This is a genomic window from Mesorhizobium sp. M0518, assembly GCF_040321125.1.
Classification (GTDB): Bacteria; Pseudomonadota; Alphaproteobacteria; order Rhizobiales; family Rhizobiaceae; genus Mesorhizobium.
This window is the reverse complement of record NZ_JAMYQY010000009.1, coordinates 1-111,661: the sequence shown is the minus strand read 5'-3', so window position 1 is coordinate 111,661 and position 111,661 is coordinate 1. Positions and strand designations below refer to the sequence as shown.

Annotated in this window: 110 protein-coding genes and 1 pseudogene (1 of these 111 cut by a window edge); 55 read left to right on the top strand and 56 right to left on the bottom strand. The window is 63.2% G+C overall.

From position 1 onward, the window contains the following. Window positions 1-445, bottom strand: the 5' portion of a protein-coding gene (locus NKI66_RS15175; RefSeq protein WP_023809684.1) for a GatB/YqeY domain-containing protein. 5 nt of this gene lie to the left of the window's left edge; the window shows 445 of its 450 coding nt (coding positions 1-445); its start codon is at window positions 443-445; its stop codon lies beyond the left edge, outside the window. A gap of 278 nt (window positions 446-723) precedes the next feature. On the opposite strand from NKI66_RS15175, the gene carA reads away from it, so the two are divergent. The 3 genes from carA (at window position 724) to NKI66_RS15160 (ending at window position 2,658) form a co-directional block, all read left to right on the top strand. Next, window positions 724-1,941, top strand: coding sequence for a glutamine-hydrolyzing carbamoyl-phosphate synthase small subunit (gene carA / locus NKI66_RS15170; protein ID WP_031212679.1), 1,218 nt, complete (start codon window positions 724-726; stop codon window positions 1,939-1,941). A gap of 70 nt (window positions 1,942-2,011) precedes the next feature. Then, window positions 2,012-2,263 (top strand): type II toxin-antitoxin system RelE family toxin, encoded by a 252-nt coding sequence (locus tag NKI66_RS15165; protein WP_023809686.1) that lies wholly within the window; start codon window positions 2,012-2,014, stop codon window positions 2,261-2,263. A 14-nt stretch (window positions 2,264-2,277) separates the two neighbouring features. Beyond that, a complete protein-coding gene (locus tag NKI66_RS15160; protein WP_023809687.1) occupies window positions 2,278-2,658 on the top strand; it encodes a helix-turn-helix domain-containing protein in 381 nt (126 codons plus the stop codon). 73 nt (window positions 2,659-2,731) lie between these two features. Here NKI66_RS15160 and NKI66_RS15155 read toward each other — a convergent pair whose 3' ends face one another. The 3 genes from NKI66_RS15155 to ypfJ form a co-directional block, all read right to left on the bottom strand. Further along, window positions 2,732-3,649 (bottom strand): aldo/keto reductase, encoded by a 918-nt coding sequence (locus tag NKI66_RS15155; protein WP_023809688.1) that lies wholly within the window; start codon window positions 3,647-3,649, stop codon window positions 2,732-2,734. After that, complete coding sequence (locus NKI66_RS15150; protein WP_128305499.1) at window positions 3,646-4,911, bottom strand: TCR/Tet family MFS transporter; 1,266 nt, start codon at window positions 4,909-4,911, stop codon at window positions 3,646-3,648. The genes NKI66_RS15155 and NKI66_RS15150 overlap by 4 nt, the downstream gene beginning before the upstream one ends. Window positions 4,912-5,065: 154 nt before the next feature. Beyond that, entirely contained in the window at window positions 5,066-5,986 is a 921-nt protein-coding gene (gene ypfJ / locus NKI66_RS15145) for a KPN_02809 family neutral zinc metallopeptidase (RefSeq protein WP_023809690.1), read from the bottom strand. Window positions 5,987-6,174: 188 nt separating this feature from the next. Between ypfJ and NKI66_RS15140 the strand changes: the two genes are divergently transcribed. Further along, on the top strand, window positions 6,175-8,274 hold the full coding sequence (locus NKI66_RS15140; protein WP_031212682.1) for a hypothetical protein: 2,100 nt from the start codon (window positions 6,175-6,177) through the stop codon (window positions 8,272-8,274). Between the two features lie 83 nt (window positions 8,275-8,357). On the opposite strand, the gene NKI66_RS15135 is transcribed toward NKI66_RS15140, so the two are convergent. Together NKI66_RS15135 and mntR are read right to left on the bottom strand one after the other, a co-directional pair. Continuing rightward, complete coding sequence (locus NKI66_RS15135) at window positions 8,358-8,546, bottom strand: hypothetical protein (RefSeq protein WP_023809692.1); 189 nt, start codon at window positions 8,544-8,546, stop codon at window positions 8,358-8,360. Between the two features lie 97 nt (window positions 8,547-8,643). Continuing rightward, window positions 8,644-9,096 carry a manganese-binding transcriptional regulator MntR gene (mntR, locus tag NKI66_RS15130; protein WP_023809693.1) on the bottom strand — a complete coding sequence of 151 codons (453 nt, stop codon included), beginning with the start codon at window positions 9,094-9,096 and terminating at the stop codon, window positions 8,644-8,646. A 234-nt stretch (window positions 9,097-9,330) separates the two neighbouring features. Between mntR and NKI66_RS15125 the strand changes: the two genes are divergently transcribed. From NKI66_RS15125 to NKI66_RS15115, 3 genes are all read left to right on the top strand, one after another. Continuing rightward, window positions 9,331-10,695, top strand: coding sequence for an Nramp family divalent metal transporter (locus tag NKI66_RS15125; protein WP_023809694.1), 1,365 nt, complete (start codon window positions 9,331-9,333; stop codon window positions 10,693-10,695). 87 nt (window positions 10,696-10,782) lie between these two features. Continuing rightward, complete coding sequence (locus NKI66_RS15120; RefSeq protein ID WP_023809695.1) at window positions 10,783-11,625, top strand: protein-L-isoaspartate O-methyltransferase family protein; 843 nt, start codon at window positions 10,783-10,785, stop codon at window positions 11,623-11,625. 108 nt (window positions 11,626-11,733) lie between these two features. Further along, window positions 11,734-12,384: a dihydrofolate reductase family protein gene (locus tag NKI66_RS15115; protein WP_023809696.1), complete on the top strand. Its 651-nt coding sequence runs from the start codon at window positions 11,734-11,736 to the stop codon at window positions 12,382-12,384. 71 nt (window positions 12,385-12,455) lie between these two features. Here NKI66_RS15115 and NKI66_RS15110 read toward each other — a convergent pair whose 3' ends face one another. Then, window positions 12,456-13,325 (bottom strand): LysR substrate-binding domain-containing protein, encoded by an 870-nt coding sequence (locus NKI66_RS15110; RefSeq protein ID WP_352752202.1) that lies wholly within the window; start codon window positions 13,323-13,325, stop codon window positions 12,456-12,458. Between the two features lie 96 nt (window positions 13,326-13,421). On the opposite strand from NKI66_RS15110, the gene NKI66_RS15105 reads away from it, so the two are divergent. Together NKI66_RS15105 and NKI66_RS15100 are read left to right on the top strand one after the other, a co-directional pair. Continuing rightward, window positions 13,422-14,021, top strand: a complete 600-nt coding sequence (locus NKI66_RS15105) for a LysE family translocator (protein ID WP_023809698.1) — start codon at window positions 13,422-13,424, stop codon at window positions 14,019-14,021. Window positions 14,022-14,372: 351 nt separating this feature from the next. Continuing rightward, window positions 14,373-15,311, top strand: a pseudogene (locus tag NKI66_RS15100) (IS110 family RNA-guided transposase). 73 nt (window positions 15,312-15,384) lie between these two features. Here NKI66_RS15100 and NKI66_RS15095 read toward each other — a convergent pair. Then, window positions 15,385-16,179, bottom strand: coding sequence for an SDR family NAD(P)-dependent oxidoreductase (locus NKI66_RS15095; RefSeq protein ID WP_128305500.1), 795 nt, complete (start codon window positions 16,177-16,179; stop codon window positions 15,385-15,387). Between the two features lie 208 nt (window positions 16,180-16,387). Here NKI66_RS15095 and NKI66_RS15090 point away from each other — a divergent pair, with 208 nt between their 5' ends. Then, the gene (locus NKI66_RS15090) at window positions 16,388-16,843 is read left to right on the top strand and encodes a MarR family winged helix-turn-helix transcriptional regulator (RefSeq protein WP_352752100.1); all 456 of its coding nucleotides are present in this window, start codon (window positions 16,388-16,390) and stop codon (window positions 16,841-16,843) included. Between the two features lie 24 nt (window positions 16,844-16,867). On the opposite strand, the gene NKI66_RS15085 is transcribed toward NKI66_RS15090, so the two are convergent. After that, the gene (locus NKI66_RS15085; RefSeq protein WP_023809702.1) at window positions 16,868-18,046 is read right to left on the bottom strand and encodes an MFS transporter; all 1,179 of its coding nucleotides are present in this window, start codon (window positions 18,044-18,046) and stop codon (window positions 16,868-16,870) included. 199 nt (window positions 18,047-18,245) lie between these two features. Between NKI66_RS15085 and NKI66_RS15080 the strand changes: the two genes are divergently transcribed. The 4 genes from NKI66_RS15080 (at window position 18,246) to carB (ending at window position 24,281) form a co-directional block, all read left to right on the top strand. Next, the gene (locus tag NKI66_RS15080; protein WP_352440434.1) at window positions 18,246-18,602 is read left to right on the top strand and encodes an ArsR/SmtB family transcription factor; all 357 of its coding nucleotides are present in this window, start codon (window positions 18,246-18,248) and stop codon (window positions 18,600-18,602) included. A gap of 76 nt (window positions 18,603-18,678) precedes the next feature. After that, window positions 18,679-19,443, top strand: coding sequence for a metallophosphoesterase family protein (locus NKI66_RS15075; RefSeq protein WP_352752097.1), 765 nt, complete (start codon window positions 18,679-18,681; stop codon window positions 19,441-19,443). 170 nt (window positions 19,444-19,613) lie between these two features. Next, window positions 19,614-20,513 (top strand): SH3 domain-containing protein, encoded by a 900-nt coding sequence (locus NKI66_RS15070; protein WP_352752095.1) that lies wholly within the window; start codon window positions 19,614-19,616, stop codon window positions 20,511-20,513. Between the two features lie 270 nt (window positions 20,514-20,783). Next, window positions 20,784-24,281 (top strand): carbamoyl-phosphate synthase large subunit, encoded by a 3,498-nt coding sequence (carB, locus tag NKI66_RS15065; protein WP_352752093.1) that lies wholly within the window; start codon window positions 20,784-20,786, stop codon window positions 24,279-24,281. Window positions 24,282-24,314: 33 nt separating this feature from the next. Here carB and NKI66_RS15060 read toward each other — a convergent pair whose 3' ends face one another. From NKI66_RS15060 to NKI66_RS15045, 4 genes are all read right to left on the bottom strand, one after another. Then, window positions 24,315-26,297 carry an ATP-binding protein gene (locus NKI66_RS15060; protein ID WP_352752091.1) on the bottom strand — a complete coding sequence of 661 codons (1,983 nt, stop codon included), beginning with the start codon at window positions 26,295-26,297 and terminating at the stop codon, window positions 24,315-24,317. A gap of 342 nt (window positions 26,298-26,639) precedes the next feature. Continuing rightward, the gene (locus NKI66_RS15055) at window positions 26,640-27,032 is read right to left on the bottom strand and encodes a RidA family protein (RefSeq protein WP_023809708.1); all 393 of its coding nucleotides are present in this window, start codon (window positions 27,030-27,032) and stop codon (window positions 26,640-26,642) included. 347 nt (window positions 27,033-27,379) lie between these two features. Further along, window positions 27,380-27,841 carry a DUF6644 family protein gene (locus NKI66_RS15050; protein ID WP_023809709.1) on the bottom strand — a complete coding sequence of 154 codons (462 nt, stop codon included), beginning with the start codon at window positions 27,839-27,841 and terminating at the stop codon, window positions 27,380-27,382. Continuing rightward, window positions 27,842-28,225, bottom strand: a complete 384-nt coding sequence (locus tag NKI66_RS15045) for a DUF6152 family protein (protein WP_023809710.1) — start codon at window positions 28,223-28,225, stop codon at window positions 27,842-27,844. It abuts the gene before it with no gap. A 211-nt stretch (window positions 28,226-28,436) separates the two neighbouring features. Between NKI66_RS15045 and NKI66_RS15040 the strand changes: the two genes are divergently transcribed. Next, window positions 28,437-28,757 (top strand): DUF1476 domain-containing protein, encoded by a 321-nt coding sequence (locus NKI66_RS15040; RefSeq protein WP_023809711.1) that lies wholly within the window; start codon window positions 28,437-28,439, stop codon window positions 28,755-28,757. A gap of 343 nt (window positions 28,758-29,100) precedes the next feature. Here NKI66_RS15040 and NKI66_RS15035 read toward each other — a convergent pair whose 3' ends face one another. Together NKI66_RS15035 and NKI66_RS15030 are read right to left on the bottom strand one after the other, a co-directional pair. After that, entirely contained in the window at window positions 29,101-29,655 is a 555-nt protein-coding gene (locus NKI66_RS15035; protein ID WP_023809712.1) for a DUF4142 domain-containing protein, read from the bottom strand. A 209-nt stretch (window positions 29,656-29,864) separates the two neighbouring features. Continuing rightward, window positions 29,865-30,608 (bottom strand): DUF899 family protein, encoded by a 744-nt coding sequence (locus NKI66_RS15030; RefSeq protein WP_023809713.1) that lies wholly within the window; start codon window positions 30,606-30,608, stop codon window positions 29,865-29,867. A gap of 145 nt (window positions 30,609-30,753) precedes the next feature. Here NKI66_RS15030 and NKI66_RS15025 point away from each other — a divergent pair, with 145 nt between their 5' ends. Beyond that, window positions 30,754-31,089: a hypothetical protein gene (locus tag NKI66_RS15025; RefSeq protein WP_023809714.1), complete on the top strand. Its 336-nt coding sequence runs from the start codon at window positions 30,754-30,756 to the stop codon at window positions 31,087-31,089. A 13-nt stretch (window positions 31,090-31,102) separates the two neighbouring features. Here NKI66_RS15025 and NKI66_RS15020 read toward each other — a convergent pair whose 3' ends face one another. From NKI66_RS15020 to NKI66_RS15000, 5 genes are all read right to left on the bottom strand, one after another. Further along, window positions 31,103-31,927, bottom strand: a complete 825-nt coding sequence (locus NKI66_RS15020) for a carbohydrate ABC transporter permease (RefSeq protein ID WP_023809715.1) — start codon at window positions 31,925-31,927, stop codon at window positions 31,103-31,105. A gap of 1 nt (window position 31,928) precedes the next feature. Beyond that, window positions 31,929-32,891 carry a carbohydrate ABC transporter permease gene (locus NKI66_RS15015; protein WP_023809716.1) on the bottom strand — a complete coding sequence of 321 codons (963 nt, stop codon included), beginning with the start codon at window positions 32,889-32,891 and terminating at the stop codon, window positions 31,929-31,931. Between the two features lie 46 nt (window positions 32,892-32,937). Beyond that, window positions 32,938-34,206, bottom strand: a complete 1,269-nt coding sequence (locus tag NKI66_RS15010; RefSeq protein ID WP_352721592.1) for an ABC transporter substrate-binding protein — start codon at window positions 34,204-34,206, stop codon at window positions 32,938-32,940. 251 nt (window positions 34,207-34,457) lie between these two features. After that, the gene (locus NKI66_RS15005) at window positions 34,458-34,946 is read right to left on the bottom strand and encodes a GNAT family N-acetyltransferase (RefSeq protein ID WP_023809718.1); all 489 of its coding nucleotides are present in this window, start codon (window positions 34,944-34,946) and stop codon (window positions 34,458-34,460) included. A 5-nt stretch (window positions 34,947-34,951) separates the two neighbouring features. Further along, complete coding sequence (locus tag NKI66_RS15000; RefSeq protein ID WP_023809719.1) at window positions 34,952-35,857, bottom strand: lytic transglycosylase domain-containing protein; 906 nt, start codon at window positions 35,855-35,857, stop codon at window positions 34,952-34,954. 181 nt (window positions 35,858-36,038) lie between these two features. Between NKI66_RS15000 and NKI66_RS14995 the strand changes: the two genes are divergently transcribed. Further along, a complete protein-coding gene (locus NKI66_RS14995; protein ID WP_023809720.1) occupies window positions 36,039-36,608 on the top strand; it encodes a methylated-DNA--[protein]-cysteine S-methyltransferase in 570 nt (189 codons plus the stop codon). 304 nt (window positions 36,609-36,912) lie between these two features. Here the strand turns inward: NKI66_RS14995 and NKI66_RS14990 are convergent, their stop codons facing one another. Both NKI66_RS14990 and NKI66_RS14985 read right to left on the bottom strand, forming a co-directional pair. Beyond that, window positions 36,913-37,302, bottom strand: coding sequence for a nuclear transport factor 2 family protein (locus NKI66_RS14990; RefSeq protein ID WP_128303820.1), 390 nt, complete (start codon window positions 37,300-37,302; stop codon window positions 36,913-36,915). A 1-nt stretch (window position 37,303) separates the two neighbouring features. Then, a complete protein-coding gene (locus NKI66_RS14985; RefSeq protein WP_023809722.1) occupies window positions 37,304-38,206 on the bottom strand; it encodes an MBL fold metallo-hydrolase in 903 nt (300 codons plus the stop codon). A 156-nt stretch (window positions 38,207-38,362) separates the two neighbouring features. Here NKI66_RS14985 and NKI66_RS14980 point away from each other — a divergent pair, with 156 nt between their 5' ends. Continuing rightward, on the top strand, window positions 38,363-39,253 hold the full coding sequence (locus NKI66_RS14980; protein ID WP_164892914.1) for a LysR family transcriptional regulator: 891 nt from the start codon (window positions 38,363-38,365) through the stop codon (window positions 39,251-39,253). A 26-nt stretch (window positions 39,254-39,279) separates the two neighbouring features. Here the strand turns inward: NKI66_RS14980 and NKI66_RS14975 are convergent, their stop codons facing one another. Then, complete coding sequence (locus NKI66_RS14975; protein WP_023809723.1) at window positions 39,280-39,609, bottom strand: hypothetical protein; 330 nt, start codon at window positions 39,607-39,609, stop codon at window positions 39,280-39,282. A 276-nt stretch (window positions 39,610-39,885) separates the two neighbouring features. Here NKI66_RS14975 and NKI66_RS14970 point away from each other — a divergent pair, with 276 nt between their 5' ends. Then, a complete protein-coding gene (locus NKI66_RS14970; RefSeq protein WP_010910991.1) occupies window positions 39,886-40,098 on the top strand; it encodes a cold-shock protein in 213 nt (70 codons plus the stop codon). A gap of 236 nt (window positions 40,099-40,334) precedes the next feature. Here the strand turns inward: NKI66_RS14970 and NKI66_RS14965 are convergent, their stop codons facing one another. From NKI66_RS14965 to NKI66_RS14955, 3 genes are all read right to left on the bottom strand, one after another. After that, the gene (locus tag NKI66_RS14965; protein WP_128303818.1) at window positions 40,335-40,943 is read right to left on the bottom strand and encodes a glutathione S-transferase family protein; all 609 of its coding nucleotides are present in this window, start codon (window positions 40,941-40,943) and stop codon (window positions 40,335-40,337) included. Window positions 40,944-41,081: 138 nt separating this feature from the next. Continuing rightward, window positions 41,082-41,930: an EAL domain-containing protein gene (locus NKI66_RS14960; protein WP_128303817.1), complete on the bottom strand. Its 849-nt coding sequence runs from the start codon at window positions 41,928-41,930 to the stop codon at window positions 41,082-41,084. Beyond that, window positions 41,927-42,817: an EAL domain-containing protein gene (locus NKI66_RS14955; RefSeq protein WP_352440418.1), complete on the bottom strand. Its 891-nt coding sequence runs from the start codon at window positions 42,815-42,817 to the stop codon at window positions 41,927-41,929. The genes NKI66_RS14960 and NKI66_RS14955 overlap by 4 nt, the downstream gene beginning before the upstream one ends. 206 nt (window positions 42,818-43,023) lie before the next feature. Here NKI66_RS14955 and NKI66_RS14950 point away from each other — a divergent pair, with 206 nt between their 5' ends. Beyond that, window positions 43,024-44,226 carry a pyridoxal phosphate-dependent aminotransferase gene (locus tag NKI66_RS14950; RefSeq protein ID WP_128303815.1) on the top strand — a complete coding sequence of 401 codons (1,203 nt, stop codon included), beginning with the start codon at window positions 43,024-43,026 and terminating at the stop codon, window positions 44,224-44,226. Between the two features lie 90 nt (window positions 44,227-44,316). Here NKI66_RS14950 and NKI66_RS14945 read toward each other — a convergent pair whose 3' ends face one another. Then, complete coding sequence (locus NKI66_RS14945) at window positions 44,317-45,834, bottom strand: MFS transporter (RefSeq protein WP_352629971.1); 1,518 nt, start codon at window positions 45,832-45,834, stop codon at window positions 44,317-44,319. A 182-nt stretch (window positions 45,835-46,016) separates the two neighbouring features. Further along, complete coding sequence (locus NKI66_RS14940) at window positions 46,017-46,412, bottom strand: (R)-mandelonitrile lyase (RefSeq protein WP_128303813.1); 396 nt, start codon at window positions 46,410-46,412, stop codon at window positions 46,017-46,019. A gap of 309 nt (window positions 46,413-46,721) precedes the next feature. Between NKI66_RS14940 and NKI66_RS14935 the strand changes: the two genes are divergently transcribed. Both NKI66_RS14935 and NKI66_RS14930 read left to right on the top strand, forming a co-directional pair. Beyond that, window positions 46,722-48,773 (top strand): elongation factor G, encoded by a 2,052-nt coding sequence (locus tag NKI66_RS14935; protein WP_352610420.1) that lies wholly within the window; start codon window positions 46,722-46,724, stop codon window positions 48,771-48,773. A 719-nt stretch (window positions 48,774-49,492) separates the two neighbouring features. Then, window positions 49,493-49,990: a methyltransferase family protein gene (locus tag NKI66_RS14930; RefSeq protein ID WP_023809732.1), complete on the top strand. Its 498-nt coding sequence runs from the start codon at window positions 49,493-49,495 to the stop codon at window positions 49,988-49,990. A gap of 177 nt (window positions 49,991-50,167) precedes the next feature. Here NKI66_RS14930 and NKI66_RS14925 read toward each other — a convergent pair whose 3' ends face one another. Both NKI66_RS14925 and trxB read right to left on the bottom strand, forming a co-directional pair. Next, the gene (locus NKI66_RS14925; RefSeq protein WP_023809733.1) at window positions 50,168-51,064 is read right to left on the bottom strand and encodes a LysR family transcriptional regulator; all 897 of its coding nucleotides are present in this window, start codon (window positions 51,062-51,064) and stop codon (window positions 50,168-50,170) included. Between the two features lie 79 nt (window positions 51,065-51,143). After that, on the bottom strand, window positions 51,144-52,118 hold the full coding sequence (gene trxB / locus NKI66_RS14920; protein ID WP_023809734.1) for a thioredoxin-disulfide reductase: 975 nt from the start codon (window positions 52,116-52,118) through the stop codon (window positions 51,144-51,146). A gap of 248 nt (window positions 52,119-52,366) precedes the next feature. Between trxB and NKI66_RS14915 the strand changes: the two genes are divergently transcribed. Both NKI66_RS14915 and NKI66_RS14910 read left to right on the top strand, forming a co-directional pair. After that, complete coding sequence (locus tag NKI66_RS14915) at window positions 52,367-52,846, top strand: Lrp/AsnC family transcriptional regulator (RefSeq protein ID WP_023809735.1); 480 nt, start codon at window positions 52,367-52,369, stop codon at window positions 52,844-52,846. A gap of 251 nt (window positions 52,847-53,097) precedes the next feature. Next, the gene (locus tag NKI66_RS14910; protein ID WP_023809736.1) at window positions 53,098-53,892 is read left to right on the top strand and encodes a glycosyltransferase family 2 protein; all 795 of its coding nucleotides are present in this window, start codon (window positions 53,098-53,100) and stop codon (window positions 53,890-53,892) included. Window positions 53,893-53,896: 4 nt separating this feature from the next. Here NKI66_RS14910 and NKI66_RS14905 read toward each other — a convergent pair whose 3' ends face one another. The 5 genes from NKI66_RS14905 to NKI66_RS14885 all read right to left on the bottom strand — a co-directional run bounded on the left by NKI66_RS14905 (window position 53,897) and on the right by NKI66_RS14885 (window position 58,079). After that, window positions 53,897-54,556, bottom strand: a complete 660-nt coding sequence (locus NKI66_RS14905) for an HAD family hydrolase (RefSeq protein WP_023809737.1) — start codon at window positions 54,554-54,556, stop codon at window positions 53,897-53,899. Continuing rightward, on the bottom strand, window positions 54,549-55,121 hold the full coding sequence (locus tag NKI66_RS14900; protein WP_352752087.1) for a D-sedoheptulose-7-phosphate isomerase: 573 nt from the start codon (window positions 55,119-55,121) through the stop codon (window positions 54,549-54,551). The genes NKI66_RS14905 and NKI66_RS14900 overlap by 8 nt, the downstream gene beginning before the upstream one ends. A 7-nt stretch (window positions 55,122-55,128) precedes the next feature. Beyond that, the gene (gene rfaE1, locus NKI66_RS14895) at window positions 55,129-56,622 is read right to left on the bottom strand and encodes a D-glycero-beta-D-manno-heptose-7-phosphate kinase (RefSeq protein ID WP_352752085.1); all 1,494 of its coding nucleotides are present in this window, start codon (window positions 56,620-56,622) and stop codon (window positions 55,129-55,131) included. A 142-nt stretch (window positions 56,623-56,764) separates the two neighbouring features. Then, complete coding sequence (locus NKI66_RS14890; protein WP_013530072.1) at window positions 56,765-57,397, bottom strand: LysE family translocator; 633 nt, start codon at window positions 57,395-57,397, stop codon at window positions 56,765-56,767. Window positions 57,398-57,842: 445 nt separating this feature from the next. After that, window positions 57,843-58,079 carry a type II toxin-antitoxin system Phd/YefM family antitoxin gene (locus NKI66_RS14885; RefSeq protein WP_023809741.1) on the bottom strand — a complete coding sequence of 79 codons (237 nt, stop codon included), beginning with the start codon at window positions 58,077-58,079 and terminating at the stop codon, window positions 57,843-57,845. A 147-nt stretch (window positions 58,080-58,226) separates the two neighbouring features. On the opposite strand from NKI66_RS14885, the gene rfaD reads away from it, so the two are divergent. The 3 genes from rfaD to waaC are packed head-to-tail and all read left to right on the top strand — an operon-like array spanning window position 58,227 to window position 61,161. Then, entirely contained in the window at window positions 58,227-59,195 is a 969-nt protein-coding gene (rfaD, locus tag NKI66_RS14880; RefSeq protein WP_352440410.1) for an ADP-glyceromanno-heptose 6-epimerase, read from the top strand. After that, entirely contained in the window at window positions 59,168-60,175 is a 1,008-nt protein-coding gene (gene waaF / locus NKI66_RS14875; RefSeq protein WP_023809742.1) for a lipopolysaccharide heptosyltransferase II, read from the top strand. Before rfaD ends, waaF begins: the two co-directional genes overlap by 28 nt. Further along, window positions 60,172-61,161 (top strand): lipopolysaccharide heptosyltransferase I, encoded by a 990-nt coding sequence (waaC, locus tag NKI66_RS14870; RefSeq protein ID WP_023809743.1) that lies wholly within the window; start codon window positions 60,172-60,174, stop codon window positions 61,159-61,161. The genes waaF and waaC overlap by 4 nt, the downstream gene beginning before the upstream one ends. 242 nt (window positions 61,162-61,403) lie before the next feature. Here waaC and greA read toward each other — a convergent pair whose 3' ends face one another. Then, the gene (gene greA, locus NKI66_RS14865; protein ID WP_013530066.1) at window positions 61,404-61,877 is read right to left on the bottom strand and encodes a transcription elongation factor GreA; all 474 of its coding nucleotides are present in this window, start codon (window positions 61,875-61,877) and stop codon (window positions 61,404-61,406) included. A gap of 270 nt (window positions 61,878-62,147) precedes the next feature. Then, window positions 62,148-62,687, bottom strand: a complete 540-nt coding sequence (locus tag NKI66_RS14860; protein WP_023809744.1) for a tetratricopeptide repeat protein — start codon at window positions 62,685-62,687, stop codon at window positions 62,148-62,150. Between the two features lie 143 nt (window positions 62,688-62,830). Between NKI66_RS14860 and NKI66_RS14855 the strand changes: the two genes are divergently transcribed. The 3 genes from NKI66_RS14855 to NKI66_RS14845 all read left to right on the top strand — a co-directional run bounded on the left by NKI66_RS14855 (window position 62,831) and on the right by NKI66_RS14845 (window position 65,403). Further along, window positions 62,831-63,256, top strand: coding sequence for a DUF3775 domain-containing protein (locus NKI66_RS14855; RefSeq protein ID WP_013530064.1), 426 nt, complete (start codon window positions 62,831-62,833; stop codon window positions 63,254-63,256). A gap of 187 nt (window positions 63,257-63,443) precedes the next feature. After that, window positions 63,444-64,481, top strand: a complete 1,038-nt coding sequence (locus NKI66_RS14850; RefSeq protein ID WP_031212699.1) for an extensin-like domain-containing protein — start codon at window positions 63,444-63,446, stop codon at window positions 64,479-64,481. 115 nt (window positions 64,482-64,596) lie between these two features. Beyond that, window positions 64,597-65,403, top strand: a complete 807-nt coding sequence (locus tag NKI66_RS14845; RefSeq protein ID WP_128303802.1) for an extensin-like domain-containing protein — start codon at window positions 64,597-64,599, stop codon at window positions 65,401-65,403. 12 nt (window positions 65,404-65,415) lie between these two features. On the opposite strand, the gene NKI66_RS14840 is transcribed toward NKI66_RS14845, so the two are convergent. Further along, a complete protein-coding gene (locus tag NKI66_RS14840) occupies window positions 65,416-66,129 on the bottom strand; it encodes a gamma-glutamylcyclotransferase (protein ID WP_023809747.1) in 714 nt (237 codons plus the stop codon). Window positions 66,130-66,239: 110 nt separating this feature from the next. Here NKI66_RS14840 and NKI66_RS14835 point away from each other — a divergent pair, with 110 nt between their 5' ends. After that, on the top strand, window positions 66,240-66,947 hold the full coding sequence (locus NKI66_RS14835) for an LssY C-terminal domain-containing protein (protein WP_023809748.1): 708 nt from the start codon (window positions 66,240-66,242) through the stop codon (window positions 66,945-66,947). Window positions 66,948-66,960: 13 nt separating this feature from the next. Here the strand turns inward: NKI66_RS14835 and NKI66_RS14830 are convergent, their stop codons facing one another. Beyond that, window positions 66,961-67,983 (bottom strand): zinc-dependent alcohol dehydrogenase family protein, encoded by a 1,023-nt coding sequence (locus NKI66_RS14830; RefSeq protein WP_023809749.1) that lies wholly within the window; start codon window positions 67,981-67,983, stop codon window positions 66,961-66,963. A gap of 126 nt (window positions 67,984-68,109) precedes the next feature. Between NKI66_RS14830 and NKI66_RS14825 the strand changes: the two genes are divergently transcribed. Further along, complete coding sequence (locus NKI66_RS14825; protein WP_023809750.1) at window positions 68,110-69,024, top strand: LysR family transcriptional regulator; 915 nt, start codon at window positions 68,110-68,112, stop codon at window positions 69,022-69,024. Window positions 69,025-69,099: 75 nt separating this feature from the next. Further along, a complete protein-coding gene (locus NKI66_RS14820) occupies window positions 69,100-70,410 on the top strand; it encodes a hemolysin family protein (protein ID WP_023809751.1) in 1,311 nt (436 codons plus the stop codon). Between the two features lie 27 nt (window positions 70,411-70,437). On the opposite strand, the gene NKI66_RS14815 is transcribed toward NKI66_RS14820, so the two are convergent. Together NKI66_RS14815 and NKI66_RS14810 are read right to left on the bottom strand one after the other, a co-directional pair. Further along, on the bottom strand, window positions 70,438-70,830 hold the full coding sequence (locus NKI66_RS14815) for a hypothetical protein (RefSeq protein ID WP_352752081.1): 393 nt from the start codon (window positions 70,828-70,830) through the stop codon (window positions 70,438-70,440). Between the two features lies 1 nt (window position 70,831). After that, window positions 70,832-71,716 carry an NAD(P)-dependent oxidoreductase gene (locus tag NKI66_RS14810; RefSeq protein WP_023809753.1) on the bottom strand — a complete coding sequence of 295 codons (885 nt, stop codon included), beginning with the start codon at window positions 71,714-71,716 and terminating at the stop codon, window positions 70,832-70,834. Window positions 71,717-71,845: 129 nt separating this feature from the next. Between NKI66_RS14810 and NKI66_RS14805 the strand changes: the two genes are divergently transcribed. Continuing rightward, the gene (locus NKI66_RS14805; protein ID WP_128303797.1) at window positions 71,846-72,199 is read left to right on the top strand and encodes a winged helix-turn-helix transcriptional regulator; all 354 of its coding nucleotides are present in this window, start codon (window positions 71,846-71,848) and stop codon (window positions 72,197-72,199) included. Between the two features lie 220 nt (window positions 72,200-72,419). After that, the gene (locus NKI66_RS14800; protein WP_352752079.1) at window positions 72,420-72,551 is read left to right on the top strand and encodes a hypothetical protein; all 132 of its coding nucleotides are present in this window, start codon (window positions 72,420-72,422) and stop codon (window positions 72,549-72,551) included. Between the two features lie 25 nt (window positions 72,552-72,576). On the opposite strand, the gene NKI66_RS14795 is transcribed toward NKI66_RS14800, so the two are convergent. Then, a complete protein-coding gene (locus NKI66_RS14795; RefSeq protein WP_023809755.1) occupies window positions 72,577-72,831 on the bottom strand; it encodes a DUF1127 domain-containing protein in 255 nt (84 codons plus the stop codon). A 230-nt stretch (window positions 72,832-73,061) separates the two neighbouring features. On the opposite strand from NKI66_RS14795, the gene NKI66_RS14790 reads away from it, so the two are divergent. Further along, a complete protein-coding gene (locus NKI66_RS14790) occupies window positions 73,062-74,567 on the top strand; it encodes a winged helix-turn-helix domain-containing tetratricopeptide repeat protein (RefSeq protein ID WP_352752077.1) in 1,506 nt (501 codons plus the stop codon). 55 nt (window positions 74,568-74,622) lie between these two features. Here NKI66_RS14790 and NKI66_RS14785 read toward each other — a convergent pair whose 3' ends face one another. After that, window positions 74,623-75,321, bottom strand: a complete 699-nt coding sequence (locus NKI66_RS14785; RefSeq protein WP_128303795.1) for a CGNR zinc finger domain-containing protein — start codon at window positions 75,319-75,321, stop codon at window positions 74,623-74,625. A gap of 116 nt (window positions 75,322-75,437) precedes the next feature. On the opposite strand from NKI66_RS14785, the gene NKI66_RS14780 reads away from it, so the two are divergent. Next, entirely contained in the window at window positions 75,438-76,346 is a 909-nt protein-coding gene (locus NKI66_RS14780; protein ID WP_128303794.1) for an alpha/beta fold hydrolase, read from the top strand. 10 nt (window positions 76,347-76,356) lie between these two features. On the opposite strand, the gene NKI66_RS14775 is transcribed toward NKI66_RS14780, so the two are convergent. Together NKI66_RS14775 and NKI66_RS14770 are read right to left on the bottom strand one after the other, a co-directional pair. After that, window positions 76,357-77,283, bottom strand: a complete 927-nt coding sequence (locus NKI66_RS14775; RefSeq protein WP_023809759.1) for a DMT family transporter — start codon at window positions 77,281-77,283, stop codon at window positions 76,357-76,359. Window positions 77,284-77,392: 109 nt separating this feature from the next. Then, complete coding sequence (locus NKI66_RS14770; RefSeq protein WP_352752074.1) at window positions 77,393-78,373, bottom strand: quinone oxidoreductase family protein; 981 nt, start codon at window positions 78,371-78,373, stop codon at window positions 77,393-77,395. A 97-nt stretch (window positions 78,374-78,470) separates the two neighbouring features. Here NKI66_RS14770 and NKI66_RS14765 point away from each other — a divergent pair, with 97 nt between their 5' ends. Together NKI66_RS14765 and NKI66_RS14760 are read left to right on the top strand one after the other, a co-directional pair. After that, on the top strand, window positions 78,471-78,875 hold the full coding sequence (locus NKI66_RS14765; protein WP_352752072.1) for a winged helix-turn-helix transcriptional regulator: 405 nt from the start codon (window positions 78,471-78,473) through the stop codon (window positions 78,873-78,875). Window positions 78,876-78,945: 70 nt separating this feature from the next. Beyond that, complete coding sequence (locus NKI66_RS14760; RefSeq protein ID WP_352752071.1) at window positions 78,946-79,755, top strand: MBL fold metallo-hydrolase; 810 nt, start codon at window positions 78,946-78,948, stop codon at window positions 79,753-79,755. Between the two features lie 62 nt (window positions 79,756-79,817). Here the strand turns inward: NKI66_RS14760 and NKI66_RS14755 are convergent, their stop codons facing one another. Further along, a complete protein-coding gene (locus tag NKI66_RS14755) occupies window positions 79,818-80,423 on the bottom strand; it encodes an NADPH-dependent FMN reductase (protein WP_352752069.1) in 606 nt (201 codons plus the stop codon). 89 nt (window positions 80,424-80,512) lie between these two features. On the opposite strand from NKI66_RS14755, the gene NKI66_RS14750 reads away from it, so the two are divergent. Then, window positions 80,513-80,881 (top strand): winged helix-turn-helix transcriptional regulator, encoded by a 369-nt coding sequence (locus NKI66_RS14750; RefSeq protein WP_164892913.1) that lies wholly within the window; start codon window positions 80,513-80,515, stop codon window positions 80,879-80,881. Between the two features lie 150 nt (window positions 80,882-81,031). Here the strand turns inward: NKI66_RS14750 and NKI66_RS14745 are convergent, their stop codons facing one another. Then, on the bottom strand, window positions 81,032-81,235 hold the full coding sequence (locus NKI66_RS14745) for a hypothetical protein (RefSeq protein WP_352555037.1): 204 nt from the start codon (window positions 81,233-81,235) through the stop codon (window positions 81,032-81,034). A 221-nt stretch (window positions 81,236-81,456) separates the two neighbouring features. Between NKI66_RS14745 and NKI66_RS14740 the strand changes: the two genes are divergently transcribed. The 4 genes from NKI66_RS14740 (at window position 81,457) to NKI66_RS14725 (ending at window position 88,622) form a co-directional block, all read left to right on the top strand. Beyond that, window positions 81,457-82,197 carry a LuxR C-terminal-related transcriptional regulator gene (locus tag NKI66_RS14740; RefSeq protein ID WP_352752067.1) on the top strand — a complete coding sequence of 247 codons (741 nt, stop codon included), beginning with the start codon at window positions 81,457-81,459 and terminating at the stop codon, window positions 82,195-82,197. Window positions 82,198-82,371: 174 nt separating this feature from the next. Then, window positions 82,372-84,021 (top strand): sensor histidine kinase, encoded by a 1,650-nt coding sequence (locus tag NKI66_RS14735; protein WP_352752065.1) that lies wholly within the window; start codon window positions 82,372-82,374, stop codon window positions 84,019-84,021. Window positions 84,022-84,207: 186 nt separating this feature from the next. Further along, window positions 84,208-85,989, top strand: a complete 1,782-nt coding sequence (locus NKI66_RS14730; RefSeq protein WP_352752063.1) for a hypothetical protein — start codon at window positions 84,208-84,210, stop codon at window positions 85,987-85,989. Between the two features lie 2 nt (window positions 85,990-85,991). Continuing rightward, window positions 85,992-88,622: an autotransporter outer membrane beta-barrel domain-containing protein gene (locus NKI66_RS14725; protein ID WP_352752062.1), complete on the top strand. Its 2,631-nt coding sequence runs from the start codon at window positions 85,992-85,994 to the stop codon at window positions 88,620-88,622. Window positions 88,623-88,638: 16 nt separating this feature from the next. Here the strand turns inward: NKI66_RS14725 and NKI66_RS14720 are convergent, their stop codons facing one another. Beyond that, window positions 88,639-89,034, bottom strand: a complete 396-nt coding sequence (locus tag NKI66_RS14720; RefSeq protein WP_013530049.1) for an acyl-CoA thioesterase — start codon at window positions 89,032-89,034, stop codon at window positions 88,639-88,641. Between the two features lie 364 nt (window positions 89,035-89,398). Further along, the gene (locus NKI66_RS14715) at window positions 89,399-90,340 is read right to left on the bottom strand and encodes a phosphoribosylaminoimidazolesuccinocarboxamide synthase (RefSeq protein WP_352752060.1); all 942 of its coding nucleotides are present in this window, start codon (window positions 90,338-90,340) and stop codon (window positions 89,399-89,401) included. Window positions 90,341-90,598: 258 nt separating this feature from the next. Between NKI66_RS14715 and NKI66_RS14710 the strand changes: the two genes are divergently transcribed. From NKI66_RS14710 to NKI66_RS14700, 3 genes are read left to right on the top strand one after another with little or no spacing between them, the layout of a single operon-like run. Continuing rightward, entirely contained in the window at window positions 90,599-92,215 is a 1,617-nt protein-coding gene (locus NKI66_RS14710; RefSeq protein ID WP_352440393.1) for a GMC family oxidoreductase, read from the top strand. Then, a complete protein-coding gene (locus NKI66_RS14705) occupies window positions 92,212-93,423 on the top strand; it encodes a mandelate racemase/muconate lactonizing enzyme family protein (protein WP_352440392.1) in 1,212 nt (403 codons plus the stop codon). Before NKI66_RS14710 ends, NKI66_RS14705 begins: the two co-directional genes overlap by 4 nt. Continuing rightward, window positions 93,420-94,337, top strand: coding sequence for an NAD(P)-dependent oxidoreductase (locus NKI66_RS14700; RefSeq protein WP_352721627.1), 918 nt, complete (start codon window positions 93,420-93,422; stop codon window positions 94,335-94,337). Before NKI66_RS14705 ends, NKI66_RS14700 begins: the two co-directional genes overlap by 4 nt. Window positions 94,338-94,416: 79 nt before the next feature. On the opposite strand, the gene NKI66_RS14695 is transcribed toward NKI66_RS14700, so the two are convergent. Continuing rightward, window positions 94,417-95,355: a diacylglycerol/lipid kinase family protein gene (locus NKI66_RS14695; RefSeq protein WP_352630010.1), complete on the bottom strand. Its 939-nt coding sequence runs from the start codon at window positions 95,353-95,355 to the stop codon at window positions 94,417-94,419. A 723-nt stretch (window positions 95,356-96,078) separates the two neighbouring features. Between NKI66_RS14695 and NKI66_RS14690 the strand changes: the two genes are divergently transcribed. The 3 genes from NKI66_RS14690 to NKI66_RS14680 all read left to right on the top strand — a co-directional run bounded on the left by NKI66_RS14690 (window position 96,079) and on the right by NKI66_RS14680 (window position 98,321). Continuing rightward, window positions 96,079-96,513, top strand: a complete 435-nt coding sequence (locus tag NKI66_RS14690) for a hypothetical protein (protein WP_127294990.1) — start codon at window positions 96,079-96,081, stop codon at window positions 96,511-96,513. A 6-nt stretch (window positions 96,514-96,519) separates the two neighbouring features. Continuing rightward, complete coding sequence (locus tag NKI66_RS14685) at window positions 96,520-97,650, top strand: hypothetical protein (RefSeq protein ID WP_352440389.1); 1,131 nt, start codon at window positions 96,520-96,522, stop codon at window positions 97,648-97,650. Window positions 97,651-97,799: 149 nt separating this feature from the next. After that, window positions 97,800-98,321: a hypothetical protein gene (locus NKI66_RS14680; RefSeq protein WP_023809774.1), complete on the top strand. Its 522-nt coding sequence runs from the start codon at window positions 97,800-97,802 to the stop codon at window positions 98,319-98,321. A gap of 33 nt (window positions 98,322-98,354) precedes the next feature. Here the strand turns inward: NKI66_RS14680 and NKI66_RS14675 are convergent, their stop codons facing one another. The 4 genes from NKI66_RS14675 to NKI66_RS14660 form a co-directional block, all read right to left on the bottom strand. Next, on the bottom strand, window positions 98,355-98,885 hold the full coding sequence (locus NKI66_RS14675) for a dihydrofolate reductase family protein (protein ID WP_352721630.1): 531 nt from the start codon (window positions 98,883-98,885) through the stop codon (window positions 98,355-98,357). 97 nt (window positions 98,886-98,982) lie between these two features. Further along, window positions 98,983-99,615, bottom strand: a complete 633-nt coding sequence (locus NKI66_RS14670) for a hypothetical protein (RefSeq protein WP_352610454.1) — start codon at window positions 99,613-99,615, stop codon at window positions 98,983-98,985. A 17-nt stretch (window positions 99,616-99,632) separates the two neighbouring features. After that, window positions 99,633-101,255, bottom strand: coding sequence for an FAD-binding oxidoreductase (locus NKI66_RS14665; RefSeq protein WP_352752058.1), 1,623 nt, complete (start codon window positions 101,253-101,255; stop codon window positions 99,633-99,635). Window positions 101,256-101,488: 233 nt separating this feature from the next. Further along, on the bottom strand, window positions 101,489-101,731 hold the full coding sequence (locus NKI66_RS14660; protein ID WP_013530037.1) for a DUF1344 domain-containing protein: 243 nt from the start codon (window positions 101,729-101,731) through the stop codon (window positions 101,489-101,491). A 12-nt stretch (window positions 101,732-101,743) separates the two neighbouring features. Here NKI66_RS14660 and NKI66_RS14655 point away from each other — a divergent pair, with 12 nt between their 5' ends. Beyond that, window positions 101,744-102,664 carry a YegJ family protein gene (locus tag NKI66_RS14655; protein WP_352752057.1) on the top strand — a complete coding sequence of 307 codons (921 nt, stop codon included), beginning with the start codon at window positions 101,744-101,746 and terminating at the stop codon, window positions 102,662-102,664. A 13-nt stretch (window positions 102,665-102,677) separates the two neighbouring features. Here NKI66_RS14655 and NKI66_RS14650 read toward each other — a convergent pair whose 3' ends face one another. Continuing rightward, window positions 102,678-103,628, bottom strand: coding sequence for a hypothetical protein (locus NKI66_RS14650; protein WP_352630018.1), 951 nt, complete (start codon window positions 103,626-103,628; stop codon window positions 102,678-102,680). A gap of 84 nt (window positions 103,629-103,712) precedes the next feature. Then, window positions 103,713-104,771 carry a CapA family protein gene (locus NKI66_RS14645; protein WP_023809780.1) on the bottom strand — a complete coding sequence of 353 codons (1,059 nt, stop codon included), beginning with the start codon at window positions 104,769-104,771 and terminating at the stop codon, window positions 103,713-103,715. A 106-nt stretch (window positions 104,772-104,877) separates the two neighbouring features. On the opposite strand from NKI66_RS14645, the gene NKI66_RS14640 reads away from it, so the two are divergent. The 4 genes from NKI66_RS14640 to uvrB all read left to right on the top strand — a co-directional run bounded on the left by NKI66_RS14640 (window position 104,878) and on the right by uvrB (window position 111,497). Then, window positions 104,878-106,140: a hypothetical protein gene (locus NKI66_RS14640; protein ID WP_023809781.1), complete on the top strand. Its 1,263-nt coding sequence runs from the start codon at window positions 104,878-104,880 to the stop codon at window positions 106,138-106,140. A 35-nt stretch (window positions 106,141-106,175) separates the two neighbouring features. Then, window positions 106,176-106,430, top strand: coding sequence for a hypothetical protein (locus tag NKI66_RS14635; protein WP_155930561.1), 255 nt, complete (start codon window positions 106,176-106,178; stop codon window positions 106,428-106,430). 145 nt (window positions 106,431-106,575) lie between these two features. After that, the gene (locus NKI66_RS14630; protein ID WP_352752055.1) at window positions 106,576-108,198 is read left to right on the top strand and encodes a DUF2778 domain-containing protein; all 1,623 of its coding nucleotides are present in this window, start codon (window positions 106,576-106,578) and stop codon (window positions 108,196-108,198) included. A 128-nt stretch (window positions 108,199-108,326) separates the two neighbouring features. Then, on the top strand, window positions 108,327-111,497 hold the full coding sequence (gene uvrB, locus NKI66_RS14625; RefSeq protein ID WP_352752053.1) for an excinuclease ABC subunit UvrB: 3,171 nt from the start codon (window positions 108,327-108,329) through the stop codon (window positions 111,495-111,497). Window positions 111,498-111,661: the final 164 nt, after the last annotated feature.

The following is a 111,661-nucleotide window of genomic DNA, read 5'->3' as shown; positions in this document are numbered from 1 at the left end:
GCAGCAGACCCTTGACGATGCCGCTCGCCTTGCCGAAATCCATCTGGCCGGCATATTTCTGCTTCAGTGCGGCAATCACCTTGCCCATGTCCTTCTGGCTGGCCGCACTGGTCGCGGCGATCGCCTCGCGCGCCGCAGCCGTCACCGCCGCATCGTCCAACTGCGTCGGCAGGAAGGTGCGGATGATCTCCATCTCGCCGCGCTCCTGCGCGGCGAGTTCCGGCCGTTTGCCGTCGTCGAAGGCTTTGGCCGATTCCTCGCGCTGCTTCACCATCTTGGCCAGGATCTGCAGGATCTCCTCATCGCTGGCCGGCTCCTTGCCCGAACCGCGATTGGCGATGTCGCGGTCGTGAATGGCCGCTTGGATCAGCCGCAATGTCGGCAGCCGGTGCTTGTCCTGCGCCTTCATCGCGCTCTTCAGGGATTCGGCGATTTTGCCGCGCATGGTACATTCTCCTTCGATCGGCGCGGACAATAGCGCCGGGGGCGAGCCAAGGCAAACCCTGATATGCCGGGGCAAGCCACTGATTTTGCTAGGCGAAATAAAACATGGCGGCATTTCGCATGATCATTGACCGCTCTGCCCCCTTCCCCTATGTACTGGGCCTTGCATGAACGGAAATTTGACTGCGTGGAGGCCGCGAAAATCGCCGCTTCGCGCCGTTTGCCGCGCAGATGGCCCGCCGGGCCGGTTGCAGCGGGCAGCCCGATAGGAGTGCCGCCATGGCCGAGATGACCGCCGCCTCGACGCCCGCCTGGACCACTGAAAAGCCGACCGCCCTTCTGGTGCTGGCCGACGGCACCGTCATCGAAGGTCGCGGCCTCGGCGCCACCGGCTCCGCCGTCGCCGAAGTCTGCTTCAACACGGCGCTGACCGGCTACCAGGAAATCCTCACTGACCCTTCCTATGCCGGCCAGATCGTCACCTTCACCTTCCCGCATATCGGCAACATCGGCACCAATGACGAGGACATCGAGGATCTCAATCCGGCCGCCCGCGCCGGCGCCGTTGGCGCCGTGTTCAAGGCCGATGTCACCGACCCGTCCAACTACCGCGCCGGCGCTGGTCTCGACCAATGGCTGAAGAAGCGCGGCATCGTCGCCCTTTCGGGCATCGACACCCGCGCGCTCACCGCGCTGATCCGTGAAAGGGGCATGCCCAACGCCGTCATCGCGCATGCGCCCGATGGCGTGTTCGACCTCGACGATCTGAAGCGCCGCGCCGCCGCATGGTCGGGGCTGATCGGGCTTGACCTCGCCAAGGAAGTCACGTCGGGCCAGTCCTCGGTCTGGCGCGAGACGCCCTGGGTGTGGAACGAAGGCTTTGGCGAGCAGACCGAACCGACAATGCACGTCGTCGCCATCGATTATGGCGTCAAACGCAACATCTTGCGCCTGCTCGCCGGCCTCGGCGCCAAGGTCACGGTGGTGCCGGCCAAGACCGGCGCCGAACAAATCCTTGCCATGCAGCCGGACGGCATTTTTCTCTCCAATGGCCCCGGCGACCCGGAAGCCACCGGTGACTATGCCGTGCCGGTCATCCGGGATCTGTTGAAGACCGACATCCCGGTGTTCGGCATCTGCCTCGGCCACCAGATGCTGGCACTGGCGCTGGGCGGCAAGACCGCCAAGATGCACCAGGGCCATCACGGCGCCAACCATCCGGTCAAGGACCACACCACCGGCAAGGTCGAGATCGTCTCGATGAACCACGGCTTTGCCGTCGATGCCGACTCGCTGCCATCGGGCGTCGAGGAAACCCACGTCTCGCTGTTCGATGGTTCGAACTGCGGCATCACGCTGACCGGCCGGCCGGTGTTCTCGGTCCAGCATCACCCCGAAGCCTCCCCCGGCCCGCAGGATTCGCACTACCTGTTCCGCCGCTTCGTCAATTTGATCCGCGAAAAGCGCGGCGAGGAATTGCTGGCCGAACGGGCCTGATCCTTTGAGGATCGGCTGTTAGCTATAATATCGCTTAACGCAAAGCGATAAATGTGCGATATTATTTGTTGTGAAGACGATCATCCTTTCAGTATCGGCGGCTCGCGATCTCGATAACCTGCCGGCGGATGTCCGCGAGCAGGTTTCCGAAGGTTTGATCACTTACGCCGTCAGCGGTCGTGGAGATGTAAAGCGTCTTGCCGGCCGGAACGGTTATAGACTGCGTATCGGCCGCTACCGCGTCATATTCGACGAAGACCGCACCACGATTCTCGCGATCTACATCGGCAAGCGTGAAACGACGACCTATAGCAGGCCATAGGACAGGACATCATCATGAACGCCCCGCAAATCATCAAGACCTCAACCGGCGAAGAACTGGTCGTCATCCCGAGGGCCGACTACGAGGCATTGCTGCATGCCGCTGAAGAAGCCATGGATGCTGCGGATGTGGCGATCTACGATGAACGGAAGGCCGAGCTCAAAACGGAAAAGCCCCTGCCCGCTGCCGTGACCATGGATATCCTGCGGGGCTCGAGCCGGCTCAAGGCGCTGCGCAATTGGCGCAACCTGACCCAAGCCGATTTGGCGACTGCTATTGGTGTCAGCCAGGGTTTCCTGTCCGACCTCGAATCCAATCGTCGCAAACCATCGCCGCAGACCAGTGCCATGCTGGCAAAGACGCTGGATATCCCCGGCGAATGGATCGAAACCTAGAGCAATCCCGGGAAAAGTGTGAAACGGTTTTCCGTCCGGGAATTGCGTCAAACAAAGACTCTAGTATCTCGTCCTACGCCACCGGCCGGCCTTCGCTGGCTTCCAGGATGGCGAACCATTGCTGGCGGTCGAGGCTGATCTCCAACGCCTTGACCATGGCGGCCAGCCGTTCCGGCTTCATCGAACCCAGCACCGGCACCAATCGGGCCGGATGGCGCAATAGCCAGGCGATCGCGACGGCAGCCAGATCGCCGGCTCCGATCTCGGCGGCCACCGCAGCAAGCGCTGCCCGCACCCGCGCCTCGCGCCCCTCCTTGCCGGTGAACAGCGAGCCGCCCCCGAGCGGCGACCAGATCATCGGCGCATAGGCAAGGCGCTGCGCGTGGTCCAGGCTGCCGTCGGTCAATGCGGCCGTTTTCAGCACCGACATTTCGATCTGGTTGGTGGCGAGGGCGAACGGCAACCGTGAGGCCAGCAGATCGAACTGCGACGGCGTGAAGTTGGAGACGCCGACCGCCCTCACCTTGCCAGATGTGACCAGCTTGGCAAGAGCTGCCGCCGTCTCGTCGGCATCCGTCAGCGGGTCGGGCCGGTGCAGCAGCAACAGGTCGATATAGTCGGTGCCGAGATTGGCAAGCGACCGCTCCACCGACGCAACAATATGGCCGCCACCGGTATCGTAGTGCTTCAGCCGGTTGTCCGGCCGGTTTGGCGACTTCAGCATGATATCGCATTTCGAGATCAGCTCGATGCTGTCGCGCTTGCCTTCCCAGCGCGCCAATCCCGCACCGAAGGCCGCTTCCACCTCGTAGTTCCCATAGATGTCGGCATGATCGAAGCTGGTCAGGCCGAGATCGACGGCGGTGCCGATCAGCCGTGCGACCTGATCGGCATCCGGGCGGGCGGCGCTGTCGAGCAGACGCGAGGCGCCGAAGACCAACCGCGACAGCGACAGTCCGTCCCGAGTCAGCGCAATGCGGCTGTGACTCACACCTGCGCTCCATCTTCGGCGACGCCGGCGGTGACATTTGCGCGCGCCGCGGGCCTCGCCACCTTGGTGACGAAGACGATGACCGCCAGCGTCAGAAAACATGCGCCCACCAGATAGGGCGCACCGCCGAAGGTCACCGGCGCGCTTGGCCCGGTGAACCAGGAAAAGATCGCCGTATAGAGCAGCGGCGTGATGATCGAGGTGATCGAGAAGATCGAGGTCATCGCCCCCTGCAATTCGCCTTGCGCCGATGGCGGCACTTTGGCGGCGGCGAGGCTCCTCAGCGGTGGATCGGCCAGCGCTTCCAGACAGCCGACGACGATCACCGCATAGATCATCCAGCCTTGCGACGCGAAGGCATAGCCGAAGGCGCTGGCTGCCGTGAATGTCAGGCCGATGACCGCCGTCTTCCACTCGCCAAGCCTCGGGATCACGCGCGGCAGCACCGTCGCCATGACGATCGCACCGCACAGGCCGAAGGCGCCGAGCGAGAAGCCGATCTGCTGCTCGCTCCAGCCATAGCGATAGCTGGAGACGAACGACCAGACCGCCGGATACATCATGTGCCCGAGCGTCATCAGGAAGAAGACAAGCCCGATCCAGCCGATGCCTTGATATTGGCGCATCTGGAGCAGCGTGCCGACCGGGTTGGCGCGTTTCCACTCGAAGCGGCGGCGATGCTTGTCATCGAGCGTTTCCGGGAGGAAAAACAACGCAATGAGGAAATTCACGAAGGCGAGCCCGGCGGCGAAATAGAACGGCACGCGCGGCCCGAACGTACCGAGCAGCCCGCCGAGAACCGGCCCGATGACGAAGCCGACGCCAAACGCGATACCGAGCAGGCCGAAATTCTTTGCCCGGTTCTCATTATTCGAAATATCGGCGATGAAGGCTGAAGTCGTCGAATAGCTGGCGCCTGAAATGCCGGCCAGCACACGCCCGATGAACAGCATCGGGTAGGACCAGGCGACCGCGCAGATCAGATTGTCGATGGAGAAGGTCAGCACCGATGCGAGCAGGATCGGCCGCCGCCCGAACCGGTCGCTCAAGCCGCCCATGATCGGCGCGAAGACGAACTGCATCGCCGCATAGACGAAGAACAGCCAGCCGCCTTCGATCGCCGCGCCGCTGATGCTGACCCCGGTCAATTCCCTGAGATAGGCCGGCAGCACCGGCATGATCATGCCGAAGCCGATAATGTCGAGCAGCAGCGTGGTGAAGACGAGCGCAAGGCCCCGTCTGGCGGTTTTAGGGTCGATCATGCAGGATCAAGCTCCTCTGCTCGCCCTCAGGCGCAGGCGGACGCACTTATAGGCGAGCCCGCCGCAAGGAACAATGTGAGAACAGGCTGATTCTATTCATCCTGACACCCCCTGACGGCAGCATCGCCGGCAGGTGAAGCTCGAAAACGGTCTGTCAGATCGGCCCACTCAGCGTGTTGCACTCCGACAGCTTGCCGCTCTTGTAACCACGCGCCAGCCAGGTCTGCCGCTGCTGCGAGGTGCCGTGGTTGAAGCTTTCCGGCACAACATAGCCTTGCGTCTTCTTCTGCAGCGTGTCGTCGCCGATCTGCTTGGCGGCGTTCAGTGCGCTCTCGATGTCGCCCTGCTCCAATATGCCTTTCTGCCCGGTGTAATGCGCCCACACGCCGGCAAAGCAGTCGGCCTGAAGCTCGATTCGCACCGACATCTGGTTGGCTTCGACCTCGCCCATGCTTTGCCGCATCTGGTTGAACTTGGACATGATGCCGGTCAGGTTCTGCACGTGGTGGCCGACCTCATGCGCAATCACATAGGCGCGGGCGAATTCGCCCGAGGCGCCGAACTGCTGGTCGAGCTGCTGGAAGAAGGTCATGTCGAGATAGACCTTGTGGTCGCCGGGACAATAGAACGGTCCGGCCGCCGCGGAAGCGAAGCCGCAGGCCGAGCGGACCTGGCCGGAAAACAGCACCAGTTTCGGATCCTCGTAGGTTAGGCCCTGAGATTTGAAGATGCCGGACCAGGTGTCCTCGGTCTCGGCCAGCACGGTGGCCACGAACTGCTTCATCTCGTCATTGGCCGGTGTGGCACCGTTGTCCTGTCCGCTGTTGTCGGTGATCTGGCCGCCGCCGCCCGGCAGCAGGCCGCCGTCGCCGCCACCTAGGATCGTCGACGGATCGAAGCCGAAATACCATCCGGCCAGCACCACCAGGATGACGAGGAAGATGCTGCCGCCGCCACCGGTGCGGCCGCCGATCGGAATGCGGAACTGGCCACCGCCGCCGCCGAGTCCGCCACCGCCGCTGTCGCTGCGGTCGTCCTCGATATTGTCACTCTGACGACGGCCCTTCCAGAGCATGGCAACTCCTCGTGCAGCAACTTCCCCGTTGTTCCGGGGCAACAAACAATTATCCCAATGGTTGCGCCAAGTCACAGCATTTTTCGATGGCCTTTTTGGCCATACGGGTCGCCTTGCGGCCAAGCTCGTTGCGGCGAGCGGCTCGGCGTTGCAATCGTCCCCATGGCCGAGACTATCGAAGACCGTTAATGTCCGTTTCTCTGGGAAGCGAGGGGCGCTTGCGGACGATCGGCCAATTCCTGCTGTTGCTGACGGCATTGACTTGTTTCGGCATCGGGTCCGCCCGTGCCGCCACGCTCGATTCCAGCGTTGCCGTCACCGATCCCGCCACCTTGCAGGCGCTGGAGCGTGGTGGCCTGTCGATCAGCCGCCTGCTGGGCCCGGCACTCGGCCTCACCCGCGAGGTCGACAATCGCGGCCTGTTTTCGGTGCCGGCGCTGGCCACGGTGCGCGACACAGTCAAGCGGCAGATAGCCGACGAGCCGAAGACCAGCCCCGATCCCTATGTTGCTGCCATGGCGAAGTCGAAGGACACCAGCCAGAAATTCAATCCGAAATACATCGATGACGACGGCTCGACGCTGGACCTGACCGGCGTCGTCAACCGCATGGACCGCGGCTATCTCGGCCACACCGAATGCGGCGAAATCCGGCTGATCTACCGTTTCCACTATTCGGTCGCGGAAAAGCCTGTGAAGGGAAAGGCGGGCCAGCGCATTTCCTCGCGCCTGCCGCTGACCATGAGCCTGGTGTTCAACGCCAAACCCAGGCAGGCACAAGCGCGCGCCTCGAAGGACCTGCCAAGCGCCACTGACGTGTCCTGCGCCGATGTTGCCCAGCGCTGGCTGGCAGCTGGAAAAAAAGACCTGCCACCCGACCAGCTTGCCGCCTGGCTGCGCTCCGACGAAGGGCCGCTGTCAGGCACCATGCTGAATTCGTCGCAGATCATGCGGCTCGAACTCAACATGCAGGTGCTCAGGCTGTCGGCCTCGACGCGGCGCGATTTCGGCGGCCATGCCGAATATCTCCTGAAGATCTTCAAATGGGATCCGGCTGCGTCCAGCTTCTATGAAGCGAAGATGGAAAACCAGATCGACCGCGCCATTGTGCTGGCCGACAAGCCGTCCTTCGCCAAATGGCTGCTCACCGACCGCAACATCTACGACCTCGACCATGGCCGGCTGGTGATCGACGAAAAGTTCCTGGCCAGGAGCGCCGTCTCCGTCGCCCCCGGCGGTCTCAGCCGGTCGCAGAACAACATCGTCTACGGGCTGGTCGACGACGCGGACATCGACAAGGCGCTGAAGAACTATATCGCCAGGGGCAACACACTCTCGACCATCAAGTCGGTGGCCGGCTTCAACTTGCGGCTCAACGAGATGAGCTGCACCGGCTGCCATCAGACGCGTGGCATTGCCGGTTTCCACTACACCGGCGCAGATCCGGTGAGCGAGCCGCGCCGCAACGCCGTCTTCGTGCCGGGCTCGGCCGTGTTCTTCGCCGACCTGCCGCGCCGCCGCGCCATCGTCGAGCAGTTCGCCGCCGGCAGTCAGCTAGACTTTACGCGCAGCTTCGCCGCCCGTCCGGACGCCAGATATGCCGAGGCGCTGAAAGACACCGACCTCTACAATGGCTGGGGCTCGATCTGCTATCGCGGCGAGGATGCAAGTTTCAAGGACTGGAGCTGCGGTGCGGGCCTGCGCTGCGCCGGTGTCCACGAAAGCGCCTTCCATCCAGGCTTCGGCACCTGCGTCAGCGAAGCAGGCACGGTGGTCGGCGACCCCGTCGAGTTCGGCGAGATCAAGATGTCGAGCTGGGGCAGCGACCAGTATTGCCGCCTGTCGCCGGCCACCGCCAAGGCCTGCGCCATCGACTCCGCGAAGGACAAGAAGCCGCTGGTCAAACTCGCCGGCTATGGCGCCGCGCGCCAGCGCTACGACAATCCGCAGCAGAAGACCGGCGGCTTTCCCGGTGGCATGCTGCGCAAGGCAAGCTGCGACAAGCTTCCCGACGAAGCAACGTGCGGGCGTCTGGCCAAGACCGGCTTCAACGACTGCATCGCGTCGGGCAAGGACCACAAATTCTGCACGAAGGAATTTACCAAGACCGCCGGCCTACGAGCCTGCGACAAGGCGCATCCCTGCCGCGAGGACTACATCTGCACCGCAGGCTATGACGATCTGGCGGAAGCGAAAGCTGGCAAAGGCACCTGCATTCCGCCCTATTTCATCTTCCAGTTCCGCGTCGACGGCCACCCGCGCAGCTGGGTGCAGGACGTCCGCGAGTGAGGGAACGGTTTGTTGAAAGCGCCGCCACCACGTTCCGGCAGACGGCGTTCGCCCAGAACAGCTGACGTCAACCTGACAGACGTCTAATCTTCCTGCTTGGCGCCGGCGCTCTTGCCGTCGGAGCTCTTCGAACGTTCCTCGAAACGCGCCGCGCCCTTTTTCAGCGAATGGTGGGTTTCGGCCTCGGTTTTGCGCTCATCGCTTGCCGCCGCCTGTGTCAGTCCCTCGGCAGCCTGCTTGCCCTTTGCGGTCGGTGCCCGTTCAACGCCCATCGCTTCCTCCCTTGCCGCGACATCGCGCGGTGTCAGCAGCAACGTGCGTGGCGTACGGCGGTTCCGGCGGCTCAGGAAATCCAGCGGCGGGTTCGGCTCAACGCGTCGCCGTCATCGCCTTGCGAAACGCTTCCAGCGTCTCGACGCTGACATGGTGCTCGATGCCTTCGGCGTCGATGCGCGCCGTCTCGGCGCTGACACCGAGCGAGCGCAAAAAGGCTTCCACCGTCTGGTGGCGGATGCGGCTCTCCTCGGCGACCTTGCGGCCGGCATCGGTCAGGAAAACGCCGCGATAGGGCTTTCGCGACACCAGCCCGTCGGCGCACAGCCTGGTCAGCATCTTGGCCACCGTCGGCTGGGCAACGCCAAGGCGTGCGGCAATGTCGACCTGGCGCGCCTCGTTGCCGTCCTCGATCAGATCGGCGATCAGCTCGACATAATCCTCGACCAGCGCGCTGCGGCGCGCTTCGCGCTGCTGCCGGAATCCCTCCGAATGAATTTCGGCGTCGAGCAGCGGCTCACGCGGGACTGGTCTGTTCTTCGGCGCCAATATGCGCTCCTCCCGAGGCTATCACCCGTCCACGCTTTCATAGCACGGGCTCTGATTCTTCAGGCCGTTTATTTGCATTCCGCCACAGGTGCAACCAGCGCTTCCGATTGCCGTTTCACCCGATGACCGCCAGCCGCCTAAAAGCAACGACAATGAAATATAGCATATTGCATAATGTTGAGCCATGGCATAGCTTGAGGCAACATCGTCCAGTCTCGCGGAAAGCCCTCCTTCATGTCTGAAGCCGAAGCCACAGCCTCCCGTTCCTCATGGCGGTTCGCCAGGCCCGACGAGGACGAGCAGCCCAGCCTGCGCGAAGTCAATTCCACAATCGCCGTGCCAAGCTCGGGCGTCTGGTTCCGTCGCCTGTTCGCCTTCATGGGTCCCGGCTACATGGTCTCGGTCGGCTATATGGACCCGGGCAACTGGGCGACGGATCTCGCCGGCGGTGCGCAGTTCGGCTACACGCTGCTGTTCATCATCATGCTGTCCAACCTGATGGCGATCCTTTTGCAGGCGCTGGCGGCACGGCTCGGCATCGCCACCGGCCGCGACCTCGCCCAGGCCTGCCGCGCCTACTATCCCCGTCCAGTCAATTTCGTGCTGTGGATCGCCTGCGAACTGGCCATCATCGCCTGCGATCTGGCCGAAGTCATCGGCACGGCGATCGCGCTGCAACTTCTGTTCGGCATTCCGCTGATCGGCGGCGCCATGCTGACGGCGCTCGATGCCTTCCTCGTGCTGCTGTTGATGAACAAGGGCTTCCGCTATCTCGAAGCCTTCGTCATCGCGCTTTTGATCATCATCTTCAGCTGCTTCGCCATCCAGATCTTCGTCGCCGCCCCGCCGGCCGGCTCGATCCTGCATGCCATGTTCGTGCCGTCGTCGGAAATCGTCACCAATCCGGCGATGCTCTACATCGCCATCGGCATCATCGGCGCCACCGTCATGCCGCACAATCTCTATCTGCACTCTTCGATCGTGCAGACCCGCGCCTATGAACGCACCGACAAGGGCAAGCGCGATGCCATCAAATGGGCAACGACGGACTCGACCATCGCCCTGATGCTGGCGCTGTTCGTCAACGCCTCGATCCTCATCGTGTCGGCGGTCGCCTTCCATAACACCGGCCATCAGGACGTTGCCGAGATCGGCCAAGCCTTCGAGCTGCTGTCGCCGCTGCTCGGCCTCGGCATCGCCTCGATCCTGTTCGCGGTGGCGCTGCTGGCTTCCGGCCTCAACTCCACGGTGACGGCGACGCTTGCTGGCCAGATCATCATGGAAGGCTTTCTGCGCCTGCGCATCCCCAACTGGGCACGTCGGCTTCTGACGCGCGGCCTCGCCATCATCCCGGTGGTGGTCGTCACCGCGCTCTATGGCGAAAAGGGCACCGGCCAGCTGCTGGTGTTCAGCCAGGTGATCCTGTCGATGCAGTTGCCTTTCGCAGTCGTCCCGCTGGTGCAATTCGTCTCCGACAAGAAGAAGATGGGCAATCTCGCCATTCCGCGCGGCGTCGCCGCCCTTGCCTGGGTGGTCGCCGCAGTCATCCTGGGGCTCAACTTCAAGCTGCTCTACGACACCCTGTTCGGGATCGGCTAAGCTCCGCCTCGCCGGGAAATCGACTACCCTCTGCGCAGAGGGTAGCCTCGCGACAAATTGGCAATCCGCGCTATGTTGTCCCGCAGCATGGCCCGGATCGAAGACATCAGGAAATTCTACGCGCGGCTGCTGGTCGCCAATGCCGGCTCGCCCGACCCACGCCTGGAAGCGGCTTTCGCCGAGGTGCCACGCGAAGCGTTTCTCGGTCCCGGGCCGTGGACGGTCATCGCCGGCAACGGCAAGGTCACGACGCCGAGCGCCGACCCGGCTCATATCTATCAGAACGTGCTGGTGACGCTCGACGACGACAAGGGCATCAACAATGGCGAGCCCTTCCTGCACGCCATGTGGATCGGAAAGCTTGCGCCTAAACCTGGTGAGGCCGTCACTCATATCGGCGCCGGCACCGGCTACTACACCGCCGTGCTGGCCAGGCTGGTTTTACCAGGCGGCACCGTCACCGGCTTCGAACTCGACGAAAAACTGGCCGATCTGGCGCGCAAAAATCTCGAAGCATATGGCAATGCAACGGTCGTCCATGGCGATGCGGTGACGACGCCCCTGCCGCCATCCGACATCATCTATGTCAATGCTGGCGTCGCAGCGCCACCAGCAGGGTGGCTGAAGGCGCTGCGACCTGGCGGCCGCATGATCTTCCCCTGGCGCCCGGCCGAGCGCGTCCCACTGGCGGTGATGGTGATCCGCACGCAAAAAGGCTTCGCCTGCGATCCGTTCATGCGATCGTGGTTCATTCCCTGTGTCGGCGCCTCGCTCGCAGACTCAGCGTCGAGGATCCCGACGCGCGAGCAGGCCGCGCGCAGCCGCTCGATCTGGCTGGTCCAGGACAGGGCACCGGACGACACCGCCACCGCCATATCGGGCGATGTCTGGTTCTCGTCGGAAGATCTCCACCCCGGGCCTCGCAAATGATGGTGGTTTGCCAAAATTTCATATGTCCTGTCGGACCGGTGGCTCGTCGCCCGTCCTTGGGCTGAAGTCCGGCCACGACGGCGTGGATCGAAGAACGGGAGCATTGGAATGAGAAAGATCATCTCTGCGACATTCGTCAGCCTTGACGGCGTCATGCAGGCACCCGGCGGCCCGGAAGAGGATCCGGCCGGCGGCTTCAAGTTCGGCGGCTGGACCTTCCATTACGTTGACGAGGCGGGGGCCGCGGCGATGGATGAACTGTTCTCCAAGCCTTTCGCCCTGCTGCTCGGCCGCAGAACCTACGACATCTTCGCCGCCTACTGGCCGTATCAGAAAGATCCGATCGCGGATGCCTTCAACCCCGCGACCAAATATGTGGCGACGCATCGGCCTGACACCCTCACCTGGCAGAACACGCAAGCGCTCGGAGCCGATATCATCGCGACGTTGCGCCGCCTCAAGCAGGAGGATGGGCCGGACCTGCTCATCCAGGGATCTGGCGATCTGATCCAGACTTTGCTCGCCAACGGGCTGATCGACGAAATTCGGCTGATGATCTTCCCGCTATTGCTGGGCAAGGGCAAGCGGCTGTTCGGCGACAGCGCGATGCCGGCCGCCTTCAAGCTCATCAAGTCGCAGGCAACCAGCACCGGCGTCATCATGGCGACCTACGAACGATCGGGCGAGATCAAGGTTGGGTCGTTTGTCACAGGGGAGCCGTCCGACGCCGAGCTCGAACGGCGCAAGAACTGGAAGTAGCAGGACGGCCTTTGCACCCTTTCCTCTCCCCCGATCGACGGGGTAGAGGAACCCAAGTTCTGAGAAGTCTCTCAAGCCGCCACCGGCCGTCGTGCCAGCCCATCGCGGATATGGCGTGCGAATTCCTGCGCCGCCGGCCCTACCCCATGCCTCGGCAGATGCAGGTTGATGGCAAAATTCGGCAGTGGCGGCAGGCCGGACTCCGGTGGCAATATGTCGAGATCCGCCGGAACCGTGGAGGCTAGCCAGGCGGTGACGGCGAGGTCGGAGCGCACCGTCGCCGTCGTCGCGTCGATGTTGCCGTTTTCGAACACGGTGCGCCACTCCAGCCCGTGCTCGCCGAGCGCCGCCAGCACCGCCGGGCGGAAGGCGCAGGTGTCGGCGACGATCGAAACCGGCAGCGGCCGCCTGGCGCGGGCAACGCCGCCCTTGGCGCCGACCCAGACCAGCCGGTCGATTGCAAGGCACTCACCGGCCGACGGGCCGACGCGTTCCTCGATCACCGCAAGGTCGATGGTCCCGGCCGCAAGGGCGGCATCCAATTCCGGCGACGAGGCGCAGACCAGCGATATCTCGACCTGCGGATAGGTCTCGGCATAGGTCTTCAGCACCGGCGCCAGCAAGGTGCCGACAAGGTCGTAGGGCACGCCGAGCCGCACCTGGCCGGCTACCGATGTCCCAGCCATCTCGGCCCAGATCTCGTCATTCAAGGCCAGCAACCGCTTGCCCCTGCCGAACAGCTGTTCACCGGCGCGCGTCAGCCGCAAGCCACGCCGGTCGCGCCTAAACAGGCTCGAGCCAAACGCCTCCTCCAGCCGTTTGACCTGCTGGCTGACAGCACCTTGCGTCAGGTGCAGCGCATTGGCCGCGGCCGTCATGCTGGCCTTGTCGGCGACGGTGATGAAGGTGCGGATCAGCGCCATGTCGAGATTTCGGATCATGGCTGGCATTATCCATCCTAATGCCGACCATGGCAAACATTGCATTTACTGAAGTTCGCGCGCAGCTACGATCGCAGCCCTGACAGAGGACGCCGCATGCTCGAGCCCATTCTCCCGCTCATCCTGTTTGCCATCGTCGCCACCACCACGCCCGGCATCGCCACAACCCTGTCTACGGCGTCCGGCGCCCAGTTCGGGTTTCGCCGTTCCGTGCCTCTGCTGGTCGGCAGCGCCGCCGGCCTCGCCACGGTGACGGGTGCCGCCGCCGCCGGGCTCGCCGGTCTGCTGCTTGCCATGCCTTCGCTGCAACTGGCCATGAAGGTCATCGGCTCGCTCTATCTCCTCTGGCTGGCGATCAAGATCGGCCGCAGCGGACCGCCCAATCTGGATGTGAGCATGGCCAGGCCGAACAGCTTTCTCGGCGGCGCCGGCATTCAATGGATGAACCCGAAGGGCTGGGCGATGGGGCTGGGCGCCGCGGCCTCGTTCGCGGCGCTGGCCAGCGGGCCGATGCAGCTCGCGCTGCTGCTCGGCGCCACTTTCGGCCTCGCGGCGGCCGCCTCGCTGTCGCTGTGGTGCGTGGCCGGAATGGTGCTGGCGCGGCTGCTCAAGACCGAATGGCAATGGCGCGCGCTCAACATCGTGCTGGCGCTGGTGCTGGCCGCCTCGATCATTCCGATGTGGCGGACGGCGTAAAGCGCGGCCTTGCAGAACCTGGGTTCCTCGCCCTCGCAACGCGGGGGAGAGGTGGCCGCGAAGCGGTCGGAGAGGGGGCTTCGTAGGGCGGATACTTCTTGAAACTTGATCTCCGTCGAGCCAGTCCCCCTCTCCGTCTCGGCTTCGCCGAGCCACCTTGTATCTACACGAGAGAGATTTCGTGGGATTAGAGCGATTGAGCCAAGGTCCGGGCGGCCGCCCGGACCTTGGCTTGGCGAAGTCGCCCGTACCACCTGAGGTTACAACCGCGGGAGAGCTTGGGATCTTCGCCTTCGTCACGCACGACCGAACAGTCGCTTGGTTCCAACCGTACGCACAAGGCAGGTTACCGTGAACAGGATTATTTGTGGAGTTGATGTTTCGAAAGATTGGCTGGACGCGCATGTCCGGCCTGGCGGAGCGGCAGCGCGCTTCGCCAACGATGCGGCGGGGATTGCAGCTCTTTGGCTGTTCTGCCGCAGCCATGGCGCAGCCCTTGCGGTGATGGAGGCATCGGGCGGCTATGAACGGCTGGGGTTCATGCTCTTGTGGGCGCACGGCATGCCGTGCGGCGTGGTCAATGCCAAGAGCGTGCGCCGTTTCGCCGAGGCGATGGGCTATCTGGAGAAGACCGACAGGATCGACGCCGCTGTCATCGCCCATTACGGCGCAGTCAAGAACACGGTGCCGACGCCACCGCCAAGCGCTGCCTAACAGCGGCTTACCGCGTTGGTTGGCCGGCTTTGCCAGATTGTCGGCGATGCGACCATCAACAAGCAGCGTAGAAGTGCCGCATGCGACGCCGAGGTATGCGCCAGCATCGAGGCGACGCTGGCCTTCCTCAAGCGCGAGCAACGGCGCCTGGAAGGCGAGATTGCCTCGATGATCGATGACGATCCGCTGTGGGCCAGGCTGGAGCGAGCCTTTCGTTCGCTCAAGGGCGTAGCCGGACGCACTGTCGCCCGTCTGATGGCCGAACTGCCCGAGATCGGCCTCATCTCCAACAAGGCCATCGCCAAGCTGGCAGGCCTGGCTCCTTTCGCCAACGATAGCGGCAAGCGCACCGGCAACAGGCATGTGCGAGGCGGACGCGCCGGGCCGCGTGGCATCCTCTTCATCGTCGCAGCTATCGTGGCCAAATTCGATCCTCATCTCAAAGCTTTCGCTCAACGGTTGCAACAGGCGGGAAAGCCAAAAATGCTCATCCGCATCGCGCTCGCCAGAAAACTCCTGGTCATCCTCAATGCAAAAGCACGCGATGCGCGCAACGAGTTCGTAATTGCAACTTGACACCCCAGATAGTCGCTCTCCCCCACTCACGTGGGGGCGAGGAACCCAGTTTCTGCTATCGGCCTCGAAACCCTCAAGCCGCGTAGCGGGCCGCAGGCTTGTCGGCGTGCAGGCTGCCGTAGAAGGCCTGCCGGGCACCGAGGAAAATGTCCAGCTTGGCCGGCTCGGCGAGCGCCGGCACGGTGACGGCTTCACCCCTGGCAAGGCCGACAAGGGCCGCATCGACCATATCGTCGGCCGTCATGATGATTTCCTTCGGAAGCTGGTCGATATCGCTGCCGGCAAGCTCCCAGAAATCGGTCCGTGTCGCGCCCGGCAGCACCACCTGCACCTTCACCTCCGTACCCGCGACCTCGCGGTGCAGAGCCTCGGTGAAGTTGACGACATAGGCCTTGGTACCGCTGTAGATGCCGCCGAACGAGGTCTCATAGGCAAGCACCGAGGCGATGTTGACGACCGCACCTCGGTTGCGCGCCAAAAACCCCGGCAGCACGGCACGGGTCAGCCGCGTCAGGGCGATGACATTGACCTTGATCATGCGTTCGGCAGCGTCCGCATCGGCGGTTGCCACCACGGACTGGCCGCCAAGGCCGGCATTGTTGACCAGCAGCGTCACGCTGTCGTCGCTGGCGATCGCCTGCTCGACGCGGCGGACGTCGTCGTCGTTGGAGAGGTCGGCGCTGATCACGCTGACCTTGCGGCTATAGGTCTGGCGCAGCTTCCCGGCCAGTTCCTCCAGCCGGTCGGCGCGCCGCGCCACCAGCACCAGATCGTAGCCCTGCCCCGCCAGCCGGTCGGCATAGACCGCGCCGATGCCCGACGAAGCACCGGTGACGACCGCCGTGCCCTTGTTGCCCTGTCCACTCATTGTCCTGTTCCTTCTTCGACTGATCTGGTTCGCTTCGACTGATCCGGCGCCGTGGCATCTGCCGCGCTGCCGGAAAGCCGCTTGATTTGAATTAGTGGCATATGCCACTAATCGTGAAGTAGGCATATGCCACTATCTTGTCAATGATGCGGACGAGGATTATTTGAGGGGTGCAGCCGGGCCTCATTCGCCGGCGCCAAGGACCATCATGTCAAAGGACAGCTTGCCCGGCCTCACGCTCTGCAACAACGCCGCGCTGCGCCGTGCGGCGCGCAAGCTCGGCAAGTTTTATGATGATGTGGTGGAGCCGTCAGGCCTCAAGGCGACGCAGCAGGGCCTGCTCTACCAGATCCATATCGGCGCCGAGCCGGCGATGGGGGCTATCGCCACGTCGCTGATCATGGACCTGTCGGCGCTCGGCCATACGCTGAAACCACTGATCCGCGACGGCTATGTCGAGACTTTCGCCGATCCGGAGGACCGCCGCGTCAAGCGTGTGCGGCTGACGCCGCAAGGGTTGGCCAAGCTCGAGGCAGCGATGAAGCTGTGGCAAATCGCCCAGCAGCGTTTCGAGGATGTCGTCGGCAGGGACAAGGCTGAAAAGCTGCGCGGGGCGCTGGATGACATCGCCGCGCTGGATTTTGATCTGCCCCCGGCCAGCTGAGCCGGCCGACGGCTTTCAAAGAGATTACTCGGCAGGCATCGCCACGGGCCGAGCCGCCCAGCGGCCGGCCACCACGATGCCAAGCCCGACGATCGGGAAGATCGCGGCGACCATGCCGAGATCGGCCGGCGCGCCGTAGCGCAGCACGGCGCCACCGACCACGGCGCCCAGCGCCACGCCGAGATAGAGCGCCGAGGCATTGAGCGACAGCACGATCGGGGCGGCGTCGGGCGCCAGCTTGATGATGCGGCTGGCCTGCGCCGGCGGGAAGGCCCAGCCGACGATGCCCCACGGCACCATCATCGCCATCAGCGCCGGTCCGGCAATATGCGGCGGCAGAAAGGTCGGGATGACCGATAGCAGGACCAGCATGCCGGCACTCAGCGCCAGCGACCAGCCGACGGTGCGGGTCGCGCCGAACCGGTCGGCGGCCTGGCCGCCGCCAATGTTGCCGATGACGGCACCGACGCCGAAGGCGAGCAGCATACCGGGCAGCGCGATCTGGCTGAGACCGCCGCCCTCGATGGCAAGCGGCGCGACATAGGCAAAGACGGTGAAGGCGCCGATCAGCGCCAGCACTGTCGTCAACAGGATCGGCATCACGCCGGGACGCAGCGCTGCCGCCAGCCTGCGCTTCAAGGGCAACCTGGTGCCAACGATGCCCCGCGGCAGCCGGTACCACAGGATCGCGCCCGCAAGCGCGCCAAGGCCGGCGATGGCAAAAAAGGTGCCGCGCCAGCCGGCAACGGTGGCAACGAGCGCGCCCAGCGGCGCACCCAGGGCAACGGCCACCGTAGTGCCGCCAACGACGACGGCGATTGCACGCGCCCGGTGATGGTCATCGACCAGCGCCACCGCGGTGCCTTGCGCGGTTGCGGCGAACAGGCCCGACGACAGCGCCATGACGATGCGCGCGATCAGCAGCAGTTCGAAGGAGGAACTCAAGGCAGCGGCGATGTTGCCGAGCACGAAGAACACCAGCGTCCACAGGATGACGCGGCGCCGGTCCCATTCGCCTGTCAGCGTCGCCAGGATCGGCGTGCCGATCGCATAGGCGAGCGCAAAGGCGGTGATCAGCGTGCCGGCCAGCGGAATGGAGATGCCGGCATCCGCCGCGATGTCGGGCAGAAGGCTGGAGATGACGAAGCCTTCGGTCGAGATCGTAAACGATCCGAGCGCTAGCCAGAAAAGGCGCTTGTCCATGGCGGGATGTCCTTAGTTCAAAAGTTATTGAACAATTGGACATAATAGGGCATCATGTCAATGAAGCCAGGGAAAAATAGCTGAACCTTCCTGACAGCCCTGTGTCAGCACAGGTCGGCGCGAGACGGAGAAAGGCCGCGTGCGGGCCAACAATGATGGATGCGTTGAAATCGGACCCGACTGTGCTTAGTTTCGAGCCATGACCTTGCCACACCCCAATACGGACCAGATCAGCCTGCCGATCGTGCTTGGCGTGCTCGGCGATCCGACCCGGCTCGCCATCGTGCGCTATCTCGCCAGCAAGCAAGGCGTGCCGCTGAACTGCAGCCAGTTCCTGGATTTCGGCTCGAAGACCAATCTGAGCTACCACCTCGCCAAACTGCGCGAGGCCGGCGTCACCCGTGCCGAGGTGGTCGGCACCAACCGCATGATCACACTGCGCCGCGCCGATCTCGACGCCCGCTTCCCCGGCCTGCTCGACAGCGTCATCGCCGCCGCCGGCGACGATCCGGCAGTGCCGGCGGTCGGCGGCCACGACATCGAAATCCACGCCTGAACGCCGAAGAATTTGGGTTCCTCGCCTTACGGACGTGGGAAAAGGAAAAGCGGCGTCACACAGGAGCCTCCCGAAAATGCGCATCGCCGTCCTCGCCGATATCCACGGCAATGTGCTGGCGCTCGACGCCGTGCTTGACGATCTGAAGCGGCGCGGCGGCGCCGACCTGACCGTCAACCTGGGTGACAGCGTTTCCGGCCCGCTCTGGCCGCGCGAGACGTTTGCGCGGTTGGAGGCGCTGAACCTGCCGACAGTGCGCGGCAACCACGACCGCCGTGTCGCCGCCGACCCCGCTGATGACACCATGTGGCCCTCCGACGCCTATGCGCAGGAGCGGCTGACCGAGACGCAGCGCCAGATGCTTTTCGTCCAGCCGCTGACGCTGGAGATCGCACCCGGAATCATCGCTTTCCACGCCCGTCCCGACCATGACGAGAAATATCTCGCCGATACCATCGTCAATGGCCAGCTGGTGCGTGCGCCGCTGACGGCGATCCGGCGGCGGCTGAAGGCGCTCGACCCGGCTTGCCGCATCGCGCTGTGCGGCCACAGCCACCGCGCGGAACTGATCCGCGTCCCCGATGGTCCCGTCATTTTCAACCCGGGCAGCATCGGCTGCCCCGCCTATGACGATTCCACACCGCCGGCGCATGTCTCCGAGCAGGGCTCGCCGCATGCGCGCTACGGAATCGTCACCTTGGGCAGCAACGGCCAGTCCGACCGCTTCGAGGCCATCGCCGTCGACTACGACCACGAGGCGGCCGCCAGGCAAGCCGAACAGGCGGGCCGGCCGGAATGGGCTCACGCGCTCAGAACAGGGTTCATGCCCCTGCCCGGCTGAACGCTCTTGCGCGTTCACGCCCGTCCAGCTGAGCTGCCTCACGGCCTGGCGGTCCGGGTTGAGACCGGCGAAACGGCGAGCCGAATTTTCGGGCTTACATGGCGCCGCGTCGTCCCTTATAAAACCGGCCGGGCTGCGGCGGGCTCGATCCGCCGCGGCATGGCCAAACGATGAGGCGCACAGTTACGCTCCGAACAACCCTGCATGCGCTGATTGCTGCTCCGCTGTTGATGACGGCATGGCCGGTGATTGCCCCCGCTATGGCTGAAGAGATGGCCCAACAGGCGCCGGACCTCGTCATCTCCGTCGTCACCGGCCTGGCGCCGGACGACCTTCTCAAGGTCCGCACCACCGCATCGCCGGTCGCCACGGTCGAGGCGCGGCTGAGCAGCGGCGACATGGTCACCAATCTCGGCTGCAACGACATCAACGGCTACAAATGGTGCAAGATCGAGAGCACGGGCAAGGAGAAGCTGCGCGGCTGGGCGCCGGCGCGCTATCTCATTCCCCTCAATCCGGCCCCCTATGTCGAAGGCGAGACAAGACCGGCCGATGCGCCGGTGGTTGCCTCCACCGGCAGCGCCAATGAGGCCGGGCAGGCCTCGGCGCCGGATCAATCGCAGGCCACCAATAGCGCGCCGGTCGCACCGCCCGACCTGACAGCGCGGCTTGGCGGCGCCGGTCCGGCAGCCGAAAGCACGCCGAAATCGGCCGCGGAAATCGGCCGCGCCGCGATGCAGGATGCGTATGTACTGGCACTGGCGGCGCCTGACGTCCCGCTTGATTCCGCTCCGACGATGGCTTCTGGCCCCGAGATTCCCTGCGCCCGCTATGTCGGCCAGCCAATGGAGCGCTGCAAGGTCAGCGTGATGCACACCGCCGACAAGGTGAACATCACTGTGACCTGGCCCGATGGCGGCACGCGCATCATCTCCTTCCGTGCCGGCCAGCCGGCCGGTTCCAACGCGGACGGCAATTTCCGCTTCACTCGGGAGGGCAGCCTCAACATGATACGCATCGGCGAGGCCGAGCGGTTTGAGATTACGGATCAGCTGGCGCTGGGGAATTAAAATTTAGGGGAGTAAGGGAGTAGGGGAATAAGGGAGTATGTTTGGAATTCCCTCGAACGCACCCTATTCCCCTATTCCCCTATTCCCCTATTCCCCTATTCCCCTATTCCCCTATTCCCCTACTCCCCTACCTCGCATTTTCGGGGTTACATCAGTCAGAACTCTTCCCTATAAGGCCCTCCTAGCCTGATACCAGAATCGCGAGCACAACCGGCCGGGTCTTCCCGTCCCGGTTTTTTGTGCAAGCCGCCCGCCGAACGGACCTTTGACATGCCAAGACGCACTGACATCAAGTCGATCCTGATCATCGGGGCCGGCCCCATCGTCATCGGCCAGGCCTGCGAGTTCGACTATTCCGGCACCCAGGCCTGCAAGGCGCTGAAGGAGGAAGGCTTCCGCGTCATCCTGGTCAATTCCAACCCGGCCACCATCATGACCGATCCGGAACTGGCCGACGCCACCTATATCGAGCCGATCACGCCTGAAGTGGTCGCCAAGATCATCGCCAAGGAGCGGCCCGACGCGCTGCTGCCGACCATGGGCGGCCAGACCGCGCTCAACACCGCTCTGTCGCTGCGCCGCATGGGTGTGCTCGAGCGTTACAATGTCGAGATGATCGGCGCCGACGCCACGGCCATCGACAAGGCCGAGGACCGCGCGCTGTTTCGCGAGGCGATGAAGAAGATCGGGCTGGAAACGCCGAAGTCGATGCTGGCCAACGCCACCGACGTCAAGAACACCGACCGCAAGACGCATGAGGCCGAGCGCGCCGCCGTCAAGGCCGAGGCCCCGGCCGATCTCGACGCCGCGCTCGACGCGCTGGAAACCCGCTGGAACCTCGGCGAAGGCGACCGTAAGCAGCGCTACATCAGCCATGGCATGGCGATCGCCGCCCAGGCGCTCGACCATGTCGGCCTGCCCGCCATCATCCGCCCGTCCTTCACCATGGGCGGCACCGGCGGCGGCATCGCCTACAACCGCGCCGAATTCTACGAGATCGTCCAGTCCGGCCTCGACGCCTCGCCGACCACCGAAGTGCTGATCGAGGAGAGCGTGCTCGGCTGGAAGGAGTATGAGATGGAGGTCGTCCGCGACAAGGCGGACAATTGCATCATCGTCTGCTCGATCGAGAACATCGATCCGATGGGCGTGCATACGGGCGACTCGATCACCGTCGCTCCGGCCCTGACCTTGACCGACAAAGAATACCAGATGATGCGCAACGCCTCGATCGCGGTGCTGCGCGAGATCGGCGTCGAGACCGGCGGCTCCAACGTCCAGTTCGCCGTCAACCCGGCCGACGGCCGCCTGGTCGTCATCGAGATGAACCCGCGCGTCTCGCGCTCGTCGGCTCTGGCCTCGAAAGCGACCGGTTTCCCGATCGCCAAGATCGCGGCAAAGCTCGCCGTCGGCTACACGCTGGACGAGCTGGAGAACGACATCACCGGCGGCGCCACGCCGGCCTCGTTCGAGCCATCGATCGATTACGTCGTCACCAAGATCCCGCGTTTCGCCTTCGAGAAATTCCCCGGCGCCGAGCCCGTGCTGACCACCGCCATGAAGTCGGTCGGCGAAGTCATGGCCATCGGCCGCACTTTTCAGGAATCGCTGCAGAAGGCCCTGCGTGGCCTCGAAACCGGCCTGACCGGCCTCGACGAGATCGAGATCCCCGGCCTCGGCTACGGGGCCGCCAACCATGTCGACGACCGCAACGCCATCCGCGCCGCACTCGGCACGCCGACGCCCGACCGGCTGCGCATGGTGGCGCAGGCGATCCGCATGGGCACCTCGCTGGAAGACGTGCACGCAATGTGCAAGATCGACCCGTGGTTCCTCGAGCAGATCGCCGGCATCGTCGCCATGGAAGCACGCATCCGCGAGCACGGCATCCCGCAGGACGCCGTCAACCTGCGCATGCTGAAGGCGATGGGCTTCTCCGATGCGCGCCTCGCGTCACTGACGAAGACAGACGTGGAAGTGATTGCGAAGATTCGCGAAAAGCTCGACGTTCATCCGGTCTACAAGCGCATCGACACCTGCGCCGCCGAGTTCGCCTCGCCCACCGCCTACATGTACTCGACCTATGAGGTGCCGTTCGCAGGCAGCCTCGCCAACGAGGCGCAGGTGTCGTCGCGCAAGAAGGTCGTCATCCTCGGTGGCGGTCCGAACCGCATCGGCCAGGGCATCGAGTTCGACTATTGCTGCTGCCACGCCGCCTTCGCGCTGCGCGACGCCGGCTACGAAGCGATCATGATCAACTGCAATCCGGAGACGGTCTCCACCGACTACGACACGTCGGACCGGCTCTATTTCGAGCCGCTGACAGCGGAAGACGTGCTGGAGATCCTGCGCGCCGAGCAGGCCTCGGGCGAACTGGTCGGCGTCATCGTCCAGTTCGGCGGCCAGACGCCGCTGAAGCTCGCCGATGCGCTGGAGAAGGCCGGCATCCCGATCCTCGGCACCTCGCCCGACATGATCGATCTGGCCGAAGACCGCGACCGCTTCCAGAAGCTGCTGCACAAGCTCGGCCTCAGCCAGCCGAAGAACGGCATCGCCTATTCGGTCGAGCAGGCCCGCCTGGTTGCCGGCGAGCTCGGCTTCCCGCTGGTGGTGCGCCCGTCCTATGTGCTCGGCGGCCGCGCCATGCAGATCATCCATGACGAGGGCATGCTGCAGACCTATCTGCTCGACACCGTGCCTGGCCTAGTGCCGGAGGACATCAAGCAGAAGTACCCCAACGACAAGACCGGGCAGATCAACACGCTGCTGGGCAAGAACCCGCTGCTGTTCGACACCTATCTCAGTGGCGCCATCGAGGTCGATGTCGACTGCCTCTGCGACGGCAAGTCGACCTTCGTCTCCGGCATATTGGAGCACATCGAGGAGGCCGGCATCCATTCGGGCGACAGCGCCTGCTCGCTGCCGGTGCACTCGCTGCCTTCGGAACTGGTCGACGAGTTGGAGCGGCAGACGGCGGCGCTCGCCCGCGCGCTCAATGTCGGCGGCCTGATGAACGTGCAGTATGCGATCAAGGACGGCACGGTCTATGTGCTGGAGGTCAATCCGCGGGCGTCACGCACCGTGCCCTTCGTCGCCAAGACCATCGGCCGGCCGATCGCGAAAATTGCTGCCCGCATCATGGCCGGCGAAAAGCTGGAAGACGCTTTCGCCCATTACGGCGCCATGCCCGACCCCAGAAACCCCGGCCACATCGCGGTCAAGGAAGCCGTCTTCCCCTTCGCGCGCTTCCCCGGCGTCGACATATTGCTCGGGCCGGAAATGCGCTCGACCGGCGAGGTCATGGGCCTCGACCGCGACTTCGCGCTCGCCTTCGCCAAGAGCCAGCTGGGCGCAGGTGTTGATCTCCCCCGCTCCGGCACCCTGTTCGTCTCGGTGCGGGACGAGGACAAGAAAGGCATCCTGCCGGCGGTCAAGCGCCTCGCCGGCCTCGGCTTCAAGGTGCTGGCGACCTCCGGCACCGCCCGCTTCCTCGCCGAAAACGGCGTCGACGCCCAAAAAATCAACAAGGTGCTGGAAGGCCGCCCCCACATCGAAGACGCCATCCGCAACCGCCAGGTGCAGATCGTCTTCAACACGACGGACGGCCAGAAGGCGGTGTCGGACTCGAAGTCGCTGCGGCGCGCGACGCTGATGCAGAAGGTGCCGTATTATACGACGCTATCGGGAGCGGCCGCGGTGGCGGAAGCGATTGCGGCGCTGAAGGCGGGGAGCCTGGAGGTCAGGCCGCTTCAGGAGTATTTTGGCTGAACGATGTTCGCCGCAATTGGCCCTTACCATAGTTTATATCGATTGATCTCGATCTTCCTCCAAAAATTTCTCATAAACGCCAGTCCCAAATCCTGGCTTGCCTTCCTTCGACTCAAGGCTTTTCGACAGCAGAGCGCAGACGTGCTGGAGACAAATTATTGGAATTCTTGAGGTGTCATTTTCATCTCGCCAAATGTGTGTTCCACCATAGATTGGTCGAACGTCCTCCTTGTCGGCATAGCAATATTCGATAGACCCTCTGTTAACTCCAAGTGTCGGAAGTGTCCACACGACCGCCACGTCAATTTCCCTCGGGTTCTTCTTCTTACTCTCGAAATCGTCAATTAACGCAGAAAAGGCATATTTAAATTCAAGAACCTTACCAAGGCCATCAACAGTATTCTCAGCATCTCTGCGCGAAAGCGGATCGCTATACGAATCAGTGCTCTCACTGTGATTAATGTCAAGTAAGCCGTCATACCGCGCCGAGCCGGACAAAGCTCTAACTCGGTAGCCTTTCAGAAACTGCTTCGCTATCATCGCCCCAAACAAATATATGACATCGTTTTCACTATCGGGGTCTACTTCCAGTGGAGACGGTGATTCTGCAAGCTTGAATAAATGCCGGACAATCGATTGCTTAGACCGATTTTCCACACTCAGGAGCCAGTTCGATAGATCAGTGGCAATGTCTGGGCGATCCTTAATCCGCATGGCCCACCGAAATTCGCCCACGACCGTCATCATGCGAACTCCAATCTTCCTAACTACTTCGGTCACAGCCTCATTGGCCGGTATCTTTCTCCCAACGTCCAGTTCCAGCCTAGAAAAACCCATAACGCAATGAGCTTGGCGTCCAAGCCCTTGATTGGACGTCAAGTCGAAATCCAAGAAGCGCCCCTGAGGAACTCCGTCTACAGAAAGTTTGATGCCATACCTGATGGGCGCGGCTCGACATCCACTCCTGATATTTATTTCTTTAAGTATATCTGTAGAGTACGCAAAAAATATTTCAACAAAATCCAGATGCTCTTCAATGAACGCATCTTCCTCAGGCGTAAAATCAATCTTTGGATCAAGGCCCAATATCTGATCTTTTGTAAATAACTCACGTACCGCCTGGTATTTTCGATTGTGCTTCGTCTTAGAGTGGTCCGGTGTATTTTCAATATCTCTTACTGAATGCGCCACTTTCAAAACTTTGTGCGGGAAAGGGTACCCTAACTTTCTCTCTTGCGGACTCCAATCTCCCGTACGCCAAGTTGCAGAATGCACATCCCCATCCCCTTTATCCAGTACAAACTCAACCTCTACGTCTATTCCATTGAGAACCTGGGTTCGCCCCAGTGATGTACGGCAGCAGAGAAAAAATGCCCAATGCTCAATTTCAAGATTCGCGTCATCTTCCTTCCGAACCACGTATGTTAAACTGGAAGGCTTCCACGCCGGATCGAAATAGTAAACAACTGCTGTCCCGTGCCTGTCTGAATTGCGGTCAATAACTGCCTGAGGGGCGTCAAAATCTCCTGTTACGATCGGCAAAGGGGACGTGTCATTTAGTACCCACTGAAGTGATCCGATAATACCTGCTGCGCTTACCGTGCCCGTTGGATCAACTGTACGAAAGCTTATGCGGTTGGAAGCCGCGAAGAAAAACGACGCCCCCACTCCTTTGTAACCGACGGTCTTTCCCATTTTCTTCAAAGACGAGAAGCCGGGCGCCGTGAATTTCGCCGCAGTCTCAGGACTCATCCCAATACCATTGTCTTGGACTGCGAAATAATGAGATTCGTTGTTTCTTCTACCCAAAAATATTGTTATCTTTGGCGATTCATCCTTGTAAATTCCAATTTCGCTAGCGGTTCTAATCGCGTCTAAAGCATTTTGAATTATTTCGGTAAAAACATCAGCCTCATCCGCGTATGAAGTCAGCAGATTTCTAAGATCTCTTTTCTTAACAAGCCTATTCTCGTCTGGGCTCATCTGAGAGTTTAGCCCAAAAACATCAAGATTCACTAGTCGACCCCCCATCTGCGATGTATCTGGCAATTTAGTGCATTGACCATAGCGATTGCATCACGCAATCGCAATGTCGATTGGCCGCTCGCCTCATCACTCCAAGTTTATTATTTTGAGATCTGATCCGCTTCCCACTACTGCCCGGATAGGGCCCGATACTCGCGCAAAGAACGACCTATCGAACCCAGGCACATCCAGTCGACGTCAGAGCAAGAAATGATATCGACGGGCTGCGCATGGCCACTTCAAGGGAGAGCCATAGCAAAGACCGCGCAGTGGTCTAGCTTAGTAGCGTTCATCGCCGTCCTCGATCGGCATCAGTTCGACGGGGCACGAGACTCAAGCCACCGCCACACACTCAATCTCGATGTCAAACTCCATCGGCCACGACGCCACCGGCACAAAACTCCGCGCCGGCGGGTTGGTCGAAAAGTACCTGGCATAGACGCGGTTGATGGCGTTGTAGAAGCCGGAATTGACGGCGTAGATGCGCACCATCACCACATTGTCCAGCGAGGTGCCGGCCGCTTCCAGGCAATGTTTCAGCGCCTTCAGCGACGCCTCGGTCTGCGCCTCGATATCGCCGCGCACCATCTCGCCGGTCACCATGTCCACCGGCGGCGTCGCCGAGATGAACACGAAGCCGTTGGCCCTCACCGCAGTCGAACACGGCAGGCCGAGCGCCCGCACCTTCGCCGACATGACCGGCACTTCGATGATTTCTTTCTTCATGGTGGTTCTCCCTGAGTATGCAGCAGGCTGCCGCGTTAGCGCTAATGAAGAGCCCCCTAACCTTCCCAAGGGCAGGGCTATCGCATGTGGATTCTTGCGAAGAAGGACCCCCACCCTAACCCTCCCCACAAGGGGGAGGGAACGCTGCCGCGTGCCTTTAAATTCTTCTTCGGCGCCGAAAGACAGACGATTTGCCTAGGTCAGCGCCAACGGAAGTCTCCCTCCCCCTTGTGGGGAGGGGTTAGGGGTGGGGGTCCTCTTCGCAAAAAAACTGTAGGTGACAACCCAGGTGCTTCAGGGAGCTTATCCCTGCACTGGCGGAACGCCAGTGCAGGCGCTCGCTCTAATCAGAGAAAACCGATGAACCGTCCGGCGAAAAACACGGAAATCCACAGCAGAATCGAGAGCACGGCCAGGACGGTCCCACCTGCCGGCTCGTCGCTATCTGTTGCGCGGGAGAAGCGCATGAAGGCGAGGAAGTTGACGCCGGCAACAAGGATGAGTGTCATCTTGGCGAGGAAAATCGGCATTGCCGCATAGGTGCTCGCCTTGACCGAAAACAGCAGCGAGCCTGTGACAAGCGCACCCACGAATGCCGCCAAAGCGGTGCGGCGCAGCAGCGCGACGAACGCCGCTTGCGGCAGCGAGCGGAAAGCGCCGCAGATCCTGAGGTCCATGAGAACGACGCTGGTCAGCAGCGCGCCGATCGACATGATGTGGAGCGCATTGACCACGGGGTAGGCGACGAAGGACGCCTTCAGCCACCGCGCCAAAGCGAGTTGCTCGATGCCGGCGAGAAGCTCCGTCATCTAGGCCGGCGGCACGCGGTCGGGATAGACATCATAGGTCTTCCCGTTGACGATGAGGCGCACCGCCTTCATGCGCTTTTCGGTCGCCTCGAGCGAGCGGTTGCCGATCGCGGTCACCTCGTCGCCGACCTTGGCCACCTCCTCCGTGAAGCCGGCGGCGATCGTGCGGGACGGCGGCGCCATCTCCACCCGCCAGGCCTCGCCCTCGGCGTCGACATCCAGCGTGGCGTGCGGATTGCCGATATAGATGGCCGTGATCTTGCCCCTGAGTTCGAAAAACCCGTCCTGCGTCCACGACCAGCCATGATGGGCATAGGCCGCGGTGCCGGCTGCAAGGATCACGGCCGCCGTCAGCAAGACGCCGCGAATTCCGTTGAACTGCATCGCTCGTCTCCTCGGTTCATCCAGAGGCATTCGAGAGTAGGACACAGCACGGCGACGTCAAATCACATCGGGCGAAGACCACTGCCGCCAGGCGCCCGCTCAATCACCGGCGACCTTGCCTTGCTAATGACATCCATGCGCGCCACTCTCGCCTCTCCTGCCGTTCTTCCCCCAGGCTGAAGACCGGACTCACATCTAAACGAGGCAAACCATGAGCAGCATGAGAGACCGTCAGGAAGGCTTCGAAAAGAAGTTCGCGATGGACGAGGAAACGAAGTTTAGGGCCATGGCGCGCCGCAACAAGCTGCTCGGCCTGTGGGCCGCCGAAAAGCTCGGCAAATCCGGTGCGGATGCCGACGGCTATGCGAAGGAGGTCGTGCACGCGGACTTCGAAGAGGCCGGCGACAACGATGTGTTCCGCAAGGTCCGCGCTGATTTCGACGCGGCAGGCATCGCCCAGTCGGATGCCCAGATACGCACCGCCATGGAAGACCTGCTGGTGACCGCGGTCGAGCAGATCAAGTCGACCTGAGCAGCGCTCAGCCTTGATCGGTATAGGGCGTGCCGTCCTTGAGGCACAGGGCCACATTGTGGTGTTGGTTTGCCAAGCGGGCTGGCTTCCATGGTAGCGCTCTACGGCGCCCCCTCTGTCCTGCCGGACATCTCCCCCTCAAGGGGGATTGGCAGCTTTGGCGCCGGCCTTCATCTTGCAACGTTGAAAATTGGCGAAAACAGTGACGACGGCCAATCTCCCCACCTGTGGGGGTTGAGGAGTGGTCCGCGAAGCGGATGGAAAGCCAATTGCTTGGCTTTCCAAATAACGAACGTCCGGCAGGACAGAGGGGGGCGCCGTAGAGCGCCGACCTGAACCGCCCTCACCCCTGATGCGCGGCCGCCAGTTCCTTCACGTGCTTTTCGTGCATCTGCAGCGTCGGCAGCGTCTTCTTGGCGAATTCCTTCATCGCCGGGTCGTCGCCTGACTTTGCATAGCCGCTGAACAGCGCGACGGCTTCCTTGTGGGCGTTGGTCTGCATTTCGATGTATTTCGCCTGGAACTGATCGCCGCTGGCGCTCTTCAACTCATCGAGCATCTTCTGCTCCTTGGGCTGCAGGGCCGGACCGGACGGCGCTGTGGCCGAGGTTGTCTGGCCCTGGGCAAGCGCCGCCTTGAATTCCTCGCCGGCCTTGGTGTGATCGGAGATCATCTGTTTGGCGAACGCCTTGACGTCGGCGTCGGTCGCCTTCTGCTCGGCGAGCTTGCTGGACTCGATCTCGAACTCATTGGCGCTCGGCACCGTCTTGATGAAGGTCGAAGTGTCGACCTTCGTCGTCGTGGCGAGCGGCGTGGTCGTGGCGGTCGTGTTCGACTGGGCAAAGGCCGGCGCGCCGGCAAGCAATGCTGCTGCGGTCAGAATGGTAAGCGTTTTCATGGCATGTCTCCGGTTGAAATTGTCCCTCGGACAATCCAACGTCGCTTGGGCACTCCGGTTGCAGCTCATGAGGAAGAAGCCTGCGCACGTCGCCTCAATCGCCCCACCGATCCGTGCCTGACTCGAACGCTCGCCGATGCCCTCGTTCGAGCCAGCCATGGGACTCATGTTCCGAAAACTAAAACGCGGCGGCTGACCAGAGCTGCCTTTCAGTGGCAACACGCCCCGCCATATTGCAACTGCTCGTTCCAGTTCGGGCGGCCTTCAGGCGTGAAATCCATCAGGTTCCACAGCGTTTCGCAGGTACCAAGGCCGCGTGGGTCCTGGCCCGGCTCCGTCGGTGCGAAATCCAGTTCCGAGCTCCAGAAATGGCGTATGCCGTCGCCGTCGCGGTGGAACACCGACAGCAGCGGGATCTGTGAGCCGTCGGCCGCCTCCGCATTGTAGTCGCGCTTGAAGCTGTTGGAAGCCGAAGACACCAGCCGCATGTTGCGCCAGCCCCGGTCGCGGCCGAGCGTGACCAGGTTTTCGAGCGCGGTCTTGCCCACCACCGCGAAATTGAAGCCGGCGGCCTGGAGATGCCCGACGGCGCCGTCGAACTGATCGAGCAATGCCGTGCAGGAAGGGCATGGCTGGTCCTGCCGGGCGAGCCTGGCCGTGCCGCCGCTGGTCGCCACATCGCGCTTCTCCTGCGGGTGGCGCGGGAACATCATGTTGTAAAGGATCAAGCTGTCCTTGCCCGGCGCGAACAGCTCCGAAAGCTTAATCTTGGCCGGCCTTCGATCGGTATCCAGCCCGTCGAACTCATAGTCCTGACGGATCAGCCCGCCCGGCGGCAGCGCGCGCCGGGCCTCGGCGACCTCTTCCATGACGCGGCGCAGCTCGATTTCCTTGCGCAGCAGTTTTTCGCGCGCGGTGCGGTATTTCGCGGATTCGTTAGGAAAGGTGATCATGATCGGCTCCTTCAAGTCGCGGCGCCGGCGTCCCGGCGCGGTTGCTCTGCGACCCAAGGACGTTTGGCGGCGATCGGTCCCGACATTCATTGCGCCTGGCGAGATGTCGTAATACCTGTTCGGGCAGCGTGATCCGGGGGACAAGATGCACGACGACGAGATCGATCTGCGCTGCCCGCAAGTGGTGGCCGACAATGCCGCCAAGGGCCTCAGGCTACGCGGCGAATTCGGCCGCGGCGGCACCGAGATCGGCGTGGCCCGCGCCACCGAGCTGAAGAACCGGGAAAAGCTCGCGCCCTCCACCATTCGCCGCATGGTCAGCTATTTCGCCCGCCACGAGATCGACAAGCGCGGCAGGAACTACGGCAATGAGCAAAACCCTTCGGCCGGCTACATTGCCTGGCTGCTGTGGGGCGGCGACGAAGGCCGCGCCTGGGCGCTGGAGCTCAAGAAGAAGATCGGCAACGCACCGGACATCTGAGCGTTTCGCCCCCTCACCCCTTGACCCCGCCGGCGGTGAGGCCGGAAACGATCTCGCGCTGGAAGATCAGCACCAGCACCACCAGCGGCACCGTGACGATCACCGAGGCCGCCATGATGTTGCCCCAAGGGATCTCGAACTGCGAGTTGCCGGAGAGCAGCGCGATCGCTACCGGCACGGTCCGCTGTGCGTTGTTGGAGGTGAAGGTCAGGGCAAACAGGAACTCGTTCCACGCGCCGATGAAAGCCAGCAGGCCGGTGGTCGCCAGCGCCGGCCACATCAGCGGCAGGAAGACCCGCGTGATGATGATCCACGGCGTCGCGCCGTCTAGGATCGCCGCCTCCTCGACCTCGACCGGCAGGTCGCGGACGAAGGTGGTGAGCACCCAGACGGTGAACGGCAAGGTGAAGATCATGTAGGAGAAGATCAGCGCGAACAGCGAATTGTAGAGGCCGAACAGGCGGACCAGTTCGAACAGCCCGGCCAGCAGCGCCACCTGCGGGAACATCGACACCGACAGGATGATGAACAGCAGGGCCGAGCGACCGCGAAAGCGAATGCGCGCCAGCGCATAGGCTGATGTGACGCCGAGCAACAGCGACAACGCGACGACTGCGCCGGAGACGAAGAGCGAGTTCGCGAGGTTGCGCACGAAGCTGCCCTCGGTCAGCACATTCCGGTAATTGGCAAGACGGATCGTCGTCGGCCACAGATCGGCTCGGAACAGGTCGGTCCCCGATTTCAGGCTGGTGACGATGGCGTAGTAGAACGGGAACACGGCGACGAAGACGATGACCGCGACCAGCAGGTAAAAGGCCGTGCGCTTCAGGATCCACATGTCAGCGGCCTCCGTCCAGGCTTATCCGGCCGATCCGGATGGTGACGATGGTGAGCAAAGCGAGGATCAGGAAGAGCAAGGTCGAGGCGGCGGAGCCATAGGCGAACTTGTCGAACTCGAACAGGTTCTCGCGGGCGAACACCGACATCGACTTGGTGTGCACATTGTTGGGCGTCAGCACATAGATCAGGTCGAAGATGCGCAGTGCATCGAGCGCGCGGAAGATCACGGCCACCATCAGCGCGGGGCGGATGAGCGGCAAGGTCACCCGCCAGAAGATCTGCCAGGGGTTGGCGCCGTCGAGCCTGGCGACCTCGATGATCTCCCTCGGCAGCATCTGCAGCGCGGCCAGGATGAGCAGCGTCATGAATGGTGTCGCCTTCCAGATATCGACGATGAGGACCGCCGCCATCGCCGTGTCGGCGTTGGCCGTCCAGGCGATCTTGGCGCTGATCAGGCCGAGGTTGAGCAACACGACATTGATGATGCCGAACTGGTCGTTGAGCATCCATTGCCACATCTTCGCCGAGACGATCGTCGGGATCGCCCAGGGGATCAGGATCGCTGCCCTGACGATGCCGCGGCCGGCGAATTCCGCGTTGAGAACCAGGGCAACGATGGTGCCGAGGATGGTCTCGCAGGTCACCGAAATCACTGTGAAACGAACCGTGTTCCAGACGGCACGCCACCAGACCGGATCGACGAGCAACCCGTCATAGAGGGTCCTGCCGCTCGGCATGCTGAACACCGAGAAATAATTGGCGAAGCCGACCCATTGGCGCGCATCGAGATCGGCCAGCGAGGCATCGGTGAAGCTGAAATAGACCGTGCGGGCAAGCGGCCAGCCGGCCGCCGCGGCGAGCACCAGCAGCATTGGCGCCAGGAAAAGCCACGCCGAGCGAACGCGCTGCGCCGTCAACTGCGAGTGCGCGGCCCTGGCTGTTTCCGGTTCCGTCCCTGTCATCTCGCTCCGCTCGTTGCGGTCCCGCCGGGTGGCTGTCCCAGTATCGTCACCAGCCTCGGCCCTTCAACTTGGTCAGCATCGCTTCGAGATCGGCCAGATTGTCGGCGGCAGTGCCGTCGCCCGAGAGCGTGTTGTGCACGGCGTTCCAGAACTGGCTCGACGCCTCGTTGTATTTGATCCTGGTCGCGGCCGAGGGGCGCGGCACCGCATCGAGAAAGATCTGCTTCCAGCGCGGAACGATCGGCTGTTGCCTGGCGATGTCGGCATCGTCATACAGCGCCTGGATGGTCGGCAGGTTGGACGTCTTCAGCGTGCGGTATTTCTGCATCGCGGGCGAGGCGATGAACTTGATCAGCTCGATCGCGGCATCCGGATGCTTCGAATATTTGGAGACGGCGAGATTCCAGCCGCCCAGGGCCCCGACCGGTCGGGCGCCCTCGCCCGTGCCGGCCGGCAGCGGCGCCACGTCGAATTTGCCCTTGATCGGCGAGCCCTCGCCGTTGCCGAGCGCGTAGGCATAGGGCCAGTTGCGCATGAACACCGCATTGCCTGTCTGCCAGACACCGCGCGATTCCTCTTCCTGGTAGGCGAGCACGCCGGGTGGCGCGATGGTCCCGACCCAGCCCTTGACCATGTCGAGCACCGCCGCCGCTTGGCTGTTGTTGACGGAGATGGTGCCGTCCGGCTCGATGATCTGGCCGCCGCCATTCGACATCACCCATTCGAGCGCGTCGCAGGTCAGCCCCTCATAGGCATTGCCCTGAAAGACGAAGCCCCAGATATCCCGATTGCCAGCCGCACGCTCCTTGTCCATGACCAGCTTGGCGGTGTCGGCCAGTTCCTTCCAGGTGGCCGGCACCTTGGCGCCATATTTGTCGAGGAGATCCTTGCGGTAGTAGAGCGCCGGCGCATCGGTAAAGATCGGCAAGGCGACGAGCTTGCCGTCGACGGTCTGCGACTGGATGATCGACGGGAAATGCTCAGCCACGATATCCTTGGTCGCTGCGGTCAAATCCACGAGCTGGCTGGCGAGTTGCGGCGCCCAGATCACATCCGTCTGGTAGACGTCGATGTCGCTGTTTCCGGCGGCAAGCCAAAGCCGGTACTGGCCGAACTGGTCGGTCCCGGACGCCGGCATGACGACGATGCCGACCTTGTTGCCGCTGTCTTTCTCGTAACGGTCGAGGATCTCGCGCAGCACCTTGATGCCATCGCCGGTATCGCCCGACACGATCGACAGATCGACGGCCCATGCTGGCGTGCCAGCGAGCATGGCAGCGACGCCGACCGCAAGGAATGCGTGAGAAAACGTCATGGTGGTGGATGTCCCTCCGCAGCCGGTGACGGAAAATCCTCCCACGCGCCGGCAGCTTGTCAGGCCCTCACCTCCCATTAAATGCGAAGCGGCGCTTTTGGGTTCCCAAATCATGCCGTTCCTGCGTGGGCGACATGCATCAGGGTGTGTTGAGATTCAGGTCAGGCAACTATGGGTGCTTCGGCCGGCGAAGGCCGGAAGCGCAGGGAACCGTCGCTTGCAGGCCGGCATCACCTGAATATCCGCACACCCTAGCCTTCCCAGGCGACAGGCATCATCCCCAGCCGCTCATAGAGCCGGACCGCGGCGGGATTCTCGACCGTGTTGGTCTTGAGGTCGACATGATCGGCGCCGCGTTCGCGAAAAACGGCGAAGGCGTGCCACATCAGCGCTTCGGCAACACCCCTGCCGCGCGCCTCGGGATGAACGGCGAGGTCCTTGACGAAGCCGCGGGTCCAGCACAACGCCGCCGCCGCCAGCCGGCCCTTGGCGTCGATGACGAGGAAGCACAGCGCCGGGTCGAATTCGGGATCGTCCGCGATACGCGGCCACCACTCGTCGAACGGACCATCGGCGTCGTCATCGAACACTTCAGTCAAAAGCGCATGCAGGGCGGGCGCGTCACCGGGCTCGAAGCTGCGCATGACAAAACCCTCCGGCCAGTGCGGCGGAACCAGCGTCTCGTCGAGGATTTTGCACAGCCGGATGTCATTCAGAGCCGGCGGGCGCGGTTCAGGCATTGCGCTCAGGCGTCGGGCTGCAGGCGGCGGCGCTGGCGGTCGCGGCCAAGGCCGGTCGCCTCGAGCAGGCCCTTGCGCTTGGCGTCGTAATAATAGCCGGTTTGATAGAGCCAGTCGGCCTTCTTGGCGTTGCCGCCGGCCACCAGCCAGGCGCCGCGCAGATATTTCACCGCGTATTTCAGATTGGTATCGGCGTCGAACAGGCCCTTGGCCGGCCCGTCATAGCCCATGCCGCGCGCCGTCGCGTGTTTGATCTGCATCAGTCCCCAATGGCCGTTGTTGTAGGCTTTTGGGTTGAAGGTGCTCTCGCGGTTGACGACATGGCGCACCAGATCCACCGGCACCTGATAGATCGCCGCATATTTCTCGATCAGCCGCTCGACATCGCCACGCACGCCCGTCGCGTGTTCTTCTTGCACGGGCCCTGCCGGGAACTGGACCAGGGCCGCCGGGTTCTGCGGCACGACATAGGCGACCTGCTGGACGCCCGGCATGCGATCGCCCTTGGCGGTTGCCGGTATGACGAGCCCCGCGGTCGTATAGGTCTCGGCCGCCTTGACCGGCTCGCTCGCCTTTGCCGGCGGCGGCGCCTGCCAGGCATTGGCGGTCATCACCGCGGGCACGGCTGGTGCCGCCGGTGTCGATCCGGCAAAAGCGGCGGTCGCGGCAGCCGGCTGTGCGGCGGGATCGAGCGGCAGTTCGGCCGTCTGAGCGGGGGCGATTCCCGATGATTCCGGCAGCACCGAAACCGTCTCCGGCAGAGGCACGGTGAAGCCGGCGTCAGTGCCGGCGACGGTCGCTGTTTCGGTGAGAGCAGGCGCGGACTTCATCTGCGAGGTCGACGTGCAGCCGCTGATGCCGGCGGCGGCCAGGATCACGCCGATCGCGATAAGGTTGAGTTTTGCTGGCAAGCCGCGCTCGGGTCCGGTTTGTCGGGTTGTTAAGAAATCCCTTACACCAGCGATTCAGGCCGGGCAATCGGGGCGATCAGGTGGTTTTCGGGTGGCGAGACGCAGGCGGTGGTGCCATATTGTTCCGGATATGTACTGGGACGAATCCCGGATTTCGCCACTTTGCGGGAAGGAGCGCATCATGGTCACGACAGCTTCGATCACGGCCGGCCACGCAGTGTTAGAAACAGTGATCGGTTTCATGGGCATTGCCTGGAGCGAAAAGGGCCTGATCCGGCTCTGCCTGCCCGAACGCAGCCGCGAAGCGGTGGAGCGGCGCCTGCTGCGCCATGGCGGCGTTTCCACCTCCACGGCGCAGCCGCCATGGGTGGTCGAGCTGATCGCAGCGATCAAGGCCTATGCGGCGGGCGAGGACATCGATTTCTCCGCCGTGCCGGTCGATCTCGACGGCGTCGACGATTTCCGCCTCGCCATTTACGACGCGGCGCGAAAACTCTCCTTCGGCGAAACCACCACCTATGGTGAGCTGGCCAAAACCGCCGGCCATGCCGGGCTCGCCCGCGAAACCGGGGCCGCCCTTGGCGCCAATCCGGTGCCGCTGGTCATCCCTTGCCATCGCATCCTTGCCGCCGGCGGCAAGATCGGCGGCTTCTCGGCGCCCGGCGGATCGATCACCAAGGAGAAGATGCTGGCCATGGAAGGCGTGCGCGTCGGCCCGCTGCCACCGGCGCAGGTGTCGTTCGGGTTTTGAACGGCGGCCGGTGCTGGCAGTAAGCCGGGATCAGTACATCGATCGCCTGTTGACCGGGTTGGCGGGCACCGGCTTCCAACGCGGAAAATATCCACGATGACCGTCTCTGGCGTGTCAGCCGTTTTCGGCTGAACGACCTGGGGCATGACAAGATCGCCTTGGGCGATCACCCGCTTGAAGTCGACCGCCTGTTTCGGCCAATGGGCAACTCCCATCTTTTCCAGAAGCTGCCTGACCGAGTCGCGACCGTCCGTCATCGTCGGGTTTAAGTTGCAGCATGGATGTCTCCCTGGTTGCGTCGGTGTCAGGTCAGTGCGCGCGCGACGAGGACCGTATCGACATACTGCCGCATGCGGATGATCTTGCCGTCCCGCAGTTCGTAGAGATGAGCGAAGGGGGCCGTCATGGATTTTCCCGTCGCCTTGTATGTACCGGAATACACGCCGAAGGCCGCCACCCGGTCGCCATCGGCAATGAAACTGTGCACGGCGGCGTGGTATCCGGTCCACTCCGAGCCGAGCCGCTTGAAAACACCCTGCATCAGGGCCTCGACGCCGATATAGGTGCCGGCATAGGGAAACCCTTCCGCCTCGGTCCATTCGATGTCGGCGGAAAGAACGGCCAGCAGATTGCGGCCGTTCTCCTCGGAAGTTCCCTCGTAGGTTCTACGGATCAAATCGAGGTTCGTCGCCATCTCAGCCCCACTTCATCTCGCCCTTGGCGACCTTGGATCCGACATCGAGGGCGACGCCCATACCGAGGCCGGGGAAGCGGGCCTCCATGGCCGCCTTCAACGCGGCGCTGTCTGCCGCCTTGCCCAGTTCTTCCTCGAAGGTGATGAGATAGGACTTGGTGAACTCCACCGCCGAAGGACCGATCGCGGCATCGGGGGCCATGTGGCCAGGCACCACGACAGCGGGCTTGCGGGCGGCAATCGCGTCCAGCGTCTTGATCCAAGCGGCGCGGCTCTCCCTGGTCTGCGTGTCGGCGGTCCAGACATGAACGCCCGAGAAGATCATCACTCCGCCGAAAACGGCATTGAGCGACGGCACGAACAGATAGCGGCGGTTGGCCAATCCTTCTTCCGCATTGACGATCTCGACAGTCTCGCCATCGACGGTCAGCGTTGCGCCGTCGAATGCCTCGGGGAAGACGATGTCGGACAGCGCCTGCGGGCCATTTTCCTTCAATTGCGGACCCCAGACGGCGAGCTTCTTCTCCACATTGCCCTTGATGGCTTCCAGCGTGGCGGAGGCGGCGATCACTTTCGCCTCCGGGAAGGCGTCCCGCACCGGCTTCAGGCCGAAGTAGTAATCGGGATCGGACTGAGTGACGTAGATGGTGGTCAGCTTCTTGCCGCTGGCCTTGATGGCATCGGCGAGCGCTTTGCCGTCCGGATAGGTGAAGCCGCCATCGATCAACAGGGCTTCGCTCGGCCCCGACAGCAGCACCGGCGCACGGAAGAAGCCGTTTGGACCCGCCGGGAAGTGTTTCCAGCCAAGCTTGGCGCCGGCGGCTCGGCCGCTGTCGATGGGAGCGAAAGCGGCGGTTGCGCCGAGGGCCAATGAGGTCTTCATGATCTGTCTCCTCGTGAACATGGAATATCTCCGTTGAATGAAAGGGATCGGATGCGGCTGCGCACCCGCCGGCCGCAGGACGGACGGTGGAACGGCACGGTAGGCTCTTTGGATTAATCAATAAATTGGCTATAATAATACAAACTGTATGTTGAAAGCTTACAATGAGCCTTCGTGGTGGAATCGATAAACCTCAATCGCCTCGCCTATTTTGCCACGGTGGTCGACGCGGGTTCCTTCACCCGCGCGGCCGAGCGGCTCGGCATCACGAAAACAGTTGTCAGCCAACAGGTCGCGCGCCTTGAGGCTGAGCTGCGAACCACGCTTCTCGTGCGCACGACGCGAAGGGTCGAGCCGACGGAAGCAGGCCGTCTTCTGCATGCACGCTGCGTTCTGATCCTGCGGGATGTCGAAGAAGCGATCGCCGAGGTTGGCGAGGCCAACGCCGAGGTGGCCGGTGTGCTGCGTGTTTCCGCGTCCAATGATTATGGCGCGATCGTGCTGGCCCCGATCGCCGCCCGCTTTCGCCAGAAATTTCCTGCCTGCGGCGTCGAACTGCTCATTTCCGATGCCATAATTGACTTGATCGACAACAAGATAGACCTGTCCATCCGGGTCGGCTGGCTGGAGGACTCCAGCCAGCAGGCGCGCCGCATCGGCACCTTCCGGCAAATCCTGGTCGCGTCGCGGGATTTCGCCGCCGGGATCAGAGTAGACAAGCCAGAAGACCTTTCTTCCTTACCGCTCGTTGCCAATGCCGTGCTTCGCAAGCCGTTCACCTGGAACTTCACCCGAGGCGGTTTCGAGCCGCGCACCATCACCCTGCGCGAGGCATTCTCCATCAACTCGACGCCGGCTGTGCTGGAAGCGACGCTCGCCGGGGGCGGACTGGCAGTTCTGCCGGACTATCTGGTCGTCGACCACCTATCGCAAGGCCGCCTCGTCCACGTGCTCCCCGACTGGGTGCTGCCCTCCGGCGGCATTCACGTGGTCTATCCGGCAGCGCGCTTTCGCCCGCAAAAGGTGACGCAATTTGTGTCCATGCTCACAGAACACATCCGGGATTGAGAGCAATGGCTGCCGGTCGATAAGCGCTAGTTGTTGTGGAAGAACCGCCGGCGGAAATGCCGGTCATTGTCCGGCCGCTTACAGTTGTAGACCGGGCAGGACTTTGTGTCGGCGCTCGGCACGTAGGCCCGTGTCCTCACCTCGCCCATGCTGCAGAATCGCTGGCTCTGTACATAGCGGTCGTAGAGCGGCAGCCCAGGCACCCGCTTCGACTGATAGCGCAGGATGACGGCCCCTTGCCGGGCGATCGTCCCCTGAACCTTGCCGCAGCTCATACGCGTCGGGTCGTAGCGCGAGATCGCCTGCGCCTGAGCGGCGACAAGCGTGAGGCAGGCGGCAAGCAGAATGATTTTCATGGTCGTCTCCCCTGATCCGCCGCTCGAGAACAGCGTGATCTGCCGCAACGTTTTCAGCAGATTGGGGCAGCCGTTGGGCAGCGCTCGATCACGGCTTTCTCACGCAGTCTTGTATTTTATGCGAAACCAGCCTATATGCCTTCCATTGATATTTCGGCCGATCGATCCGGGCCTCGCGATCTTCGCGTTTGCTGACGTCTATCTCCAAAATCTCGATGCACACCGGCTGGACTTCGGTCCGGTCAATCTAAAGCAAATGTTGAAGGACTATCTAAAATGGCAACAGGAACGGTCAAGTGGTTCAACGCCACCAAGGGCTTCGGCTTCATTCAGCCTGACGCGGGCGGCGCGGACGTTTTCGTCCATATCTCCGCTGTCGAGCGTGCTGGACTGTCGACCCTGGTCGAAGGCCAGAAGATCAACTTCGAGATCGAGCAGGACCGCCGCACTGGCAAGTCGTCCGCGGGATCTCTGAGCAAGGCAGCCTGATTTTGCGAAGTGCGCGCGCCGGGCGAGAGCTCGGGGCGCGCGGCAAGTCACGGATGTACTGACAGTCGCGCGAGAAGCGCGCTGGAGCGGAAAGACCCGACAAGCTGGATCAGCAGATAGCTGCCAGCCCGGACCCGACGCTCCCGATCAGGCTACCAAGCATGGAAGGCGGGATTTATCCCGCCTTTTTGCTGTCTGGAGATCGGCGCCGCAGGCGATACGACCACCGGCGTTACTTACTCCACCCAATCGATCGGCACATGCCCCGGATCGGCCTCTACCCGGCCAAGCCAGGCCGCCACCGCCGGATAGGCGTCGAGCTGGAAACCACCCTGCTCCGCCGTATGCGTATAGGCATACAGCGCGATGTCGGCGACGCTGAGCGTGCTGCCGGAAAAGAAAGCATTGTTTTCCAGATGCCTGTTCATCACGCCGAGCGCCTTGTTGCCGCGCTCCAGCGTCACCGCCAGCCGCTCCGGGGTCGCATCCCCGGCACGTTCGGGGAAGGTCAGCAGCGCCTTGCGCACGGCAATGTAGGGCTCGTGGCTGTATTGTTCGAAGAACAGCCATTGATAGGCGAGCCCACGCTCATACCTGTCCGCCGGCAGGAAGCGTGTGCCTTCGGCGAGATAGAGCAGGATGGCGTTGGATTCGGCCAGCCGCCGGCCATCGTCGAACTCGAGCAGCGGCACCATGGCGTTCGGGTTCTTGGCGACAAAATCGGCTTTGCGTGTGTCGCCTGTGTGCGAACTCACTCCGACATTGGTAAAGGCAAGGCCAAGCTTGGCCATCAGCAGGCGCGGCTTGTAGCAATTGCCGCTGTCGATCATGCCGTAGAGTATCATGGCTGTTCTCCGGAGCACTGTCTCCGCGCGATTATCGCAGCGGCGGCGGCCTCAACCAATGATTTGTTTTGGTACGACGATCAGCGCCGCTGATGCAAAGCGTCCAAGGACGCTCACGGCACCAATTGTCGGCATGCCCTAGCCAAAGAGGGGCACGACCTTGCTGTCCCGGCCCAGCAGCGCATCGATGACCAGCGGCTTTTCCTCGAATACCGTGCCGGCAAGCGCGGGACGGGCGAGGAGAAAACCCTGCAGCAGGTCGACGCCGCCTTCGAGCGCGACGCGCAGATGGGTGGGCTGCTCGATGCCTTCGACCAGCACCTTGGCGCCGCGGTCATGCAGGCTGGAAACCAGCGGGCGGAAGAACCGTTCGGCGGCAGCGTGGCGGCAGAACTCCGCGAACCAGGTGCCGTCGATCTTGACGATGTCGGGCTTGAGCAGGCTCACCCGCTCCTCGGTCGAGTGCCCGGTGCCGAAATCGTCGATGGCGATGCGCATGCCGTCGCGCCGCATTTCGCGCACCAGCCGCGTGAGAAGCGCATCGTCGGCCGCCTGTTCGGTGATTTCGCAGACCAGCATGGCCGACGCCAGGCCGAACTCGCCGAGATGCCTGGTCATCAGGCGAATTTCGGCCAGTGCCCGCCCGGCATGGTCGTTGATCAACGGGTTGTAGTTGAAGAACAGGTCGAGGCCGTCGACGCCGATGTTGCGGAAATTCCTGAGATGCAGCGCCCGGCACATGGTTTCCACAAACAGCCGGTCCGAGACGGCAACGCTTTCAAAGAATACCTTCGGCGCGCCGGGGCGGCCGGCACGGTGCGGCTCGATCAGGGCTTCGGCCGCGACCGCGTGAAGGAACCGGCCGCGCGGCGCGAAAATCGGCTGGTAGGCGCTGCGCAGCCGGAACTCGCCATATATGCCGTATTCGATGCCGACTTCGTCGACCTGGATCGCATCGCCGACATTGCGCCGCCGATCATCTCTCATGTCGCCACACGGCGCCCGAAGGCCTTGACCGGCCGCGCCGAAGGCGTTGCCACGGCAGGAACCGTGTCGACGGCAGCAGCGACAGGCGCCTGCCTGGCCTTGTCGAAGACGCCAAAGCTGGTCGGCGCCAATTCGGGCCGCGCCAGCACGAAACCCTGCACCATCGACGCACCCGATTTCTCGGCGAGCTCCAGTTGCCAGCCCTCCTCGATGCCTTCGAACACCGTATGGATGCCTTGCTCCTCGAAGTTCTTCACCATGGCGGTCAGCAACGCAAAGCCGGCACCGGACTCCATCAGCTGCGTGATCCAGTAGGCATCGAACTTGACGATATCCGGCTTCAACTCCTTGACCCGATTGATGTCGGAATCGTCGGCGCCATAATCGTCGACGGCGATGCGAAAACCGTTGGCCCTCAGTGCCGCGACGAAGCCGTGCAAGGCTTCCTGCGACGCCGACCGCTGCTCGGTCACCTCGCAGACGACGCGACGCGGGTCGATGCCGGCCTCGTGCAGCACGAGCCGCATGTCGCGCAAGGCAGCGTCGGCAACAGTGCGTTCGGTGAACACCGACGGGTCGAAATTGACGAAGATCGACGCTTCCCGCGGCAGGCAGGCACCGGCGTTGAGAAGATGCAGCGTCCTGGTCAGCGCCTCGATATGCAGCCGGTCGGCGGCCGGACAGGTCGAGAAGAAATTCATCGGCGATTGTGGCTCGCCGTCGCGGAACGGTCGGATCAGCCCTTCGAACGCGACCACCGACAGCTTGCCTTCCTTGAAGGCGAAGATCGGCTGGAAGGCGCTTTGCAGCGTGTAGATGCCCCAGACACCGGTGGAGGTGCCGTCGTCCTGACGGATGATGTGGGCAAGCCCGACGCTGCGCGACACGGTTCCTCGCTCCGCAATTGGTCTGCGATCCTGCCACTCAAGCCTCTACCGCTCGTTAATGAATTTATTGTTGCCGACCGGGTCCCGATCACGGCTCCTTGAGACCTGGATCAGCCGACAATGCTTGCGTTGCGCGAAATCATGCGACATGAGAAGCGCCGCGGTCGCTCCTGGCCGCGCCGATCTTCCATGGAGACGTCAAGATCATGGCCTTTCTTGCCGACACCCTTTCCCGCGTGAAGCCTTCCGCCACCATCGCGGTGACGCAGAAAGCGCGCGAGCTGAAAAATGCCGGCCGTGACATTATCGGGCTTGGCGCCGGCGAACCGGATTTCGACACGCCAGACAACATCAAGAATGCGGCGATTGAGGCAATCCACCGTGGCGAAACCAAGTATCCGCCGGTTTCGGGCATCGTGCCGCTGCGCGAGGCGATCGCAAAAAAGTTCAAGCGCGAGAACAATCTCGACTACAAGCCCGAGCAGACCATAGTCGGCACCGGCGGCAAGCAGATCCTGTTCAACGCCTTCATGGCGACGCTGAACCCCGGCGACGAGGTCATCATTCCTCGCCCCTACTGGGTCAGCTACCCCGAGATGGTGGCGATCTGCGGCGGCACCTCCGTGTTTGCCGACACCTCGATCGACGATGGCTTCAAGCTGACCGCTTCCGTGCTGGAAAAGGCGATCACGCCGAAGACCAAATGGCTGCTGATGAACTCGCCGTCGAACCCGTCCGGCGCTGCCTATACCGAGGCCGAACTGCGCGCACTGGCCGACGTGCTGTTGAGGCATCCGCATGTCTGGACGCTGACCGACGACATGTACGAGCACCTGACCTATGGCGATTTCGTCTTCAAAACCATCGCCGAGGTCGAGCCTAAGCTCTACGAGCGCACGCTGACCATGAACGGCGTGTCGAAAGCCTATGCAATGACCGGCTGGCGCATCGGTTATGCGGCGGGTCCGGTTCAACTGATCAAGGCGATGGACATGATCCAGGGTCAGCAGACATCGGGCGCCTGCACCATTGCGCAATGGGCATCCGTCGAGGCGCTGAATGGCCCGCAGGATTTCATCGCCAAAAACAAGGCGATCTTTCAAGGCAGGCGCGACCTTGTCGTGTCGATGCTCAACCAGGCACGCGGCATCACCTGTCCGTCGCCGGAAGGCGCCTTCTATGTCTATCCCTCCTGCGCCCAGCTGATCGGCAAGAAGACCAAAGCTGGCAGGCTGATCGACACCGACGAGACCTTCTGCTCGGAACTGCTCGAAGCCGAGGGCGTCGCGGTGGTGTTCGGCTCGGCCTTCGGCCTTGGGCCCAACTTCCGCATCTCCTACGCGACCTCGGAGAGGCTTCTGGAAGAAGCCTGCACACGCATCCAGCGTTTTACGGCTTCGCTGACCTGACCGACGCACTATGAACGCGAAAAACCCCGAAGGTTGTATCCAACTTTCGGGGGTCAGTTCATCACCGCCGTTTTTAATGGGTCGTCAGCCTCACGCCTCGTGCTTGGTCTCTTTGGCAGAGCGCGCCTCGGCCGGCGCCAACACGGCAACCAGCAGTGCGGCGGTGAGGAACGCGCCGATCGCTGCCGTCAGCATCGCGGCGTGGAAGCCGCCGGCATAGGCGGCAGCATAGAGTTCATGCACGCCGCTTTCGCCCATCGCCGCATCGGTTGCGAAATCATGCCGCGAAATTGCAGCACGAGCCACCGCTTCCGCGTCGGCGACACCGGCGTCGCCGAGATACCCGGTCAAAAGGTTGGTCGCCCGCATGCTCATCAAGGCGCCGAGCAAGGCGATGCCGATGGCAAGACCGCTCTGGCGGGTGGCATTGATGACCGCCGACACCATGCCCGAGCGTTCGCGCGGCGCATAGGACATGGCGGCAGCGCTGCCGGTCGGGATTGCAAGCGCATTGCCGAGGCCGCCAATGGCGAACAGAAGGCACAGCATCGCATAGGGCGTCGAAGGACCGGCCCAGCACATGCCGAGCATGGACAGGCCGATAGCAACATAGCCGATGGTCATCAGCGCGGAGTGACCATAGCGCGCGCTCAGCCTGCCGATCCATGGCGACACCACGATCTGAACGATGAAGGCCGGCGCCATGCGCAGGCCGGTCTGCGTCGGCGACCAGCCCTGCACCTGCTGCAGGAACATCGAGAAGAAGAAGACGCTGGAATAGGAGGTGAAGCCGAGCGCGAACGAAGCGACATTGGCGACGGCGAAGCGAACGTCACGGAACAGGCCAAGCGGCAGCATCGGCCGTGCCGTGCGCGCCTCGAAGCCGAGGAAAGCAGCCAGGCCGACGACGCCGGCGATGAGCGCCGCGACCGTCCTTGGCTCGCCCCAGCCATTCTCGCCGGCCGAGATCAGGCCAAAGGTCAGCGCCCCCAGCCACAGGATGCTGAGAGCCAGGCCGACGAGATCGAGATGGGCATGTTCGGGATGCGCCGTCTCGTTGATCGAAGCAGCACCGAGCGCGATCGTGATCAAGCCAAGCGGCAGGTTGATCAGGAAGATGCTTTGCCAGCCGACGGTCTCGACCAGGATGCCACCGAGGACGGGACCAACGAGCAGAGAGATGGCAGCGAACGACGCCCAGCCGCCAATGACGCCGGCGCGCTGGCGCGCATCGGGAAAGGCCTGCGTCAGGATCGACAGCGCGCCTGGAATGAGCAGCGAGCCGGCGATGCCCTGTACCACTCGGCCGGCCAGCAGCACCGGCAGATTGGGCGCGACGGCGCAGATCAGCGAGCCGGCCACGAAGATGCCGACGCCGGCCAGCCACGAGCGCTTGCGGCCATAGCGGTCGCCGATCAGGCCGGACGACAGCATGAAGGCGGACAGGCACAGCGTGTAGGCGTCGACCACCCATTGCAGGCCGCCGAAATCGGTTTGCAACGCCTGCTGGATGGTCGGCAGCGCGACATTGACGATGCTGACGTCGAGCAGAGCCACGAACGAACCAAGATAGACAGCGGCGACCAGGGGCAGACGGTGCTTTGACATGGCTACGTCCGGACGTGAGTTTCGCAATCATCACTGACCGACGGTCAGTTGAACGGGCGGCATGGCGCTGTCGATCCGGCGATTGAGCATGGCCTGCGCCACGATACGGGACTCGCCGCGAGTCGCCCTCTTCTAAAAATGTAGCGGCTGGAAGAGAAGCCGGCTTCCTGCGGACTGAGCATTCAGCCGCCATATTGTTCCGATGTCACCCCCTCCAGCCAATCGACATGGACATCGTCGAGCGCCTCCTGCATCGCGATATGCGTCATCGCCGATTTCGGCGCCGCGCCATGCCAGTGTTTTTCGCCAGGCGCGAACGAGATGACGTCGCCGGCCCTGATCTCCTGGACCGGGCCGCCCCACGTCTGGGCAAGCCCGGCGCCCACCGTCACGTAAAGCGTCTGGCCAAGCGGATGCGTATGCCAGTGGGTGCGCGCGCCCGGCTCGAAGCTGACCAGCGTGGCCCGCAGCCGCGCCGGCGCCTCTTTCTCGATGATCGGCGTCTGCAGCACCCGGCCGGTAAAGTATTTTTCCGGTGCGATGACGGTCGGCACGCTGCCGCAGGCAATGATCTTCATGGGTCGATGGTCCTTCAAACAGCGGGCGACGGATCGCCTGTTTTCAGTTTCGGCCGATATCGGTCGACGTGCAACAGCTTCCGGCTGCCAGCCCAGCATATGATCCGCACGGTCCACGGCCGAGCAAAGGGTTTCTATTTTTCTTGCCCTGCCGGCAAACAAGTGGGACGATGGCTTTGGGCAGGTGGCACTTGAAAAGAACCCGCCCGCGACGGTCGAACAGGCCGGCCGCCGCTCAGGACCGATTGACCAAGCCTGAACCATACATGCCAGTCGGTCCTACGGGAAACGCCTGAGTGGAGGTCAGTCATGGGTACTCGCGCCGGAGGACGACGCACGGGACCGAAATGCATTGCCATAGTCGGTCCCTTCGCAAGCGGTAAGACGACACTTCTCGAAGCCATATTGGCCCGTACGGGCTCAATTCCCCGACAAAATCCCGTTTCATCAGGTAACACCGTTTCAGATCATTCGCCCGAGGCGCGCGCCCACGCCATGAGCGTCGAGGCGACGGTCGCCACGACCGAGTTCATGGGCGAGCAGATCACCTTCGTCGACTGTCCCGGTTCCATCGAATTCTCCTTCGAGGCCGAGCCGGTGCTGGCCGCCTGCGACCTCGCGGTGGTCGTAGCCGAGGCCGACGAAAAGAAGATCCCTGCCCTGCAACTGATCATGCGCAAGCTCGACGATCTCGGCGTGCCGCGCATTCTGTTCCTCAACAAGGTCGACAAGGCAATCATCGGTGTGCGCGACACGCTGAAGATGCTGCAGCCGGCCAGTGCCGTGCCGTTGCTGCTGCGCCAGATTCCGCTGCGCAAGGACGGCGTCGTCATTGGTTCGATCGACCTGGCGCTGGAGCGCGCCTACATCTATCGCGAATATGCCGAAAGCGAGGTGGCGCAGATTCCCGGCGACGACAAGGCGCGCGAGCTCGAAGCGCGTTTCTCGATGCTGGAAACGCTGGCCGACCATGATGACCAGTTGATGGAACAGCTGCTCGAGGAGATCGAGCCGCCCAAGGACGCGATCTTCGACGACCTCGCCGCCGACCTGCGCGACGGTGCGGTGATCCCGGTGCTGATCGGCACCGCCGAGAAAGGCAACGGCGTGCTGCGCCTCCTGAAGGCGATTCGCCACGACGCGCCCGACATCGAGGCGACCCGCAAACGGCTCGGTGCACCCGACGGCGCGGCTACCCTGGTCCAGGTGATGAAGACCATCCACACCTCGCATGGCGGCAAGCTGTCGGTGTCGCGCATCCTCTCCGGTCAGGTCGTCGACGGTTCCGAACTCTGGCTGCCCGGCGGCGACACCGCCAAGGTTTCCGGCATCTACCGGATGCTCGGCAAGGACCAGTCCAAGCTCTCCATCGCCAAGGCCGGCGACACGGTGGCACTGGGCAAGCTGGACGAGGTCAAGACCGGCCAGACGCTGAGCTCGGCCAAGGGCGGCACCAAGCCGCTCGTCCAGTTCGAGCCGCCGCAGCCGGTCTTCGCCTTCGCGCTCCGCCCCAAGGAGCGCAAGGACGAAGTGAAGATGTCGGCTGCCATCCAGCGGCTGGCCGAGGAGGACCCCTCGCTCAGCCTGCGCCACAATCAGGACTCGGCCGAAACCGTGCTGTCGGGCCATGGCGAGATGCATCTGCGCGTGGTGCGCGAGCGGCTGGAAGGCAAGAACCAGATACCGGTCGAAGGCCATCCGCCGGCGGTGCCCTATCGCGAGACGATCCGCAAATCGGCGCAGCAGCGCGGCCGTCACAAGAAACAGTCCGGCGGCCATGGCCAGTTCGGCGACGTGGTGATCGAGATCAAGCCGCTGCCGCGCGGTTCCGGCTTCCAGTTCACCGATACAATTACCGGCGGCGTCGTGCCCAAGACCTACATCCAGTCGGTCGAGACCGGGGTGCGCGATTATCTGAAATTCGGGCCGCTGGGCTTTCCGGTCGTGGATGTCGCAGTCAACCTGTCGGACGGCTCCTATCATGCGGTCGATTCCTCCGACATGGCCTTCCAGATGGCGGCCAGGCTGGCGATGAAGGAAGGCATGGCCGCGTGCTTGCCGGTGCTCCTGGAGCCCGTGATGAAGGTCGAGATCGTCACCCCCTCCGACGCCACCTCGAAGATCATCGCTCTCATCCCGCAGCGGCGCGGTCAGATCCTCGGCTACGACGCGCGGCCCGACTGGCCGGGATGGGATGTCGTCGAGGCAACCATGCCGCAAGCCGAGATCGGCGACCTGATCATCGAGTTGCGCTCCGCGACCGCGGGCGTTGCCAGCTATCGTGCCGTCTTCGACCACATGGCCGAACTCACCGGCCGTCTGGCCGACGAGGCGATGAACACCAACGGCAAGGCTGCCTGATGGCGTGGCGTTCCTCTCGAACCTGATTCGGGGGAACAAGAGAAAACGACGTCCGGCGGGGCCGGACGTCGTTTTGTTCGCGGACCGTTTCCTTGGGAGGTAAAACGTCAGGTCCGCCGCATTTGGTACCGCCGTGTTCGGCGGAAAAACGGTTCGGACGCGGTAGCCGCCTGAGCCCGGGCCGTACGAGTGATGCCCCCATCTCCCGTCCGAACCACACCGCGTCCTATGATCTACATAGCAGGTCGCGAGCGTCCGGGATATGTTACCAGAGGTTACATGTCACCGTTACGTGGCAATTGTGATGGAATTTTTGGCCGGCCCAGCAGGGCACAGGCAACAAAAAAGCCGGATCAATGAAGATCCGGCTGAGTTTGATTGGAGTGCCTGTTAAGGCTAACCTCCAGAGGGGAACACTCGAGGGCGCTAATGGGAGGAGAACGCGCCCAGGAGATGATCTATATATGTGCTCATCATGCCCAAGAAACAAGCATCTATTTTGCAACACACACATGCAAAAAGACGCAGGCTGTGGTCTAACCCATTCCAGAAGCCAATAGGACCAGCAAAATCGTCGAAATGGAGCGCTGAATCGGGCAATTGCAACTACAGAATCGCCAATCTCGGCTGGCTGTCGGCTCGAAATGCCAAAACTGGGCAATGATGTGGAAGCGGGCAGCAGGCGTGCATTTCTAAGGCAATCGGGGAGGAAGCAGCCAATGCGGACGTTTTCGGCGATCGCGGGCAGTGCGGCCTTCTTCATCGCGGCGCCCTGCGTGGTTGCCGGGCTGGTGCCTTGGCTGTTGACCGATCGCTGGGGCTTGCCGTGGTCTGGTCTGCCGGGCTTTGTCCCTGTCGGCGGGCTTCTGATCGTCGCCGCGGTCGCGGCACTCCTGCATGCCTTCGGCCGTTTTGCGCTTGAGGGCCTGGGCACACCCGCACCGGTCGCCCCGACCGAGAGGCTGGTGATCGGTGGCATCTACCGCCATGTCCGCAACCCGATGTATGTCGCCGTGCTGTCGATCATCCTCGGCCAGGCGCTGCTGTTCTCGAGCTGGGCGCTTGTCGCCTATGCAGTCATCGGCGCGATCGTCATGGGCTCTTTCGTGCGGTTCTACGAGGAGCCGACCTTGGCTCACCGCTACGGCGCCGAATACGACACCTACCGCCGCAACGTCCCGGGCTGGCTGCCTCGACTGTCGCCCTGGCGTGGTTGAGCCACCATCGCAGGGCGCGTTGAGATTCAGGTCAGGCCGAGTCGAGAATGGTGGCTGCCGAGAACCGGAGCGGAGCGTACTTAAGTACGTGAGCACAGTTCTACCGCGATGCGGTAGACGGGGAAGCGCAGGAAGCGGCCATTCGCGGGCCGGCCTCACTTGAATATCGGCATGCCCTCAGAAGGACCAGCTTCGGGCCTTGGCGATGATGAAGTCCCGGAACACATGCAGCTTGGCCTGGTTCTTCATCGCGTCGGGATAGGCGAAATAGGTGTCGAAAGACGGCACCTCGGTCTCCGGCAGCAGCTGCACCAGATCGGAGTCCTTGCTGATCACATAGTCGGGCAGCATGGCGATGCCGGCACCGCCCTGCACCGCACGCTTGATCGACAATATGTCGTTGATCTGCAGCGTCGGCACCCTTTGTCCGCCTTCGAAATCACCGACCGTTTCCAGCCAGTTCAGCTCCGACAGATGCGACGGCACCGGCACGCCGAAGGTGACGATGCGATGGGCCTTCAGCTCGGCGACGGAAGACGGCTTGCCATGCTTGGCGACATAGGATGGGGCCGCGTAGAGGTGGAAATGCACGGTGAACAGGCGGCGCTGGATCAGGTCCGGCTGCTGCGGCTGGCGCAGCCGGATGGCGCAATCGGCCTGGCGCATGGTGAGATCGAGTTCCTCGTTGGCGAGGATCAGCTGCAGGCTGATTTCGGGATAAAGTTCGATGAATTCCTGTACCCGCTCGGTCAGCCAGCCGGCGCCCAGCCCCACCGTCGTCGTCACCCGCAGCACGCCCGACGGGCGATCCTTGGTCTCGGTCAGCCGGGACTTGATGGTCTCCAGCTTCATCAGCACGTCATGCGCCGTGCGAAACAGCATCTCACCCTGCTCGGTCAGCACCAGCCCGCGGGCGTGGCGGTTGAACAGCGGCACGCCGACATCATGCTCGAGCGCGCTGACCTGCCGCGAGATCGCCGATTGCGACAGATGCAATGTCTCGGCCGCATGGGTAAACGACCCCGCCTCCGCCGCAGCGTGAAACACGCGTAGCTTGTCCCAGTCCAACGCCATGATTCCCCTCGTTCTGTTTTGGCGTCTGAATGAAAAATCAGGCTTTTACACGGCGTTTCTAAGCCGCTCTCTGAACTCTCTACTCGGCCGCTTCGCGATGCACTTCGATGCCGGCCAGATACTTCTCCGCCTCGAGTGCGGCCATGCAGCCAAGCCCCGCCGCCGTCACCGCCTGGCGGTAGATATCGTCGGTCACATCGCCGGCCGCGAACACGCCCGGCACATCGGTGCGGGTCGAATCCGGCGCCGTCCACAGATAGCCGTTCGGCTTCTGCTTGAGCTTGCCGGCGAACAGTTCAACCGCCGGCGCATGGCCGATGGCCACGAACACGCCGTCGACCTTGAGGTGCGACACCTCGCCGGTCACCGCATGCTTGAGCTTCAGCCCCTCGACCGAGGGCGGCAGCGGCGTCTTGCCGGGCCGGCCGGTGATCTCGTCGACGATCGTGTCCCAGATGACGCGGACATTGTCCTTCTTCAGAAGCCGCTCGCGCAGGATACGTTCGGCGCGAAAATCGCTTCGCCTGTGGATGACCGTCACGCTCTTGGCGAGATTGGACAGATAGAGCGCCTCTTCCACCGCGGAATTGCCGCCACCGATCACCGCGACATCCTTGCCCCTGTAGAAGAAACCGTCGCAGGTGGCGCAGGCCGAGACTCCAAAACCCATGAAGTCCTGCTCGGTCGGGATGCCCAGCCATTTCGCTTGCGCGCCGGTGGCGATGATCAGCGCGTCGGCGGTATAGGTGGTGCCGGAATCGCCCTTGGCACGGAACGGTCGCACGTTGAGGTCGACCTCGGTGATGATGTCGTTGATGATGTCGGTGCCGACATGCTCGGCCTGTTTTAGCATCTGCTCCATCAGCCACGGACCCTGGATCGGGTCGGCGAAGCCGGGATAGTTCTCGACATCGGTGGTGATCATCAATTGCCCGCCCTGCTGCAGGCCGGCGACCAGCATCGGCTTCAGCATGGCGCGGGCGGCATAGACCGCTGCCGTATAGCCGGCCGGACCGGAACCGATGATGAGAACGGGCGCGTGCTTGGTGGTCATGTAAAGCCTCTGCGGAGGGCTGCCGGCAATTGCGGCATGGAAAACTCGATCATTGTCGCGCGTAATGTAAGTGTTGCCCACGACGCCAGCAAGGCAAGTTGGAGTTCGTCCCCGGAAAGCTTTGTCACACCTGTCGCCCGCTGATCCCGCGAAATATTCCGGGCGAAGGATGGAATGGACAGCGAAGTCGTTTAATTACAAAATCACGCAAGATTCTTGCGTATTGCCCCTTGTGATCGAGAGCCCCCATGCCGCTCAAGGCCGACCTCGACGCCATCGACTGGAAGATCCTGCGCGAATTGCAGGGCGACGGCCGCATGACCAATGTCGAACTGTCGAATCGCGTCGGCATTTCGGCGCCGCCATGCCTGCGCCGCGTCAAGCGCCTGGAGGAAGCCGGCATCATCCGTGGCTACCGTGCCTTGCTCAATGCACCAGCGCTCGGCCTCGATGTCGTTGCCTTCTGCCTGGTCGGCCTGCATCATCAGGCCGATGCCGAGCTGCGCATCTTTGCCGAGCGCACCCGCGGCTGGCCGATCGTACGCGACGCCTGGATGGTGTCGGGCGAATCCGATTTCCTGCTCCATTGCGTGGCGAGCGACCTTGGCGCTTTCCAGACCTTCGTCATCGAGGAACTGACCTCGACCCCGAATGTCGACACGGTGCGAACAGCGCTCACCATCCGCCGGGTCAAGGACGAAGGGCTGGTCTCGTTCGCACAGCCTTGACCCGGTTGAACCGCAGCGGGCTTTCGCCGATGCGGCTTGAACGCCTCGCCATATCAGCGCCGCTTTGGCGTTCGATAGCTCTCCTGTGAAGCCGGATGTTCTGCCGTAGCCGTCTTGTTGGTTTCCTAGAGCAATTCCAGAAAAAGTGTGTAACGGTTTTCCTGGGGAAAGCGCATAGCGCTTTCGGGATTGCGTAAACAAGTGGCGCAGGGCAGCCCAATTCCGAGAATTGTGTGCCGTGGGGTGGGACGATGACTCGATTTTCTAGCCCGGTTTCGGCGCTGGTCATCTGCATGAACGAGGCCGATATGATCGGCGAGTGCCTGGAAAGCGTCGATTTCTGCGCCGAGATCATCGTCGTCGATTCGGGCTCGACGGACAGCACTCTGGACGTCGTCAATGGGTACATCGCCAAAGGCTACCCGATAAGGCTGTTTCACAACGATTGGCCGGGCTTTCCTCGTCAGCGGCAATTCGCGCTCGATCAGGCCACGCAACCATGGTGCCTTTCGATTGAAGCCGACGAGGCCATCGACGACGTGCTCAGGCAGTCAATCATGAATGTGACCCAGCTTGGGAGTGACGCCTTCGACGGATGGTACATCAGACGCCGCGACAAGCTGAAGGGCTATGGCTATGCGCACCGCTGGGTGCTTCACAACAGGCTGCTGCGTCTTTTCCGCCGCGACAAGGCCACGATGGACCTTAATCTGCGGGTCCATGAGTCGTTCGAGGTGCCAGGCGAAACCGGCACGATAGAAAATGGCGTGCTGCTGCATCGCCGCGAAATGACCATTGCCGAGGATCTGGCAAGAGCCAACACCTACTCCAGCCTCAAGGTTGCCACGCTGGTCGAACGAGCCAAGAAGCCCGGCCTGATAAGACTGGTGCTGTCGCCTCTCGGCAACTTCCTGAAGTTCTACCTGGCCAAGCGCTACTTCCTGTGCGGCCGGCACGGATTCGTCTATTCGATGCTGGTGATGCTGTATTCGTTCGCGACAGAGGCCAAGCTTTATGAAGCCTGGCGAGACAAAGATCGGATGTAAGCCGTCACGGCGCGCCCGAGGCGGTGCCAAGCGCAGCTATTGCGGCGAGCAGGCCGTCGAAATCCGCGCGGGCGCACCAAGGCTGAATTGTGAAGCCCGATCGGACAGCTGCTTGCCCGTCTACCAGCCAGCCCTGCGCGAGGCCGGCGCGTTGTCCCGCCTCCATGTCGGCCTCCTTGTCGCCGACGATCAGCGAACGCCGCAGATCGAGCCCGAGGCGCCCGGCCGCCTCCAGCAGCATGCCCGGATTGGGCTTGCGCATCGGATGATCGGCGACCGCAAGCACACCGGTGCCAGCTTCGTGATAGGCGCAGGCGACGACCATATCGACGAACGCATTTTCGGCGCGCAGCAGCTCGAGCACGCGGCCGTTGACGGCAGCGAAATCGCCCCAGCCGAAATAGCCACGCGCGATGCCCGACTGGTTGGTGACGATGATGACCGGAATGCCGGCCCGGTTGGCGGCGGCTATCACCGCGGCTATGTCCGCGCGCAGCACCATTTCGGCAGGATCATCCGGATAGCCCGTATCGACATTGATGGTGCCGTCGCGATCGAGGAACAGCGCCGGCGCGCCGGCGGCGAACAGCCTTGAGCCGACCTGCTCGACCCATAGGCCAGGCTCCGCCAGCGGATAGCGGCCAGAGGTCGGGGGATCAGCCATTGCTGAGGCGCGCTTCGACCACCTCGCACAAATGATGGTAAAGGCACAGATGCCCCTGCTGGATGATCGGCGTCGAGGTCGACGGCACGTTGAGCAGGATATCGGACAGAGGCTTCAGCTTGCCGCCGGTGTCGCCGGTCATGCCGATCACCGTCATGTCCATCCTCCGCGCCTCTTCGGCGGCGGCAAGGATGCTCGGCGAATTGCCGCTGGTCGAGATCGCCAGGAGCACCCCGCCGGCGGCGCCATGCGCCTCGACCTGGCGCGAAAAAACCGTGTCGAATCCATAGTCGTTGCCCCAGGCGGTCAGCACCGCTGCATTGGCCGGCAGCGCGATGACATTGTAGGCCTTGCGCTCCTTGAGAAAGCGGCCGACCAGTTCGCCGGCAATGTGGATGGCGTCGCTGGCCGAGCCGCCATTGCCGGCGATGAGCAAGGCTTTCCCCGACGAAAGCGCCGTCACCACCGCGCTCGCTGCCCGCCCCATCTCACCGGTCAGGTCCCGTTCGACCATGGCTGATATGGCAGCCGCGGAGCGGACAAGATAATCGTTCAACTCGGACATGAAACCCTCAGTTTGTGGTGCCGCCGGCGCGCAATTTGCCAATGGTGTTGGTGGTGCTTTTTCCGGCGACCAGATCGACCAGCACGACGCGTCCGCCGGCCTTCTGCACCACATCGGCGCCGACCACGGTGTCGACCGTGTAATCGGCCCCCTTGACCAGTATGTCGGGCAGCAGCGCTTTGATCAGCGCCAGCGGCGTATCTTCCTCGAACACCACGACCGCATCGACCGAGGCAAGTGCTGCCAGCACGCAGGCGCGGTCGTGCTGGTCGTTGACCGGGCGCCCGGCGCCCTTCAGTCGCCGCACCGAGGCATCGCTGTTAAGGCCGAGCACCAGCCGGTCGCACTGGCTGCGCGCCGCGTGCAGCAAGCTGACATGGCCGGCATGCAGGATGTCGAAGCAGCCATTGGTGAAGCCGACGCTCAGGCCCTCTTCCTTCCACGCCGCCACCATGCGGGCGGCCGATGTGGCATCGAGGATGGCGTCCTTGTGGGCGGTCGGCCCATGTGAACGGAACAGCGCGCCGGTGAGTTCCTCGACCGTCAGCCGCGCGGTGCCACGCTTGCCCACCACGACGCCACCAGCGGCATTGGCGATCGAAGCGGCCATGACCGTATCGGCGCCCACGGCCAGCGCCAGCGCGAAGCTCGCGATCACCGTGTCGCCGGCGCCCGAAACGTCGAACACTTCGCGCGCCTGGGTGGCGATGTGGCGCGCCTCGTCGGGACCGACCACGCTCATGCCCTTTTCGCTGCGCGTCGCAACGACGAAATCGAAACCATGTGCCGAAATCAGCTCGCGTGCGGCAGCCACGATCTCGTCATCGGCGAACACCGCATGGCCGACGGCCTCGCCGAGTTCCTTGCGGTTGGGGGTGATGGCGGTCGCCCCGGCATAGCGCGCATAATCGCGGCCCTTCGGGTCGACCAGCACCGGCTTTCCAGCCTCGCGGCAGATGGCGATCAAGTCGCCGGCGACGCCGTCGAGCAGGATGCCCTTGCCGTAGTCGGACAGGATGACGATGTCGGCGCGCGTCAGTGCGGCGCGGAAATGCCGGATCAGGCCGGCTCGCTCCGCAGCACCCAACGGCTTGATTTCCTCCTCGTCGAAGCGCAGCACCTGCTGGTTGAGCGCGCTGAAGCGGCTTTTGGACGAGGTCATGCGACCACGCTCCTGCGCGAGGCCCGCCGTATCGGCGCCAAGCTCGCCGAGCATCCGCACCAGGCTATCGCCTGCCACATCGGTGCCGATGACCGAGACGGGAACAGCGGCAGCACCAAGCGAAACGATGTTGGCCACGACATTGCCGGCACCGCCCATGGTCGAGGTCTCGCCGCGCCCGTGCAGCACCGGGATCGGCGCCTCCGGCGAGATCCGCTCGATGACACCGTTGACGAAACGATCGAGGATGAAGTCGCCGACCACCAGCACGGTGGCCTGGCCGAACCGCGCAATGGCGCGGTGCAACGGTTCGGGAGAAGGCGGATTGTGCTTGATCATGTCACTGGCAACACAGGGAAAAGGCCGATTTCAATCTCATAAGTGCTCATCAATCGACTGGTCGGATCGCTCATGGCGAAAGCCGATATACCGCAAATTCACGCAGCGCAACGGCAGGCATGATCCCGGCAGGCTCGGGCGGTCAGCTCTTCTGCAGGGCGACATGGACGCCCAGCCCGACCAGCACGGCCCCTCCCGCCCGTTGCATCAGCCGCTGTGCCCGGCTCGAACGCCGCAAACGGCCGATCACGGCGCCCGCCAGGAACACACAGACGATATCGGCCGAGGAGAACATCAGATTAACGATCGTGCCGAGCACGACGAACTGCAGCCAGACCGGAAACGCCGCCGAGGCGTCGATGAATTGCGGCAGGAACGCCATGAAGAAGATCGCTGTCTTCGGATTGAGCACCTCGACGGTGATGCTCTCGAAAAAGGCGCGCCGCGCTGATTTGCGCTCGATGGCAGGCAGCGCCGCATCGCCGTCTGCGCGCTTGCGAAACAGCGAGACGCCAAGCCAGATCAGATAGAGCGCGCCGACCAGCTTGACCGCCAGGTAGAGCGTCGGCACGGCATGAAACAGCACCGACAGCCCGGCAGCCGCGGCGAAAACATGCACGTAGCCGCCCAGATGGATGCCAAGTGCCGCCGTCAGGCCGGACCAGCGGCCGCGCGCCATCGTCTGCGCGGCGGCATAGAGCATGGCCGGGCCTGGAATGTAGGCGAAGATCGCCGTGGTGGCGAAAAACGCGATGAGCAGTTCGGTCGATGGCATTTTTGGTCCCTCACGATCATGCTCTGTTCTGTCGATTCAGTCCGCGCGCGGGGCGGGATGGCTTTGGACTGACCCGTGCGGACAACCGCAGTAAAGCGAACATAATTTTCTTGTGAAATGACGGGCTGAACGCGCCGATTCGCGCACCCGGCTCGAAATAGGCTGACGCTTCCAGGATATCATGATTGTACTCGTCGACCATGACCCAAAGGGGCATAGGGTCGAGGCCCGCACGGTGGCGTTCAATTTCCGGGATGCTGACGGCAACGCGATCACGGCCCGGCTGCGTGGAAGTGATTGCAAGGATGAAGAGGTCGTACCGCCGGCTTTCCCAGGAAGGACAGCCACAAAGGCTACAGGCCGTGACTTCCGGCCTTCGGTCTCGCCGTCTCCGTGTTGGCGATGCCAAAGATATGGATATCGCCAGACGTCCGCAGCGGCGGGTTTAATCACGGTCCAATTCCGCGGCGTACTCCTCAAGCATCTCGACATGTTCGGTCGGGGCATCCTCCGCAGCGTAGACGCGGCGGCTGTCGTTGCCGAAGCGCGCTTCGTAGGCCTCGATGCTCATCAGGACGTATCTCGGCTTGTTGTGGCGAGTGATGGAGACCGGCTGCTGGCTGGCAGCTGCAAGCACATCTCCAAGATTCTGTTTCAGATCGGTCGATGGATAGTTTTTCATGGGATGTCCCGTTTTGTCCATAATAGACAAAACAGACAAAACAGACAAGCCCATAAAAATGGCAGGACAGGCACATGCCTGGCTTTATCGACAGCCCGCCTAGCCTCCCCTATAAGGGCCGGAATCGCAAGCAACCAGAGGCCCTTCATGATCATCGTCACGGGCGGCGCCGGTATGATCGGCTCCAACATCGTCGCCGCGCTGAATGCCGAAGGGCATGACGACATCCTCGTCGTCGACGACCTTACCGATGGTCACAAGATCGCCAATCTTGCCGATCTCAAGATCGCCGACTATCTCGACAAGGACGATTTCTTGGACCGCATGGAGGCAGGCTCGCTCGGCCGCATCGAGGCCATCTTCCACCAGGGCGCCTGCTCGACCACCACCGAGTGGAACGGCAAGTTCATGATGGAGGTGAACTACGCCTTCTCGAAACGGCTGCTGCACGCAAGCCAGGCGCTGCGCGTGCCCTTCCTCTACGCCTCCTCGGCTTCCGTCTATGGCGGCGGCTCGGAGTTTCGCGAGGATCCGGCGCTCGAGCGGCCGCTCAACGTCTACGCCTATTCCAAGAAGCTGTTCGACGACTTCGTCAGGCGAACCGTGTTCGCCGGGCGCACCGCCTTCGATACCGACCATTCACAGGTCGTGGGCTTGCGCTACTTCAACGTCTATGGCCCGCGCGAGGCGCACAAGGGCGCCATGGCCTCCGTCGCCTTCCATCTGTTCAACCAGGTCGAACGCGGCGAGAACCCGAAACTGTTCGGCGCCCATGACGGGTTCGGGCCCGGCGAACAAAGCCGCGACTTCATCCATGTCGGCGACGTCGCCGACGTCAATCTGTGGCTGTGGAAACAGGGCTCAAGCGGCATCTTCAATTGCGGCACCGGCCGTGCCCAGCCCTTCCGCGCCATAGCCGAAACAGTGATCGACACGCTGGGCAAGGGCGAGATCGAGTTCATCACCTTCCCCGACCATCTCAAGGGCAGCTACCAGAGCTTTACGCAAGCTGATATGTCCCGTTTGCGCGCGGCCGGTTACAATGGCCAATTCCGGACAGTGGAAACCGGTGTCAGAGACTATGTCGAATGGCTGAAAGCCCAACGATCCTCGTGATCGGCCCACGCTGGGTGGGCGACATGGTGATGGCGCAGTGCCTGTTTTCGGCGCTGAAGGAGTTGCATCCCAACGCCGCCATCGATGTGCTGGCGCCGACCTGGGCAGCGCCGCTGGTCAACCGCATGCCCGAAATCCGCCAGCAGATCGACTTTCCGCTCAAACCCGGTGCGCTCGAATTCACCCATCGGCGACGCTTCGGCCGCCTGCTGCGCGGCCGCTACGACATCGCCTATGTCCTGCCGGGCAGCTGGAAGTCGGCGCTAATCCCGTTCTTTGCCCGCATTCCGCGCCGGGTCGGCAACCTGCGCGAGATGCGCTATGGCCTGTTGACCGACATCGTGCCATTGCCCGACAGCATCAAACGACGCACCGCGCAGGCCTATTTCGGCCTTGCCCAGGGCGGTGGTTTCCGAGCGCCACGGCTTAGCGTGGACACGAAAAACCAGGTCGACCTGCTCGGCCGGTTCGGCCTAGCGCCGCAGAAATTCGTGGCCCTGATGCCCGGCGCCGAATTCGGCCCGGCCAAGCGCTGGCCCAGCGAAAGCTATGCCGGGCTTGCCCGCGATTTCATGGGCAAAGGCTTGAAGGTCGCTCTGTTCGGCTCGAAGAACGACCGCGACGTGACGGCGGAGATCGCGGCCCTGGCGCCCGGCGTCGTCGATCTCGCCGGACAGACGCGGCTGGAGGACGCCATCGACCTGATATCCGCCGCAAGGCTGGCCGTGTCCAACGACAGCGGGCTGATGCATGTCGCGGCCGCCGTCGGCACGCCGATCGTCGCCGTCTACGGCTCGACCTCGCCCGAGAACACGCCACCGCTGGCCGAGCACCGGGAACTGGTCTGGCTTAGCCTGTCGTGCTCGCCCTGCCACCAGAAGGTCTGCCCGCTCGGCCACCTCAACTGCCTGAAGACGCTGCAAGTCGGCCAGGTCGCGGCAGCGGCGGAGCGGCTGCTGGACATCCCGGCAGCGGCATGAAGGTGCTGATCGTCAAGACGTCATCGATGGGCGACGTCATTCACACCTTTCCGGCCGTCGAGGATGCCCGTCGCAACCGCCCGGACCTGACCTTCGACTGGTGCGTCGAAGAGGCATTTGCCGGCATCGTCGCGCTTCACCCGGCGATCGACCGGATTCATACAGTGGCGATCCGGCGCTGGCGCAAGGCGCTGCTCGACGGCGCCACCTGGCGCGAGGCGGCCGCCCTGCGGCGGACCTTGCGCGATTGCCGGTACGACCTCGTCATCGATGCGCAAGGCCTCCTGAAATCGGCTCTGGTGGCAAGACAGGTGGGCTCCCCCATTGCCGGCTTCGACCGTTCGAGCGCGCGCGAACCTTCTGCGACGCTGTTCTACGATGCCACTTATCCCGTGCCGCGCGACCTGCACGCCATCGAGCGGACACGGCGGCTGTTCGGGCTGGCGCTCGGCTATCAGCCCGATCTTTCGACCCTGGACTCCGGCATCGTGCCGCCCGCCGGCACTCTGGCGGGCCCTTCTGGAAAAACCGCCTTCCTGCTGCACGGCACCAGCCGCGAAGACAAGAAATGGCCGGCCGAAGACTGGATTGAAACCGCCCGCCTGCTGGCTGAACGTGGGATGACGCCGGTCACCACATGGGCGAACGAGCGCGAGAAGGCCGTGGCCGAAGCCATTGCCAAGGCAGTGCCGTTAACAGTTGTGGTGCCAAAGTCACCGCTGGCCGAGATCGCTGCATTTATCGGCCGCTCGGAGCTGGTCATCGGCGCCGACACCGGGCTGACCCATCTTGCCAGCGCCTTCGGGCTGCCGACGGTTGCGGTGTTCCTGGCAACCGAGCCAGGGTTGACGGGGCCTCGCGGGCAATATGCGTCGACGCTCTTGGCCCCGCCCGGGAAGCGTGTGATGCCGGCGGAGGTGGTGGCGGAGGCAGAAAGGCTGGCGGGACTCCAGGTCCTTGGCAAGGCCAACGCTGGCAAGAACTGAAGTCAATCGGAAAGGCTGGCGCTGCCCCTCATCCGCCTGCCGGCACCTTCTCCCCGTATAACGACGGGGAGAAGGGATCTGAACGCAAGGCCAGCGTCTATTCTGCTACGTTGAAAATTGGCGAAATCGTCGATGAGAGCATCTTTCTCCCCGTCACTATACGGGGAGAAATGCCCGGCAGGGCAATGAGGGGCGGCGCAAACCTCAGCTTAAAAGTCGCAGCCGCTCCCCCCTCAAATTCCCTAGATGAACTGCACCTGGACGATCTCATACCCCCTGGCACCGCCAGGCGCATTGACCTCGATGGCGTCGCCGACTTCCTTGCCGATGAGCGCACGCGCGATCGGCGAGGAGATCGAAATGCGGCCGGACTTCACGTCCGCCTCCTGGTCGCCGACGATCCGGTAGGTCTTCTTTTCCTCGGTATCCTCGTCGACCAGCACCACGGTGGCGCCGAACTTGATCTTGTCGCCGCTGAGCTTGCTGACGTCGATCACCTCGGCCCGCGCGATATAATCTTCAAGCTCGTTGACGCGGCCCTCGTTGAGGCTCTGCGCCTCTTTGGCGGCATGATATTCGGCATTTTCGGACAGGTCGCCATGCGAGCGCGCTTCGGAGATCGCCTCGATGATGCGCGGCCGCTCTTCCTGCTGGCGCCAGCGCAGTTCTTCCTTCAATGACGCGAACCCCTCGCCTGTCATCGGGACCTTGTTCATGATGCCTGACCTTTCCTGCTGCCACCCCCGCGTTTCGGGGAAAGCCTTGTCGATGGTACAAAAAGAAAACGGGTCCGGCAGCCTCGGGCTAACGGAACCGTTTCACCGCAATTTCCCTGAATATAGCAATCTTCGCGGGTTTTTCACGCCCAAAAATCGGTTTTGTAAAAATCATCCCCGCATTCATCAGCCGGGGGCGGTGAATGAGACTGGGGGCAACAAAAGCGGCCGCGATCGCTCGCGGCCGCTTAAAAGAGCCCTGGAATCTTTTCAGCTTCGCATAAAATGGTCGATCTGCTCGGCCAGCATGCCGTATTCGCGCGAACCCTTGCCGGTCCGCTTCTCGATTTCCATCAGCTGTTGCTGGGCGCCGGCCAGATCGCCGATCTGCAGATGCGCTTCGCCGAGATATTCACGCACCAGCGTGTAGTCCGGATCGATGCGCAGCGCTTCCTCGTAATAGCCGAGGCCGACTGTGACGCGGCCGGAATGGCGGTGCGAATAGCCGAGATAGTTGAGGATGCGCGGATCCTGCTTGTTGGCGGCAAGGCTGAGCACGGCGATCGCCTCGTCATAGCGCCCGGCCATCGCCAACGCATGGCCGGCATCATAGATGCTGTCGTCGTCGAGCATGCCCTCCTGGGGTGCGACGCACTTTTTCTTCTTCTTATCCCAGACTTCGCCCTTCTTGCATTGGGTGACGGTCTGATCGCTGCCGCCACTGTCACCGCCGGCGGCGAACACCGGAACGGCAAGGAACTGCAGCGCGACAAGGGCAGTCGCCGCCTGGATCAGCACTCTTTTATGCATCGAAACCTCCTGGAGGGGTGAGAATGCAACACTAACGCCGGTCGGCTTGCGTTTCATCCCGGAAAATTACGTGCGGGAGAACATCAGGTGACGGATGCTGCGAATCCGCTATCATCCGGCAAACGACCTGAGGGAGACGGCCCTTGCAGCGGCGGCTTGAAAAGGACTGGGAGCTTTCGATCGGCCCCGACACGGTGCGCTTGTTCATCCTCAAGGCCAAGGCGCTGAGTGCGGCCGTCAATGAAGACTATGCAGATGGCGCCGAGCACGAGGTCGAACTCGACGGCGAGTCCCATGTCAACCATCACCATGACGGCCTTGCCGAGGAAAGCTCGGAGAATCTGACCGAGGAAGAGCTGCGCGAGCTGATAAACGACCTCAATGTCGATGAAGCAGCCGAGCTGATCGCGCTGGCCTGGGTCGGTCGCGGCGACTACGACGCCACCGAATGGGCGGACGCGCTGGCGGCAGCGCGCGAACGCGCCAACAAGCGCACCGCGAAATACCTGCTCGGCATGCCGCTGCTCGCCGACTGGCTGGAGGAAGGGCTGGAAGCGATCGGTGCGTAACGACGCGGTTACCGTTCGTGATGGGGCCAAGGCAACTTTCCTCGCGTCGGCGCCGTTGACGGCGATGGGGTCGATTGTCTTTTCCCGAATATGCAGGATCGCGTTCGTCATGGCCGTCACGGTCTTGCTGGTGATGCCGGCCGAGGCGAGACATCGCCATCGGCATCACGAGCCGTTGACACCGAGGATAGAGCAGCCGTTGACACCAAGAGCCGAACAGTCCCTTAAACCGCGAGGCGGAAAGCGCCTGAAACCACGAAGACACCGGTCGGTGACGCCGAAGCAGGCACAGCAGAAAACGCTGCCGCCGCTACCCTTGCCTGCCGATGTGCCGATGCCCAGACCCGGCATTTCGGGATCCGGACCCGCCATTCCAGTGCCGGAACCACGCCCGGCGGACGCTGCGAACACCGCCGGCGCGCCCGACCGTTCCAATGAAGAAAAATCCCGCCAGGAAAAGCAGGCACTTCCCGAGCCGCCGGCTCCCGAACCCTCAGCCGATACGGAAAGCGAACCGGAGCCGCCCGCGGTCGCGCCAACGCCGACACCAAAACCCGACATCGCGGAGCCCGAGGCTCAGCCGCCCAACATTGGCCCGCAGCCGTCGCAAAAGCCGGCCGATGCAGACGACGAGAAGATGCTGCCAGACCCGCGCTCGGCCGACATGCCCGATGAAAAAATGCCGGCCGAGGAAGTCGCATGCCGCGAACGGCTGAAGATGCTCGGCGTCGAATTCGAAGAACACAAGGCGGAAAGCCAGGCCGAAATCGGCTGTTCGATCCCCTATCCCATCGTGCTGAAGACCCTTGGAAAGTCCGTCGCCATCGGCCCCGCCACCGAGCTCAACTGCAAGATGGCCGAGGCAATGGCGCGTTTTGCCGCCGATGTCATCCAGCCGGCTGCGAAAGCCGAATTCGGTGCGGACCTGAAATCGATCGGCCAGGCGTCGGCTTTTGTCTGCCGGCCACGCAACGGCACACGAAAACTGTCGGAACACGCGTTCGGCAACGCACTCGACATCGCCAGCTTCACGCTGTCGGACGGCAAGAAGATCGAGGTCGGCCCAGCGCCGCCGGAGAAAGACGCTAAATTCCTCAATGCCGTGCGCAAGGCGGCCTGCGGACCTTTCAAGACGGTGCTCGGTCCGGGCGCCGATCCTGATCATTCCCTGCATTTCCATCTCGATCTCGAACCGCGCCGGCACGGCGGGACGTTCTGCCAGTGAACATGGCTGATCCAGCCGCGTGCCGCAATTCGGCCGCAGGCATGAACGCGGGCGCTGAGTTTTCCTTTACCCTTGATCGTTAAAATGCCGGATATCCATCAACGGGATTCCGCCAATGGCCGGCAAATTTCGGGCCGTGTTTTTCGCCACCGCGCGCCAGTCAAAATATCCAGCAATGCTGACCGCCGGCCTGGCGCTGGCGGCGCTTTCCGCCTGCAACACCGGCAGTGTGCTGTCGCTGGAGCCGGCCGTCGACGTCGGCGCGCAGACGGCTGCCGTGCCGCAATATGCCGGCATGCAGAAGCTTGTCCCTTCCAATCCGTACATGACGCAGGCCGCTTATCCGCGCATGGACGAGCCGATGTCGCCCGTCGAGCAGATGCCGGCCAGCGAAACCGACTGCCGGCAGCAATTGAAGCGCCTCGATGTCGCCTACACCGACCTGGCGCCGATCCATGAAGGCCAGTGCGGCATCGATTATCCGGTCAAGGTTTCGGCCATCGGCAACATCCAGATGAAACCCGCCGCGACCCTCACCTGCGACATGGCCGCCACCTTTGCCGGCTGGACGAAGAACGAGCTCGTCCCCTCCGCCCGCTGGCGTTATTTCTCCGGTGTCAAGACCATCCACCAGGGCTCCAGCTATTCCTGCCGCAGGATTGCCGGCGAAGGTGTACTGTCCGAGCACGGCAAGGGCAATGCGCTCGACGTCATGAGCATCGAACTCAACAATGGCGACGACATCGACGTGCGCAAGCCCGGCCTGTTCGCCTTCCGCACCCGGGGCTTCCTCAACAATGTACGCGCCGACGGCTGCCAGTATTTCACCACCGTGCTCGGCCCCGGCTACAATTACGACCACCGCAACCATTTCCATTTCGACATCAAGAACCGCAAGAACGGTTATCGCGCCTGCCGTTAGAAAGAGATCAGCCTAGTCGGCGCCACCGGTTGAAGCGGCGATTTGCCGTGCGACCAAGTCCTGGATGCGCCAGAGATTCCGGTCGCGGATGCCGCTCTCTTCAAGCTTGCTCACGGTCCTGAACAAATACTGCGCCGAAGAGCCCCAATGACCGGCAGCCCGTGCCAGAGTGTCGGCAACCTGCTCCAATGGCAACCGGCCGGCATAGGCCCTGCCATCCGGCGCCGCGACGAAGGCCAAGGCATGCAGCGGCCCGTCCTTGGTCTTGACCTTTATCCAGCATGGCACGTTGGTTGGCGGGTTGGCATCGATCTCGCGGCGCATCAACTGGCCGAGTTGCCCGAAATGGTCTTCCGCGGGCAGCCGATAGACGATGCCGTTGCAACTGCCGCCTCGATCGAGCGCCAGCATCAGGGCCGGCAAATCACGGGTTCCGCGCCAGCGGGTCAGCTTCAGGCAAAACGAGCGGTGCCATCCCGGCGCCGTGGCCGGGCGCTGCTCGACATGGGCGAATTCGGGGTTCCAGATCAACGACCCGTAGGCAAAGACCCAAAGCGTGTCGGGACGATGCTGCGAAAGCAGCTTTTCGACCAGGCCATCGAACTCCGCATCGGTGTGCTCGCTGGTTCCGGGCTCTGGCCCGGGATCAGGCTCGACACGCTCAACTTGCGCGACAAGCTCGGCGGTCAACGCCATTGGCTTGCGGCCTGCCAGCTTCCGCTCCATTGCTGCCCCCACGAAGAAACGATGGCCCACGATAAAGCGGCGGCGCGCTGCTGGCCATTGATTTCCAGGGTCCCTCGGGCAAAAGATACCGCACGGATCGGGCGGCGTTCATGAGCCAGCGAAGTTTTCGGCGACGCGTTGCAATCTGGGTGGCGACCTTGCTGGCCGCCTATCTGGCGCTCGCCTATTTCGCCGCACCGGAATTCTGGACGTTTCACGATCGCGGCTTTCGCAAGCACAGCTTCGAGATGGTGACGCACACGCCGCAAGGCATTCCGGGCGATCCCATCAATGTCGGTCTTGTCGGTACGCGAAAGGAAGTAGTCCACGCCTTCGCCATCGCCGGCTGGGACACCGCCGACGCCGTGACCCTGAAGACCGCGATCGAAATCGGTGAAAGCGTGCTGTTCGACCACCCCTACCCCGATGCGCCGGTCAGCAGGCTGCTGTTCGATGGCCGCGCCCAGGATCTCGCCTTCGAAAAGCCGGAGGGCCTCAGCGCCGACCGCCGGCATCATGTGCGCTTCTGGCAGACCGAGGCAAGCGGCGACGATGGCCGGCCGCTGTGGCTGGGCTCGGCCAGCTTCGATCGCGGCGTCGGCCTCAGCCACGACACCGGCGCCGTCACCCACCATATCGGCCCCGACATCGACGCCGAGCGCGATTTCCTGGTGCGCGACCTGGCCACCGCCGGCACGCTGATCTCGACCAGCGACATATCGGGCGTCGGCGCCACCAGTACGGGCCGCAATGGCGGCGGCGATCCCTATTTCACGGACGGCGAGGCGATTGTCGGCATGTTGAAGCAGCTGCCATGACCCATCGCAAAAGTCAGTTCGTGGTGATCACGATCTTGCCGAACGGCCCTTTCTCCAGATGCTGCAAGGCCTGTGGCACCTCGTCGAAGCCAAAGACCTTGTCGATGACCGGCTTGATCGCCAGCGCCTCGATCGCCTGATTCATACGTTCGAAGGCGCGGCGATGGCCGACCGACAGGCCCTGCACGGTGATGCGGTTGCGCATGAAGGGCACGATAGGGAAGCTGAGCTCCATCGCGCCCAGCAGGCCGATGATCGACAGCCGGCCGTCGGCGGCCAGCGCGTTCAGCGATCGCCGTGCATTGTCGCCGCCGACCATTTCCAGCACGTGGTTGACGCCCAGCCCATTCGTCAGCTCACGCGCGGCCTCGTCCCAGGCCGGTTGCGTGCGGTAGTTGATCCCTTGCCAGGCGCCGAGCTTTCTTGCCCGCTCAAGCTTTTCGTCGCTGCTTGAGGTGACGATGGCGCGCAGGCCGAACGCGGTGGCGAACTGCAGCGCAAACAGCGACACGCCGCCGGTGCCCTGGATCAGAATGGTCTGGCCCGGCACCGGTCTGGTCGCTTCGGCCATGGCGAACCAGGCCGTCAGCGCCGCGATCGGCAATGTCGCGGCCTCGATGTCGCCGAGCGATGGCGGCGCCAGCACCGCGGCGTCCTCGCCGAAGATGACATGATCGGAAAGCATGCCCGACAGCGACGACCCCAGCGTGTGCTTATGCAGCACTGGCGGTGCGTCGCCATCCGGCCAATCGGCGATCACCTGGCCGAGCACGCGCTGGCCGACCTGAAAGCGGCTGACCGCACTGCCGACGGCCACCACTTCACCCACCGCGTCGGATGTCGGCACGAAGGGAAAGGCAAGATCGGGGACCAGCACGCCGTCTACGATCATCTTGTCCTTGTAGTTGAGCGACACGGCCTTGGTCCGCACCAGCAAATCGTGCGGCCCTGGCTCGGGTACCTTGCCTTCCACCTGGCTTAGCCTCGACAGGCCAAAACCGCTCATCTGCCAGGATCTGTTGATTGGGGTGCTCATGTCGCGTCGCGCTCCGTGCGTTGATGCAGGCGAGACATTTATGCCTTTCGACTATAGAAAATAGTGCTTTCGTGCGGTATAATTTGACACTGATTGCGGACTAAAAGTCGACAATAGGAAATCGCCATGGAAACGGCCGACCTGCAAGGCATCGTCGCGTTCGTTCAGGCGGTGGAGGCCGGCAGCTTCACCAGCGCCGGCGAGCGGCTGCATGTGACGAAGTCGGCGATCGGCAAATCGATCGCGCAGCTGGAGCAGAGACTCGGCGTTCGCTTGCTGAACCGCACCACCCGCAGCCTCAGTCCGACCAGCGAAGGCGTCAGCTATTATGAAGCTTGCGTCCGGGCCCTTGCCGAGATCGAAGCCGCACAGTCGCTGCTTGCCTCGCGCCGGCAGGTCCCGTCTGGCCGGCTTCGGATCGACGTGCCGCTGGCCTTCGGCCGACGCTGCGTGGCCCCCGTGCTGTTCGAGATTTCGAGGGAATTTCCGGACCTGACGGTGGAAGTCTCCTTCAATGACCGCCGCGTCGACCTGATCGAGGAGGGCATCGACCTGGCGATCCGCATGGGCGAACTCGACGACAGCCTGTCGCTTGCGGCCAGGCGCCTCTACGCCCAGCGCTCGGCCATATGCGCGGCTCCCGACTATCTCGACAGGCATGGCCGGCCGCAATCGGTCGAGGATCTCGCCGATCACAGCGTCATTGGCTACGGTCGCGAGGGCATCGTCCGTCCCTGGGTGATCAGGCATTCCGACGGCCATCTCGCAACCTTCATGCCCAAGGCGCGACTCGTTCTCGGCCATGGCGAACCGATGCTGGATGCAGCGCTCGCCGGCTGCGGCATCGCCTTCCTGCCGACATGGCTGGCCGCCGACAGCCTCAAAAGCGGCGATCTCGAAATGGTGCTGTCGGACTGCCTGGTCGAGAACATCGTCGTGCATGCCGTCTGGCCGGTAACGCGCGCGCTCACGCCAAAGGTACGGGTTGTCGTCGACGCCCTCGTCGAACATTTTTCGACGCCGCCCTGGGATGCCGCGTGACCGAAATGCCGGTCATTTCTCAAAAATCACGTCAGACTATTTTCGAAGACCGCGCCGCAATGCTATTGACCGCTCATGTTATACGTAGAAATCGCTATCGTGGTCGTCCTCATCTGTGTGAACGGCCTTCTGTCGATGTCCGAACTTGCCATCGTCTCGTCGCGACCGGCCCGGCTGAAAGCGATGATCGACCGCGGCATCAATGGCGCCGGCCGCGCGCTCGAGCTTGGCTCGAATCCCGGCAAGTTCCTCTCCTCGGTGCAGATCGGCATCACCCTGGTCGGCGTCCTCTCCGGCGCCTTTTCCGGCGCCACGCTCGGCGAACGGCTGGCGCAGTTCCTGGCCTCGACCGGCATCCGCGAGACCGTCGCCGATCCGCTCGGCGTCGGCATCGTCGTCGCCATCATCACCTATTTCTCGCTGATCGTCGGCGAGCTGGTGCCCAAGCAGATTGCCTTGCGCGACCCAGAGCGGGTCGCCGCCAGGGTCGCTCCGGCAATGACCATCCTCGCCACCATCTCGGCGCCGCTGGTCTTCCTGCTCGACTTCTCCGGCCGCACCATATTGTGGCTGCTCGGCCAGCGCGGCGAAAGCGAGGAGAAGGTCACCGATGAGGAGATCAAGATGCTGGTCGCCGAGGCCGAGCATCACGGCACCATCGAATCCGACGAGCGGCGCATGATCGCCGGCGTCATGCGGCTTGGCGACCGCGCCGTGCGCGCGGTGATGACGCCGCGCACCGAGGTCGACTGGATCAATCTGCAATCCGACGAGGCGGCCATCCGCAAGCTGCTCATGGAAACCCAGCATTCGCGCCTGCCGGCAGGTGACGGCGGCGTCGATGTCATGATCGGCGTCGTCCAGACGCGTGACGTGCTGGCGGCGTTGCTTGCCGGCCGCGTGCTCGACCCGCGCAGGCATGTTCGCGCAGCCCCCATCGTCTACGACCAGGCCGACGCGCTGGATGTGTTGCAGAAGCTGAAGGAATCCGACGTGCCGATGGCGCTGGTGCATGACGAATACGGCCATTTCGAAGGCATCGTCACCCCGGCCGACATTCTGGAAGCCATCACCGGCGTGTTCCGCGCGGACACAGACGCCGGCGACGAGGAGAACGCGGTCAAGCGCGAGGACGGCTCGTGGCTGCTCGCCGGCTACATGCAGGCCGACGAGATGGCCGACATTCTCGGCATCGACCTGCCGGAAAACCGCGATTACGAAACCGTCGCCGGTTATGTGCTGTCGCACATGCACCATCTGCCGGCGACTGGCGAATGCGTCGACGCGCAGGGCTGGCGCTTCGAGGTGGTCGATCTCGACGGCCGCCGCATCGACAAGCTGATCGCCACCCGCCTGCCCGGCGCCCACCGCGAGGCGGTGCGCTGACATGTTCGAATGTCAGCTTTTGACCGGTTAGCTGACGCCGCCCTCTGCCAGAGGTCGAACTGGTTTCAACAAACCGAAGAAGCCAATGATGCGCGTTATCCGTTTCTGCTCCTCATCTAGAAAAGCGATGTCCAGGCCCTCGGGTAAAGACGAACCGTCAGGCATCACAAACTTCCACGCGAAGCGCGCGACGCCGTGATGAACATCCACGTTGCTGGTCCGCAGAATGCAGGCACCAGGATGCTTGCTCTGAATTCCTGCAATGTGGGCTAGCAGTTCTTCGGCACCAACAGCGTGAACGGTTGGATCTGTATACGTCGCGCCATCGCTCAAGACCGATAGCAGCGACGCCCGCCGCTTCTCGGCGTTTTCGGTGGACCACGATGCACAATACTTATCAATGAGATGCGTCAAAGGCATGCTACTTCCCTGTCGCCAGAAAATGCGAGAGCGCGGCGAAATCATCGTGCAAGTGGCCCGCCGCTATGGCCCGTTTGAATATCGCATCATAACCATCGACTATTGAACGGTCGATTCCGCGGAACTGCATCAACTCCAACAGATGCTGCATTGCGCCGTGGTGCGCCGAGATCGACGAGAGCGTTTCGTTATCGCTGGCAAATCGGCCAGCGCTCGTCCGCTTGATGAGGTCGGTCACCAGGCCGTCGATGACCGGCGCCGTCGCGGACCACTGCCGCGCCAGTTCTCCGAGTTCGATCTCTTCGGCCTGCGACACGGCGATCGCATGGAGCGTCCCGAACAGAGCGCCCCACATGATAGCCAGCAGTGCGCTATCGAGCGCGTTCGCACGCCCTGGTTCTTCGCCAACATGCTGGACATTGCCACCCAAGGCGCGAAACACATCGCGGTTCGTGTCGAAAGCCTCCCTTGGCCCGGCAAGCAGGATGGTCCCGGCGTCCGTGCCGATATAATCCGGCGTCGCCATGATCGCGCCATCAAGGTAGTTTGCGCCGTGCTTCGTACACCATTCAGCGGCTTCCCGTGCGCCACTCGGCGTCCCCGAAGTCAACTCCACGATCAGCTTGCCGCGAATGGCTGAGGCGATGGCGTCACTGTGGAGAAGCGCTTTTGTCGCCTCATAGTCGCTGACATTCACAATGATGATCTCGCCTGCGTTCACGGCTTCCTCCACGGAGGACGCGGCGATTGCGCCCAGCCTGGCGAGTGGATCGGTCTTCTGTCTGGTTCTGTTCCAGACAGTCGTCGGATATCCCGACTGAAGCAGGCTGCCGGCGAGCGCCGAGCCCATACGGCCCGTTCCAATGACCGTGATTGAAAGCTTCATTCCACACTCCATATCAATTGGCGGCGTCAGACCGCGTTTTGCTGTGATCGTCTTGAGAGGTATGTCAAAACGAGCGGCGCGCGATACGCACCCGGGCGTAAGTGGTCACCAGAAGGTAAGGAACGCGCGATGAACAATTCCGCGGACAATGGCTTTGCAGCGGCCGTCAGGATGGTCGAAGGAAAGTGGAAAGTAGATATCCTTTGCGAGCTCGGAACGGCGTCGCGCAGATTTGGTCGATTGAAACAGGCGCTTTCTGGCATCAGTGAAAAGATGCTGGCGCAACAATTGCGAGAACTGGAGGCCGACGGCCTTGTCGACCGTAAAGTCTTTTCCGTGGTTCCAGCGAAGGTAGTCTATTCGCTGACAGAACGCGGCGCGGCGCTCAACGCAGCAGCAGGTTCACTATGTCTGTGGGCCGAGCAATTCGGCCTGCCCGGCTGCCCTCAGATTGCCAATGGCGTACATATGGATGCCCTCTGATGCATGTCGCCCAAAGCGACCTCGGTTTGGGAGAACGACATGCATAAAAACGAGGATCTAAAACGCCTGAACCCGTTCGTACGGGACACGCTTCAGGGGTGCGACGCGCTGGATGTCCTGTCGAGATTAAAGGCGTTCCGATGGTGCTGGTCATGACGAGTACTACCGTTTCGCACCGCCACAACGGCCGGCATTCTCCCACCGGGCTCCGTCGCCGGCTATGTGCTGGCGCACATGCATCATGCCGGCGACTGGCGAATGCGTCGACGCGCAGGGCTGGCGCTTCGAGGTGGCGATCTCGACGGCCGCCGCATCCCGCCTGGCAGGCGCCCATCGCGAGGCGGTGCGCTGACGCCCGAGCAATTGCGGCATTCGCTCTATCGTTCCCAGAAGGACTTGGCGATCTCTCCCTCGACCTGCTCTATCGTCAGGCCGATATCGTCGATCAGATGCGGATTGTCCTTCGACATCTGCCTGAGTTGCCAGCGAAAGCGTATCCGTTCGCGCCAGGTCCGATCGTGCCAGCTCGCTATGATGCTTCGCAGGGTCTTCAGGAGCCGGCGCGATGCCGGCCGCACGGGCGTTCCCGGTCGCGCTGCACAACGCTGGGCTGATGCAAGTGTATTGGTCATGGCAACCTCCATATGGTTTGAGGGCCTAGGGCTCTCGATGAGGTTGAATTCTGCAGGATACGGACGGCGCCGTAATTAAGCCCTCCCAAATAGTTCTCAAAACTTCCAAACGAGCTAGAGCAGTTCACCGGTTCACGGAACCGGTAACCTACTCTAACCCTTTGTTTTGACGCAATTCCGAACAGAAAACCGCTTCACACTTTTCCTGGAATTGCTCTATAGATGCGCCTATGGGATCGCGTTTTGCCTTTGGTCCGTTCGTGCTTGATCCGGGTGCGGGAACGCTGCTTCGGAACGACGTCCCCGTTGCCGTTGGCTATCGCGGGCTGAGTCTGCTTGCAGCACTCGTCGGGCGGCCCGGTGAAATCTTGGGAAAGGCCGAGTTGATGGACGCTGCATGGCCGGGCACGGCCGTGGAGGAAGGCAACCTCACCGTCCAGATCGCGCAGTTGCGCAAGCTGCTTGGTCCTGTCGGCGAGAACGGCGAATGGATATCCACCGTTCCGCGCGTCGGCTACCGTTTCACGGGGGCCGTCGAACAGTTCGGCGAGGCCAAGCGAAAATCCTTGCCGCTGCCCGACAAACCATCGATAGCCGTGCTGCCCTTCGTCAATTTCAGCAACGATCCCGAGCAGGATTCCTTCGTGGACGGGTTGACCGAAGACCTGATCACCGACCTGTCCAGGATCTCCGGCCTGTTCGTCATCGCCCGCAACTCGACCTTTGCCTACAAGGGAAAAGCGATGGACGTGCGCGAGATCGCCGGGGACCTTGGCGTGCGCTACCTGCTGGAAGGCAGCGCAAGACGCGCCGCGGGGCGCGTGCGCATCAACGCACAGCTGGTTGACGCGGTGAGCGGCGATCATCTGTGGGCGGAACGCTTCGATCGCGGCCTGGACGACATCTTTGCCGTTCAGGACGAGGTGACGGCCAAGATCGTGGAGGCATTGCTTGGCCGTCTGCGCACGCTGCCGCCGCGCAACCGGCCCAGCAATCTCGAGGCTTACGATCTCTGCGTGCGGGCGCGCAAGCTGATCGACGACTCGCCTCAGATGGCGCAGGAAGCGCATCTGATGCTGACGCGCGCGGTGTCGCTCGATCCCGGATACGCCGAGCCCTATCGCTGGCTTGCCATGAACCACTGGATGGGACAGGTGCATTGGGGCGGACCAACCGAAGCTGCCCGCAGCGTTGCCTTGGAGCTGGCGCGCAAGGCTGTGGCGATCGATCCCAACGATGCTGGCTGTCGCTGGATCCTGGCCTACCTGCTTGCCTATGAGCGCAGCTTCGCCGAGGCGGATGCCGAATTCGCCAAGGCGATCGAGCTCGACCCGAACGAGGCCGACACCTGGGCGGCATTGTCCGACATCGCGGTCCTGGCCGGCCGGGTCGAAGAGGGTCTCGAGCACATCCGCAAGGCGTTCCGGCTGAACCCGTTTCCGGCGAGCTGGTACTATCTGACGCTCGGCCAGGCGCAATATGCGGCGCGCGACTATCAAGCCGCTATCGAGACGTTGCGCCGTGACGAGACCTATCGCACAAGCTCACGCCGTTTCCTGGCGGCAAGCCTGGCGCAACTCGGCCGGCTGGACGAGGCGCGCGCGGAGGCCGAGCTGTTTCTCGTCGGCAACCCGCATTTCACAACCCATCACTGGGCGACGACCGAGCCATTCCGCGACGCCGCTACGCTCGAGCATTTCGTCGATGGTTTTCGCAAGGCCGGTCTTCCGGAGTGACGCGCCGGCATCCGGCCTGCCCGCAGCAAAGGCGAAGTGGTGCGCTAACCCGGATCTAGGCATGGGCATGATCTCGGTGGCGCGAGACCTTCTCGCGGTTACCGCAGGTGCGCATGCTGCACCAGCGCCGCTTGCCGCCTCGCGACGTATCGAGGAAAAGCCAGCCACAGCGAGGGCAGGAATGCAGCCTGTCGCGCGGCAAGGTGAAGAACGCTTCGATGGACAGCATGGCCAGCAAGGCGGTGACGGCGTCCGGGTCCCGCCACCGGGCAAGGCCAAGCTCCGGCCTGGTGCGATCCAGCTCTATAGACCCGGCGGCAAGCGAGCTTGCCGTGCGCGAGAATAACACGCCTAGAGCAATTCCAGGAAAAGTGTGAAGCGGTTTTCCGTCCGGGATTGCGTCAAAACAAAGAGTTAGAGCAGCTCGCCGTTTCCGTGAAACGGTGAAAGGATCTAGCGGTTCGACCGCGGACGGTTTGCCCGCGGCGATTGACTCGAAGACCTGAAATGACGCCTCCCGCACTTCGCGGACCCGTTCCACGAACCGCCCATCCGCTATCTCGGCGACGGCCTGCGCCTGGCGATCGTCGGCAAGCCCTGAGGCGTTGAACCAGTTCGCAACATCCCGGACGGACTTAAACAGTTCATTATCAGCTGCTGGCACCCGCCGGTCGAACACGGCGTTCGACAGGTCCAAAGCGGGATGCCCGCCTATGAAGTGATCCGGCACCCATTCGGTGTGTGCATCGCCCATGGAACATAACCTCATTAGCCGGATTATACGGTTATGATGTAACCACTATCATACGGATATGTGGTGTCAAAGCCATAACACCGCCAGATCGGCGCGGAACCCCTGGGAGAGAGAGGATGTGCAGCAATCGTTACAAGACCCGCCACGAAACCATCAATGTCGACGGCCTCGACATCTTCTACCGTCATGCCGGCGATCCCGGCAGACCGGCAATCCTGCTGCTGCACGGATATCCGACTTCGTCGCACGTCTATCGCAATGTCATCGAACCGCTGGCGGAGACAGCCTATGTGGTGGCGCCGGATCTGCCCGGTTTCGGCTTTTCGTCCGCCCCTTCCATCGATGCTTATGACTACACGTTCGAGAACCTGGCCAACACGATAGAAGCCTTCATCGAGGCCCTCGGCCTCCAGCGATTCTTCCTCTACATCACTGACTTCGGCACGCCCGTCGGCTATCATCTCGCCACACGGCGGCCGGATCGCATCCTCGGCCTGATCGCGCAGGACAGCAACGCTCATGACGAGGGGCTGGGACCGGAATGGGACGCGCCGAAGGCGTTCTTCGCCGAACCGACTGAAGAAAACCGCGCCAAACTGCCGGACTGGATGAATTTCGAGGGGACCCGGAACCAATATATCGGCGGTCTCCCCGAGCGTCTGAAGGTGTTGTTTCCGCCCGAGGGTTGGTATCTCGATACGGAGCGTCTGGCGAGGCCCGGCAACACCGACATTCAGTTCGAACTCTTCACCGATTATGGCTCGCACATCGCCCGCTTCCCGGCCATCCAGGCCTATCTCCGCGACCAACAGCCAGCATGCCTCGTGCTGTGGGGACGGCACGACGCCTTCTTCGCGCTGGACGAGATCATGGCCTACAGCCGCGACCTCGACGCAGTCGAAATCCATGTCTTTGAGAGCGGACACATGCTTCTCGAAACGCATCATCGCCAATGCGCGGCTCTCATCGCTCACTTCATCCACGAGGTGGAGACTGGGGTATTTCGCGAACCTGCCGGGCGCTGAACGTCGGCGCTCAAACCGCCACTTCGATGGGCTCGGCAAGCCTGGGATTGGCCCGCGCGGCGATCAGGCAGCCGGCGACGATCAGGCACGCTCCGGTCAAGGTGGTCCAGGTCGCCTCCTCGCCGAAGAAGAACCAGCCGAGCGCGACCGCCCAGATAAAGGCCGAGTATTCCGTCGGGATCAGATATTGCGCTTCGGCGCGGGCGTAGGACCAGCTCATCAGGAACTGCCCGGCAAGCGACAGCACCGTCACCCCGGCCAAAGGAAGCCAAAGATTGCTCGGTAGGGCGACGGCAAGCCAGGGTGCTGCGAGGCCGAGGAGGATGGCAACGCAAAGGTTCTGGAACAGCATGATCTCGATGGGCTTGGCCAACTGCGCCTGTTGCCGGGCGAGGATCAGATTGTAGCCGTAGAACACCGTCGACACGAGCACCGCTGCCGTGCCGAGCATGGCATCTTGCGAATAGTCAGCCTTCCCGAACTGGCCGGCCATGATGATGGCGACACCGGCAATGCCGGCCAAAGATGCCCAGACAGCCTGGCGCCGGATCCGTTCGCCCAGCAGCAGCGCGGCGAGAAACAGGGCAAACAAGGGCGCCACGAAACTGAGCCCGATCGCCTCCGCGAGCGGCAGCCTGGCCAAGCCCCAGAAGAAGGATATCAGGACGATGCCGACAATCGCGGCACGCAGCGCATGCAGCCTCAGCACCGGAACGGTTGGCGTTAGGCGCGGTCCCGCCAACCAGGCCGCGCCCGCGACCACGGTCGCGACCATGCTGCGCCACAGCAAGGTGTTGTAGACGCCGACCGCGATGACCAGGATCTTCATCGCCGCATCCATCCCGGACAGCAGGAAGATCGCAAGCGCGCAAACGAGCACCGGGATCATCGGGGAAACGGCGCCGGTCAGGCTGGATGTCTTCACGGCTTCACTCATGTGACGGATTGCAGCCGGATATATCAGGCCACAGGGCGCGACCAGATGGCAGTCCCGTCGATGTAGCAGTCCAACCCCGATTGGCGTCGTGTTCGCGGCTATCGCCATATCAGGGTATCAGTACCACCTTCCCGGTCGACCGGCGCTCATCCAGCAACCGGTGCGCTTCCCCGGCCTGGTCGAGCCGGAATCTGCCGCCGATCGTGACCTGAAGTTGGCCGCCTGCCGCCATTTGGAACAGTTCGGACAGGCTGGCTTTCAGCACATCGGCAGACAGCAGCGGCAGCAGCGCGAAACCCCTGAGTGACTGGTTGCGGCCGATCAACTGCTCCAGATCGGAGGCAGCGAGGCCAAAGCGCCCGAGCGCAGCAAACACCAGTTCGCCGCCAGGCGCCAAGGCCTCAAGCAAGGCAGCGGTGAGCGCACCGCCGACTGTGTCGTAGATGATGTTGGCGCCCTCCCCGCCGGTGAGGTCGCGGACGCGAGCGGGCCAGTCCGGCTTGGTATAGTCGACTGCGGCATCGGCGCCGAGCGACAAGGCGAAATCCAGCTTTGCCTTGCCGCCGGCGGCTGCGATCACCTGGCGTGCGCCCTTCAGCCTGGCCAGTTGGACAAGCAGCGTTCCCACACCGCCCGATGCGGCCGGCACCAGCACCGCCTTGTCATCGGGCGGGCTTTGCCGAAGCAGATGAAGGGCCGTCAGCCCCTGCACCATCAGCGCCGTGGCAGCCTCGAACGGCAGCGCATCCGGCAGCGGCACGACGAGATCGGCTGACATCGTCACCTGCTCCGCATAGCCGCTGTGGGGACGCTGCGACATGAACAAAGGCGCGGCCACGCGGCGACCCAGCAATTGTGCATCCACACCTTGCCCGACGGCCTCGACGACACCCGCCGCCTCGGCGCCCGGGATCATCGGCAGTTGCGGCGTTACCGCGTAGCGGTTCGCGCGCATCAGCACTTCGAAGAAGTTAATCCCGGCGGCATGGACACGGATCAGCACCTCGCCGGCCTGCGGCACCGGCGTCGGCAGATCGACCACCTCCAGCACCTCGGGACCGCCGAAGCGGCTGAGTTGAATGGCTTTCATGGCAAACTCCGATAGCACTGGCATCGGCAGCGGTTTGCCACTATCTGCGGAGCCTCGACTACACACTCATTTGTCCCCTGCTGACCAGGAGGTGACCATGGCAGATCCCAAGAGAATGCCGATCAAAAGACTGCCTGTGCTGCCGGCGGAACGGGCGCTGAAAGTGATCGCGGGTCGCTGGAAGGCGGTCATCCTCTACCATCTCTTCGATGGTCCCCGGCGGCTATCGGCACTCAAGGCGCTGATGCCGGGCATCACCCAGAAAGTGCTGATCCAGCAGCTGCGCGAAATGGAGGAGCACGGCCTGGTCAGCCGCGAGATCTTCGCCGAAGTGCCATCGCGCGTCGAATATTCGGCGACGCGCCTCGGCCTCAGCCTCGAGCCGATCCTGCTGGCGCTCTGCCAATGGGGCCAGCACCACGCCGACGAGTTGAACGAGACGGACCGCCTCGCCGACTGCATCATACGGCCGAGGCAGGCGACGCACGCCCAAATGGCATAAATCGAATTTGACGGGTGAGTTGCCGACGCGGGCTGCCAGACCGTCAATTGTCTACAGAACGGATCGGAAAATGCACCGCATAGCTTCGGGCGACCTTTATCAGACCTACGATCTTGGTGACTTGCGCATCACCTCCTTGCGCGATGGCTATGTCGACATGCCGATCGGACGGCTTCGGCAACGCCGCGACAAGCCATTTGGCGATGAATTGCCGCAACAAGTCGCGTTGGTTGGTGGTCAACTCAGGCTTTCCGTCAATGCCTTCGCGATTGACGATGGAAACGGGATCATCTTGATCGATACCGGCGCCTCGAACGCCTGGCATCCCACCATGGGCCGACTTCCCGAGGCGCTGGACGAAGCTGGCATCGATGCCGGACGAGTCCGTACCGTCTGCTTCACCCACACGCATCTCGACCACATCCATGGTCTTGTGCTTGCCGACGGCCGCGACGCTTTCCCGCGCCTGGCGCGCTTGCTCGTTCCCGGGGAAGAACTCGGCTTTTTTCGCGCCGAAGCGCGGCTCGAACGATTTCACGGCATGGCGGAACCCTTCGAAGCCGGAGACCGTATCGGGACACATGTCGACATTGTCGGCGCTCATGGCCATGAAGCGGGACACAGCTGTTTTCGTGTTTCTGCCGGCGGCGAACGCATTTTGATTTGGGGCGACACCGTTCACGTCCCATCGCTTCAGTTCGATCGACCTGAGGTGACATGGGAATTCGACGCCGATCAGGACCAGGCGCGCGAAAGCCGGTTGCGGTTGCTGGCGCTTGCAGCCGGCGATCATTGTTTCGTCGCCGGCGCGCATCTGGATTCGCCCGGTGTCGGCCGCGTCGTCCGATCCGGCGCCAGCTTTCAATTCGAGCCGCTATGATTGAAAAAGGGCGGCGCAAGACGCCGCCCCCGGATCCTTGGGAGGATAATTCGAATTGGCGGTCAGGCCGCCTTGACTTCCTCGGCAATGGCGTCGGCCTGACGCGCCGCCTTGAGCACCTTGGCCCACCACGCAACATCGTTGACCAGCGCGGTGGCGGCCTGGTTCAGATGCTCGAGGTCTTCCAGCTTCTTCTCGCCCTGGCGGACGGCGAGGAAATCGCCCCAGGCGATATGGACGGCCGACTTGACCGGCGCCATCTGCAATTCGACGGCATACAGTCTAAGCTGTTCGACGGCACGCGAGCCGCCGACGCTGCCATAACCGACGAAGCCGGCCGGCTTCTTGTTCCATTCATTGGCGGCGTAGTCGATGGCGTTCTTCAGCACGGCCGTCGGGCCATGATTGTATTCGGCGGCGGTGAAGATGAAGCCGTCGAATTCGGCGACCTTCTTCTGCCAGCGCTGTGCCACTTCGTTCTGCGACGGCGCCCAGGCGGAGGATGCGACCTCGTCGAAGAACGGCAGCGGGAAGTCGCGCAGGTCGACGATCTCGACATCGATGTCGGCATGCGACTTGGCGATCTTGGCGATCCACTTGGTTGGCACATCGGCGAAACGAGCGGCGCGCGTCGATCCGACGACGATGGCAATTTTGGGTTTGGACATAAGGGCTCTCCTTGCACGAAGTACTGGTATCATTTGGATACCTGCGCTATATGAGATACTGCAAACGCGATGCACAAGAAGGCACTTTTTTGTTACCGAGGCACCCACACCGCTCCGAAGACTGCCGCGCCATCTCGGAAATCCTGCAGCGCGTCGGCGACAAATGGACTGTTCTGGTCGTCGGCAAGCTGGGCGACGGACCGATGCGTTTCAATGAATTGCGCGCCGCCGTCGGCGGCATCTCGCAGAAGATGCTGACCACCACCTTGCGCGGCCTGGAGCGTGACGGCTTCGTCACCCGCACCGTGTTTCCAACCATTCCGCCGCGCGTCGATTATGAGCTGACCGAGCTCGGCCACGAGCTGCTGATCCCCGTCAGCGCACTGAGCGAATGGGCGCGCGCGAACACCATGCGCGTCAAGGCGGCGCGCGAAAAATTCGACGTCACGCACGCCTGAAACCCTTGCGCCGCAAGGGATTCAGCCCCGCACGCAACATCCGGCTTGCCTGATCGGAAATTCTATCTCGGCTGCGCGGATCGTTGCCCGAATGCACGCGCCGTTTTGGCTGGCGGATTGCCGCTCATGCCGTCCGCTGACGGCTGCCGCTCAGGCTCCTGACATGCGGACATCGCATCGCGCCGCGGCACAGGTATCACACCGTGCGCCCCGCTCGCCGGGAGCCTTGTCCTCATGCGTGCAGGCAATGCGCGAGATATCTTCCTTCACCTCCGCGTAGGCGGTCACGCCGAGCAGGCAGGTCGTCGCCACCAGGGCTGCCACGAGCCAACCGTTCAGCAGATGTTGACGCATTGTCTCTCCTCCGATTGCAGCAGGATCGGGCATGGAGGCAACCGTTGGATGTCGCGAAACGGGTCCGCTACATGGCCCCTGTTACAAACGGCCATCCCCGGCTCGCTCTACCTGATCCCAGCTATGTCGGCGTCAACCGATCCATGGCAGACTGGTACGATCGGCTGGGTATTTTCCGCCCCGGCTGCTACCGGTGAAAGCCGCCATTCGCGTCGAGGTTCATGTCGTACAAGGAATATCCCGCCATCGACCTGCCCCCATCGGAAGCACTGCTGCCGAGCCCGCTGCTTGTCGTCGAGGACGAGCCGATGATGCAGGTGCGGTTGCGCTCGATCCTGAAGGGCCTTGGCTATGCTCAGGAGGAGCTGTTTTTCGCCGGGTCGATCGCGCAGGCCAGGACCCTGCTCGTCGACCAGCCCTTTGCCATGGCGCTGGTCGATGTCGGCCTGCCCGATGGCAACGGCATCGACCTTATCGGCTCCCTGCACGAGCATGACGCGGCGCTGCCGATCCTCGTCATCTCGGCCTGGAGCAACGAAAACACCATCCTCGAGGCCCTACGTGCCGGCGCGACCGGCTACCTCCTGAAGGAGCGCGACGACATCGAGCTTTCGCTTTCGATCCGCAGCACCATCCGCGGCGGCGCGCCGATCGATCCCTTCATCGCCCGGCGCATCCTGGAACTGGTGTCGGCGCCGGCGCCGACCGGGCGTGCCCGTCCTTCCACCGACAGGCCGGGGCGCGGCAAGCCCGCGCTTGCGCCGCCGCCTCCCTTGACGCCGCGCGAGATCGAGATCCTCAACCTCGTTGCCAAGGGGCTTACCAATCGAGAGATTTCGGGAGTCCTTTCCCTCTCCAGGTTCACGGTCGAATGCCACATTCGCAACATCTACAAGAAGCTGTCGGTCAAATCCCGGACGGAAGCGATCTTCGAGGCGCGGTCGCAAGGCTTCTTGCCCTGATATTCCTGCTCCTCGTGCCGGGCGGCATCGCCTTTGCCGCCGGCGGGGCCGTGCCGTTCAAGACGATCGAGGCCGTGAGATCCGGCTGGGACGCCGCCGCGCCGCCGGCCACCGGCTGGACCAGCGTGACCTTGCCCGACGACTGGACGACGCGCTGGCCCGGTTTTCGACGGCGTGGTCTGGTATCGCCTCACCTTCGACAGGCCCGACGCGGCCGAACCGCTGGGCCTCGCGCTGAACTACTGGACACTGGCCGGATCGATCTCGGTCAACGGCGCGGAACTCGGCCGCGACGAATTCCTCGTCGAGCCGTTGACGCGCTCATGGAACGTGCCCCGCTACTGGCAGCTCGCGGCCCCGGTTCTGCATGCCGGCACCAACACGCTGCTGATCAGGGTCTCGGGCCTGGCGCCATACCAGCCAGGCCTTGGTCCGGTCCTGATCGGCCCGCCTTCGGCGACGCGTGCTCATTTTGTCCAGCAATTCTGGATTCGCCGCGGGCTGCCGGTCTTCTATCTCGGCGTCACCGCGGCGCTTGGCACCTTCTTTTTCGTCGTCTGGCTGCTGCGCCGAAGCCTGAAGGCCTATGGCTGGTTCGCCCTGATGACGATTGCGTGGTTTTGCTATTCGCTCAATTTCGTGGTGACGAGCCCTTGGCCGTTCGGGGCGACCGACACATGGCAGCGTTTCATCATGCTCTCCTTCATGGTCATGGCCGCCGCCTTCGTGCTGTTTGTCATCCGCTTTGCCGAGCGCCGCTTTCCCCGAGGGGAAGCCGTGCTATGGACCGCGCTGGCGATCGGCGCCGCAGCCCTGTTTGCCACGCCGCATTCCCAGCTCGGCCCGATGCTCAACCTGCTGGCCTTGTCCTGGTCGCTGCTTTATATCGGCGCCTGTTTCCTGTCGATCGGCCTGACCTGGCGCAGCGCTCGCCTGGACCACATCGTCCTCCATATCGTCAACGCGTTCACCATCGTGGCCATCCTGCATGACCTGATGACCTATCTCGGCATACTTCTTGGCAATGTCTACTACGTCACGCTGACATCCCAGTTCCAGATGGTCGGCATGGCGCTGGTGCTGGCCTGGAACTTCGTCGCCAACATGCGCCGCATCGAGGGGTTCAACGATGAGCTCACGGCCAAGATCGAAACCGCCAGGAAAGAACTCGCCCTCACGCTGCATCAGCAGCATGAGGTCATTCTGGCCAACACCAGGCTGGCCGAGCGCGTGTCCCTTTCGCACAATCTGCACGACGGCATGGGTGGCACCCTGGTCAATTCGATCGCCATGCTGGAACATGCGCCGCAGAACCTGCCGGCCGATCGCTTCCTGTCCGTCCTCAAGGAACTGCGCGACGAGTTGCGGGTGATCATCGACACCGCCGCCGACGACCAGACGGGCGGCCAGTCTCTGGCCGAGTGGATCGCACCGCTGCGCCGCCGCCACACGCTGGCATGTGAAAGCCGCGACATCGATTGCGTGTGGAACCTGACCGGGCTGGAGGACTGCCACCTGTCGCTCGCGCGAAGCCTCGATCTCGTCCGCATCCTGCAGGAGGGCCTGACCAACGTGCTCAAGCACAGCCAGGCAAGCTGCGTCGTCATCGACCTGCACCGGCGCGGCGAGACGCTGAGCCTGATGATCCACGACGACGGCGTCGGCTTCGATGCCGCCTCGGAGGCGCCCGTCCCGGGCACCGGCCTGCGCTCGATGCGGGCGCGGGCCGGACGGCTGGGCGGCACGCTCGAAACGCGGTCGCGGCACGGCGAAACCGTGCTGGCCCTGCGGGTGCCCGCCGACGCAATTCCAGGAATGGCATGAACGGTTTTCCGCTCGCACTCGCGTGAAAACGAGGAGATAGGCGGTTCGACATTGCCGCAGGCGACGAACCGCCTTGAGCCCCGGCATAGCTAGTTTCAACGATATCGCGAGCCGGGCTTTCGCGGGATGCTGCAGGCTGGAGAGATTCCAGCGCAATCGGGTTGTGCCGGACACGATGGGATTGACATGGGCCGGAAAGAAACCACTGAACTCATCAAGAAGGGTAAGGAAAAGATCCTGCGCCTGGGCGCCCCCCTTGCCGTCTCGCAACCGACGCATCGGGTGCCGTCACGCAATCTCACCCGCCCTCGGCAAGCTGACGGTCCACGCGTGGCCCTTCTGACCCGTCTTCTATGCGCGAGCGCGCTGGGGGCCGCCATGGCTGCACCGGTCGTGCTGACGTTCTCGCCATCTGTGGCACGGGCGGACGGCGGCGCGGGTGCTAGTGGCACGGCCGGAGGGCAAGGATACACCGGCGCCAATGGAAGCGACAGTACAGGTACGGGCGGCGGTGGCGGCGGCGCCGCCGGCGGGGGTGACGGCGGAAAAGGTGGGGACGGTGCCCAAGGCGGAGCCGGAGGCGCCGGTGACCTCGGCAGCGGCACCATCACCGGCGATGGTGGCGCCGGCAGCAGCGTCGCAAGGGGCGGCTTTGGCAGTGGAGGGGGGGGCGGAGCCGCGGGTGCCAATGGTGGAGGAGGTGGTGCAAGCGGCGTTGCCGGGAGCTTTTTCGACACATTTAACGGCAGCGACGGACAAGGTGTTGCGGGCGGAAATCCGGGAGGCTCGGGGGGGACGGCGGGAGGTGGCGGGGGTGGCGGAGGCAACGGCAATGGGGCTGGCACTTCAACGATCTCGATCGGTTCAACCGAACTGCTCCTGGGTGGGGGCGGGGGTGGCGGCGCTCTCGGCTATGGGGGGGGCAATGGCGGTGCGGTGACGTTTGGCGGCGGCGGCGGCGGTGGCTATGGGGCCATCGTGACGGGCGGCGGCTTGCAAAACACCAACAGCGGGACGATCAGCGGCGGCGGCGGCGGTGGCGGCCCTGGCAGCAAGGCCGGCGCAGGAAATGGTGGTGATGGAGGCGTTGGCATCATCTTCGCCAATGGCGGAGAAACCTTCACCAACAGCGGCACCGTTGCGGCCGGCGGCGGCGGTGGCGGCGGCGCCAGCTACAGCTTCAGCGACAGTATTCGAACCGCGGGGCCCGGAGGCAATGGCGGCGTTGGCGTGATCTTTACCGGCGACGGCGCCACCTTGATCAACAACGGCCTGATTCAAGGTGGCAATGGCGGCGGCGGTGGCGCTTCCTCGGCAGGAAATGGCAGCGGCGGCGCCGGTGGCGCTGGAATCGTCGGCTCCGGCCTCGCCATCACCAATACCGGCACGATCAGTGGCGGGGTCGCCGATGGCGGAGCCGGCGCCAGGGCAAACGCGGTCACCTTCACCGGCGGCGTGAACAGCTTCACCATCACCCAGTCCTCTGTCGTCAACGGTGTCGTGAAGGCGTTCAGCACGGCCGACACGTTCGGTCTTGGCGGTTCGGCCGGCGGTTCCTTCGACCTTTCACAATTGGGCGCGGCGGGCTCTTCCGCCCAGTACCAGGGCTTCGGCATCCTGGAAAAGTCCGGCACCGGCACCTGGACGGTTTCCGGCGCACCGGGTACGGTCATGGCCTGGTCCGTCACGCAAGGCATCCTCGATCTCGGCGCCACGACGCAGACCGCCAGCGGCTTCACGCTGACGGGCGGGGAATTGCGCAACGGCACTCTGAGCACCGCCGGCAGCTTCACCTTGAGCAACGGCATCGTGTCGGCGGTCGTCGGCGGGACCGGCTCCCTGGTCAAATCCGGCACCGGCACGGTCATCCTCACCGGCCTCAACACCTATTCGGGCGGCACCGTCGTCAACGGCGGCACGCTGAGGATCGGCGGCGACTGGGCGCTGGGCGATGTCTCGGGCGCCTGACCTTGAACGGCGGCGCGCTGCAGGTGACGGGCAGTCCCCTCAATTTCACGCTGGAGCGCCAGGTAATCCTCGGCGCCAATGGCGGTACCTGCGATGTCGGCGCCGGCAAGAACCTGATCCTCGACGGCGTGGTTTCGGGCGACGGGCAACTCGCCAAGACCAGTTCCGGCACGCTGACGCTGAACAGCGCCAACAGCTATTCGGGCGGCACGGCGGTGCGCGGCGGCGGCCTTGTCGTGGCGGCGACAGGTGCGCTCGGCGACGGGCCGGTCACGATAAACTCGAACGGAAGCGGGGGATGGGCCAAGCTCTATTTCTCGGGCAACGACGCCGCCAATCCGGTCAGCGCCCAGGATCTCTCGATCACCGTCGGGTCAGGCGACCTCAACTTCCAGCGCAATGCGACGGCGGGCGCGGCCACCATCGTCCTGGCGAAGGACGGCTACGGCGGGCTCAATTTCAGCACTGGAACCGATGCCGGCACGGCCAGCATCACCAATCAGGGCGGCGGCTTCGTCGCCTTCACGGGGGCAAGCGCCGCCAACGCGACCATCGTCAATGACGGCTTGGGCATACCGTATTATTTCAGCCGGACAACCTTCGACGGCGATTATTCGAGCAATGTGTCTTCCTCCGCCGGAGAGGCCACGATAACCAACCGGAATGGCGGCTCGACCGTTTTTTACGGACATTCGGACGGCGGAACCGCGACGCTGGTCAACGAGGCCGGCGGCACGCTCGATTTCCAGGGATCGTCGCAGGCGCAGGACGCTACCGTCGTCAACGGCGCCGGCGGCAGCGTGCTGGTGCGCTTCCGGGACCAGGACTCGGTGCTCGATGTCGGCTCGCTGTCGGGCGAGGGAGCCATACAAATCGACGATTCACAGCTTTCGCTCGGCGCGCTCGGTCATGACGACGTCATCGGCGGCGTGATTTCCGGAAACGGCTCCCTGACCAAGACCGGCACGGGCAAGCTGACGCTCAACGGACAGAACAGCTATGCGGGCCCGACCACCGTCGGCACGGGAACGCTGGTGGTGGGCGACGCCAGCCATGGCGACGCGAGCCTCGCCGGCGATGTCACGGTGGATTCCGGCGCGCGCCTTGGCGGCATCGGCACCATAGGCGGCAATGTCACCATCCTCGGCACGCATGGCGTCGGCAATTCCATCGGCGTCCAGACGGTCGGCGGCAACTATGTCAATCACGGCATATTCGAAGTCGAGGCGACCCCATCCGGCGCCGACAAGCTGATCGTCGGCGGCACGGTCGACATATCAGGCGCGACGCTCAACCTGGTCCTGACGCCGGCGACAGCCGAGAGCTGGAACCTGCGCAACGGGCCGTACACGATCATCCAGAACAATGGCGCGGCCGATGTCGCCGGCACCTTCGCCTCCGTCGGCAACCTCAACGACCTTCTCTTCCTCGACCATCTCATCAACTACAAGGGCGGCGACGGCAACGACATCACCCTCACCTTGGCGCGCAACGACGTTGCGGTCGCCAACGTCGCCACCACCGGCAACCAAATCGCGACCGCCGGAGCCCTCGACCGGCTGGGCGAAGGCAGTGCGCTTGCATGGGCCATGCTGCTGATGACCGACAAGGATGCCGCGCGCCTGGCGCTCGATGCCGCGTCGGGCGAGGTTCATGCCTCGGCCAAGGGGATGCTTATCGAGGACAGCCGCTTCGTCGCCGATGCCGCAACCGCCCGCGTCCGGGCGGCCATGGGCGACGTCACCGCTCCCGCCATGCCAGTGATGGCTTATGGCGAGGGCGGCCCGGAGCTGGTCGAGGCCGACACCAGCCGTTTCGTCGTGTGGGGGCAGGCTTTCGGCTCCTGGGGCACGGCGAGCGGCGACGGCAATGCCGCCGGCCTCGACCGCTCCACCGGCGGCTTCCTCGCCGGCGGCGACACCGCGATCGGCGAAGCCTGGCGGGTCGGCCTGCTGACCGGCTACAGCCACGCCAGTTTCGACGTCGACGATCGTGCCTCTTCCGGCTCCAGCGACACCTATCACATCGGCCTTTATGGCGGTGGACAGTGGGATGGCCTGGGCCTGCGCGGCGGCGTCGCCTACAGCTGGAATCGGATCGACACCAGCCGCAACGTCGTCGTTCCAGGCTTCGCCGATGCGCTGACGGCGAAGTACGATGCCGGCACCGCGCAGGTCTTCGGCGAGGCCGGCTATCGCGTCGAGACGCGCATGGCTGCCTTCGAGCCCTTCGCCAGTCTCGCCTATATCAACCTGCACACCGACGGCTTCACGGAAAAGGGTGGCGCCGCGGCGCTCACATCCGCGGCCTCGACCACCGAGACCACCTTCACCACGCTCGGCTTGCGTGCCTCGGCGGGCTTCGACCTCGGCGGGGTGCAGGCAACCGCGCAGGGTACGCTAGGCTGGCGTCATGCCTTCGGCGACACCACGCCGACTACGGACATGGCCTTCGCCGGTGGCGACCTCTTCACCATTGCCGGCGTGCCGATCGCCAAGGATACAGCCATTGTCGGGGCCGGGCTCGATTTCCGGATCGCCGACAGAACCACGCTGGGGATCAGCTACTCCGGCCAGTTCGGGACGAAAGCGGCCGATCAGGGCGTTCGCGCCACGATGGAAGTGCGGTTCTGATTTTACGGCTTGCGCGTCAGCCTTCGGCAGGAACCGCTTTCGGCTTGCCCTCGCCATCCAGCGCCACCATGACGAAATCGGCATGGGTGACCTTTTCCATCAGGTCGGAGAGGTAGCGCTGCGCCCAGGCCTCGACCTTGAGCGTCATCGAGGTGCGGCCGACGCGTTCGACATGGGTGTAGATGCACAGCGTGTCGCCGATCTTCATCGGCTTGGCGAAGGACATCTCTTTCACCGCAGCCGTCACCACGCGGCCCTTGGCGCGCTCGGCGGCACGGATGCCGCAGGCGAGGTCCATCTGCGCCATCACCCAGCCGCCGAAAATGTCGCCGGCCGCATTGGCATCCGAAGGCATGGCCAGGGTGCGCAGCGTCAGATCGCCAAGCGGCCGTCCTTCAGCGTAGTGCACCATAGGAGAATTCCTTCGAGACCGGCCGCCCTCGATCCCGTATCGTCACGGCGCCCGAAGGTCAACGCGCCACGACATGGCCACAGGCTCCGAACTGACAAAAGACCTGCGACTGCCGGGTCGCGGTGTCGGCAGCTTTTTTGCCGGCAGCTTTTCACGATAGGAATTTTTTCTTGACTCAGTGACCGCAGCTATGGTACATTTTTGCCTATGGTGCTGATTTGCGCCAGTGACCCGCCGTACAGGCGGGTTTTTCGTTTGATGCACCGTCAGCCAACACCCGGCAAGGCTCCGTTAACCCGAGTTGGTGGGCTCTGGCATGGCGATGGGTGGAAGACGGCAGTTCGCATCACCCGGCGAAGGTCGATCAGAAATAGCGCCTGAGGTTCGTGCGAATACGATCGAGCACGCTGTCCCCGGAAAGGTCTGGAGAAAATTCCTTGCCGGTGATCGCCTCATAGGCCTGCGCATAGACCCGCGAAGCCTGTTCGACGATCTCGTCGGGTATCTCAGGGATAGGGTCGCTGTAAGGATCGCACCGCGCCGAGACCCACGAGCGGATGAAATCCTTGTCGAAGCTCTCCGGCCGGCTGCCGCTGGCGAGCGCCTGTTCGTAGCTCGCCGCAATCCAGTACCGGCTGCTGTCCGGCGTGTGGATTTCGTCGGCGAGAATGATGGTCCCGTTCTTGTCGGTGCCGAATTCGTATTTGGTATCGGCGAGGATGAGGCCGCGCTCGGCGGCGCGCTGCTGGCCGCGGGCGAACAGCCGCAAGGCGTAGTCCGATACGGTATCCCACTGCGCCTGCGTGAGAAGACCCTGCTCGAGGATCTCCACTTTGGACAGCGGTTCGTCATGGCCGCCATGCGCGGCCTTGCTGGTCGGCGTGATGATCGGCTCCGCCAGCTTTTCATTGTCGCGCAGGCCGTCCGGCAGGTGGATGCCATACATGTCGCGGTCACCGCGCTTGTAGCGCGTCAGGATCGAGGTGCTGGTGGTGCCCGCCAGATAGCCGCGCACGACGATCTCGACCGGCAGGATGTCGAGCCTCGTGCCGACGACGACGTTCGGGTCGGGGTATTCGAGAACATGGTTCGGGCAGATGTCGGCGGTTTCCTCGAACCAGTAGCGCGCCGTCTGCGTCAGGATCTCTCCTTTGTACGGGATCGAAGTCAGGATGGTGTCGAAGGCACTGAGGCGGTCGGTGGCGATGATGATGCGCCGGCCATCCGCAAGGTCGTAGTTCTCGCGGACCTTGCCGCTGTAGTGGCCCGGCAGTTCGGGGATGAACGCGTCAGGGAGGGTTCGCATATGATTTCCTGCCTTCCGCAGAGTGGCCAGAGCATGATTCCGAAAAGTTGCAGACTTTCGGAGAAAATCATGCGCCAAAATAATGCCATCGCATAGGCTGTCGAGAAGGTAGATATCAAGCGCGATTGTCGGGCATCCCCGCAAACCCGGCCAGTTCGACGGTCGCTTTTTTCACAACTGATGCCGGATGGCGCGGCGACTTCGGAATGCCGTCGCGTCTAGGCTGCAGCCAATCTTTCGGAGCCTCCCATTTCCATCATGCAGACCTATGATTTCATCATCGTCGGCTCCGGCTCGGCCGGCTCGGTCCTGGCCGAAAAACTCTCGGCCTCGGGGCGCTTCTCGGTGTTAATGCTGGAAGCCGGCGGCAGCGACCGCCGCTTCTACGTGCAGATGCCGCTCGGCTACGGCAAGACCTTCTTCGATCCTGCCGTCAACTGGAACTACAAGGCCGAGCCGGATCCGGGCCTCGCCGGCAATACCGACCACTGGCCGCGCGGCATGCTGCTCGGCGGTTCAAGCTCGATCAACGCCATGGTCTGGATCAGGGGCGCCCGCGAGGATTTCGATGCCTGGGCCGCCGCCGGCAATCCCGGCTGGGGCTATGACGATCTGCTTCCCGCCTTCAAGGCGCTCGAGGACAACCAGGCCGGTGCCGACCGATGGCGCGGCACGGGCGGCCCGCTGCATGTCACCGACTGTTCGGACGCAGTCCATCCGCTGACCAAACGCTATCTCGCCGCCGGCCAGCAGGCCGGCCTGCCGCTCAACCCGGATTTCAACGGCGCCGCCCAGGAAGGCGTCGGCATCTACCAGATCTCGACCCGCAACGGCCGCCGCATGTCGGCGGCGCGCGCTTTCCTGCGCCCGGCGATGAAGCGCGGGAATGTCCGCGTCGAGATGAAGGCGCTGGCGACAAAAATCCTGTTCGAGGGCAAGCGTGCCGTCGGCGTCGAATACCAGCAGAACGGCGGGATGAAGACGGCGCGTGCCGGCCGCGAAATCATCCTGTCGGGCGGTTCGATCAACTCGCCGCAATTGCTGCAACTGTCCGGCGTCGGCCCTTCCGCCCTGCTTGGGAGCCTGGGCATTCCCGTCGTCCATGCCAACGAAAATGTCGGTGCGCATCTGCAGGACCATGTCGGCATCAACTACACCTTCAAGGGCCGGCTGCCGACGCTCAACCAGACGCTGCGTCCCTGGTGGGGCAAGCTGCTGGTCGGTATGCAATACATCCTGACCCGCTCCGGCCCACTGTCGCTGTCGATGAACAATGCCGGTGGCTTCTTCCGCACCGACCCGGCGGCGACGCGGCCAAACATGCAGCTCTATTTCCAGGCCTTCTCGACCGTCATTCCCAAGAGCGGCGAGCGCCCCATCCTGACGCCCGACCCATGGCCGGGCTTTTCCATCGGCCTATCCAACTGCCGCCCGTCGAGCCGTGGAGAGATCATGATCCGCTCGGCCAACCCACGCGACTACCCCAGGATAACGGCCAATGCCTACTCCACCAATGCCGATGTCGAGGAGATGCTGTCAGCGGTGAAATTCGTGCGCAAGATCGCCTCGATGCCCGCCATGGCCGAGATCATCGAGGAAGAGGTGTTGCCCGGCCCGTCGATCACCTCGGACGCCGATCTGGTCCAGGATTTCAGGAAGCGCTCGGGCACCGTCTATCACCCGGTCTCGACCTGCCGCATGGGGCCGGATCCCGCGCGCGCCGTCGTCGACCCCCGCCTCAAGGTGCATGGTCTGGAAGGTTTGCGCGTCATCGATGCCTCGATCTTTCCCGACAACATCACTGGCAACACCAACGCCGCCTCGATCATGACCGGTTGGAAAGGCGCCGAATTGGTTCTGGAGGACCAAGAATGAGGATCACCGACGTCAAGACCTGGGTTGTCGGCAATCCGCCGCCCGGCATCGGCGGCAAGTATTTCATCTTCGTCAAGCTGACCACCGATGGTGGCGTGGTCGGCTATGGCGAGGCCTACAACGCCACCTTCTCGGCCCATGTTACCGCCCGGATGGTCGAGGACATGGCCGAGCGCTATCTCGTCGGCCGCGATCCGCACGACATCGAGAACTTCTTCCGCCGCGCCTATTCCTCCGGCTTCACCCAGCGCCCCGATGTGTCCGGCATGGGCTGCTTCTCGGCGCTGGAAATAGCCTGCTGGGACATTATCGGCAAGGAAGCCGACAAGCCGGTCTACAAACTGCTCGGCGGACAGGTGCACGAGACGCTGCGCTCCTACACCTATCTCTATCCGCACAGCGGCAGCGTCCACTCCGAGGACGCGCACGGCAAGAACGTCTACAACGATCCAGATCTCGCCGCTGCCTGTGCGCTCGAATATGTCGAGCAGGGTTTCAATGCCGTCAAGCTCGACCCGGCCGGCCCCTACACCGCCTTCGACGGCCACCAGCCGCGCCTCGTCGATATCGACCTGTCCACCCGCATGATCAAGGCGATCCGCGAGGCGGTAGGCACCCGCGCCGACATCCTGTTCGGCACGCACGGCCAGTTCACGGCGTCCGGCGCGCTGCGCATGGCGCGCGCCATCGAGCCCTACGATCCCTTGTGGTTCGAGGAGCCGGTGCCGCCTGATATGCCTGAGGTCATGGCCCAAGTGGCCCGCGCGACCTCGATCCCGATCGCCACCGGCGAGCGGCTGACGACCAAATTCGAGTTCGCCCGCGTCATCGAGAACCGCGCCGCGACCATCCTTCAGCCGGACCTCGGCCGCTCCGGCGGCATTCTCGAAACCAAGAAGATCGCCGCCATGGCCGAGGCCTACCACATCCAGATCGCGCCGCATTGCTATTGCGGACCGATCGTCGGTGCCGCCAACATCCAGCTGGCGGTAACGCTGCCCAACTTCCTCATCCTCGAATCGCTGAAGCAGTGGGACGGTTTCCACGCCACGCTGCTGAAGAAGAAGATCGAGTGGCAGGACGGCAAAATCATCCCGTCGAAGGAGCCCGGCCTCGGCGTCGAGCTCAACGAAGCGGTCTGCGACGCACATCCCTATACGGGCAAGGAATTGCATCTGCAGATGATGCAGACGCCGTTGATGCCGTGAGCGAAAGCTACGCCTTCATCGGTCTTGGCCATCTCGGCGGCAACCTTGCCGCCAGCCTGATCCGCAACGGCTTTGCCGTCACCGTCTTCGACCGTGATCCCACCGCCGTCGAGCGCCTGGTGGCGCTCGGGGCCACAGCGGCAAGCAGCCCCGCCGAGGCCGCCGCACGGGCCGGCAACGCCATCTCCTGCCTGCCCTCTCCGAAGGTCAGCGAAGCCGTGCTGGCGGGCGCCGATGGTCTGCTGGAGGGCCTGCCCACAGGCGGCACCTGGATCGAGATGTCGACCAACGGCCGCGACGAGATTCTCCGCCTCGCGGCCCTCGCCTCGGCCAAAGGCATCGAGACGCTGGAATGCCCGGTCACCGGCGGCGTGCATCTGGCGGCGGCCGGAAAGATCACCGCGCTGGTCGGCGGCGATCCAGCGCTCTATGCGCGCCATCGCCCGGCAATCGAAGCGATGTGCGCGAAATCGTTCTTGATGGGGCCGGTCGGCTCGGCGGCGGTGATCAAGGTGATCACCAACATGCTCGCCTTCGTTCACCTCGTCGCCGCCGGCGAGGCGCTGATGCTGGCCAAGCGAGGCGGGCTCGACCTCGCCCAAGCTTATCACGCCATCGTCGCCTCCTCCGGCAACAGCTTCGTCCACGATACCGAAAGCCAGCTCATTCTCAACGGCTCCTACGATATCGGCTTCACCATGGATCTGGCGCTGAAGGACCTCAGCTTCGCGCTCGCCATGGGCGAACAGTCAGGCGTGCCGCTTGAGCTGGCGTCGCGCGTCAACGCGATTTTTCAGCAAGGCAAGGCCGCCTATGGCGGCGGCGCCTGGTCGACCCAGATCGTCAAACTGTTGGAAGATGCCGTCGGCACCGACCTGCGCGCACCTGGTTTCCCGGCCAAGCTCGAACTCTAACGCCGGCTGGATATTAAGCGATTTCAGCGAGTTGGCTGGATCGGCGGATTCATCTGAATCAATCCGTCAACGGCTTGATTCAGTATCTGAGCGTCAACGCACCCGGCAGGATCTCGAAGGTCGCGGGTATGCGTCCCGGCGACTCGCCGTCTATGTCGACCAGCGCGCCGTTCTTCTCGACATCGCCGAGCGGTTCGACCACCACTTTCCTGCCGCGCAAGATGGTGATCGCTGGATGGTTGCGGTGCCGGCCGCCATAGAGCAGCCGGATGTCCCAGATCAGCTTCAGCTTGCCGGCGGCGCGCAGGATGACGATGTCGAACTGCCCGTCGGTCAGTTCCGCATCCGGCGCGATCATCATGCCGCCGCCGAAGAATTTTCCGTTGGCGACCGCCACCAGCGCCATGCGCGCTTCGACGGGCGCGCCGTCGTCGACCGTGATCCTGACGTCCTGGAAGCGGTAGCGGATGAACTCGACCACGGTGCGCCACAGGAAAAGCGCCTTGGCCGACATCCTGCCCTTGCGCTTGTCGGCATTGACGGCGCGGTCAGTGGCGCCGGAAAGCCCCAGGCTGGCGATGTTGATGAAATGCCGGCTGGCCAGCGCGCCATGATCATCGATGTAGCAGATGCGCCCGGCATCGACCTTGCGACCCTTGGCTTCGGCCAACCGCTTCAGCACGGCATCCACCTCTTTCGGCAGGCCGAGCCCGCGCGCGAAGTCAATGCCGGTGCCGCACGGCAAGAGGCCGAGCTCGGTGGTCCGGCCGCTTTCCTGGAACGCCTGCAGCAGTCCATCGGCCACTTCGCTGGCGGTGCCGTCGCCACCGGCCGCGATCACCAGGTCGAAGCCAATCATCGCGAGATCGATTGCCAGCCTTTCGGCGTCACCTTCCGCCTGCGTTTCGCGCAGCTCGAATTCGCCGAAGTGCTTTTTCAGCGACGCGGCGACCTCAGGCCAGTGCCGTTTCAGCCGGCCCCCACCGGCAATCGGGTTGAGAACCACTCCGACTTTCAAGCAACCCTCCCGCAAGGACATCGAGCCGCTCGGCACCTCGAATCCTTTGCCGGCATTGAAGCCCGCACCGGCCGGCAGGGCAAGGGCCGAATGTCCACCGCTGCCGCCCATCATGGCGGATCGGAAAATCGCATTCCCTGGTTGATCCCCGATAATCCCGCTATCCACAGGCCTCAGGCCATTCCCCAGGCCCCTTACCCGGCGTAGGTTAAACCCATCTCAGGCGGCTACCGATCATCCAGCCGAAAGGCGAAGTGAAAGGCGGATTTCCTGAGGCCCGGACGGCCCGAAGCGAGAGCAGGCTTGCCTGTTTCGAGGGACGGAGCCGAGACCTACGGGGCCGCGGAAAGCGTGCCAACGCCGACGGCGGACCGATGCTGCCATGAAGGACGGCAAAAACCTTCGATGGTGCGCAGGGCAAAGCCCGCAAGGGTGGAAACCAGCGTGGTCCCGAACGGACGCTGCTCTCGGGCGGCGGACTGGCAGGACCGTCAAAATCAAGGCCGGCAAGGCGCGACGACTTTACGGAAGTTGCTGCCGCGACCGTGTCCTGATCTGACAGGGAGGCGCTGGGAGAAATCCCGGCGCCGACTGTCTTTTTGCCCCTCGATATCCTTCGCCGGCGATCTCGCGGGCGCCGCTTCACCGCGCGCTAAAATCGGTTAGTATCGCTGCGTCGTCAGAGTCTGTTTGCAAAGCGGACTCGTAGAGGGGGGATACTTCATGACGCTGATCCAGAAGCTTGCCGTCGCCTATGCTTTCCTGTTTTTCGGCGTCGTCGCCATTGGCTACATACCCGCGTTCAATGACGCTGGCGGCAATCTGTTCGGTCTGTTTTCGCTGCAATGGTATGACGACCTGCTGCACGCCTTCTCCGGCGTCTGGGCGCTGGCCGCCGCCTTCATCTCGCACCGCCAGGCGGTGTTCTATTTCAAGTTGTTCGGTTCGGTCTACCTGTTCGACGGCGTGCTCGGTCTGGTCACCGGTTCCGGCTGCCTCGATGCCGGCATCTTCATCAACGGCTTCCGCTCCCTCAACGATATCGAATTCCCGGCCCGCTTCTTCGCCAACCTGCCGCACCTGGTCATCGGTGGCTTCGCCGTCTATGTCGGTTTCCGGCTGGCCAGGCGCATACACGAACACTTCGCCACGGCCTGATCTGGCATGTTCCTGTTCCGCTGGCTGAAGCGCATCATCAAGACGATCCTGTGGGTGATCGTCCTCGTCATCCTCATCCCGATCGCCGGGCTGAGCTACGGCTTTCTGACGACGTCGTCGCTCGACAAGACGCCGCTGCCCGGAATTGCCGATGGCGCGCCGCCCAAGGCGCTGGCCGACAAGGTCCGCGCCGAGATCCCCTTCTACCAGCGGCCGGAGGAATCGACCTTCCTCACCTATCCGGAATGGGCGATCGTCTACGCCGCGCGCGAATATGCCGGCTTCGTCGACAAGGACCAGCCGAGCGGCTTTCCCTACTGGTCCTATGTCGGCCGCTTCTGGCAGGACTACGCCATGGTCATCCGCGCCAGTTCTGCCTACAAGTTCAACTACGCCAACCACCAGATGCTGGTCATCATCGGCACCAGCCACTCGATCGAGCATATATTGCAGTGGGCCTATGAGAACACGGTCGGCCGCATCACCGAGGCGACGACGGCCAAGCGCACCGCCGCCGACATCTATCAGGCCAAGCTGGCGGCGGACTATGCAGGGTTTCTCGACCAGGTGCCCTGGTATCAGTTCCCCTATGCCGAGAAGCGCGCCGGCCTGTTTGCCGTGCAGCCGGCGCCGGGAGACAGCTCGATCCGGACCAGCGAACGCAAGCTGGCGTTCGGCCTCGCCGACACCATCAAGCAGGGCTATGCCGACCTGATCACCAAGGCGCTCGCCGCGACGATGGACCCTGCCTTGCTCGACGTCCATGTCTGGGCCAAGGGACCCGTCGGCGAAGCCACCCGCAACGAGCCCGACACCTTGCTCGAACGCGACATGGGCGCTGACGGCACCATCTTCGTCACCAGGCGCTATCAGGTCTTCACCGAAATGATCCCGCGCCTGATCGACAAGGGCGTCTCCTTCGTCGAGATCGGCGGCAATGACGAGATCATGGTCACGGTGCTCTCCACCGATACGATCGCCATCCCTGAAGGCATGCGCATCCTGTTCAGCTATCCGCTCCCGGCCGATCAATCCACGCGCCGCACCGGGCTGACCGTCGCCGTGCGCAAGCTGCATCTCGTGCTGCCGGCGCTGATCAAGGCTGGCGCCAGGCTTGAACACGTCTACGACTACTGAGGCCTTTCGGCCACGCCCGGCCAGGATTATGCATTTCCTGGGCTCCGCCACGCCCATTCCACAATCGCGGCCAAATCCCGCCTTGTTCGCGCGCGAAGGAATGGGAAGAAATGGATGGGTTGCCGGGGGCATCTCGAAGGGACAAGACCGTGATCAAGACCGCCCTTGTCGCTATGACCATTGTCGGCTGCGACTGCGACGCCAAGCTTTGCGAATATATCGGCGAGACGCCGGCCAAGTGGTCGACCGTCGCCGAGTGCGAAGCGGCGATGAAGAGCCAGATGCTGCACGAGCGCAATTTCAACTATCCGCTCGTCTCCGGCATTTGCCGCACGAAGGGTTCGTCGTCCTCCTCGCAACTGGCCGCGACCGCGTCGCGCCCGGAGCTGAAGCCGGCCAGCCGCGTTGTCAGAACCGAAAGCCCGCTACCGCCTGAATTGAGCCACCGGCCGAGCGTCTCGGTCGGTTCGCCGACGACGGCCATGGAAGCCGACGCCGCCCGGCCCGTCGCCTATGAACAGGTGGTCGATGGCGGAACCGGCGTGCTCTATCGCACCAAGAACGGCTACGCCGTGGTCAAGACCGATCTCGGCCGCGCCGCCTCGGCGACCGCCGATGCCGCGAAACGCTCCGTGAACTGGCTGGCCGGCTTAGTGCCAAAGGGGCTGTAGTCCTGCTAGCGTCTCGGTTTGACGACCGCTTAATCAGGCAGGCACATAGGTCAACCTGATTACGTCATCGCCGATCAAATCGCTGGCCACAAAGCGAAGCGGCGGCCGGGGGCCGGCGAAGAATGGCTTGCCATGACCGAGCACGAACGGGTGGAGGTAGAGTTGATATTCATCGATAAGACCAAGGTCGGTCAGGCTTCGTGCCAGGTTTGGTCCGGAAACTGAAATCTCCCCGACGAGCTCAGCCTTAAGCCCACCTATCACCGCCTCGACGTCGTCCCCGACAAGTGTGGCGTTGGGGCCGAGCGACTTCAGAGAGCGCGACACAACCCACTTCGGTTGGCTCCGCCACGCCGCCGCGAATTCGTGCGCCTCCGCGCTCCATTCAGGACTGTCTTCGTCCCAATAACGCATGACCTCGTACATGCCGCGACCGTAAACACTGCCGCTCAAATTGCGCACTTGCTCTATCCAGTGACGAAAGATTGTCGGGCCTGACGGCATTTTCTGGTGGTCGACATAGCCTTCGAGGGACTGGTTCATTCTGAAAATGAGCTTCGCCATGCTGCAGGATCTCCAACATCCGGATCGTCAGAATAACTTGAGCCGCCGTTATGCAAAAGTATGGATTCCCCCCCGAAACCCAAACTGAGAGACGAGCCTAGTCCCGCTGCAGCTTGACTTTCAGGCTCTGCCAGAACTTGTCGATAAGCGGCTTTTCGGTCGCTGCATCCTCGCCGGCAACGCGGGTGATGAACAGCAGCCCCCGATCGGCCAGGCCGAAGCCGACGATCTCGAAATCGGCGGTGTCGGTGCGTGTCTTCACCTCGGCGCGAATCCCGGTCAATTCCTTGCCGTCGGCGAGTTTGCGCGTCGTCGGCTCCTGCGTCAGCTTGGCGCCGGCCTGCACCGATTCCTTGGTCATCTCCTGCAGCATCAGCTGGTTGAGCGACACCGGGTTCATCGTGCCATATTCCTGCACGACGACGATCGTGCCGAGAGCCGACGCCATCAGATACTGCGTGATATCATCGCCGAGATCGGTCTTGGTCACCGAAATGCTGCTGGGGTGAACGAAGGAGAAAACGCTGCCGGAAAAGGTGGCGAAGTCGTTGCGCTCGAGCGTCACCTTGCTGTGCTTACCGCCGGGTAGCGTCACATCAGTGCTCTCGCCGGGATCGATATCGATCGTTACCCCGTCGATGGTCAGCTTGAAGGCTTTGAGATCCTCGCCCCCGGCCGGTCCAGCGCACAGCGCGATGAGGGTGAATGCCGCCGCCGATACCATGCGCATGGCTGTTCTCCTGCTTCTTATGCCACCCCGCTCAGCGCCTTGATGGCACGGTAGAAGGTCGAGGAAAACAGTTCCGTAGGGTCATACTGCCGCTTCGCCGCCAGGAAGGCCGGCAGTTCGGGATAGGAGGCCAGCAATTCCCTGGCCGTATAATGCAGCTGGTAAGGCAGGAAGAAGCGCCCGCCATGCTTGATCGTCACGTCGATCAGCGCCCGCGTCAGCGCGCGCATCCTGGCATTGCCGTCGGCATCGGTCGGCTGGTTGATGTAGAGCACTAGCGAATAGGCTGGCTCCGGCGCGTAGGTCAGCGCCACATCCTCCTTGTGGACGATGCGCACCGAAGCATTGAGCACCGGCAGCGTCTGGTTGCGCAGGATCTCGCGCGCTTCCGCGATGAATTCGACATAGGCGGCACGTGGAATAAAATATTCGTGCAGGATGTCGGTCTCTTCTATTTGATCGTTGAAGAGATAGGGCACCGAATCATGCATCGGGTTGTTGCGGGTGACGAGACAGGCCTCGCCCTCGGCCATGGCCGAAGTACGCGCCACCGTGCAGCTTTCGAATTTCGGCTCCAGCGTCTTTTCGGTGAACCACTTCAACTCCTGGAACAGGCTGCCCCATTTCGCCAGGTTGATGATCACCCGCTTCAACCCGACTGAACCCGGCTCGCCGATCTCAGGCTGATCCGCCGGCGGCTGCTCCGCCACCTTGTCGTAACGGTAGACGATCATATCCTCGAGGAAATTGCCGGGCGCCGTCGACAGATGGCCGTAGAACAGGCCGATATTCTTGTTCGGCTCCAGCACCTCGGCGAAGAATTTCGGAAAATCGTCCGATCTGATGATTTCGCGCGAGGTCCGGTAGACGGCGTTTTCGACGATATCGAGCGTCGCCTCCAGCACCACGCCGAACAGGCCATAGCCGCCGACGACGTGGCGGAACAGATCGGTGTTCTCGGTGGGCGAGCAGGTCGTCACCGAGCCGTCGGCCAGCATCACTCGCATCGAGCGGATCGAGCCCGCCACCGACCCTGCCTGGTGGTCCATACCGTGCGCATTGACCGACAGCGAGCCGCCGACCGAGAAGATGTCGGTCGACTGCATCGCCTTCACCGCAAAGCGCGGATGCAGAAGGTTCTGGATGTCGTGCCAGCGCGCGCCCGGCTGCAAGGTCATGGTCTTCGCCGCCGCATCCACGGTCACATTGTTGAACTTTCTGAGGTCGAGTACCAGCGCGTTGTCGTCGAAGGCATGCCCGCCCATCGAATGGCGGATGGCGGCCAGTGAGACTTTCAGGCCATTGGCACGCGCGAAGGCCAGCGCATTGGCGATGTGCTCGTCCTCGCTGACCTCGACGACGCCGTAGACCGGCGTCATCGACAGGCCGCTGGCATCGTTGATGTCGCCGCCTTTTGCCGACCAGGGCAGCGACGCATCGAAGGCCGGCGCATTGTCCAGCGGCTTCAAAGGCAACGCGAAGCCGTCGATATCGGCTATCCGTCCGGCGTTCTTCGGCCCCGAAGGCGCGCGCGCCAGCCGCGCCACGGTGTTGCCGCCCCACAGCACCGCGCCACCTAGGACAGCCGCACCCAGCAGCAATCGCCGCGACAGGCGAAACCCTTTTTGTTCGTCGGCCATGAATATCCCCCGTTGGCCAAGGGATAGCGCGGCTTTTTGGCAAAAACCATAGCGATGCCGCCGGACAGCGTTCCGCCGGCCGGCCCTGGGGTCCAGCCGGAAGACCTCATCCAGGTCGCCCGGCATCGAGGGGCGAGGCATGAAAATGGCCGATCCCCGGAGGGACCGGCCATGAGTGGAACAGGGTTTGAAAAATCCGGTCAGCAGGTCTGCCGACGCACGATGCTCTCGCGTTACGAGGCCTTCTTGATCGACGTCACGATGCCGGTCTTGTCATCGACAGTCACCGCCACCTTGGCGCCGACCTTCAATTTCCCGATCGTCGCTTCCGGTGACAGCTGGTAGATCTTGCCGTCGTCGAGGGTGATCGACTTGGTCGTCGGGTCGACGGCCTGGATCGTGCCCTGAACGGTCGCGGCATAGGCCGTGCCGAGGAAGGCGAGCAGAGCGGCGGTGGTTGCGAGGGTCTTCTTCATGGGGTGCACTCCGTGCTGTTTCACTTTTCCGGGCCGCCTTGGGAAACGACAGCACCGGACGGCCTTAAACTGGAACGGAAGCGCTCGCTCCGCAAATCACGTTGGGTGAATTTTTGCAAACAATATCATAGGTTTAATTCCGACACATTGTCTGCGACCGAGATCATTTCAGGCCGCTTCGGCTCCCCCAATGAGCGGACTTCTGTCCGCGAAAAGAGTCGTTTAGCCGGATTGTGGCGGGCGGTTTCGATCACGGCGCGGCCGCCGCAATCCGTCTCAAGCGGCATCACGAAACAGACTGCCGACCGGTCATCGATACACATTTTGTTTCATGGATCAGCTCAACTCGCCGCTCCGAAGTGGATGAAACTCGCGCTCCGGTTGCAAATCGGGAACGGATGCAGGATGGTGCGCCGTTACGATGAAAGGGGGCCTTCCATGAAACTTGCAGTCCGGACCGCGATGTCCCTGATGCTGGCGCTTGCGCCGGGGTCCGCCTGTGCGCAAGGCGCGGATCCGGGCGATGACAAGACGATTATGTTTACCGAGGACGATCCCGAGATGGCGGCAGCGACAGCGCAGGCGCTCGCCAGCCTGGATGAATTCCTGGCACTGTCCGAGGCTCCTTCCTCCGACACCGACAGGTTCAAATTGAAGGTCAAGGTGCGCGACGGCAACGTCAGCGAGCACTTCTGGGTCATCCCGTTCCGCCGCACTGAAACAGGCTTTGTCGGCATATTGGCGAACCAGCCGGAGCAAGTGCGTAATGTGGTCCTCGGGCAGAATATAGAATTCACCCGAAACGATATTTCCGACTGGGGCTATATGCGCGCCGGCCATCAGGTCGGCAGCTTCACCGTCTGCGTTATGTTCAACAAAATGTCGAAAGAGGAGGCGGACACCATGCGCGACCAATACGGCTTTGACTGCTGACAGCGAGGCCCAACTAATCGATCTCGTCCTTCGCGCCGATCTTGCGCACAAGTGCCGCCGTCGCCAGCATCGCGCCCATGTCCGATATCATCGGCGCGACATGCGTGGTGTAATCGAGCGGCACCGAAATATCCGGCAGCTCGAAGAAGTTCTTCGTCTGCGGCAGCAGCAGGAACCCATCGCTGCCATTGAGCGCGACACGGGCCGGATCGTCCGGCCAGGTTTCGCCAAGCCATTTCAGCGCCTGCGCCAGCCGGCCGCTCACCAGTGGCTGTGCCGCCCCGAGATTGTCGGTGCGGAACTCGTACGCGGCGTCGAGCGCCACGTCGCCACTGGACAGCTCCTGCAGCTTGCTGGCGAATATGCCGCGAAAGAAACTGATGACCGCGTTGGTCCGGCGCGTCGCCACCAATATGCCGGGGAACGGCGCGATGGTCTCGAAGGCGACGATGACGCCCTGAAAGGCCGTCGACGAGCCCTTGCCCGACCCTTCCCGCAGATGCGCCTCGTAGAGCTCGAACGGAAACCCTTCGTAGCGGCCCGCGACGATGTCGTCGAACGCCTGCCGGTTGAACGGACCAACCGCCGTGCGCGGCAACCGGTCGAATGAATTCGGCGTCACGCCATGCTGGTAGCGCATGTCGGCGATGAAGCCGAAGATGATCGGCAACAGCGTCTCGCGGAACGATTGCTGCAGCCGCGTCGCCGGTTTCCTGGCCTGGAAATAGAGCAGGATCGAAGCCGCGAAGCCGATGACATACAGGAACACATGCGGCGTCGAGACCCATTGCTCGTTGGGGTCGGCGACCTTGTTGAACAGCCAGGCGACCAGCACCACGGCCACCAGCACCAGGCCGACGAACACCGGCACCCGCCAGCGCACCTGCCTGACCGCCGACGCCCTCGCCGCTTCATAGGCCGCGATGTCTTTCCGGATGCCGGCGATGACCGTTTCGCTCGGCATGAAATCCGCTGTTTCCACCGCTATCCCCCGCAATCCTGCCTCTGCGGGAGCATGATAGTCGGTTTTGCAGGCGCCGCCAGACGTTTAAGCGGGTACGCCTTGATCGGTTGGTGGAGAAGGGAAGATCGCTTTCAGTCGCCCCTCGACCTTGTCACGCACTCGGCCCTCCAAAGCCTCCACCAACACCAGCCGCTCATGGTCGCCGGCGCGCAGGCGCATGAAGGGATGCAGCCGGTAAGACGCGATCGTCCCGCGCGTACCGGCATCGGCACTGACATCGACAGTGAGGATAGAACCGATGCGACCCGGCCATGGCTGGCGGGCGAAGGCGGTGCCGAGGAAATCGCCAAGTCCATAAGCGACCACCGTCTTGTCGATCCTTTCCACCGGCTGCACGACATGGGCGTGATGGCCGGCGATCAGTCCGACGCCCTGCCCGGCCAGCCGCCTGGCCAGCGCCCGCGTCTCGGCACGCGGAAAATGCCGGAACTCCCAGTCCCAATGCGGCACGGCGCAGAGAAGATCCAAGCCAGCGCGCGGCCAGCCCGTCGGATCGCTGTCCATCGAAACGCGCCCCGCAAACAGTTTTTCATCGGCGTTGCGCCACAGCGTGAATGCGGCGAAGCCGATATCAAGCGGTCCGACCTGGACAGGCACCACCGGGCCATTGGCGGCCAGGCCGACCGTGCGGATGCCGAGCCGCTGCAACGCCGCCACCGTCTCGTCGAAACCGGCGACGCCCTGATCCAGCACATGGTTGTTGGCCAGCGACAGCACGAGCCTTTCTCGCGCAATACCAACCGCCGCCAGCGCCTCGGCCAGAAACAACTCGCTCATCGCATGATGCGTGCCGAGCCTTGTGCCCAGCGCCGCGCTTGGTCTGTCCACCACGGGGCTTTCGCAATTGCCGATCACCAGATCGGCAGCGCCGAGCAGCGCCTTGATCGCCGGATCGCAATCCGGCGCGCTGCGGTTGGCCACCGCCGAGATGTCCCCGACAAAGGCAAGCCGCATTGTCTGCCTCGGCGGCGGATCCATAAGCGTCCCAGCCATCAGCGCAAAGTCTTGCACATCGCCGGCCAGAGACGGCTTCAAGAAACGCGGCAGCCAGGACAGTTTGTAGGAAAACGGATAATTCGACACGCGATGCCCAATTGTTTGCCCTGTGTAGACCGTCCGGCGGGCGGGTTGAAGCGCAGCGCTGCAAATGGTGTATATCTGCGCTGCGCGACAAATATTGGGGGAAAAGATGACACGACTGGCAGGCCTGCTGACCGCTTTCATTTTGCTCCTGCCGCTGTCTTCCGCGTCGGCGGCAATGCCCGAAGCGGCTACCCGACTGTTCGAGGCGAAGAGCGTGGCCGCGCGCGACGCTGCCCTGTCGATGCTGGAGGCCGCCGCGCCAAACGACCCGGCATCCGCCTATGCGGCCGGGGCGGGCGAGTTCTTCACCGCATTGGAGATCCTGGCCACCGGCCTGCACCGCCATGGTTTCGAAAGCCCGCAGTCCTTCATGCTGCCACTGATGCGGTTGCCGGTGCCCGACAATCCCAATCCCGAGCCGCTGACTTACGAGCAGTTCCGCGCCATCCTGGTCGGCTTCCGCGACCGGCTGGAAAAATCCGCGGCGACGTTTGCGTCGGTGCCGGCGAACGCCGATATCGGCATGGCGATCGATCTCACCCGTGCGGGCATAGACCTCAACGAGGACGGCACCATCGCTCCGGACGAGAGCATGGCGGCGATCATCGCCGCGTTGTCCCGTGGCGGCATTACATCGGACGACGCCGTCCCCACGCTCACCTTCCGTTTCGACCGCGCCGACGGGTACTGGCTGCAGGGCTATGCCGAGTTCCTGATGGCCCAGGCCGATTTCTGGCTGGCGCATGATTTCAGGAGCACCTTCGACGGCTCGTTCCACATGCTGTTCCCGCGCGCCAAGCTGCCGTTGCAGGATATTCTGGTGCCGCCGGCCGGCGACATGGGCTCGAGCATCTTCTCGTCGGAATGGCGCATCGCCGATTTCATCTCGATGGTGCATCTCATCAACTGGCCGGTGGTCGAACCGGAGCGCCGGCAAGCGGCGCGCCGCCACCTGCTGGAAATGATCCGGCTGTCGCGCGAGGACTGGAAGGCGATCCGCGCCGAGACCGACAATGACCGCGAATGGCTGCCTGGACCGCAGCAGAAGGGCGAGAACCCGCTCACCGGCCTCGAAGTCGGCGAGGAGCAGGTTCAGGCCTGGCTCGCCGCCCTGACCATGGCCGAAGATCTCCTGGAGGGCCGCAAGTTGCTGCCGCATTTCCGCGTCACCGCCGGCACGGGCCTTGGCATCAACATGAAGCGCTTCTTCGATGACCCGAAAAACTTCGATCTGGTGCTGTCGATCACCGGCCCGGCCATCGCGCCCTACCTCGAAAGCGGCGAGCTCGTCACCAGCAGCGATTTCGACCAGATCCAGCGCCAGTTCGGCGGCGGCGGGTTTCTGACCTTTGCGCTCTGGTTCAACTGAGGGCGGGATGTTGAGGCTCTTCCGCAGGGGAAATCTTGGCAAGACCGGCAACATTTTTACTGGAAACAGGCGCCTTTCCCAAGCGATGTCTGCTGGCAGTCACCTCATTGCAGATGCCGCGCGAAGGCGCTTCGCAAAAATTAGCAGCGGCTGTTTTGCTTGACTCGGCCGCCAAAAACAGGCAGCAAAACCAGGTCGGAAGGGCGACAACACCACTTTCCTGGCCGTGGACGAAGGCTGATTTGGCCAAAATCCACATCTCGTCGTTGGTTTTGAGAGGAATTGATTAACCAACTTTGTCCATATTTTGAAGCAATTGGCAACCAACTACAGACGCGGCAAACGCGTCGGGGACCACCTGGGATCACTCACAGAATGGTCGTCGCGGCTCTCAAGGCCACGTACGGGGAAACCGATTGAAGCGAGATTGGTTGCATGGCGTTGTTGAGTACACATAAAAAGAACCGGGGACAGCGTGAGGGCGGCGAGTTCGTCGATGCTCCGCGTTCCTCTTCCTTCAACGCTGGCCGGGTGGCCCGCTGGGTCGCACTGCCCTGCGTCAGCACTGCCATCGGCCTTTGGCTGATCGGCACCATGGCCGGCCTCAGTTCCGTCGGCGCCTCGCTGTCGGCGACTTCGGTTGGCCTGCCCCAGACGCTGTCCATGCCGGGATCGCTCGCATTTACCGATCCGCTGAAACAGCACTTCTTGAAAGCACCCTTCGTGCTGGCCAATGCCAATGGCGGCACTCAGGCCCTGCATGATCATTCGGTGCAGTGCGGTGCCAGCTGTTTCAAGCTGGCCAGGGTAAGCTCACGGGCGGAAAAGTCCGAACGCCTTGTAGCGCAGGCAAAGCCGATGCCAGCCGCCGTGAAGTCGAAGGCGCAGGAGCGCTTCGAACGCATGGAAGCGTCGCTTTCGCCGATGAAGCTGGCCGCTGCCTTTGCCGACGCCGGAAAGCCTGCCGCCACTGCCAACACGCGCCCGGTGATCTCCACCGTCGCACCGCGAATTGCCGAGGCGTCGCTGGTGCCGTCCGTCCAGGTCACGGCCAGCCGGTCCGATAACATGCCAGTTCCGGCGGCCGAACGTTTCGCCCGGCTGGATACCGGCTCGGTGGTCGTGCAGACCGCACCGCAGCCGATGGGCTTTGCCCAATCCGATACGCCGGACAATTCGCAGTTGGCGCTTGCCCTCGTGCAGTCGCTGCCGGCCGACGACGAGGCGTTCGCCTCACCGCTGCCGATCGAGGAATCGTCAGCCGATGTCGCGGTTTCACCCGTCGAAACCCAGCAGGATCAACCCGGCGATGCCGCCTCGCTGCCGGACGCGCTGACCGACGACGTGCCGTTGCCGACCCGCCGCCCGCAATTCGACCCGCCGCAGCCCAAAATCGTCCAGCAGCAGCCTAAGCCCGTTCAGCAGCCCAAATCTGTTCAGCAGCCCAAGCCCGCCCAGCAATCGAAGCCGGCACGCGAGACGGTCCAGCAGGCCCAGCCGGCAAAACCGACGCGGCAAGGCCGGCCGGCCGATGGCGGCGATGTGCTGGCCTATGCTAAGCCCGACACGCCTTCGGGCGGCCTTGGCAAGGCGTTCAGAAATCTGTTCAACTCGCCGGGATCCAGAAGCGGAGCCGGAAATGGCGTCGCCGTCTACGATATCAGCGCCGGCACCGTCTACATGCCTGACGGCTCAAGGCTCGAGGCTCATTCTGGCATCGGCGCCATGACGGACCAGCCGCGCTATGCCGACCAGAAGAACCGCGGACCGACACCGCCCAACACCTACAATCTGTCGCTGCGCGAGACGCGCTTCCACGGAGTGGAGGCCTTGCGCCTGACACCGGCCGATGGCCGCAACAAATACAATCGCGACGGCTTTCTGGCCCATACCTACCTGCTTCGAGGCCGCTACGGCCAGTCGAGCGGTTGCGTCGCCTTCAAGGACTATGCGCGCTTCCTCGCCGCCTACAAGAAGGGCAAGATCAAACGCCTTGTCGTGGTGCCGCGCCTGAACGGGTCGGCGACGCAGGTCGCATCAGCCGCCAGGGGCGTGTAGCGACAAGAGGCTTTCGGCCGCACCTTCCCGCCTGCTCCTGACAGCCTGCTGTCAGGAGCAGCGCTGTTCGGCACGCCTCTCCCCACCGCGCTCTTTCCATTTTGGCCAGGAAATCCCATATTCGGGACATGGCCAAATCCCCCGATAAGAAAACGCCGCCGACGGCGAACGACGACCGCGCCGCGCCGAAGCGGCGCAGCCCGCTGACCGATTTCCTCGACGCCTCCGAGCCGCTGCACAAAGGCGGTTTCGCCGAGATGCCGCAGCCGGAGCTCTCTGGCACGCCGCTGACCGGTTCGATCGCGGATTGGGCCGAGCAGATCGAGCAGGAAGCCGAAAACGAAGGACGTCTTGTCGGCAAGGGCGACGGCGGCAAATCGCCGAAGCCGTCGAAGAAGATACCCGAGCGCTCAAGCTCGCCGGGACGCAGTTCGCGCGGCACCTCGATGGGTGGCGCGGCGTCAGCCAGGGAGCGCACGGCAGCCGGCCTCAACCCGGTTGCCGGTCTCGACATCTCGCTGGAAGACGCCGAGACGATGGCCTCGGGCAGCGTCACCGCTACCGTCGCCGCGCTGTCGGCGCTGATCGAATCCGGCAATCCGCTGCACAAGGACGGCGTGCTGTGGACGCCGCACCGCCCTGCCCGCCCCGAAAAATCCGAAGGCGGCATTGCCATCAAGATGGTTTCGGATTTCGAGCCGGCCGGCGATCAGCCGACCGCGATCAAGGATCTGGTCGAAGGCGTCGACAACAACGACCGGACCCAAGTGCTGCTCGGCGTCACCGGCTCCGGAAAAACCTTCACCATGGCCAAGGTGATCGAGGAGACGCAGCGCCCTGCCTTGATCCTGGCGCCGAACAAGACGCTGGCGGCGCAGCTCTATTCCGAGTTCAAGAAATTCTTCCCGGAAAACGCCGTCGAGTATTTCGTCTCCTACTACGACTATTACCAGCCGGAAGCCTACGTCCCGCGCACCGACACTTTCATCGAGAAGGAATCCTCGATCAACGAACAGATCGACCGCATGCGCCACTCGGCGACGCGTTCGCTGCTCGAGCGCGACGACGTCATCATCGTCGCCTCTGTGTCCTGCATCTACGGTATCGGCTCGGTCGAAACCTATACGGCGATGACCTTCCAGATGCAGATCGGCGACCGGCTCGACCAGCGCGCGCTGCTCGCCGATCTCGTCGCCCAGCAGTACAAGCGGCAGGACATCAACTTCGTCCGCGGCTCGTTCCGCGTGCGCGGCGACACGATCGAGATCTTCCCCGCCCACCTGGAAGACCGCGCCTGGCGCATCTCGATGTTCGGCGACGAGATCGAGCAGATCACCGAGTTCGATCCGCTGACCGGCCAGAAGACCGGCGAGCTGAAAAGCGTCAAGATCTACGCCAATTCGCACTATGTGACGCCGCGCCCGACGCTGAACCAGGCGATCAAGTCGATCAAGGGAGAGCTCAAGCACCGGCTGGTCGAACTCGAGCGCGCAGGCCGCCTGCTCGAGGCGCAGCGGCTGGAACAGCGCTGCCGCTTCGACCTCGAGATGCTGGAAGCCACCGGTTCCTGCGCCGGCATCGAGAACTATTCGCGCTATCTCACCGGCCGCCAGCCGGGTGATCCGCCGCCGACGCTGTTCGAGTACATTCCCGACAACGCGCTGGTCTTCATCGATGAAAGCCATGTCACCGTGCCGCAGATCGGCGGCATGTATCGCGGCGACTTTCGCCGCAAGGCGACACTGGCCGAATACGGCTTCCGTCTGCCGTCCTGCATGGACAACCGGCCGCTGCGCTTCGAGGAATGGGATGCCATGCGTCCGCTTTCGGTCGCCGTCTCGGCGACCCCTGGCGGCTGGGAAATGGAGCAGGCCGGCGGCGTCTTCGCCGAACAGGTCATCCGCCCGACCGGCCTGATCGATCCGCCGGTCGAGGTTCGCCCGGCCAAGACCCAGGTCGACGATGTCGTTGGCGAAATCCGCGACACCACCAAGGCCGGCTATCGCACGCTGGTCACGGTGCTGACCAAGCGCATGGCCGAGGATTTGACCGAATATCTGCATGAGCAAGGCATCCGCGTCCGCTACATGCACTCCGACATCGACACGCTGGAGCGCATCGAGATCCTGCGCGATCTGCGCCTCGGCGCCTTCGACGTGCTGGTCGGCATCAACCTGCTGCGCGAAGGCCTCGACATTCCTGAATGCGGCTTCGTCGCCATTCTCGACGCCGACAAGGAAGGGTTTCTGCGCTCGGAAACCTCGCTGATCCAGACCATCGGCCGCGCCGCCAGAAACGTCGACGGCAAGGTCATCCTCTATGCCGACCAGGTGACCGGCTCGATGGAACGGGCGATGGCCGAAACCAACCGCCGCCGCGAAAAGCAGGTGGAATGGAACGAGGCCAACGGCATCACGCCGGAATCGGTCAAGTCGCGCATCTCCGACATTCTGGATTCGGTCTACGAGAAGGACCACGTCCGCGCCGACATTTCGCAGTTCACCGACAATGCCGGCGCCATGATGGGCAACAACCTCAAGGCCCATCTCGACGCGATGGAAAAGCAGATGCGCGATGCCGCGGCCAATCTCGACTTCGAGAAGGCGGCTCGTATCCGCGACGAGATCAAGCGTCTGCGAGAGATGGAACTGTCCATCTCCGAAGACCCACTGGCCAAATACGCCGATATGGAAAGCCCGGCCTCGGGTCGCGAAAAAGGCAAGCACAACAAGGGTGTGGCCAAACACCGTACAGCTGAGGAACAGGAGCGTTTCCGCAAGCTCGACGCGGCACAGGCCGCAGAGGAAGCCGCCAGGGCCGCCCGGCCCAACCTCTTCCGCAAACCAGCGCTCGACGAAATGGGCGCCGATGGCGCCGTACCGGTAAAGAAGCCGCTGTTTGCCAAGCCTTCGATCGACGATATGGGCCCTGGCACCGACATGACGACACCGTCAGGCGCCGTATCGCGCTCGCTGTTCAAGAAACAGTCGGCGCAGGAAGCGCACGGCTCCGACTTCGGCATTCCGGGCGACGCCACCAAGCCGCTGTTCAAGAAGAACTCGCTGGATGAGATGACGGTCAGGCGCACGGAAAAGCCGGTCGAAGGAAAAGTGCCGGCCAAGCCACAGCCGATCTCCCCCCAAGTGGGGGAGATGTCCGGCAGGACAGAGGGGGGCGCGAAGGAACACGACGGCAAACCAATCGTCCGCCAACGCGCCGGCATCGGCTCCTACGAGGATCCAAGCGACGCTCGCCGCGAAAAGCGCAGGCCCGGCAAGACCGGACGACCGGGGAAGTAGTTCATTCAAACGCCGGCAGGACAGCGCCCCCCTCTGTCCTGCCGGACATCTCCCCCACGAGGGGGGAGATTGGCAGCTTCACCGCATCGCTCCCTCCTGGACCGCCCACTTGCCACCAGCCTCGCCTTTGGTGTAATCGCTCCGCACACTCGAACGTCTTGAAA

Coding starts and splice junctions, on each gene's coding strand:
- NKI66_RS15045 (WP_023809710.1), bottom strand. CDS start 28,225: ATGCAGTTCAACGGAATTCGCGGCGTCTTGCTGACGGCGGCCGTGATC.
- NKI66_RS14990 (WP_128303820.1), bottom strand. CDS start 37,302: ATGGCGACGAACCTCGATTTGATCCGTAGAACCTACGAGGGAACTTCC.
- NKI66_RS14915 (WP_023809735.1), top strand. CDS start 52,367: ATGCCGCTCAAGGCCGACCTCGACGCCATCGACTGGAAGATCCTGCGC.
- rfaE1 (WP_352752085.1), bottom strand. CDS start 56,622: ATGATCAAGCACAATCCGCCTTCTCCCGAACCGTTGCACCGCGCCATT.
- NKI66_RS14945 (WP_352629971.1), bottom strand. CDS start 45,834: ATGTCAAAGCACCGTCTGCCCCTGGTCGCCGCTGTCTATCTTGGTTCG.
- NKI66_RS15080 (WP_352440434.1), top strand. CDS start 18,246: ATGACCTTGCCACACCCCAATACGGACCAGATCAGCCTGCCGATCGTG.
- NKI66_RS14745 (WP_352555037.1), bottom strand. CDS start 81,235: ATGCGTCAACATCTGCTGAACGGTTGGCTCGTGGCAGCCCTGGTGGCG.
- NKI66_RS14975 (WP_023809723.1), bottom strand. CDS start 39,609: ATGAAAATCATTCTGCTTGCCGCCTGCCTCACGCTTGTCGCCGCTCAG.
- NKI66_RS15015 (WP_023809716.1), bottom strand. CDS start 32,891: ATGACAGGGACGGAACCGGAAACAGCCAGGGCCGCGCACTCGCAGTTG.
- rfaD (WP_352440410.1), top strand. CDS start 58,227: ATGATCATCGTCACGGGCGGCGCCGGTATGATCGGCTCCAACATCGTC.
- NKI66_RS14785 (WP_128303795.1), bottom strand. CDS start 75,321: ATGGGCGATGCACACACCGAATGGGTGCCGGATCACTTCATAGGCGGG.
- NKI66_RS15150 (WP_128305499.1), bottom strand. CDS start 4,911: ATGATCGACCCTAAAACCGCCAGACGGGGCCTTGCGCTCGTCTTCACC.
- NKI66_RS14740 (WP_352752067.1), top strand. CDS start 81,457: ATGTCGTACAAGGAATATCCCGCCATCGACCTGCCCCCATCGGAAGCA.
- NKI66_RS15090 (WP_352752100.1), top strand. CDS start 16,388: ATGTCAAAGGACAGCTTGCCCGGCCTCACGCTCTGCAACAACGCCGCG.
- NKI66_RS14925 (WP_023809733.1), bottom strand. CDS start 51,064: ATGGCGTTGGACTGGGACAAGCTACGCGTGTTTCACGCTGCGGCGGAG.
- NKI66_RS15005 (WP_023809718.1), bottom strand. CDS start 34,946: ATGCCTGAACCGCGCCCGCCGGCTCTGAATGACATCCGGCTGTGCAAA.
- NKI66_RS14930 (WP_023809732.1), top strand. CDS start 49,493: ATGCGGACGTTTTCGGCGATCGCGGGCAGTGCGGCCTTCTTCATCGCG.
- NKI66_RS14900 (WP_352752087.1), bottom strand. CDS start 55,121: ATGTCCGAGTTGAACGATTATCTTGTCCGCTCCGCGGCTGCCATATCA.
- NKI66_RS14690 (WP_127294990.1), top strand. CDS start 96,079: ATGACGCTGATCCAGAAGCTTGCCGTCGCCTATGCTTTCCTGTTTTTC.
- NKI66_RS14985 (WP_023809722.1), bottom strand. CDS start 38,206: ATGTTCACGAGGAGACAGATCATGAAGACCTCATTGGCCCTCGGCGCA.
- NKI66_RS14840 (WP_023809747.1), bottom strand. CDS start 66,129: ATGGAGCGGAAGCTGGCAGGCCGCAAGCCAATGGCGTTGACCGCCGAG.
- NKI66_RS14660 (WP_013530037.1), bottom strand. CDS start 101,731: ATGAAGAAGACCCTCGCAACCACCGCCGCTCTGCTCGCCTTCCTCGGC.
- NKI66_RS15055 (WP_023809708.1), bottom strand. CDS start 27,032: ATGAAGAAAGAAATCATCGAAGTGCCGGTCATGTCGGCGAAGGTGCGG.
- NKI66_RS14890 (WP_013530072.1), bottom strand. CDS start 57,397: ATGCCATCGACCGAACTGCTCATCGCGTTTTTCGCCACCACGGCGATC.
- uvrB (WP_352752053.1), top strand. CDS start 108,327: ATGGCCAAATCCCCCGATAAGAAAACGCCGCCGACGGCGAACGACGAC.
- NKI66_RS14960 (WP_128303817.1), bottom strand. CDS start 41,930: ATGAGAGATGATCGGCGGCGCAATGTCGGCGATGCGATCCAGGTCGAC.
- waaF (WP_023809742.1), top strand. CDS start 59,168: ATGGCTGAAAGCCCAACGATCCTCGTGATCGGCCCACGCTGGGTGGGC.
- NKI66_RS14835 (WP_023809748.1), top strand. CDS start 66,240: ATGAGCCAGCGAAGTTTTCGGCGACGCGTTGCAATCTGGGTGGCGACC.
- ypfJ (WP_023809690.1), bottom strand. CDS start 5,986: ATGCTCTGGAAGGGCCGTCGTCAGAGTGACAATATCGAGGACGACCGC.
- NKI66_RS14995 (WP_023809720.1), top strand. CDS start 36,039: ATGGTCACGACAGCTTCGATCACGGCCGGCCACGCAGTGTTAGAAACA.
- NKI66_RS15035 (WP_023809712.1), bottom strand. CDS start 29,655: ATGAAAACGCTTACCATTCTGACCGCAGCAGCATTGCTTGCCGGCGCG.
- NKI66_RS14670 (WP_352610454.1), bottom strand. CDS start 99,615: ATGCGCATGGTATCGGCGGCGGCATTCACCCTCATCGCGCTGTGCGCT.
- NKI66_RS14775 (WP_023809759.1), bottom strand. CDS start 77,283: ATGAGTGAAGCCGTGAAGACATCCAGCCTGACCGGCGCCGTTTCCCCG.
- NKI66_RS14860 (WP_023809744.1), bottom strand. CDS start 62,687: ATGCATAAAAGAGTGCTGATCCAGGCGGCGACTGCCCTTGTCGCGCTG.
- NKI66_RS14970 (WP_010910991.1), top strand. CDS start 39,886: ATGGCAACAGGAACGGTCAAGTGGTTCAACGCCACCAAGGGCTTCGGC.
- NKI66_RS15085 (WP_023809702.1), bottom strand. CDS start 18,046: ATGGACAAGCGCCTTTTCTGGCTAGCGCTCGGATCGTTTACGATCTCG.
- NKI66_RS15120 (WP_023809695.1), top strand. CDS start 10,783: ATGGCCCGGATCGAAGACATCAGGAAATTCTACGCGCGGCTGCTGGTC.
- NKI66_RS14800 (WP_352752079.1), top strand. CDS start 72,420: ATGTGCTGGCGCACATGCATCATGCCGGCGACTGGCGAATGCGTCGAC.
- NKI66_RS15135 (WP_023809692.1), bottom strand. CDS start 8,546: ATGGGCGTTGAACGGGCACCGACCGCAAAGGGCAAGCAGGCTGCCGAG.
- NKI66_RS15140 (WP_031212682.1), top strand. CDS start 6,175: ATGTCCGTTTCTCTGGGAAGCGAGGGGCGCTTGCGGACGATCGGCCAA.
- NKI66_RS14685 (WP_352440389.1), top strand. CDS start 96,520: ATGTTCCTGTTCCGCTGGCTGAAGCGCATCATCAAGACGATCCTGTGG.
- NKI66_RS15075 (WP_352752097.1), top strand. CDS start 18,679: ATGCGCATCGCCGTCCTCGCCGATATCCACGGCAATGTGCTGGCGCTC.
- NKI66_RS14760 (WP_352752071.1), top strand. CDS start 78,946: ATGCACCGCATAGCTTCGGGCGACCTTTATCAGACCTACGATCTTGGT.
- NKI66_RS15020 (WP_023809715.1), bottom strand. CDS start 31,927: ATGTGGATCCTGAAGCGCACGGCCTTTTACCTGCTGGTCGCGGTCATC.
- NKI66_RS14950 (WP_128303815.1), top strand. CDS start 43,024: ATGGCCTTTCTTGCCGACACCCTTTCCCGCGTGAAGCCTTCCGCCACC.
- carA (WP_031212679.1), top strand. CDS start 724: ATGGCCGAGATGACCGCCGCCTCGACGCCCGCCTGGACCACTGAAAAG.
- NKI66_RS15105 (WP_023809698.1), top strand. CDS start 13,422: ATGCTCGAGCCCATTCTCCCGCTCATCCTGTTTGCCATCGTCGCCACC.
- NKI66_RS15030 (WP_023809713.1), bottom strand. CDS start 30,608: ATGATCACCTTTCCTAACGAATCCGCGAAATACCGCACCGCGCGCGAA.
- waaC (WP_023809743.1), top strand. CDS start 60,172: ATGAAGGTGCTGATCGTCAAGACGTCATCGATGGGCGACGTCATTCAC.
- NKI66_RS15095 (WP_128305500.1), bottom strand. CDS start 16,179: ATGAGTGGACAGGGCAACAAGGGCACGGCGGTCGTCACCGGTGCTTCG.
- NKI66_RS14765 (WP_352752072.1), top strand. CDS start 78,471: ATGGCAGATCCCAAGAGAATGCCGATCAAAAGACTGCCTGTGCTGCCG.
- NKI66_RS14720 (WP_013530049.1), bottom strand. CDS start 89,034: ATGGTGCACTACGCTGAAGGACGGCCGCTTGGCGATCTGACGCTGCGC.
- NKI66_RS14770 (WP_352752074.1), bottom strand. CDS start 78,373: ATGAAAGCCATTCAACTCAGCCGCTTCGGCGGTCCCGAGGTGCTGGAG.
- NKI66_RS14940 (WP_128303813.1), bottom strand. CDS start 46,412: ATGAAGATCATTGCCTGCGGCAGCGTGCCGACCGTCATCGCACCGGAA.
- NKI66_RS15115 (WP_023809696.1), top strand. CDS start 11,734: ATGAGAAAGATCATCTCTGCGACATTCGTCAGCCTTGACGGCGTCATG.
- NKI66_RS14965 (WP_128303818.1), bottom strand. CDS start 40,943: ATGATACTCTACGGCATGATCGACAGCGGCAATTGCTACAAGCCGCGC.
- NKI66_RS14820 (WP_023809751.1), top strand. CDS start 69,100: ATGTTATACGTAGAAATCGCTATCGTGGTCGTCCTCATCTGTGTGAAC.
- NKI66_RS14780 (WP_128303794.1), top strand. CDS start 75,438: ATGTGCAGCAATCGTTACAAGACCCGCCACGAAACCATCAATGTCGAC.
- NKI66_RS14705 (WP_352440392.1), top strand. CDS start 92,212: ATGAGGATCACCGACGTCAAGACCTGGGTTGTCGGCAATCCGCCGCCC.
- NKI66_RS15160 (WP_023809687.1), top strand. CDS start 2,278: ATGAACGCCCCGCAAATCATCAAGACCTCAACCGGCGAAGAACTGGTC.
- NKI66_RS14805 (WP_128303797.1), top strand. CDS start 71,846: ATGAACAATTCCGCGGACAATGGCTTTGCAGCGGCCGTCAGGATGGTC.
- NKI66_RS14755 (WP_352752069.1), bottom strand. CDS start 80,423: ATGTCCAAACCCAAAATTGCCATCGTCGTCGGATCGACGCGCGCCGCT.
- NKI66_RS15010 (WP_352721592.1), bottom strand. CDS start 34,206: ATGACGTTTTCTCACGCATTCCTTGCGGTCGGCGTCGCTGCCATGCTC.
- greA (WP_013530066.1), bottom strand. CDS start 61,877: ATGAACAAGGTCCCGATGACAGGCGAGGGGTTCGCGTCATTGAAGGAA.
- carB (WP_352752093.1), top strand. CDS start 20,784: ATGCCAAGACGCACTGACATCAAGTCGATCCTGATCATCGGGGCCGGC.
- NKI66_RS14830 (WP_023809749.1), bottom strand. CDS start 67,983: ATGAGCACCCCAATCAACAGATCCTGGCAGATGAGCGGTTTTGGCCTG.
- NKI66_RS14790 (WP_352752077.1), top strand. CDS start 73,062: ATGGGATCGCGTTTTGCCTTTGGTCCGTTCGTGCTTGATCCGGGTGCG.
- NKI66_RS14730 (WP_352752063.1), top strand. CDS start 84,208: ATGGGCCGGAAAGAAACCACTGAACTCATCAAGAAGGGTAAGGAAAAG.
- NKI66_RS14640 (WP_023809781.1), top strand. CDS start 104,878: ATGACACGACTGGCAGGCCTGCTGACCGCTTTCATTTTGCTCCTGCCG.
- NKI66_RS14910 (WP_023809736.1), top strand. CDS start 53,098: ATGACTCGATTTTCTAGCCCGGTTTCGGCGCTGGTCATCTGCATGAAC.
- NKI66_RS15110 (WP_352752202.1), bottom strand. CDS start 13,325: ATGATCCGAAATCTCGACATGGCGCTGATCCGCACCTTCATCACCGTC.
- trxB (WP_023809734.1), bottom strand. CDS start 52,118: ATGACCACCAAGCACGCGCCCGTTCTCATCATCGGTTCCGGTCCGGCC.
- NKI66_RS14675 (WP_352721630.1), bottom strand. CDS start 98,885: ATGGCGAAGCTCATTTTCAGAATGAACCAGTCCCTCGAAGGCTATGTC.
- NKI66_RS14845 (WP_128303802.1), top strand. CDS start 64,597: ATGGCCGGCAAATTTCGGGCCGTGTTTTTCGCCACCGCGCGCCAGTCA.
- NKI66_RS15125 (WP_023809694.1), top strand. CDS start 9,331: ATGTCTGAAGCCGAAGCCACAGCCTCCCGTTCCTCATGGCGGTTCGCC.
- NKI66_RS15025 (WP_023809714.1), top strand. CDS start 30,754: ATGCACGACGACGAGATCGATCTGCGCTGCCCGCAAGTGGTGGCCGAC.
- NKI66_RS14905 (WP_023809737.1), bottom strand. CDS start 54,556: ATGGCTGATCCCCCGACCTCTGGCCGCTATCCGCTGGCGGAGCCTGGC.
- NKI66_RS14795 (WP_023809755.1), bottom strand. CDS start 72,831: ATGACCAATACACTTGCATCAGCCCAGCGTTGTGCAGCGCGACCGGGA.
- NKI66_RS14810 (WP_023809753.1), bottom strand. CDS start 71,716: ATGAAGCTTTCAATCACGGTCATTGGAACGGGCCGTATGGGCTCGGCG.
- NKI66_RS15050 (WP_023809709.1), bottom strand. CDS start 27,841: ATGACGGAGCTTCTCGCCGGCATCGAGCAACTCGCTTTGGCGCGGTGG.
- NKI66_RS14630 (WP_352752055.1), top strand. CDS start 106,576: ATGGCGTTGTTGAGTACACATAAAAAGAACCGGGGACAGCGTGAGGGC.
- NKI66_RS14815 (WP_352752081.1), bottom strand. CDS start 70,830: ATGCCTTTGACGCATCTCATTGATAAGTATTGTGCATCGTGGTCCACC.
- NKI66_RS15040 (WP_023809711.1), top strand. CDS start 28,437: ATGAGCAGCATGAGAGACCGTCAGGAAGGCTTCGAAAAGAAGTTCGCG.
- NKI66_RS14935 (WP_352610420.1), top strand. CDS start 46,722: ATGGGTACTCGCGCCGGAGGACGACGCACGGGACCGAAATGCATTGCC.
- NKI66_RS14710 (WP_352440393.1), top strand. CDS start 90,599: ATGCAGACCTATGATTTCATCATCGTCGGCTCCGGCTCGGCCGGCTCG.
- NKI66_RS14715 (WP_352752060.1), bottom strand. CDS start 90,340: ATGCGAACCCTCCCTGACGCGTTCATCCCCGAACTGCCGGGCCACTAC.
- NKI66_RS14885 (WP_023809741.1), bottom strand. CDS start 58,079: ATGAAAAACTATCCATCGACCGATCTGAAACAGAATCTTGGAGATGTG.
- NKI66_RS14665 (WP_352752058.1), bottom strand. CDS start 101,255: ATGGCCGACGAACAAAAAGGGTTTCGCCTGTCGCGGCGATTGCTGCTG.
- NKI66_RS14650 (WP_352630018.1), bottom strand. CDS start 103,628: ATGCCGAGCGAAACGGTCATCGCCGGCATCCGGAAAGACATCGCGGCC.
- NKI66_RS14825 (WP_023809750.1), top strand. CDS start 68,110: ATGGAAACGGCCGACCTGCAAGGCATCGTCGCGTTCGTTCAGGCGGTG.
- NKI66_RS15070 (WP_352752095.1), top strand. CDS start 19,614: ATGAGGCGCACAGTTACGCTCCGAACAACCCTGCATGCGCTGATTGCT.